The organism is Pseudomonas sp. B15(2017) (assembly GCF_002113215.1).
Classification (GTDB): Bacteria; Pseudomonadota; Gammaproteobacteria; order Pseudomonadales; family Pseudomonadaceae; genus Aquipseudomonas.
Genome location: NZ_NEJZ01000001.1, coordinates 113,118 through 228,460, shown reverse-complemented (window position 1 = coordinate 228,460; position 115,343 = coordinate 113,118). Strand labels below are relative to the sequence as shown.

Sequence of the window (115,343 nt, the reverse complement as noted above, 5' to 3'; positions counted from 1 at the left end):
GAGTGTGATGCATGCCTTGATGGATTGCGTGCGATGGGCTCGGGTCGCGCAACTGCCCGTGCATTGGGTGGTACAACACGCAATGGTCTGGCCACCGGCACAACCCGATGCCGGACAACTCACGCTGTTCGATCAGTGGCGCCATCAGGTTACGGCGGCTCTTGTGACGGAGGACGCACTGAGAATGGCCGGTGTCCTGCCCTTGTCGAACGATCGGCGGTGGTTACGGGCGCTGGCGCCATTGGTCGACGAGCGAGGGCTGATTGGTGATTTCGTCGAGTCAGCGGATCAGACCTTTGAAGCCCATGCCCGGGAGGTGATCGAGCGGGCCGTGCTGTCGGAGACGGGCAGCATCGATACCGGTCTGGTCGGGCTGATTCTGGCTGTCGTGCTGCGTTGCCGTGCCAGTCAAGTCAGCGTGGTGCAGGAGGGGCTGGCGTCGTATAGCGGTCTGAAGCCTGATCGGGTGCTGCAGGTGCTTGGCTGGTCTGGCGGGAGTGTGCATTACGTACTGGCTCAAGTGCTCGGATTGCCGCAAGAGGTTAACGACGACAGCCTTGAACAGCAGCGGGAGAACCCGTCGAGCGACCTCGTTTTACAGGTGTTGGCCGAGTTTTCGAGACGCAGTGCCGTGGTCGCAATGCTGGAACTCAGTGGAGAGTTTCTGACTCATTTCATTGCGTCGGGTGCACCTGAGGACAACGCGTTCGATCTGTCAACACTGTATGAACTTACGGTCTATAAACGTGCCCTGAGCATGATCGATCAGCCCGAAACGAGGCTGGTCGATTATCTGCGCCGGATGCTGGCGCTGCCCGCCGATCTGAGCCACCACGGTCTTGAACTTGTTCAGGAACGGGCCGCGAAGTGGCTTGCAGAGCTGTTCAACTGGAGTGTGGATGAGGTGCGCGCCTGCGCCGCTCACGTGAATCCCTCGAAAGGTTTGGTCGTGACGTTACAGCACCTCGATGTGCTGACACGTCTGCGCTTGCTTGCCAAAAAAACCGGACAGAGTGCCAGGACGCTACTCAAGCTGGGGACGCTGCCACCGGACAGCCCATATCCTGACTATGACTACGTCGCGGACCTCGTCAGAGCCAGCCTGACGATCAGGACCGAACCAACCTATACAAACGACGTCATGGCTGTGGGGCTGGACGTGGTCGTGCGTTGGACGACTGTGCCGGATCCTGTGAGGTTGATCGCCAACAAGCCCGGTGAATCCGCCGAATTCACAGTCACCGTAGAGAACCGCGAAGGTCAGGCCCGAGTGAACGTCAATGTTCACTGCGCCACTGCGCTGGGCCGGTTCGAACCGTCAATGATCACTACCGGTATCGACGGCACGGCGACGGTCAAGTTTTTCCCGGATGGCCGGATGGGCAACGTCACGCCGACATTCCGCCTCGACCTTGGTGAAGATGCAGCCGCGCCCGGCATCGAGATCGGCCCGGATATGGCCACTCTTCATGCGAAGGCCGAAAACCCTTTCCCTCTGCCAGACAGTACGGTGCTGGTCGGAACGCAGGTGACTTACCGTGCCATCGTCCAGGACGACTGGGACAACCCTGTCGCAGGCGCATCGTTGACCTGGAAACTCGATCCGTTGCCTCAGGGCGAGATCAAAACCGTCACTGATCACCAGGGACGTACCGACGTGACATTCACCAGTGACATGCCGCTTACCGTGAAGGTCAGGGCGACAGCTGAAAATTCGACCAGCGCTACTTTCCGCGATGTGAACTTTGTCGCGGCCCTTTCCAGCGCTCCCGCGAGTGTCGGCATCTCGCAAGCAACCCAAACAGTGAGGGGAGACGGCGATGAACAACAATAAACAGACAGGTGAACTCTCGGCCCTGCGTCGTAATGCGTTGATTGATTTCTGCCTGCTCGCCAAGCATGAAAAAGCCGGGCTTCCGTTTCCAATGAGTACCCAATCGGCAGAAGACCTCTGGGAATGGTTGCGCTCCGATCCGCTGGACGGCGATGAGATTGAAACCTCCTGGGTGGCGGAGGCCGTGAGTTGTCTGCAGGCCTACATTCATGCGGTGTTTCAGAAGCTTGAACCAGGATACGACGGACGCGAGTTCGATCCCGACCTGCTGGAAGAGTGGGGCATCGCCGGCAGTTACGGACCGTGGTCAGCAAGCATGCTGCTGCTGTGCACCCCGGAGGACTACATCACGCCTTATGTACGCATCCGCAAAACCGAGTTGTTCAAAGTGCTTGAGAGTCATTTGAACCAGACCTCGATCACCGACGATTCGGTACTCATGGGCGTACAGCGTTACCTGCGCAGCTTTGAAGAAACCTGCAATTTGAATGTCTTGACCGGTTACCTGGACGGTGCCAATCCGCTGAACACACGTTATTACCTGGTGGGCAGGCAACGCGTTGCACCTTATGACTGGTTCTGGCGTGCGGCGAATATCGAACTCACAGTGGATTCGCCATCGGTCAATCCGACAGCATGGCAAGAATGGAAGCGGGCCGACATGCCCACCGATGACACTGTGCTGGACTGTCGGATGGTTTATTGGGAAGGCCGGCCGTGCATGGTCTGGGTCCAATGGCGGCCGGGCGTTTTCGATAACGCGGGTGAACTGCAAAGTCCTCATGAACTGGAGGTCATGGTGGCGTTCATCGCGCTGGACGATAGCTGGTCGCCCCCCATCCGCTTGCATCTGCTGCAGACGGACAAGGACGTTTCGAAGGGTTGCCGTCTGGTCGCGGTGATATTGCGCGACGAGATCGATACCTCGTATCCCAAGGGCCGGCTGGCGGTGCACGTGACCAATGTCCAGCCTCAGGCAGCGACAGCGTCGGTGTTGTCGGTGGCTATCTATGAAACCCGTGACTCGCTGTTTCGCAAAGTGAAGGACGAGACGGCGGTCATGGATTACCTGGCCAATCACTTGTTTGTCGAGCGCCGTACGCTTCAGCAAAAAATGCGGCCACAGTTGTTTCCGGCCGTTGACAGCCAGATCAGTCAGCCCGGCACGCTGGCCGAGTCCCTGGGGATCAAGGCTTATATCGTGCGTAACAGCGCTACCGAGCACTCGCTCTGGGTTCAGGGGCATTGTGCTCAGGTCTCGCGTGGCAGTGGCACAACGATGGATTTCACGCTTGCCGTCAAGTCCTCCACCGGTAGCGACCCGCAGCCATTGACTGACAAGTACCCGTCTTCAGGGGGATGGGCAACGAAATGGCTGGAAATCAAGCGGTCGGCGTTCAATGGCAACACGATCACCGTGACGCTGACAGGTTCGGCCAGCGCGGGTGAGCGAACCCTTGTCCTTACCGTCCCTGCGAGCCTCGCAGAGCACGGGCCGCTGCCTTATATCCATGACACCAATGAAAAGGGCGGGCAGTTTCTGGCCTTCAACCAGTTGGCAAATGTTCTCAAGTTGAAATACGTCCGGCTCAACACGTTGATCGGTCACGAACTGGTGCTGCGTTCCAGTGTTTCGATCAGCGCGCTACTTGACTGGGCGACACAGTTTCCGAAAGAGCCGCCTCTGCCTGAAAACCAGAGCGAGCCGAACGGGCCGTTCGATGGCGCCAATGGTCTGTTTTTCTGGGAGCTGTTTTTTCACTTGCCGCATCTGATTGCCGCCCGGCTGCGAGATGAAAGCCGATTTGAACAGGCACAGCGCTGGCTGCACTTCATATTCGAACCTCAAGCACCTGCGAAGCCGGAGGAAGGTGATATCCCGGCAAGACCGCAATATTGGCATTGCCGACCTCTGAACACGAAAAAGCCCGACGTTGCCTACGAGGTCTTCTCACCGGGGGATCCGGATGCCATTGCCTATTCATCGCCCTGGCATTACCAGGTCGTGATATTCCTCGACTACGTGAACAATCTCATCGCCTGGGGCGACTGGCTTTATCGCCAGATGACACGAGACAGTCTGACGGCCGCCAAGCTGCAGTATGTCCGCGCCAGATCGCTGATGGGCGCGAGACCGCATACGCGCAGCGTCAATCGCTGGGTTGCCAGAGAGCTTGGCGATCTTGTGAAGGAGATGCAGAGCCGAACGACCCTCGCGGAATTCGAAGCGACATTGCAGTTGCGAGAAGAGGATCTACCGGTCAGGGCTTTGCGCACTCAGCATTTGGGTGTCTACGGCACGACTTCTTTCAAGATACCGGTCAGCCCGCGTTTGCTGTCGTTCTTTGACCTGCCGGATCAGCGGATCGACAACATTCGTAATGGTCGGACTATCGATGGCAAGTTGGCGTCCATCCCGCTCTTTACTGCCATGGATCCACAGGACCTGTTGAACCGCCTGGCGGCTGGTAACGCCGGCCCCGTGCGGCCGATGGGCGGACAGTTGCGGGTGGCGGCCTATCGCTGGATCGTACTGTTCGATGCAGCGTTGCAGATGGTGCAGCATTTACAGGAGCTGGGAAACGAAGTGCAGCGCCTGCTTGAACAGCATGATCGGGTTCAGCAGGAAATCTTGCAGCAGCGTCATTTGACCGAGTTGGGCGATTTCTCTCGTCGGGCTCAGGAAGAATCCATCACGCGTGAGGTCGAGCTTCTCACGGCGTTGCAACACAGCTGGACCATGGCCGAAGAGCGCGAACGGCATTTCGCCGACCTGTACGAAAAAAACATTTCTCCGAGTGAGTCCACTGTCATGAAGCAGATGGAAACTGCTTCGATCCTCTCGACTTTTGCCAGCGCTTTTTACGCGGGGGCGGCGATCGTCCATGCGTTCCCCAACATTTTCGGAATGGCCAATGGCGGCCATCAGCCAGGTTTCCTGTTAAGCGCCGTGGGGAATGGTATTCAAATCAATGCAGACGCGTTGCGCGCCAATGCAGACAGAATAGCCGTCTCCGAAATCTATCGTCGCCGCCGAGAGGAATGGCGGCTGCTGCGTAATCAGGCCACTTCTGAAAAGAATGCGATCAGTGCCCAGATTGCAGGTCAGGAACGGGCCATCAACGCAGCAAGGATCAATCTGGAATACACCCTTGCCGCGAATAGCCAGACGCTCAAAATGTTCGAGTTCCTGCAGACACGGGCGACCAATTCGGAGCTTTATCAGTGGCTGATAGGGCAACTGCAAACCTTGCATTTTCAAGCGTACGACGCTGCTGTTGCTCTGTGCCTGAGTGCTCAGACAGCCCTGCGCGCGGAAACCTGCGAGTTCGATGCCTATCAACTGGACACTGATGTCTGGCGAGACCAGCGACGCGGCTTGACCGCTGGCGCTACCTTACAGGCCGGGCTGTTGCGAATGCGGTCGGAATTTTTGCAACGACGGGAGCGACGCCAGGAGATCCTCAAGGTCGTTTCGCTGCAACAACTGTTCAACGATCCGGCGACCCGGCAAAAGGGTTATGAAAACTGGGCTGATGCGCTGCAACACTTGCTCTCAAGGGGGGCTCTGGATTTCGAGCTGAGCCAACTGCTGTTCGATCGTGATTACCACGACCATTACTGCCGCCAGATTATTCGTGTCGAGGTCACCCTGCCAGTGCTCATGGGGCCCTACGAAAATGTGGTGGCGACGTTGTCACAGGTCGGCAGCTATATCGCCATGAAACCGTCGAACGAGTCTTTGGAGTATCTGCACTCCGGTGAGGGCGTTGCGCCTGCCGATGTGCTGATCAATCTGAGCAGCGGGCAGCAGATTTCTCTGTCCACCGGACTGGACGATACCGGTTCGGCTTTCCTCAGAAGTGACGAAGGCTTGACGATGCCATTCGAAAACACTGGCGCCGTCTCGCGCTGGCAGATCGTATTTCCCTGGCACCAGAAGCAACAGCCGATGTTGCTTTCGCTGACCGATATCGTGATCAAGGTGTTCTACACCGCCAAGGTCGGGGATCTGGCGTTTTCCAGAAAAGTACAGGAACTGGTGAACGAGGCTGAGCTCAAGGTCGAAGCCAAGGGAGCGCAATCATGAGCGCAAAAGAAATCGAAACGGATCACAACTTCGTGATGAACGGCGACATGACTGAGGCCTATGACCACTGGGACGATGTGGCCAATCCGGGCGGCGTCGGTATCCGGGACGACCGATGGGGCGAAGACATCGTCTCGATCATGACGCTGACTCACGGTGCGGCGGTTCGGCAAAGGTTGTTCGTGCCGATCGAACAGCAGGCGGAGGCCCTTTATAGCCTGCGTTTTCTCTATGAAAACACTTATCCGTCTTCGGTCGGGCTGGTGGTGATCAACAAAAGGGGCAGTGACGAAAAGTTTGAAATCGAATTGCCGGCGAAGGCGGGATTTTCCGATCCTCTGGCGGTTGATCTGCTTGAGGTGCGGGAGGAATTGCCGGACAGGCTGGGGTTGCAGGCGGGTGATGAGCTGGAGATCAATCTGAGCAGCCCGAGAAGGGCGGCGGGCGAACCCAGCTCCGTGGAAATCCGTCTGACCGGAATAGAGATAAAGCTGAATCTTCCGGCGCTGGCGTTGGAGGCCGTCAGCAATGATGGCAAGCGCTTCGAATCGGGGAGCGTTTTGCCGATCTGTCTGGGCGCAACGGGTGACCAACGCCACAGGGTTTCTTTTGTGGTTGATCCGCAGAGTGTCTGGAAAAACCTCGAGGCCAGCCTGTGGTTTGAAGATAACCCGCTGGAGGCCATTACCGCTGAACCCGAATTGGGACAGCCCCAGCTCATCGAGCTGGGCTGGTTGCTGGATTGTCCGGAGCCGTCAGGTAAAGAACCTTATGAACTGAACGCGAAAATTCATAGCAAATACTCGGCGCCCCCTTATTCGCTGTCGGTTAACTGGGGGCATCATCGCTTGGCGTTGCGCGCACTCAAGCAGGCCGAAACGTGCCCGGTCATCGAGTACAACCAATCGGTGGAGCTGCGGGTTCAGGTCATATCCTTCTACACCCAGGCACCGGTAGCGAGAGAAGTGGTCTGGCGGGTTGAAGGTAAAGAGGGGAAGGTTCTGCACCGGGCACACACCGATGCTCAAGGTTGCGCGACCTTCCAGTACACACCAACCGAAGAGGGGGAGAGCCAGGTCACTGCCTCGGTTGCCAGTCTTCTGTCCGACAATGGCGAGGCGACGCATACATTCAGGGTCTGGGCGTTTGCTATTGATCCGTTCAAAACCTTGCAGGCTCGCTTCGATGGCGGAGCACCGGCCCTCTGGGGGGCGAAAACCCGCTATCCGGAGCGCGGTGAGCGCTTCCTCGTCAATCTGGACTTGCCTGCGGGACATCCTCTGAGCGCCGCCGGGTTTTTCCTGATTTGGGCCAATGGTGATTCTCAAGAGGATGTGGGCGCAACCGCTCAGCCGGGTTTCGGTACCCCAGCGCCTGTTGTTGACGGTACAGTCCTCTGGACGACGCACTTCGAGGACAAGCGAGATGGCCTGTTTGATTGGGCTCTCGGTTGTACAGGCTTGCAGCATGTATCGTCAGGCAATGCTCTTTCGCTGGCGCACAACAGAATCGAGATCGGCGAAATCTGGGGGCCGAACAAATCACCGGTGGTGGACGAGCGCGATGTCGTCACGTGCATGGTGAAAGTACAAAAACGCGACAGGCAACCGGTCGGTAATGTGGCAATCGAGTTTGTTACCCCTGCCGGTACGGTCAAATCTTTCACGGGTGTAGATGGCTGGGGAAGTGTCGATCACACACCGACCGAGGCCGGAGATTACGAAATCGTCGCGCGGGTTCAGCGCCATGAAGATGCTCCTGTGGAGGAGCGTTCATTTGCCGTCAAGGCTCTACCCACCAGCGCATGGGAAGGGCAGGTCAACGTCTCTCTGGACGGGAAACCGGTCGATCGGCTGATTCAGGGGATGGTCTGCCGGCGTGGCAGAGCGCACAAGCTGCGGATTGATCCCGTTGCGGGCAGCAGCTTTGTCGGTCAATCGATTGCTCTGAACTGGAACGGAAATACACCCCCTTTGCCGGGATTCCAGCTGAGTCCGGCGGTCGGCGTTGCCCGGGAGCTGAGCATTTCCGGCCTTGAGTGGGACATTGTTTCAGGCTCGGACAAGAGTGGATTCTCGACCCTGGCGTTCAGCAGTTCTCATTTGCCGGAAAAGCGCGAGTTTGCATTGCGGCTGCTGGCCGCCGATCTTGCCAGTGAGGCCCGTGCGATGCTTGATCATGTTTCGGCAGAGCCGGGTAAAGACACGCTTTACCCCTGCCTTTGGGCTACCCACAAATCCGCACTTATGCCAAACGGGGTCAGTGCGTTGCACGGACTGACGGTGAACTCCGCCATTTCACCGATTCCACCTGGTCTGGTGATCGATCCGCCGCTGTCAACCGATCTTGTCATGACGGCGGGGGGGGCACGCAGGGAACTGAATTTTTCCAATAGCTCGGCCAATGCAGTGATGACATTGACCGAGACCGTCATGGTCGGTGATGAGCCTCTGACGGCGCAGACTCAATTGAAGCTGGGTCACAATAAAATCAAATCGGTGGCCGCTCTCGGGCCGGCGATTGATCCGGTTTTGAGCAAGGGGCAGCGTGCGCGAGTGCAAGCACAGTTCTACTCGGCATTTGCTGATCGGCCGGTTGAGTCTTCGTCGATTGCATGGCATGTGGAAAGTGCAGATCCGGTCAATGCCCTGACAGATTCGGATGGCTGGTCAACGTATGACGCAAAGCCGCAAAGCGCGGGTATCAGTACCGTAAGCGCGACCGCTCTCAATCTGTACGATCAGACAACGGCCGAGCAGCATTTCGAACTCAAGACCTTGCCGGACGATCCCTGGAAAAGTCTGCGGCTGGTCACCGAGTCATTCGATGGTCTTTGGGGGCAACGTGCTTTGTTCCCCAGACGTGCTGAGCCGTTCAGCTTTCATCTGCAGGCCGACGATACCCATCCCTTGCGCAATCAACAGCTGGCTGTCGGCCTGGATCATCCTGTGCCGAGCGAGCTCGGGCTTGAATTCAGCGAGGTGTTGGGTGAGTTCCGGGATTGGACGGGTGAGGAACTGACATGCTCGTTCAATGCCGGCGATATCAAGGACGGCAGCATGGCCGTTCGATTGGCCGCCAGTCGTTTGCTGGAACTGTCTCCTCCTCAACCTATGTCATTGGGTAGTCAAGCCATTGCTGCGCACATCAATGCGAGTGCCGGTGTGTTTCAGACTGTCAATTGGGGGAAACCGGTTGTTTGCGAAGTTAAGTTGACGAGTGCGTTGACCGGAAAGTCGATGGCAAACATGCGGGTCAAGTGGGAGCGGCCAGAACATGAGGCGATGTTTACGACCACTAATCATCGGGGCATGACGCGAATCAGCTTCGTCCCCGACTTTGCCGGCCCGGGTGCAGTTCGTGCGTCGGTGGCGGGCGGCACTGACTCGGCGTATGTCGATTTCCAATACTTCATGAATGAACCTCGCCGGATTGAAGCCTTGTTCTCCGATGTAACGGAGGGAACACCGGGGACGAGGGTCACAGCACACATCATTTTGGTGTCGGCCAGCAGCGGCAGGCGTTTGAAAGGCGTCCAAGTTGAATGGAAGTTCCTTGATCTTTCCATCCCGCCGACGACGACTGACGACAAAGGGGAGGCTGAGACTGTGTTCAGATTACCTGCCTTCAACACAGCTGTTCTTCGTGCAACTGTGACAGGCGGGATTGCCGGTTGGAGTGTCAAACAAATCGAGTTCAAGGGGGTGCCTAATGTCTAATATTTCCGTAAGTTCTCAGACCTGGTTGCAGAATTTCAGACCCTACGTGAATAGCACAAAAGTAAAATGGCCTGACCTGTATTTGTATCTGATGGCGGGAGAGTGCATCGATCTGACGCTGGAGTTTGAATACAGCTATTTGATTGGCGATCCGGAGTCCCCTTTGAAGTTGTGTTGTGAGCCGGACGCGGAGTCGTTGGGGTTGGAGTGTGATCCGCCTTTTGGGCAACTAGTGGAAATGAAGGAAGGGCTTATCGAACTGACTTGGCATATTTCTGCTCACAAGACATCCGGTGCACCGTTTGAACTGCATTTTGAGATGCCTTTGTATCAGGGGATGCCGCCTTCACCGTTGGTACCGGGAAAAATAGAGGACGTGCTTATCGACTCGCTCAGGTGCGATCGACCTGTGACTTATGTTGGATATGAAGTCAATGCTCAGGCCTTGGTGCTGGCTTCCCCCAGCGGTCGACCTGTGCCGGGAGTCACTCTGAATTGGACCTACGCAGGAAGGCCGTTGCCTGACTCCACTTCAGACAAAAATGGCATCGCATCATCTGTTTTCACGGTAACTGACATTGGCGAGCATGATTTGGAAGTCTCTCTGGCGGGAGACTCTTCCAGTCCCAAGATCCAGCGTATCGTAGTCAAGGATCAGCTACTTGCAGTCATTAAGCTGGAAGTTGATAAGTACGAAGTGCCCGTCGGAAAGTCTTTAGAAGTCCGAGCACTCTTGCAGTCTTCGCTTACTCAGGAACCCATGGAAGGGGTAAAAGTTGATTGGGAGTATCGTCACTATGGGGATGATGTGAGCTACTCGAATGCCTTGGGCAGGACGTCAACGTGTGTGCTTGCTACTCAAGAAATGTTTGAACGCCCACCTTTATATATTTGGGCCCACGTTCATGGCCCTAATTTCACCGTGTCCAAGGGCATGACTTTGCTCGTTGTTCCGAATGCCAATATTTGAGGAAATGGAGTGGAGATACATGATCATTGCAGCACGCCTGATTTCTTCCAGGCCAGATACCGAGTGACAAGCTCATGATTCAACTTTTCTGCACGCGTATCCAACACCGGGCATCCGTGAGTGCTGAGTCGTTCCTGGATGTTGGCTCGTGTGTTCAAGTAATCAACCGCACCGCAGTAGGACAATGCCTCTTGCAAAGTTTGTACTGATGAACGGCGCAAAAGGTCAGGAGCCATTTCGCGCAGACTCACTAAAAGAACAGGATGATGTTGACTCAAGAGTTTAACGGCGCTCAGTACCCCCTCATCATCCTCTTCGCGAAGGTTGCTCATCAATACCACCAGCGCCCGGCGCGTCTGTCTGGCCAGTAACCGGTTCACCGCTGCCGGGTAATCGGCCGTGCGTTGCGTGCTATCCAGATCATAAACACTGTTTAGCAGTGCCTTGAGCTGTCCTGCTCCTTTGACTGGTGCAATAAACCGTGGCTGATCACTGGCAAATGTCATCAACCCCACCGCATCCCCATGCCTTAACGCCACATAACTCAACAGCAAACACGCATTCAACGCATGATCGAAATGCGACAGCTCCCCATCCTGACTGCGCATGTTCCGCCCGCAATCAAGCATGAAAACAATCTGCTGATCCCGTTCGTCCTCGTACTCTCGGGCAATCGGGGTGCGGTGGCGGGCGGTGGCTTTCCAGTCGATCTGGCGCAGGCTGTCGCCTTCGCGAAACTCGCGCAGTTGATGAAACTCCATCCCCTGGCCACGGCGTTGGCGCTGGCGCACGCCGAGCTGGCTGAGCCAGTGGTCGACTGCCAGCAGTTCACCGCCGTAGAGGCGGGCGAAGTCGGGGTAGACGCGGGTGTGGTCGGTGATGTTCAGCAGGCGTTTGCCGGACCACAAACCCAAGGGGCTCGGCAGGTTGAGCTCGCAGGTGTCGAAGGTGAAGTGGCCGCGTTTGAGCGGGCGCAGGCGATAGCCGATCAGGCTGCTCTGGCCCGGTTGCAGTTCGATGTCGAGCGGCAGATTTTCGAAGCTCAGGCCATCGGGTACGTGGTCGAAGATCTGAATGGCCAGTGACTGGTCGAAGTCGTGTTCGACTTCCAGCCGTACTTCGCTCCAGCGACCGAGGGCCAGGCTGCCGGGCATTTGCCGATGTACGCGGGGCGAGGGCAGGCGCTTCAAGCGCAGCGCGTCCAGCAGGCTCAGCGCGAACAGCGCCAGCAGCAAACCCCAGTTGATGGACAACAGGCTCGATGGCACTTCGACATCCAGCGCCTGTAACGCGCCCAGGACAATGCCGATGGCCAGCAGAATTGCCAGCCAGATCAACAACCGACGCGAGGGTTTCACAGGCGCGGCGCCGGTACTTGGTCAAGCAGTTGCTGAAGGACTTGATCAACTTGCAGTCCTTCGATGTCCAGTTCCGGTGCGAGGCGCACCCGGTGACGCAGCACCGCCAGCGCGCAGCCCTTGATGTCGTCCGGGATCACGAATTCGCCACCGCGCAACAAGGCCCGGGCGCGGGCGCAGCGCACCAGTGCAATGGAGGCGCGAGGTCCGGCACCGAGTGTCAGCCCCGGCCAGGTACGGGTGCTGCGCGCCAGGCGCACGGCGTAATCGAGCACTTGATCGTCCAGCGGCAAATCACTGGCGATGCGTTGCAGGGCTTGCACGTCCTTGGCCTGCAACACGGTGCGCAGCGGCTGCACGTCGAGCATGTCGGCGCGGGTCGAGCGGCTGACCTGCCGCACCATGTCCAGCTCCTGATCGGCGTCGGGGTAATCCATGCGCACCTTGAGCATGAAACGGTCGAGCTCGGCCTCGGGCAGCGGGTAGGTGCCTTCCTGTTCGATCGGGTTTTGCGTGGCGAGCACCATGAACGGCTGGGCTATCGGCAGGGCGCGACCTTCGAGGGTGACCTGACGTTCCTGCATCGCTTCGAGCAGGGCGGCTTGCGTCTTGGCCGGGGCGCGGTTGATCTCGTCCGCCAGCAGCAGGTGGGTGAACAACGGGCCTTTGCGCAGTTTGAACTGCTCGGTCTGCAGGTCGTAGACCGCGTGGCCGGTGACGTCGCTGGGCATCAGGTCCGGGGTGAACTGGATGCGCGCAAACTCGCCGCCAAAGCACTTTGCCAAGGCGCGTACCAACAAGGTTTTGCCGAGGCCGGGAACGCCTTCGAGCAGCACGTGGCCGCCGGCGATCAGCGCGGTCAGCACGTCGTCGATCACCGGGTTCTGGCCGATCAGCGCTTTCTGCAATTCGCCGCGCACTGCTTGGGCCAACTGACTGGCTCGCTGGCGTTGCTGGGCCGCGTGGCCGGGCGAGCCGGGTTCTATGTGTTCGGTCATAGCGTGTTCCTCAAGGCTTGCAGGTGGGCGACCTGACGGCAGAATTCGGCGTCGGACATGCGCCGCTTCGGTGCCGGGCTCAGGGCCTGGCTGATGGCACGGGTCGGCTGGCGGGTCAGACGCGACAGCACCAGCCATTGTTCGGCGACATTCAGTTGATCGAAACCGGGATGACGGTGACGGGCGCGGCGCAGGACGTCCTGCTGCAACGCTTGCAGCAAGGTCTGTTGTCCGTTGTGACGCAGGATGAAACCGGCACTGGCGCGCAGGTGTTCCATCAACTGCCGACGACTGCGCGGGGCGGGCGCCTGCACCGGGCCGTGACGCACGCCGACATGCCACAGCCACAGACCGATCAGCGCGAGCAGGGCGACGATGGCTTGTGGGAAATAGCGCCAGAGCAGGGTCGGCAGACTGTCGTGTTCAGTGTTGTACAACAAGGTCACGGCGGTGTCGGCGCTGAGGTACCAGAGCAGCCAGGCATTGTCGTGTTGCGCAATCGCCGGGGTTTTCCACAGGTCGGCATCGGTGACCACGGTGATCGTGCCGAGGCCGAAAGCCAGTTGCATCATGTGCGTGGCTTTCGCGCTGTTGGCCCAGGCCTGGGCGAGGTTTTTCGGGTCGTCGAGATGGAACGCGGTGTCGAATCCGGCATAGGCCGGGGCGTCTTCGTCTTCCAGGTAGAGCTTGGTCAGATTGGGGTATGGATCTTCGGCGGCATCCGGTGGCGTTGCCTCGAGATCCTTGGTGAAGGATTGATGCAGTTGCACGCGGTCGAGCAGCAGGTCGTTGCTCTGGCCGGTCTTCTCATCCCAGATCGATTCGGCGACGAACACCAGCCTTCCGCCGGCCCGGGCCCAGTTCAGAGCCTGATCGACCTGACGCGGAGTCATTTTCGAGCGGTCATTGAACATCAGCAGTGTGTGCTGGCGCGGATCGATGTCGGGCAACACGGCGAGGCTTTCGGCGTGAGTGACCTCGATTCCGCGTTCGCGCAGAAACATCTCCGCCGCCAGATAAGGATTGGCTTGCGCGGCGGGGGACGGGCCATGATCGACTTCGGCCTGGTAAGGCGTGGCCATGAGGTACAGATAAATGCCCAGCGCACCGAGCAGGACGACGATAAGCGTGCCACCCGAAAGCCAGAGCGCACGCCGGTTCAACGGGCGACTCCCTGGCCAAACAGGGACCGCCAGCCATCACACAATTGCTGTTGCAGATGCGCCGCCGGTACGCGGTGCCCGTAGGCCATGTTCTGCCAGTGGCCTGTGAGGTGACGGCTGTAGGCGAGCAAGTCGGGACGCTGCAACTGTTCGATCCGGGCCAGCACTTCGTTTTCGGTGTCCGCAGGTTTCAGGGTCAGGTTGAAGTCGTGCAACAGATGACTGAGCAGTGCCCGGTACAGCAGGCCCAGTGCTGCGCGCGGCTCGGTTTGCCAGAGCTGTTCCGCGTGGCTGGCGATGTCATCGGGCAGGCTTTCCTTTTGCAGATCCAGCCCGAAGGCCTGTCGCGGCATAGGCCTTTTGATTTGTTTGGGCAAGCGCGGACGGCGGCCGACGAACGCTTGCAGAAAATCCCGATAGCGCCAGACCAGCCAGCCAATTCCGGCGATCAGCGCGCCCCACAGCACGACTTCGATCGCCTTGGCGAGGCCCTCGAGGTGTCGGCCGTCCAGCCAGTCGAGCAGGGTTTTCAACCATTGCGGTGCTTCGCCTTCCTTGTTTTTTTCGGCAGCAGCGGGATCGTCGCCGAAGCGATAACGGGTGACGGTTTCCTTGTTCTTGAACGGCGGTTGTTCGAGCAAGGCCTTGATGCTGTCACGGGATGTCTGACTGGTCAGTGGCTGATTCAGGAGCCGGGGCGCATCCGGCGCGGTGTCAGGTTCGGCGGCCCATGCCGAGGGCACTCCCGGCAGCAGCAGGCACACCACCAGCAGCAAGCCGATCACGCTGCTGTTCAAACGCTGGCGCAAGCGGCGGAACACCAGTTCGATGTCCCAGGCTTCGAGGACGGTGCGGCGGTTCAGGTAAAGACTGAAACCGCAGGCGACGTAGATCGGTTCCCAGATCACCAGGATCAGCGCATAGAACGCATTGGTCAGATGCTCCAGCCAGCGCCATTCGTAGTCGGGCGCGAAGATCAGGCTTTGCCAGTCCCAATCGGTTTCGACCTGTTGCGGCAGTAGCAGGTAGAACAACACCATCAGGCCGATCCACAGCGCCGTTTCCAGATGCACACCGATGATTGTCAGCCACTGCGCGGCGCCGGCGTTGCGTTGCAACAGCACCTGCAAACGCTGCTGGCGGGCGTTACCGTCGAGGCCTTCGAGTTGCAGCACGGGCAGCAGGAAGCTGCGACTGAGGCTGAAGCGGCGCCAGGTCAGACTGGCGAGCAATTGTGGTTTGAGCAGACGCGGCCATTGGCGCAAGGCCTGTTTAAAGGTGGGTGTTTCGCCGAACAGTGCCTTGGAGAGGATGTACAACGGCAAGCGTTCGTACGCCGGTTTCAGCCACCAGAAGATGAACACGGCCAGCGACGGTGAATCCCACAACAGCAGGCTGAGCACCGCGAACAGCGGCAGGGTGACGATGGCCCAGCTGGTCATCAGCAGACGCCGATGTTGCTGGCTCATGAGCACGCCCAGATCCATGGCTTCCCAGGTAGTGCGCGGACGGATTGCCACAGTTGCGTCACTCAGGCGCATGGCGGGTCCTTCCGGCGAACAGCAGATAGATCGCCACGCCGAGCCAGAGCCCGGCGCCGACCAGGTATTTGGTCTGCGGCGAAAGCCCGATGCGTGACGACCAATACGCCTCGATAAACGCGGCGATCAACAGAAACAGCATGACCCCACAGATCAGCAGTACGCTCTGGCGCGCCGAATGTCTCAAGGCCTCGCCGCGCGTCAGGCGTCCCGGTGCTATCAGCGCCCAACCCAGTTTCAACCCCGCTGCACCGGCCAGGACAATCGCGCTGAGTTCAAATGCGCCGTGGCCGATCACGAACGGCCAGAAAGTCTGGCCAAAGCCGATCTCGGTGAGATGCCCGGCCACCGCGCCGATAGTCAGACCGTTGTAGAACAGGAAGAACGCGCTGCCCAGGCCCAGCAGCAAACCGCTGGCAAAGGTCTGAAAGGCGATGCCGATGTTGTGCATGATGTAGTAGCCGAACATCACCCAGTTTTCACTGGCGGCACGCTCGGCCGAGCGCCCGAGGTGGCCGGCGACCGGATCGTACATGCCTTGCATCTCGCGCACCTGCTCGGCGGGGATACGGTTGTAGATCAATTCGGGATTCAGATACACCAGTACCCCGAAACCGGCCAGGCTGCCGAGGAACAGCAGCCCGGCCACCAACACGAAAGGCCATTGCGCGCGAACCAGCCGGGGGAACCCGGCGAAGATGAAGCTCAGCAGGCTGGAACCCGTTTGCCGGCGATGACGGTAAAGCTGTTGATGGCCGCGCAGCACTTGCTGTTGCAATGAGTCGACGAGAAAACTGCTGTAACCACGTTCCTGCGCCAGCGCCAGATGCTGGCAGATTCGGCGATAGGCCTTGGGAAATTCTGCGACCTGCGACGTGTCCTTGCCTCGTTCGAGACGTTCGAGGGCGAGGGTGAAACGCTCCCATTCGGCCTTGTGGCGGGTTTCGAAAAGGCTTTGCTTCATGTCGGACCCAACAGGCCGCGAGCGATGCCGTTAAGCTCGCCAACGGCTTTCGGCGCGCTGATGTGCAGCGGTTGAGCGAGCAATGCAGCGAGTTCATTGACCCGCGCCGTCGACAGTTCCCCCTGGCGTTCGGCGAAAGCGAGCAGGGCGCGTTGTTCAGTCAGGGTCAGCGGGATCGGCGAGCGGCGGGGTTCGGCATCGGGCAACTGCGGGCGCTGGAGCGGGCGTTCGCTGTAGATCACCAGCGTGCCGGCAGCGATGTCGCCCAGGCGTTTGAAAGTCGGGTGTTGCAGGCAACTGATCGCCCCGAGGAAATAGCCGAAGGGCATCAGGTCGACAAAACGCAGCAGGTTGCGCAACAGGGAGGCTGACCAGCCGATCGGCGTGCCATCGTCGTGCACTACCCGCAGGCCCATCCATTGCTTGCCCGGCGAGCGGCCCTGACGCAGCACTTCAAACAGCACCATGTACCACCAGCTCACCCCGAACAGCAGCAGTGATCCGAGGCCTATGCCGAGTTTGCCGAGCAGCGCCAGTAACATGAAAAGCAGCCCCAGGATCAGCCCGCGCAACCCCAGATCGATGGTGAACGCCACGGCGCGCACCATCAGGCCGGCGGGGCGCAGCGGCAGGTCGATGCCTTCCGGCGTTTCGACCTTGTGCCGCGTGTCCAGTGGCGGGGCCAGCGATGCTTTCCTTCGCGGTGCTGTGGTCTCGAGCATGGGCTACCTGATGTTGCCGGATCGGGATGCAAGTGCGTCCGATGCTAGCAGCCTCTCGGGGGGAAACGACATAACTATGTCATACACATTCTTCAACCAAAGGTGACTGAATGATGCGGTGCTGGCCGCGACGACGCTTGAACGCCTAGACTTTGCCGATCTTCAGTTCAGGAACCGCCCGTGACTTCCATTTTCTGGTACGACTACGAAACCACCGGCATCAATCCCCGATGCGATCGCCCCTTGCAGGTGGCCGGGATCCGCACCGATCACGAACTCAACGAAATCGACGCGCCGGTCAATCTCTACTGTCAGCCCAGCGAAGACATCCTGCCGCATCCGGCGGCATGCGCGATCACCGGCATCACTCCGAGCCGCCTCGCCGAGCAAGGCTTGAGCGAAGCCGACTTCATGACCCGGGTCCACGCCCAGCTTGCAGCTCCTGGCACTTGCGGTGCGGGATACAACACCTTGCGCTTCGACGACGAGATGACCCGCTACAGCCTGTACCGCAACTTTTTCGATCCCTATGCCCGTGAATGGCAGGGCGGCAACAGCCGTTGGGATCTGATCGATGTGGTGCGCGCCGCCTACGCATTGCGCCCGGACGGGCTGGTGTGGCCGACCGACGACGAAGGCAAGGTGACGCTCAAGCTGGAACGCCTCACCGCCGCCAATGGCATCGATCACGGCAATGCCCACGAAGCCTTGTCGGACGTGCGCGCCACGATTGCCCTCGCCCGGTTGATCCGCGAGAAGCAGCCGAAGTTGTATGACTGGCTGTTCCAGTTGCGCAGCAAACAGAAGGTCATGGACCAGATTCGTCTGTTGCAACCGATGGTGCACATCTCCGGTCGTTTCTCCGCTGCGCGCAGTTATGTCGGCGTGGTGCTGCCGCTGGCCTGGCATCCGCGCAACAAGAACGCGTTGATCGTTTGTGATCTGCACCTGGATCCGCAGGGTCTGCTCGACCTGGATGCCGAAACATTACGTCAGCGCCTGTACACCCGGCGTGACGACCTGGCCGCAGGCGAGTTGCCGGTACCGCTCAAACTCATCCACATCAACAAGTGCCCGGTGGTGGCGCCATTGTCGGTGTTGCGTGCGAACGATCAACAGCGTCTGGGTCTGGACAGGGCGTTGTATCAGGCGCGTGCGTTGCGACTAAGTGACGCACAACAAGTTTGGAAAGATAAAGTCTCGGCGATTTATGCCAGCGAAGATTTCACCTCGAGTGACGATCCCGAACAGCAGTTGTACGACGGATTTATCGGTGACCGTGATCGTCGTTTATGTGAGCAAGTGAGAGCGACCGATCCTGCTCAATTGGCGCGAGAGCAATGGCCGTTCGATGACGAACGTTTGCCTGAATTGTTGTTTCGATATCGAGCACGTAACTTTCCCGATACGTTGAATTTCGAAGAGCAAGAACGCTGGAAAATCTTTTGCCGGCAACGCTTGTCCGAGCCGGAGTGGGGTGCCCCTAATACCTTGCAATCTTTTGCCGAGGCGATGCAGCAATGGTTGCTTAGTGCTGCGCCGATGCAGGCCGAGGTGTTGGTTGAATGGCAGAACTATGTCCAGGCACTGCGCAAACGTTTGGATCTTTGAAATCGAACATGTTCGGCGCTTGAATGCCGGGCATAAAAAAACGCCAGCATTCGCTGGCGTTTTTTTGTGTCACAGAAGCGCTCTGCGACGAGGGTTGCGGCTTAGCCCAGCAGGGTAGCCCAGCCTTCAACCACGTCACCGCCCCACTTGGCTTTCCACTCTTTCAGAGTTTTGTGGTTGCCACCTTTGGTTTCGATGACTTCGCCGTTGTGCGGGTTTTTGTATTGTTTAACTTTGCGAGCACGCTTGGTGCCGGTAGTTTTGGCTGCGCCGCCACGTGGTGCCTTGGTTTTGGACTCTGGATCCAGCAGCGCGATGATGTCGCGCAGGGATTTGGAATATTCGCCCATCAGTGTGCGCAGTTTGCCTTCGAATTCCAGCTCGGCTTGCAGTTTGTCGTCTTGCGACAGGTTTTTCAAACGGGCTTGCAGCTCTTTGATAGCTTCTTCGGTGGCACGATATTCGTTGATCAAGGACATGATTACTACCTTATGTGGGAGTGCGCGATGGCAGGGGACAGTGCGGCAATAATAGTCAGGCTGTTTCATCAAGTAAACATTTAACCGGGGTTTTTATTTGAATTAGTTACGTTGAAAAGCCCGGAATTGAATGTTCAGTTAAATATTGTGATGGAGTCTTCGCAGATATTCACACAGGTCTGCACATGCAGGGCTATTGCTACGCCATCATTCTGGCGTTTGCAGGCGTCAAAAAAATTGCGGCGGGCTGTCGGGAGGCTCCGAGGGTCATCAATACTGCAGTTTTCCCGCGCAGTCGCTAGAATGGCCGCCTTTGCGAAGTTCTGGAGTTTCCCCCTCATGCGCACTTTTCGGTTGGTGATTTCTTGCCCGGACCGCGTTGGCATCGTTGCCAAAGTCAGTAACTTTCTGGCGGCCCACAATGGCTGGATCACCGAAGCGAGCCACCACTCGGATAACCAGGTCGGCTGGTTCTTCATGCGTCACGAAATACGTGCCGATTCCCTGCCTTTCGGTATCGAGGTGTTGCGCGAGAAGTTTGCACCGATCGCCGAAGAGTTCTCGATGGACTGGCGCATCACCGACACCGAGCAGAAAAAACGCGTGGTGCTGATGGCCAGCCGCGAATCCCACTGCCTGGCTGACCTGCTGCACCGCTGGCACAGCGACGAGCTGGATTGCGAGATCTCCTGCGTGATCTCCAACCACGACGACCTGCGCAGCATGGTCGAGTGGCACGGCATTCCTTATTACCACGTGCCGGTCAATCCGCAGGACAAGCAACCGGCCTTCGACGAGGTGTCGCGTCTGGTCAAGCAGCACGATGCCGAAGTGGTGGTGCTGGCGCGCTACATGCAGATCCTGCCGCCGGACATGTGCCGCGAATACGCGCACAAGGTCATCAACATTCACCACAGCTTCCTGCCGTCGTTCGTCGGTGCCAAGCCGTACCACCAGGCTTCGATGCGCGGTGTGAAACTGATTGGTGCGACCTGCCACTACGTGACCGAAGAGCTGGACGCCGGCCCGATCATCGAACAGGACGTGGTGCGCGTGAGCCACAGCGACAGCATCGAAGACATGGTGCGTTTCGGTCGTGACGTCGAGAAGATGGTGCTGGCCCGTGGCCTGCGTTATCACCTGGAAGACCGCGTGCTGGTGCACGGCAACAAGACCGTGGTGTTCTGATTCAGGTTCGCTCCCGCGCAGAGCGCGGGAGCGATCCATGGACCGTGAGGAATGACCGATGAGCGATCCACTGGACAAAGCCACTTCCAAGGCCCCCGCCACCTTGGGTGAGGGCTGCCTGAGCCGCTATGACCCGGATGACCTGAGCCCGGAGGACGGCACGGAGTTTCCCGGCGCTGCCGAACTGTGGGAACAGCTCAAGGACGAAGAGGATGACCTCAAGAAGCCTGTCTGACGCTCAGCAGCTTTTTCAGCAACGGCCGGCCCAGCATCAATAGAAACACCGGGCCACCGACCAGCAGATAGAAGTAATACGTCACCACCCGCCAGATCAGGATCGCCGCCGCGGCGGTCGATTTGCCGACCATCGGCGCCAGCAGCGCCGCCGAGGTCAACTCCGCCGCACCGGCACCGCCCGGCAACAGGCTGAATTGCCCCGCACCCAGCGAAAGCATCTGGATCAGAAAGGTCCAGGCCCATTGCACATCCGCCCCCAGACCGCGCAACGCCAGATAAAGCACGCTGTATCGCAACGACCAATGCACGCAGGTCAGGACGAACACCTTGATCAATGTCTGCCAGGGCAATTTCAGCGCATCGGTGAAAGCCGCCAGAAAGTGCAGCAACTGCCGCGCCCAGCGCCGTCGGGTACGCGGTTCGACGTTCATCCCCGCCAGCAGGCGCCCGCTCAGGCGGATCAATCGACGGTGATAGCGCGCGACCAGCACGCAACTGAACAGGCCGCCGGTCAACGACAGGGCACTGACGATCAACAGCCATTCCATGCGGTCGCTGAGATGCTGGAACAGCGCGTAGATCAAAATCCCGCTCAGGGCGCAGAGAAAGAACAGCAGATCGCTCAATTGATCCATCGCAAACACGGCGCTGCCCCGGGCCGGACGAACGCCGCTGCGCGCCAGCAGCGCCATGATTGTCAACGGCCCCCCGCTGCCGCCGGGCGTGGCGCACCAAGCGAATTCGGCAGCCATCACCACCCCGAGACTTTTGACGGGCGTGACCCGGTCACGCTGATCGCCGAGCAGCAGCCGCAGGCGCAAGGTGTTGATGCCCCAGCACAACAGAACCATGGCGAACATGATCAACAGCCAACGCAGTGGAAATGCCTGCAGGCGCTCCCAGGTTTCGCCGCCCCCGAGCAGGACGGGAACCGCCACGGCCACCAGCAGGCCGATCAGCAAAAGAATGCCGCGGCTCAAGCGGCACGCTCGGCTTGAGTGCGCTGGCGCGTCAGCCAGTCGATTTTGGTCATGGGCACGCGTCCCTCCGCCAGCAGTCGTTCAAGGGTGCGCCACCAGTAATCCCGGGAAAACCGGTGGCGCATGTCCACCGGGTGCAAGCCTAGACGAATCACCGGCGCCTGACGCCAGCGCTGCTCACGCTGTTCGCTGATGATCTTCGACACCCCGCGACGCCAGGCACTGCGCGCGCTCCACACCAGTCCGGGGGCCTCGACCGCGGAGAAATCCGGCAAGTGATAAAGATGCTGCGGATCGCTGGTGTAGCGCAGTGGCAATTCGCGCAGTGCCTGACGGGTGCCGGCGCTCATCAACCAGGCCGGGGCCACGAAACCGTGCAGTGGCCAGCCGTGGCGTCGAAACAGATCGATGCCCGGGAGCAGGCGGGCGAGGGCGGCTTCACGGGACAACTGATAGAACTCGCCTTCATGGGTGTAGATCCGGCGCATGAACCAGTCGCGCGCCGTGTGCGGGCCAGGCTCGGTGTCTTCATGAAAGTGGCCGTGCAGGGCCAGTTCATCGCCGCGAGCGATCCGCTCGTCGAGCATCCGACAAAACGCCGGATCGGCTTCAAGTGCATCGTGTCGATGGAAGTCCGGGACCACCAGCCACGTGATCGGAACATTGCCCAGCCGGTCAACGGCTTCGACGAACCCCCGATAATCAGCCCACGTGGAGGGCGCCACGTCATGCAGCACCAGCATCAGCGCCGGGCGCTCGCGAGATTCAGCCATTGGCCACCCACGGAGCCGAATCGCCGAGCACGGCGTGGTAATGGCCCAACAGGCTATCGACCACCGTGTCCCAGGCGTAATGTCGTTCGACGTGTTGGCGCGCCTGTTGACCGAGTACGCCAGTCCCGCGACTGAACAGTTCGCGCACGGCATTGGCCATGGCTTGCGCATTGTTCGGCGCGCAGAGCAGGCCGCAGGATTCGCTGACGATTTCCTCGAATGCCCCGGCCGCCACCGCCACCACCGGAATGCCGCAGGCCATGGCTTCCAGAATCACCAGGCCGAAGGTTTCCTGATCGCCGGCGTGCAGCAAAGCGTCGGCACTGGCCATCAGTCGCGCGACCTGTGCGGCCGGGCAGAACCGGTCGATCACGCTGACGTTGTCCGGGACGGACGCCGGCATCGACGAGCCGACCAGCAACAGGTGATAGCGCGGGCCCAGGCGTTTCATGCAATCGAGCAGCACCGGCAGATTTTTTTCCTTGGAACCGCGACCGGCAAAGATCAACAGGCGCGTGTCCTCGGCTATCCCCAGTTCGCTGCGCAACCCGGTATCGCGGGCATCAGGGTGGAAGGTGTGCAGGTCAACGCCCAGCGGTTGCACGTAGACGTTGCGCACACCCAGCCCGCTGAGCTTGTCGGCCATCACCTGGCTGGGCGCCAGCACCCGGTCGAAATTGCCGTACAACTTGCGCACATAGGCGTCGACATTCGGCGTGACCCAATGGCCCATGCGGTTTCCCACCAACAGCGGCAGGTCGGAATGGTAGAAACCGATCACCGGCACATCGAGTTGTCGACGTGCATCGAGCGCGGCCCAGGCGGTGAGGTACGGATCGCCGACTTCGATCAGATCCGGCTGCAGATCCTGCAGCACCTTGCGCCAGGGGGCCAGGCGCACGGGGAAGCGATAGCCTTTGCCGAAAGGCAGGGCGGGGGCAGGCACCGTGTAGACGCCGTCACGTTCGCCGAAATGCGCGCCGGGAATCAGCAGGCTGTGGCGGATGCCGGGTTTGACCGCCAACCGACGGTGCTTGGCATCCAGATAGGTGCGCACGCCGCCGCTGGCCGGGGCGTAGAACATGGTGATGTCGGCGATATGCACGGTGAACGGCCCTCCGCGTTGATCTCCCTTGGTTGACCCTTATCAAGAATAGATGTTCGGTCGGGGTTTCGCGGTGAGGCGCAAGGCCGGTTGCGGAGGGTTGTTGGTCGTCTTCGTCAGATGGCAACGAACCGATGAAGACGACCGACAGAACGGCTTTAAATACGGAAACTACCCACCAACTGCTTCAGTCGCGAAGCCTGCTGCTCCAGATCCGAGCAAGCACGCAACGTCGCCTGCAGGTTCTCGACACCTTCCTGGTTCAGCGTATTGATCTCGGTGATATCCACGTTGATCGATTCAACCACGGCAGTCTGTTCCTCGGTCGCGGTCGCCACCGACTGGTTCATCCCGTCGATTTCACCGATGCGCTGGGTCACGCTGTTCAAGCGCTCGCCGGCAAGGTTGGCGATGTCCACGCTGTCCTGGCTGTGGCGCTGGCTGTCGCTCATGGTGCTGACGGATTCGCGGGCGCCGACTTGCAACTCCTCGATCATGGTCTGCACCTGTTGCGCCGATTCCTGGGTGCGGTGGGCGAGGTTGCGCACCTCGTCCGCCACCACCGCAAAACCGCGCCCGGCTTCACCGGCCCGCGCTGCCTCGATGGCGGCGTTGAGCGCCAACAGGTTGGTCTGCTGGGAGATGCTGGTGATCACTTCCAGAATCTGGCCGATGTTCACGGTCTTGCTGTTCAGCGATTCGATATTGCTGCTCGATGCGCTGAGCATGCTCGACAGCTGATTCATCGCCTTGATGCTGCGATCCACCACTTGCTGACCGTCTTCGGCCAGGTTGCGGGCGTCGCTGGCCTGGGTCGAGGCCTGGGCTGCGTTGCGGGCGATTTCCTGGGCGGCGGCGCCGAGCTGGTTGATTGCCGCGGCCACGCTGTTGGTGCGCGAGGCCTGCTGGTCGGAGTTGTACATCGACGAGTTCGAGGCCGCGACCACGCGCAGGGCGACTTCGTTGACCTGGCCGGTGGCCGACGACACTTCGCGGATGGAGCCGTGGATACGCTCGACGAAACGGTTGAACGCGGTGCCGAGTACGCCGAATTCATCCTGGTTCTGGATGGTCAGGCGCTTGGTCAGGTCGCCTTCGCCGTCGGCGATGTCCTCCATCGCGCGGGTCATCACGTGCAGCGGCTGGATCAGGATACGGATCAGCATGCCGAGCAGGGCGATGATGATCGCCACTGCAATTACGGTGGCAATCACGGCCGAGGTGCGGAATTCGCTGAGCATCGAGAAGGCTTTGTCTTTGTCCACCGACAGCCCGATGTACCAGTTCACCGATGGCAGGCCCTTGATCGGGGTGAAGTTGACGATGCGGGTCTTGCCGTCGACGGTGATTTCAGTGAAGTCGCTGCTGATGCGCGGGGTGTCCTGCGGATAGGCTTCCTTCAGTGACTTCATCACCAGGGCCTTGTCCGGGTGCACCAGAATCTTGCCGTCGGCGCTGACCAGGAACGCGTAACCCATGCCGGAGAAGTCCCGGGCGCTGAGGGTGTTGATCAGGGTCTGCAGGCTCAGGTCGCCGCCCACCACGCCCACGCTTTGGCCGGCCTTTTTCGCGGCGGTGGCGATGGAAATGATGGTCTGGCCGGTGGCCGCGTCGATGTACGGTTCGGTCAGGGTCGACGTGCTGCTGCTTTCCGCGCCTTTATACCAGGGGCGAACGCGTGGATCGAAACCGTCCGGCATCTTCGCATCCGGGCGGATGGTGAAGTGCCCGGTGGCATCGCCGAGGTAGGAGGCCATGAAGGTCGACGTCAGGGCTTTCTGTTCCAGCAGGCTGGCGACGGCGGACGGCTCGGGGTTGAGGGCAATGTTCTGGGCAGCGTTCTCGATCAGCAGGATGCGGCCGCTCAGCCAGGTCTGGATGTTGTCGGCTGTAACCTCGCCCATCTCGTTGAGGTAATTGTCCAGGTCTTCGCGGATCGCATTGCGCTGCAACCAGTCGTTGTACAGCGTGAACGAAGCGAAGGCGGCAATGACAATGAGGGCCGCGGCAAGCAAAATTTTATGGCTGAAACGCAGATTTTTGTTCATGGCTTGGGGTTCCGCTAAGGTCTTAATGTCCAAGGCGTGCTTTTATAAACGCGCGCAGAATGGGCAGGGGTGAAAGCGCACTGATATTTCCTTCTTTCCTTAGGGAAATCTCAGACCGGACTTTTGATCGGGTCTCTCACTCTCTCTATCGGCCATGCTCGACAAAGATTAATCATTGGGTGACCAAATGCCTGACTCCTTGCAACTCGTAATCGGCGCCGATCTCGCCGGGCAACCGATCGCTCAGGCGATGCGCCTGGCCAACCGTCATGGACTGGTAGCCGGGGCCACCGGTACCGGCAAGACCGTTACTTTGCAGCGTCTGGCCGAGGCGTTCAGCGACGCTGGGGTCGCGGTGTTCGCCGCCGACGTCAAGGGCGACCTGTGTGGTCTCGGTGCCGCCGGCAATCCCCAGGGCAAGATCGCCGAGCGCATCGCCGGCATGCCGTGGCTCAAGCACACGCCTCAGGCGTATCCCGTGACCTTGTGGGACATCCACGGTCAGTCCGGTCATCCGTTGCGCACCACGTTGAGTGAAATGGGCCCTCTATTGATCGGGGCCTTGCTGGAACTGACCGACAGCCAGCAATCGGCGTTGTACGCGGCGTTCAAAGTGGCCGATCGCGAAGGGTTATTGCTGCTCGATCTCAAAGACTTGAAAGCGCTGCTCAACCACCTCAAGGACAATCCGCAGCTGCTGGGCGATGACGCCGCGCTGTTCACCACCGGCTCCAGCCAGGCGCTGTTGCGGCGTCTGGCGACGCTGGAACAGCAGGGCGCCGAAGCGTTGTTTGGCGAGCCGGCGCTGCAACTGGAAGACATTCTGCACCCGGCCGCCGATGGTCGCGGGCGGATTCATTTGCTGGATGCCAGTCGTCTGGTGCATGAGGCGCCGAAGGTCTACGCGACCTTCCTGCTGTGGCTGCTGGCCGAGCTGTTCGAGCAACTGCCGGAACGGGGCGATGCCGACAAGCCGCTCCTGGCGCTGTTTTTCGATGAGGCGCATTTGTTGTTCGGCGATACGCCGAAGGCTTTGCAGGAACGGCTGGAGCAGGTGGTGCGTTTGATCCGCTCCAAGGGCGTCGGCGTGTATTTCGTCACCCAGTCGCCGGGTGACCTGCCGGACGACGTGCTGGCGCAACTGGGGCTGCGGATCCAGCACGGCCTGCGCGCGTTCACCGCCAAGGAACAGAAGTCCCTGCGGGCGGTGGCGGACGGTTTCCGGCCGAATCCGGCGTTCGACACGTTGTCGGTGCTCACCGAACTCGGGATTGGCGAAGCGTTGGTTGGCACATTGCAGGAAAAGGGCACGCCGGAAATGGTTCAGCGTGTGCTGGTAGCACCGCCGCAATCGCGGATCGGGCCGTTGACCGAGACGGAACGCACGGTGCTGATCGCCGGTTCGCCGTTCAAGGGGCGGTACGACAAACCGATCGACCGCGAGTCGGCCTATGAAATTCTGATGGGCCGCAAGGGGCTGGCACCGGAGGCTGAAGTGGCGCCGGGTAAACCGGCGGTTGAGGAGCCAAGTCTGGCAGACAGGGCCGGAGAGTTCCTCGGCACGGCGGCGGGGCAGGCGCTCAAATCGGCGATGCGTCAGGCGGCGAATTCGCTGGGTAAACAGTTGGTGCGCGGTCTGATGGGGTCATTGCTGGGCGGCAGCAAGCGCCGCTGATCAATAAGGCTCAGGTTTTGGGTTTGGCGTGGGCGGCCAGTCGTTCCAGGGCCGCTCGCAGATTTGGATCGCTGATCCCTTCGGCGGTGGCCTGGATGGTCGCCGCCGCATCCGTCGACAGATCGATCGTGGATCCGCTCGTCTCGCGCTGGAGGGTCGGTGGCCGCACGGCGAACTTGATCCGCGTCAGATTGGCGAACTCGTCGAACATCTGCAGTTGTCGTTGCAGACGTTTCTGCTGATAGCGCAGACGCGTGGCCCAATGGCCGTCGGTGACAATCAGCAACAGCTCGCCTTCGCGCCACTTGGCCACGTGGCAGTGCTCACGGGCGGCGGGTTGCAGCTGGCTTTCGAGCAGGCGTTGCAGATGGGCCAGACGTTGGGCATGACCGAGGATGGCTTTCAACGGCCTGGCTTCGCGTAGCAGAACGGCGGGCGCTCTGGCTGTGAGAGGGCGAAATGCCATGATCTAGGACCTGAAGTTGCAGAGGCGCCATGGTAGCAGATGGCACCCATTTCACTCGCCCATTGCTTTTGTCACTGCTTTGCCCATTAAATCAACGACTAACTTCTTCGCTGTACGGCTTGAAGTTGAGCAAAACGCCCCTATTTTAAGTGAGCCCCGTCAAAGCGCAGTGCCAGCATCGTGGAATATCCCCACTTTCCTCACCACCGTTTCCGGGTAGAATGCTCGTTCGCATGCGGCCATGAGGGCTGCACGGGCGACTCACGGGGCCGCCCTCCATCCCTTTAGTGTGGAAGATCCTGCCGATATGTTTGCGCCTTTGTTAAAGAAACTTTTTGGAAGCAAGAACGAGCGTGAAGTCAAGCGCATGCTCAAGACGGTGCAGCTCGTCAATGCCTTCGAAGAGAAGATGGTCGCCCTCTCGGACGATCAACTGCGCGCCAAGACCGCAGAGTTCAAGGACCGCATTGCCAAGGGGGAGACCCTCGACAAGCTGTTGCCGGAAGCCTTTGCGGTCGCCCGCGAAGCCGGCAAGCGTGTCATGGGCATGCGCCACTTCGACGTCCAGCTGATCGGCGGCATGACCCTGCACGAAGGCAAGATTGCCGAAATGCGCACCGGTGAAGGCAAGACCCTGGTGGGTACCCTGGGCGTTTACCTCAACGCGCTGTCCGGCAAGGGCGTGCACGTTGTGACCGTGAACGATTACCTGGCCCGCCGCGACGCCAACTGGATGCGTCCGCTGTATGAATTCCTCGGTCTGAGCGTCGGCATCGTGACGCCGTTCCAGCCGCCGGAAGAGAAGCGCGCCGCCTACGCTGCCGATATCACCTACGGCACCAACAACGAATTCGGGTTCGACTACCTGCGCGACAACATGGCGTTCAGCATGGAAGAGAAATTCCAGCGCGAACTCAACTTTGCCGTGATCGACGAAGTCGACTCCATCCTCATCGACGAAGCGCGTACCCCGCTGATCATTTCCGGTCAGGCCGAGGACAGCTCCAAGCTGTACATCGAGATCAACAAGCTGATCCCGAAACTCAAGCTGCACGTCGAGGAAGTCGAAGGCGAAGTCACCCAGGAAGGCCATTACACCGTCGACGAAAAGACCCGTCAGGTCGAACTCAACGAAGCCGGTCACCAGTTCATCGAAGACCAACTGACCAGCATCGGCCTGCTGGCCGAGGGCGAGAGCCTGTACTCGGCGCATAACCTGAGCCTGCTGACTCACGTTTACGCCGGTCTGCGTGCGCACAAGCTGTTCCACCGCAACGTCGAATACATCGTGCAGGACGGTCAGGTCGTACTGGTCGACGAACACACCGGCCGTACCATGCCCGGCCGTCGTTTGTCCGAAGGCCTGCACCAGGCCATCGAAGCCAAGGAAAACCTGAACATTCAGGCCGAGAGCCAGACCCTGGCATCGACCACGTTCCAGAACTACTTCCGCCTGTACGAAAAACTGGCCGGCATGACCGGTACCGCCGACACCGAAGCGTTCGAATTCCATCAGATCTATGGTCTGCAGGTCGTCGTGATCCCGACCAACAAGCCATTGGCCCGTAAGGACTACAACGACCTGGTGTTCCTGACTGCCGAAGAGAAATACGCGGCAATCGTCAATGACATCAAGGAAAGCATGGCCGCCGGCCGTCCGGTGCTGGTGGGTACTGCGACCATCGAAACCTCCGAGCACATGTCCGCATTGCTCGTGAAGGAAGGCATCGAACACAAGGTCCTGAACGCCAAGTTCCACGAAAAAGAAGCTGAAATCATCGCGCAGGCCGGTCGTCCGGGCGCACTGACCATCGCTACCAACATGGCCGGTCGTGGTACCGACATCCTGTTGGGCGGCAACTGGGAAGTTGAAGTCGCGTCGCTGGAAAACCCGACGCCTGAGCAGATTGCCCAGATCAAGGCCGACTGGCAGAAGCGTCACCAGCAAGTGCTGGAGTCCGGCGGTCTGCAGGTGATCGCGTCCGAGCGTCACGAATCCCGTCGTATCGACAACCAGCTGCGTGGCCGTGCCGGCCGTCAGGGTGACGCCGGTTCCAGCCGCTTCTACCTTTCGCTGGAAGACAGCCTGATGCGCATCTTCGCCTCTGACCGGGTGAAGAACTTCATGAAGGCCCTGGGCATGCAATCCGGTGAAGCGATCGAGCACCGTATGGTGACCAATGCCATCGAGAAGGCGCAGCGCAAGGTTGAAGGCCGCAACTTCGACATCCGCAAGCAACTGCTCGAGTTCGACGACGTCAACAACGAGCAGCGTAAAGTGATCTATCACATGCGCAACACGTTGCTGGCTGCGGACAACATCGGCGAAACCATCGCTGATTTCCGTCAGGATGTCCTGAACGCTACCGTCAGCGCGCACATTCCGCCGCAATCGCTGCCAGAGCAGTGGGACGTGGCGGGTCTGGAAGCGTCGATCGCCAGCGACTTCGGCGTGAAGCTGCCGATCCAGCAATGGCTCGACGAAGACGATCACCTGTACGAAGAAACCCTGCGCGAGAAGCTGATGAACGAGCTGATCGCCGCCTACAACGAAAAAGAAGACCAGGCGGGTGCCGAAGCCCTGCGCTCGTTCGAGAAGCAGATCGTGCTGCGCGTACTGGACGACCTGTGGAAAGACCACCTGTCGACCATGGATCACCTGCGTCACGGCATCCACTTGCGTGGTTATGCGCAGAAGAACCCGAAGCAGGAATACAAGCGCGAGTCCTTCACGCTGTTCTCCGAGCTGCTGGATTCGATCAAGCGCGACTCGATCCGCGTGCTGTCCCACGTTCAGGTTCGCCGCGAAGATCCGGCCGAAGAAGAACAACGCCTGCGTCAGGAAGCCGAAGCACTGGCCGCCCGCATGCAGTTCGAACACGCCGAGGCTCCTGGCCTGGAAGCGCAACCGGAACTGGTCGGTGAAGAGGTCGATGTGGCCCTCGCCGCCGCCCCGGTTCGCAACGAGCAGAAGCTGGGCCGCAACGAACTGTGCTACTGCGGTTCGGGCAAGAAATTCAAGCATTGCCACGGGCAGATCCAGTAAACCCCGTTTCAATCGCTGAAATACCCGCGCCGCGACCGGCACCAGCCGTCGCGGCGTTTTGCCATTTACACCACCGCCACTACGCTTGGCGGTGCTGACATCATTGAGTAAGGAGCGCATTCATGGCTGTTGGTCTTGGTCCTTTGCCAACGTTGCACCCGGTTGCCGGTTTTGAACTCGGTATCGCTTCGGCCGGCATCAAGCGCCCGGGGCGCAAGGATGTCGTCGTGATGCGTTGCGCCGAAGGTTCCACCGTGGCGGGCGTGTTTACGTTGAACGCTTTCTGCGCAGCGCCGGTGATCCTGGCCAAGAAGCGCGTGCAGAACCCGGTGCGCTACCTGTTGACCAACACCGGCAATGCCAACGCCGGCACCGGCGAACCGGGCCTGGCAGCCGCCGAGCGAACCACCGCCAAACTGGCTGAACTGACCGGTGTGGATGCCAGCCAGATCCTGCCGTACTCCACCGGCGTGATCGGCGAGCCGCTGCCGGTCGAGAAGATCGAGGGCGCCTTGCAGGCCGCGCTGGACGATCTGTCGGAAAACAACTGGGAAGCTGCCGCCACTGGCATCATGACCACCGACACGCTGCCCAAAGGCGCCAGCCGCCAGTTCCAGCATGACGGCGTGACCATCACCGTCACCGGCATCAGCAAAGGCGCGGGGATGATCCGTCCGAACATGGCGACCATGCTCGGCTACATCGCCACCGACGCCAAAGTCTCCCGCGACGTGCTGCAAAACCTGATGCTGGACGGCGCCAACAAGTCGTTCAACCGCATCACCATCGACGGCGACACTTCGACCAACGACTGCTGCATGCTGATCGCCACCGGCAAGGCTGCGCTGCCGGAAATCACCCGTGCCGAAGGCGAGCTGTTCGCCAAGCTGAAACAGGCCGTGTTCGAAGTGTGCATGGATGTGGCCCAGGCCATCGTGCGTGACGGCGAAGGCGCGACCAAGTTCGTGACCGTTGAAGTCAACGGCGGCGGCAATCACCAGGAATGCCTGGATGTCGGCTACACCGTGGCCCACTCGCCGCTGATCAAGACGGCACTGTTTGCGTCCGACCCGAACTGGGGCCGCATTCTCGCCGCCGTTGGCCGTGCCGGCGTGCCGGATCTGGACGTGAGCAAGATCGACGTGTTCCTCGGTGACGTGTGCATCGCCAGCCGTGGCGCCCGCGCCGCGACCTACACCGAAGCCCAGGGCTCGGCGGTGATGCAGCAGGAAGAAATCACCATCCGGATCGAGCTGGGTCGCGGCGATTGCAGCGAAACCATCTGGACCACCGACCTGTCCCACGAGTACGTGAAGATCAACGCCGAATACCGCACCTGATCCCTGCCGAAGAGGGAGGTCTGCGGACCTCCTTTTCTTCTGTCCCATGAAAGGACCCGAACATGAGCCTTCACCTGATCATTGGCGACAAACTGCTTTCCTCCTGGTCCCTGCGCGCGGCGCTGGCGCTTGAACTGACCGGCGCGCCCTACACCGAAGAACTGGTCAAACTCGGCAAGCCCGACACTCGTGAGCGGCTGCTGGCGCACTCGCCGACCGCCAAGGTGCCGCTGCTGAAAACTGCCCGTGGCACCATCGCCGATTCTCTGGCGATTGCCGAATACCTGGCCGAACAGTTTCCTTCCGAACAACTCTGGCCGACCGATATCGCCGCCCGTGCCCAGGCCCGCTCCGCCTGCGCGCAGATGCACAGCGGCTTCTTCGCGATGCGCAATCACATGCCGTTCAACCTGAGCCACGATGCGCCACTCAATCCGGTGCCGCCTGAGGTGAAGGTCGACATCGAGCGCATGCTCGCGCTATGGGCCGAATGCCGCGCCGTTGCGACTGAGCCTGGACCTTACCTGTTTGGTCGGGTGTCGCTGGCCGATGCGTTCTTTGCACCGATTGCCGTGCGCCTGCGTACCTATCAGGTAAAGCTGCCCGCCGAAGATGAAGCCTATGTTGAAACCGTCTACCAATGGCCGGCCTTCAAGGCCTGGCAAAAGGCTGGACTGGAGGAATTGCAGTCGTGAAACGTGTACACGTCGCCGCCGCCGTCATTCGTGACGACAGCGGCAAGATTCTGATCGCCCGGCGTGCCGATACCCAGCATCAGGGCGGCCTCTGGGAATTTCCCGGTGGCAAGGTCGAAGCCGACGAGTCGGTGCAAACCGCGCTGGCCCGTGAGCTGCACGAAGAATTGGGCATCGTCGTCGGCGCCGCGCGGCCGCTGATCAAGGTGCGCCACGATTATCCGGACAAGCAGGTGTTGCTGGATGTCTGGGAAGTCTCGAGCTTCACCGGCGAACCCCATGGCGCCGAAGGCCAGCCATTGGCCTGGGTTTCGGCCAAGGAGCTGACGGATTACGAATTTCCGGCGGCGAACCAGCCGATCGTCGCGGCGGCGCGTCTGCCTGCCGAATACCTGATCACCCCGGAAGATCTGGAAACTCCGGCCTTGCTGCGCGGTATCCAGAAGGCGATCGCCGGTGGGATCAAGCTGATCCAGTTGCGTGCGCCCAATGGTTATGACCCGAAGTACCGCGATCTGGCGGTAGATGCGGTCGGCCTCTGTGCCGGCAAGGCGCAGTTGATGATCAAAGGCCCGTTCGAGTGGCTGGGCGATTTCCCGGCCGCCGGCTGGCACATCACCTCGGCGCAACTGCGCAAGTACGCTGCTGCGGGGCGGCCGCTGCCGGCGGAGCGCTGGTTGGCGGCGTCCTGCCACAACGCTGAAGAACTGGCGCTGGCCGAGCAGATGGGCGTGGATTTTGTCACCCTGTCGCCGGTGCAGCCGACCCTGACTCACCCGGATGCCCAGCCGTTGGGCTGGGAGCAGGCTTCGACGCTGATCGAAGGCTTCAGCAAACCGGTATTTCTATTGGGCGGTGTCGGCCCGGCGGAGCGCGAAAAAGCGTGGGATGCCGGGGCTCAAGGTGTAGCGGGGATTCGGGCGTTCTGGCCTGAGGCTTGATTCTTTACTGAGGCTGATGTCCCCTTCGCGGGCAAGCCCGCTCCCACATTTGATTGCATTCCAACTGTAGGAATACATTTCCCTGTGGGAGCGGGCTTGCTCGGGGCGGCGTTCCGACGAAGGCGTCCTGACAGTCGCTACTGCTGTGAAGGATTCGCCGCCGGTTGCCACAGAATCTCGGCAATACCCTGGCGCCGCGCAATCAACCTCGCCGCGACAAACAACAGATCCGACAAGCGATTGATGTACGCCAGGCCAACCCCGGCCAACGGTTCGATCGCATTCAAATGCTGACAACGACGTTCGGCACTGCGCGCCAGGCTACGGCAGACATGCGCTTGGGCAATCAGCATTGAACCACCCGGCAGAATGAAGTTCTCCAGCGGCCCCAATTCCTCGTTCCACACATCGATGGCCGATTCCAGCCGTTCGATTTCCGCTGTGTTCAGCGCCTGATATTCCGGCATCGCCAACTCGCCACCGAGATCGAACAGTCGGTGCTGGCAGGGCGCCAACACGTCGATCAACTCATTCAGCCCAGGACAGGTTTCGCGTTCAGCGAGCAATCCGGCCAGCAGCACGCCGACCTGACTGTTCAGCGTATCGACCTCGCCAATGGCCTCGATGCGCGGATGATCCTTGGGCACGCGGCGGCCGTCGCCAAGTCCGGTTTCGCCCCTGTCGCCAGTGCGGGTGTAGATCTTCGACAAGCGAAAGCCCATGGTTTACCTCGGTAGTTGATTGGTTTCGGCGGCGATGGGCGCCGGTTGTGCCAGTGGCAGACGCAGGGTGAAGCAGGTACCTTGCCCCGGCGCTGACTGCACTTCCATCTGCCCTTTGTGGTTGTTGGTGATGATGAAGTACGACACTGACAAACCGAGTCCCGTGCCCTGGCCGATTTCCTTGGTGGTGAAGAACGGCTCGAAGGTGCGCTTGCGCACGTTCTCGCTCATGCCGATGCCGTTGTCCTCGACCTGGATCTCGGCCCAGGGTGGATTGAGCCGGGTACGCAGAGTGATCCGCCCCGGCTCGCTGTCATCTTCACGCTGGTGAATTGCCTGCGCGGCGTTTTTCAGCAGATTGAGCAGCACCTGCTCAAGTTCGTTGGCGGTGCCGGGCACCGGGCCCAGCGCCGGGTCGAACTGGCGACTGATCGCCTGACCCTTGAAGTCGAAGCCGATGGCCAGATCGAAGTCGTTACCGGCGATTTCCACCGCTTGATCGATCAATGCCGGCAAATCGCACGGCGCCATCTGGCGGTTGCTGCGACGACTGAAGCTGAGCATGTGGGTGACGATTTTTGCCGCCCGGGCGCCGGCCTGCTGGATGCCATCCAGCAATTGCGGGACTTCCCGGCCTTGCAGGTAGCGGTTGACTGCGTCCAGCTCGATGCCCAGTTGCTCGGCCTGTTCGAGGTTTTTCGGCAGGTCTGGCGACAGACGTCGGCGAATGTTCTGCACGTTGTGCAGGATCGCCCCCAGCGGGTTGTTGATCTCGTGGGCCATGCCGGCGGCGAGGCCGCCGACCGACAGCATTTTCTCCGACTGCACCATCATTTCTTCCAGCGACAGGCGCTGGGTGATGTCGTCGATCCGGATCACCACGCCGCGTCCGGCACCGCCCATCAACGGGTAGAAGGTGAGGGCGTAGTGTTTGGGCTCGTCGTCCTTGAACCATGTCACCCGCTCGATTTTCGCCACCGTGTGTTGCTCGACGGTCTGCTTGAGTTGCGGCAGGAACGGCTTGAGCGGCGCGAAGGCGAGGAAGATCGGCTGATTCAGCGCTTCGTCCAGCCGTGTACCGGAGAGGGCGCTGGCTTCCTGGTTCCATTGAGTGACGTAGAGCTGTTCGTCAAGTGCGATCAGCGCCGAGGGCATGGAGTCGATGATGCTGTTGAGGTAGTTCTGGAAACCGGTGAGCTTCTTCTCGATCTTGCTGCGCACCTGGACTTCCAGTTCCAGCTTGCGGTTGGTGTGGCGGGTTTCTTCGGCCAGACCCTGGGCCTGATCGTAGGCTGCCTGGGAATCGTCACGGGCGCGTTTGAGTTGCTGCTCCCGGGCCTCGATGCGCGAGAGCATGGTGTTGAACGCCTCGGCCAGACTGCCGATTTCGTCACGGTTGCCCCGTGAGGCGCGCAGGGCGTAATTCTCTTCGCGGGTCACCTGGCGGGACAGTTCTTCGAGTTGATGGATCGGCCGGGTAATCAGGCGCTTGATCTGCCGCGCGATGACCAGCCACAGCAGCACACTGAAAATCAGGATCCCCAGACTGGCCGTGAGTGTGCCGGTATAGAACGCTACTGGCAGTTCGCTGCTGGCCACTAAAAGCAGGTGGCCTGGTGCAGTGCCGGGACGGGGCAGGGTGATGAGTTGATTGCTGCGAAATTCGGTCAGTTGCCAGGCTTCGATGTGTCGATAGCGCTCTGGCAATTTGAGTTTGTCGCCGTGTTGCAACTGCGCCAGACGTTCGCCTTTGCCGTCGTATAAAGCGGCGGCGCGCAGCGGGGAATAGCTGTCGAGTTCCTTGAGCAGCCGCTCGGCGCTTTGCGGCGACTGCAAGGCTTCGGCCACCAGGCTCGGGTTGGATACCAGCCGGCCGATGGTCTGCAACGCCTGAGGCGCCATGCTTTCCTGGGAGATGTAATAGGCGGCGCTGATAAAGGTCAGGTTGGCGACCAGCAGCACGGTGGTCAACAGCACCAGCAGGGCAGCCAGCAGTTTCTGGCCGACCGGCAGGTTTTCAAGACGCTGGCGCAATGGCATCAGGTTTATCGCAGAAAAGGAACAAGTGGCCAGCGTAGCCGCTGCTCAGTCGACGGGCAATCCGAGACTGTTCAGATGGGCGCTCAGGCGCTGCTGCAATTGCTTCAAATGCGGCAGGTTCAACTGATGACGCTCGGCTACCTTGCAGGCATGCCCGAGCAGATAGCTGATTTCGGTGCGGCGTTTATTGGCCACATCCTGATACATCGACGAGAAGTTCGCCGCCGTGGCCTGGATCACCCGTTCAACTTCCTGTTGCAGGTTGTCCGCCGCTGCCGGTTGCCCGCAGCATTCGAGCAGTTCGGTCAGTTCGCCGCACAGCGTCGCGACTTCGCAGTGATGTTGCTGGAGGTCACCGTTGCGGCAATTGTGCAGCACCGTCAGCGGATTGATCGCACAGTTGAGCGCCAGTTTTCGCCACAGGCGGGTGAGGATATCGGCGCTCCATTCATGGGGGATTTTCGCTGCCTCAAGATCGTCCAGCCAGATGGGGGCCACGGGATGACCGGCGTCGCCGAGCCAGGTGTAACCATGACCGGCAAACACCACGCGCCAGTCGCCATCGCGAAACGCGCCCTCGGTGCTGGAGGCGCTGATGCAGCGGGCTTGCGGGACACGCGCGGCGACCGCTTCCTGGCTGCCGAGGCCGTTCTGCAAAAGAATCAGTTCGGCGTCCGGCGCCAGACGATGGGCAAGTGCGGCCACGGCTGCTTCGGCGTCGTAGGCCTTGCAGGCCACCAGCAGGCGGCGAATCGGCCCGGGACTGTCCGGCGTTTCGCCGGGGATCGTGTAACGGCTGGCCACGCCTTGTTCGACGAGGGTGAGGCCGCCCGCCGTTGCATAGTCATGCAGACGGTCGACGTCGCGCAGGATCAACCGGACCGGCAACCCGGCCCGGGCCAGACGCGTGGCCCAGAGCGTGCCGAGACTTCCGGCGCCGAGGATGTGCCAAGGGGTGGACATCAGTTTTTCACTCGGTAAGGTACAGGCATGCAAGGCTCGCGGTGTCGGTGGGAAAAGACCCGTTATAATGAGCCCGATTTTAACCGCAAGCCAAGCGCGCCACGTCCTGAACGAGCGCGCCTTTTTATTGGAGAGATTACATGCCGTCGTTCGACGTGGTATCCGAACTGGACAAACACGAGCTCACCAACGCGGTCGAGAACGCCGCGAAGGATCTCGATCGTCGTTATGACCTGAAAGGCAAGGGCAGCTACGAGTACAAGGAAAAGGAACTGACCGTCAACCTGACCGCTGAAGCCGAGTTTCAGCTGGAAGCGATGATCGAAATCCTCAAGCTGGCACTGGTCAAGCGCAAGATTGATGTGCAATGCCTTGAGGTCAAGGACGCTTACGCATCGGGCAAAGTGATGAAACAGGATGCCGTACTTCGGGAAGGCATCGACAAGGAGCTGGCGAAGAAGATCGTCGCTCATATCAAGGACGCCAAGCTCAAGGTGCAGGCCGCCATTCAGGGCGAGCAGGTACGTGTAACCGGCAAGAAGCGTGACGACCTGCAGGAAGCCATCGCGGCCCTGCGTGCCAAGGAATTCGGCATGCCACTGCAGTTCAACAACTTCCGCGACTAAGCTTTCCGGTCGGGAACCTCTCGGCGTTTACAGCGTCCGAGGCCCAAGCAACGGCAGAAACGATTGAGCCATTTACGGCCCGGTCTTTCTGCCGCTGGTTTTTTTACAGCCCGGGAAGCCGGTAATCAGGAGATAAAAGATGGATTTGAATGCTGAGGTAGACAACCTGGTCAAGGCATCCCAGGCGTGGATTCCGATGATCATGGAATACGGCAGCCGTGTGCTGCTGGCGGTGATCACCCTGGCCATCGGCTGGTGGCTGATCAACAAGGTCACGCAAAAGCTCGGCGGCCTGTTGGCTCTGCGCAACGCCGACCTGGCCCTGCAAGGTTTCATCAGCAGCCTGGCCAACATCATTCTCAAGGTGCTGCTGATCGTCAGCGTGGCGTCGATGATTGGCGTCGAGACCACTTCGTTCGTCGCGGCGATCGGTGCGGCGGGTCTGGCCATCGGTCTGGCGTTGCAGGGCAGCCTGGCGAACTTCGCCGGCGGCGTGCTGATTCTGCTGTTCCGTCCGTTCCGCATTGGTGACTGGATCGAAGCCCAGGGTGTGGCGGGTACCGTCGACAGCATCCAGATCTTCCACACCGTGCTGCGCACCGGCGACAACAAGACCATCATCGTCCCGAACGGCAATCTGTCGAACGGCATCATTACCAACACCAACCGTCAGCCAACCCGCAAGGTTGTGTTCGACGTAGGTGTGGATTACGAAGCTGATCTGCAAAAGGCCCGTCAGGTGCTGCTGGATCTGGCCAAGGATGAGCGCGTTCTGCAGGATCCGGCGCCGCAGGCCGTTATTTCGACACTGGGTGACAGCTCGATCACTGTTTCCCTGCGCGTGTGGGTTAAAACGGCGGATTATTGGGATGTGATGTTCATGTTTAACGAACAGTCGCGTGATCGTTTAAAGACTGCAGGCATTGATATTCCTTTCCCGCAACGAGTGATTCGTGTGGTTCAGGAATCGGCGGTGTAATGATAGGTTGCTAATTAATTGGCTGACTTATCGGTCAGGCATCTATTACAAGTGACAGGCAATAAAAAAGGCCCATCGGAATATGGGCCTTTTTGTTGTTACCGCAAACTAAATGTTGGCGATTACAAGATCGACAGTGGGTAGTCGACGATCAGACGGAACTCGTTGATATCACCTTCAGCCTGGTCGGTGTTGCCACGGTGCCATGCCTGACGAATACGGAAGGACAGATCTTTGGCCGGGCCGGTCTGAACTACGTATTTGGCTTCCAGGTTGGTTTCATGATGTTTGCCATCTTCACCGTAACCGTACGAGCGGTAAGGGCTGTCAGCATCCATTTTGGTACCGTCGATGTCCCAGCCTTTCACGTAACGGGTCATGAAGCTCAGGCCCGGAATGCCGTACTCGGCCATTTTCAGGTCATAACGAATCTGTGCAGATTTCTCGTTAGGACCGTTGAAGTCGGAGTACTGGATGGAGTTGGCGAGGAAGATCGAGTCGCCACCGCGGTTGTTGTCACCTACGCCGACGTAGTCGAACGGGGTGTCGCCGTCGACTTTCTGGAAGGCCAGAGTCACGGTGTGTGCTTTCAGGAACGACAGTGCGGTTGCCAGGGAGAACGTGGTGTTGCTGATGTCGCCGGCTTTGGCACTACCGGTGTCGTTGGTGCGGTAGATGTTGAAGTCGGTGTTCAGCGAAGTGTCACCACTGATTGGGGTGGTGAGGTTCACGTTGGCGTAGTACTGGTTCCAGATGTCCTTGAACTTCGAACCGTAGAGCGAGACGCTCAGATTGTCGGTGATGCCGTATTTACCACCGGCGAAGTCCATGGTTCTGCCAGTGACAGGATTATCGGTGGTGCTGGCGTACTGCGAGTGCAGTTCACCGTTGCTATTCATCTCGTCCTGGCTGGAGGCCGAGTAGAAGTGGCCTGCTTCCAGATCCAGATTCTGGATTTCGCTGCTCTGCAGTTGGAAACCGGTAGCAGTCTGAGGGATCAGACGGGAGCCGCCGACGGCGAAGACTGGAGCTGTGCTTGGCTGGAACTCACCGAATTTCAGCTCGGTTTTGGAGATGCGGGCCTTGATCGCTGCGCCTGCTTTACCGAGGGAGTCGTGGGCATGGCCTTGGGAGTCGAGGCTGGTGTTGCCCGAACCGGTGGTGCCGTCGCCGCCATCCAGTTTGATACCCAGGTAACCGAATGCATCAACACCAACACCCACGGTGCCTTGGGTGTAGCCGGAGCTGAAGTTGCTCAGGAAACCCTGGGTCCAGTCTTTCTGGTCATTGGAGGTGGTGTTCTTCTTGTCGCGGTTGAAGTAATAGTTGCGCAGCAACACATCAAACTTCGCGTCTTCAACAAAGCCTTTCGCTTCAGCCTGGTCACTTACAAACGGTGCGGCCGTAGCCACTTGAGTACTGGCTGCTGCTGCAACTGCCAGTGCGATCATGCTCCACTTCATCACGCGCATCGTGATTTGCTCCTTTGGTTTTAGAAGAGTACTGCCGTCCCACCTGTTTTATTATCTGGGCGGCTCTTTCTTTTTGTGTCGGCGCAAACTTATATCACGCCGACCATGTTGGCGATACTTGCGAATCCAACCTTTCAGCTTCTTTACGAGCGTGTCGCAATCGGCTTGGTAGATGTCGCAAATTTACAGTCCAAATGCAATGGGACTGACAACTTCAGCGCTGTTTTACAGAGCTTGAGCATCGGTAAAAAAGAGTCCCTTGGCAAAACGCTTGAATCTCCATCGGGCAACCCTGCCACTGTTTTTATGGGGCTCAAGGCATCCACTTCGTGTGGTGCGCTTATAGCCCATATGGGTATGAATGCAACAAGCGTGCACAAACCGCTGAATTGTTCCGGTTTTTTTCAAGGTGCTCGTCTGACGCCGTGAAAACCTCATAAAACCGGGGGCCTCGAGGGCCTTTCATACAGGCTTGACGCCATCCTTCGCATGGTGTTGCTCCTTCAGTTTCGCTGCGCGACAACCAAAAACGTTACCGGTTCACCCCGTGAGTGAGTATTCGGCGGATGCCCGACGCATTGAGCGTAGACGCACTGTGCGGTTTTGGTGCAAAAAAATTCAAAGGCTGTACTGAATTCATACAGTTGGGACGCTGGATGAACGTGAACACTGAGGTGTGTGCGGGTCATTTTGCTCTGCTCATTCGCACTCCCGGTTCCGTCCTGGTGCGCTCAAGTCATAAATGTCACATCTCGGGGCGTGGAGGAATTCTTTCGGCAATGCTGTTCGCCGTGAAGGTCTCTCCAATCGCAGGTATGCTGCCATCCAGTCGCTTGGCTCGCCGCGTTCGTGGCGGGGCGCTAAGCTGAAAAAACAGGTCATTCGCCGGGAGTGCGCGCAGTGTTTGCTTTAGATTCACGACTTCAACAGGACACGCTGACCATCGGCGATTTCCCGCTTTGCCGACTGCTGTTGTCCAACGACGCCAACTACCCATGGTTCATCCTGGTGCCACGCCGCGACGATATCAGCGAGTTGTTTCAGTTGGATGTCGCCGACCAGCAGCGCCTGTGGCAGGAAACCACCGCCCTGGCCGAAGTGCTCAAGGATTCCTTCGACGCCGACAAAATGAATGTTGCGACCCTGGGTAACGTGGTCAGCCAACTGCATATGCATGTGATCGTACGTAAACGCGACGATGCCGCCTGGCCGGCACCGGTCTGGGGCAAACATCCCGCCAAGTCTTACAGTGCCGGGCAAGTGGCTGCGATTCGCGAGCGCCTGCGTCTGGTGCTGGACGAAGACTTCACTTTTCTGGAGGGCTGAGTCATGAGTTTCGAACAACGTGTTACCGAACTGGAAAGCCGCCTGGCGTTTCAGGACGACACCATTCAGGCATTGAACGATGTGCTGGTGGAACAGCAGCGAGTGGTCGAGCGCCTGCAATTGCAGATGGCAGCCGTACTCAAGCGCCAGGAAGAGATGGTGGGGCAGATCGGATCGTTTGAAGAAGATGCGCCACCGCCACACTATTGAAATGTGTGCGGGCATGCTTCCGTGCTCCCATTAAAAAACCGCGAACAGCCAGGCTGTTCGCGGTTTTTTTTAGTGCGGGGACGTGGATCAGCGGCGCGGCAGGGCAGCGATCACGTCTTCGGCCTGCAGGCCCTTGTCACGGTTCATCACCGAGAACTCCACGCGCTGGCCTTCGACCAGGACGCGGTGGCCTTCGCCACGGATGGCGCGAAAGTGCACGAAAATATCATCGCCGGAATCCCGGGAGATAAAGCCGAAGCCCTTGGAGGTGTTGAACCACTTGACGGTGCCGGTATCGCGATTGCTCATGTCGTAGCTGGTGGGAGCGGCGGCCGGGGAGGACTTGTAGAAGCTGATGGCCAGGTGCAGGACCACGGCAACCAGAGCGATCACCAGGCTGAACAGCACGGCTGGCTGGCCGGCGATGACAGGCATCGGCGCGATCAGGGTCAGGGTTTGCAGGACGACGGTCAGAACCAGCAAGGCGCTGACCAGATTTTGCAGATGCTGGCGCGGACCTTTGTTCCAGTAGGGAATAACTGGCGCAAGGATCAGGTTCAGCAGGCCGAAAAAGGCCAGGTAAAGTGCATCGGGTTGTTGCAGGTAAGGTACCGCTTCGGACTTCAGGCTAGGTATGAAGGACAGCAGCAAGGCTGCTGCGCCCATTAGCAGGTGGACGATTTTCAACATTTTTATTGACTCACGTTATGACGGCTCACAAGGAAGAGCTGAGAGCGCACGGTTCGCTTCGGAACAATAAGAGGCGTTGGACACGTGCACGGCATCAGCCTATGCGCAGGCCCGGAAAACGGGGCGTAGCGACACACTGCCTATTTAACAGTAAAGCCTGCGGCTACTCAAATCACGCCGGCCAGCGGCAGGTACCGGACGATTTGTCGCGTCTATCGGGCCCATGCGGGGGCTGCGGGGCGGGGGTGGCCTTGCTACAGTGAACCGACACCTGCTGGATGAATTTCAATCGCCGTTAGGGGGTAAGCATGGCAATCGATATCGGTATCAGTGAAGAAGACCGCAAATCCATCGTCGAAGGGCTCTCGCGCCTGCTGTCGGACACTTACGTGTTGTATCTGAAGACCCACAACTTCCACTGGAACGTCACCGGGCCGATGTTTCGGACCCTGCATCTGATGTTCGAGGAGCAATACAACGAACTGGCCCTGGCAGTCGACTTGATTGCCGAGCGCATCCGGGCGCTGGGCTTTCCGGCGCCGGGCGCGTACGCGACCTACGCTCGCCTGTCTTCCATTAAAGAGGAGGAGGGCGTGCCGAGTGCCGAGGACATGATCAAACAACTGGTCGAGGGGCAGGAGGCGGTCACGCGCACGGCGCGGGGGATTTTCCCTCTGCTGGACAAGGTCAGTGACGAACCGACTGCCGACCTGCTGACCCAACGCATGCAGGTTCACGAGAAAACCGCGTGGATGCTGCGTGCATTGCTCGAGGCCTGATGACGGGAGGCGCACGGATGTTCATGGTTCGTGCGCTCTTCTTTCCCCTCGGAAACTTCACCCGTGACGGTAGGAAACCAGGAAGACGACCCGCCGCTCCATGATCCTCCGTATCGTGTTGGCTTATCCTACGTGGATGGTCAATAAGTCGTCTGGATCCGCCTTTGCACCTGCGCTTTTAATGAGGTCACAGGATTTCGCCTTGAACACAGGCGCAAAATGGCAAAGGAGTGTCAGCTATATGGAAGGTGGAGGCAGGCGACGAGATATTGCAGTCGATTTGCAGCAGGAAAAGTTCGGGGAGCCGTTTCTCGGCGGGTTCGACATGGAGTTGATCCGGCCACTGTCCCGATCGGTACGCTTGAACGGGTTCGCGACCTGCATGCGGCTGGAGCAGGTTTACTGGAATATTCTAGGCCGGATGGCCGAAGACAATTGCTGTTCGGTCGGCGCGCTGTTGTCCCGTGTCGATCGTGAAGTGCACCTGCGCCATGGCGGGGTGAAAAACTTCAGCGGTCTGGTGCGGGTGGTGTGCGTGGTGCATGGCCTGCGGGATTCTCCGGGGACGCCCGCCGCGGGTTGTCACTGACAAGACGGCCTGTGCAGTCTTCCGGCTGCACAGGCCGCATTTAATGGATATAATCCCGCTCTTTCGCCGCACAGCCCTGCGTGTGCTGGCAATCTGATTGCCGAGACAACCCCATGCCGATGTACGATTACCAATGTGCTTCCTGTGGTCATCAGTTGGAAGCCATTCAAAAGATCAGTGACGCCCCATTGGTCGATTGCCCTGCCTGCCAGGCGCCGGAACTCAAGAAGCAACTGTCGATGCCGGGCTTTCGCCTCAGTGGCAGCGGCTGGTACGAAACCGATTTCAAGACCGGCGCGAAGAAGAATCTGGCCGGTGGCGACAAATCTGACTAGGGTTCAAACCCAGGTCGAACGACACGCGCGAGTTTCCACAGATTGCACATTGCTTGAGTGCAACCGGATCTCCACCGAATTTCGAATTACGAGAAGCGAACCACTACCATGATGCGCAGCCATTATTGCGGCCAACTGAACGAAAGCCTGGAAGGCCAGGAAATTACCCTTTGCGGATGGGTTCACCGTCGTCGCGACCACGGCGGGGTGATTTTCCTCGATATCCGTGATCGTGACGGTCTGGCCCAGGTAGTGTTCGATCCGGATCGCGCCGAGAGCTTCGCCGCTGCCGATCGCGTGCGCAGCGAATACGTCGTGAAGATCACCGGCAAGGTTCGCCTGCGTCCGGCCGGTGCCACCAACGCCAACATGGCGTCGGGCATGATCGAAGTGCTGGGCTACGAGCTGGAAGTGCTGAACGAGTCGGAAACCCCGCCGTTCCCGCTGAACGAGTTCTCCGACGTCGGCGAAGAAACCCGCCTGCGTTATCGCTTCCTGGACCTGCGTCGTCCGGAAATGGCCGAGAAGCTGCGTCTGCGTTCGCGCATGACCACCAGCATTCGTCGCTACCTGGACGAAAACGGCTTCCTCGACGTCGAAACGCCGATCCTGACCCGTGCCACTCCGGAAGGCGCGCGTGACTATCTCGTGCCGAGCCGTACCCACGCTGGTTCGTTCTTCGCGCTGCCGCAATCGCCACAGCTGTTCAAGCAACTGCTGATGGTCGCCGGCTTCGACCGCTACTACCAGATCGCCAAGTGCTTCCGCGACGAAGACCTGCGTGCCGACCGTCAGCCTGAGTTCACTCAGATCGACATCGAGACCAGCTTCCTCGACGAAAAGGACATCATGGGCCTGACCGAAGGCATGATCCGCAACCTGTTCAAGGAAGTGCTGGATCTGGAATTCGGCGAATTCCCTCACATGACTTTTGAAGAAGCCATGCGCCGTTACGGTTCCGACAAGCCGGACCTGCGTAACCCGCTGGAACTGGTCGATGTGGCCGATCAGCTGAAAGAAGTTGATTTCAAGGTCTTCAGCGGTCCTGCCAACGATCCGAAATGCCGTATCGCCGCGCTGCGAGTTCCAGGCGGGGCGAGCATGCCGCGCAAGCAGATCGACGACTACACCAAGTTCGTCGGCATCTACGGTGCCAAGGGCCTGGCGTACATCAAGGTCAACGAGCGCGCTGCCGGTGTTGAAGGTTTGCAATCGCCGATCGTGAAAAACATCCCGGAAGCCAACCTGAACGTGATCCTCGATCGCGTCGGCGCAGTCGATGGCGATATCGTGTTCTTCGGTGCCGACAAGGCCAAGATCGTCAGCGAAGCCCTGGGCGCGCTGCGTATCAAGCTCGGTCACGACCTGAAGCTGCTGACTTGCGAATGGGCTCCGATGTGGGTCGTTGACTTCCCGATGTTCGAAGAGAACGACGACGGCAGCTTCTCGGCTCTGCACCACCCGTTCACCGCGCCGAAGTGCTCGCCTGAAGAGCTGGAAGCCAACCCGGCAGGCGCTTTGTCCCGTGCCTATGACATGGTGCTGAACGGCACCGAACTGGGTGGCGGTTCGATCCGTATCCACCGTAAAGAGATGCAACAGGCGGTGTTCCGTCAGCTGGGCATCAACGAAGCGGAACAGGAAGAGAAGTTCGGCTTCCTGCTCGACGCCCTGAAATACGGCGCGCCGCCGCACGGTGGCCTGGCCTTCGGTCTGGACCGTCTGGTAATGCTGATGACCGGCGCCCAGTCGATCCGTGAAGTGATCGCCTTCCCGAAAACCCAGAGTGCTGCCGATGTGATGACGCAGGCGCCGGGTGTTGTGGATGCGAAGGCATTGCGCGAATTGCACATTCGTTTGCGCGAGACGCCAAAGGCCGAGTAAGACGGGCCTGAAGGCGCATCTTCGGATGCGCCTTTTTTCTTTCTGCAGTGATTGAAAACAAGTTTTTTTGCTGGCCGATGCACCTGCATGGCGGGCATTGTTCAAGAGAATTCGGAGCGAGTTATGGCAGGTCATTCCAAGTGGGCGAACATCAAGCACCGCAAAGAACGCCAGGATGCCAAGAGAGGCAAGATCTTCACCAAGTGGATCCGCGAACTGACCGTGGCGGCCCGTCAGGGCGGCGGTGATCCGGGCTCCAACCCGCGTCTGCGTCTGGCCCTGGACAAGGCGCTGGGCGCCAACATGAGCCGGGACATCATCGACCGTGCCGTTGCCCGTGGCGCCGGTGCGACCGAAGCCGACAACGTTGAAGAGCTGACCTACGAAGGTTACGGCCCGGGTGGCGTGGCGGTGATGGTCGAGTGCATGACCGACAACCGCAACCGTACCGCAGCGGCTGTGCGCCATGCGTTCAGCAAGTGTGGCGGCAACCTAGGTACCGACGGTTCGGTAGCCTACCTGTTCGAACGCAAGGGCCAGATCAGCTTTGCGCCAGGCGTCGACGAAGACGCGCTGACGGAAGCGGCGCTGGAAGCCGATGCCGACGACGTGGTCAGCCACGAAGACGGCTCGATCGACGTGTTCACCTCGTTCACCAGTTTCTATGCGGTGCGCACTGCCCTGGAAGCCGCAGGTTTCAAGGGTGATGACGCGGAAATCGTCATGCAGCCGACCACCAGCGCCGAACTGGATCTGGAGGGGGCCGAGAAGGTGCTCAAGCTGATCGATATGCTGGAAGACCTGGACGACGTGCAGAACGTCTACTCCAACGCGGACATTCCGGAAGACGTGGCCGCTCAGCTCGGTTAAGAGCGGCTAGGCTGCAATGTGGGAGCTGGCTCGCCAGCGATGGCGTCGGCACATCAGGTAATGATGGTGCCTGACACACCGCCATCGCTGGCAAGCCAGCTCCCACATTTGTTATGCGTTATCTCGAATTCAGTGCTTTTACCGAACCTGCAGGCGTTATGACTTTAATTCTTGGTATCGACCCCGGTTCGCGCATTACCGGTTACGGCATTGTTCGCGATACCGGACGCGGCGGTTGCATCTATGTCGCCTCGGGTTGCATCCGCACTGGTGCCGGCGAGCTGCACGAGCGCCTGCAGATCGTCTATCGCGGCGTGCGGGAAATCATTCAGACCTACGGCCCGGTGACCATGGGCATCGAAAAGGTGTTCATGGCGAAAAACGCCGATTCGGCGCTCAAGCTCGGGCAGGCCCGTGGGGCCGCTATCGTTGCCGGCGCCGAAGAGAGCCTGGAGATTGCCGAGTACACAGCTACTCAGGTCAAGCAGGCCGTGGTCGGCACCGGCGCCGCCAATAAAGAGCAGGTGCAGATGATGGTCATGCATATGCTCAAGCTCACCAGCAAACCGCAAATCGACGCATCGGACGCCCTGGCCATCGCCATTTGTCACGCTCACACCCGCTCCAGTCTGTTGCCGCACGGCCTGGGAACGGCACGCAGTCGTGGCGGGCGCCTGCGTCTCTGATAGCATCAGCAGTCAATTTCACGGAATTTGGATTTCGCGCCTGGGTCGTCGGCCGTAAATCCATGTTCTGTCGGTCGCCAGCCCACGGCTGGCCAACGCTCAAGGATCTGAAACGTGATTGGACGCTTGCGCGGCACTCTGGCTGAGAAACAGCCGCCGCACCTGATTCTGGATGTAAATGGCCTCGGGTATGAGCTGGAAGTGCCCATGACCACCCTTTATCGTCTGCCGTCGGTCGGTGAACCGCTGACCTTGCACACCCATTTGGTCGTACGCGAAGACGCGCAGTTACTCTATGGTTTTGCCGGCAAGCGTGAGCGAGACTTTTTTCGCGAGTTGATCCGTCTCAATGGTGTGGGGCCGAAACTGGCCCTGGCCTTGATGTCGAGTCTGGAAGTCGATGAGCTGATCCGCTGCGTGCAGTCCCAGGACACCTCGGCGCTGACCAAGGTGCCGGGCGTGGGCAAGAAAACCGCCGAGCGTCTGCTGGTCGAGCTCAAGGATCGCTTCAAGGCCTGGGAAACCTCGCCGGCCATGTTTGCGCTGGTTCCGAACCAGCCGGACGGCCCGGCGCCGGTCAATACCGCCGAGAATGATGCGGTCAGCGCGCTGATTTCTCTGGGTTACAAGCCACAGGAAGCGAGCAAGGCGATTTCCGCAATCAAAGAGAAAGGCCTGAGCAGCGAAGACATGATTCGACGCGCCCTGAAGGGAATGATTTAAGTGATTGAAGCTGATCGTCTGATCGCCGCCACGCACAGTCCGCGTGAGCGCGAAGAAGTCCAGGATCGGGCGATACGTCCCGTCAGTCTGGCCGAATACATCGGCCAGCCGACCGTTCGCGAGCAGATGGAACTGTTTATCCAGGCCGCTCGTGGTCGTAGCGAATCCCTCGACCACACCCTGATCTTCGGTCCGCCGGGGCTGGGTAAAACCACCCTGGCGAACATCATCGCCGAGGAAATGGGCGTATCGATCAAGAGCACTTCCGGTCCGGTGCTTGAGCGTCCGGGGGACCTAGCGGCGCTGTTGACCAATCTTGAACCGCACGATGTGCTGTTCATCGATGAAATCCATCGTCTGTCGCCGATTGTTGAAGAAGTGCTGTACCCGGCCATGGAAGATTTCCAGCTCGATATCATGATCGGTGAAGGGCCGGCGGCGCGTTCGATCAAACTCGATCTGCCGCCGTTCACCCTGGTCGGTGCAACCACGCGGGCAGGTATGCTGACCAACCCGTTGCGCGACCGTTTCGGCATCGTCCAGCGCCTCGAGTTCTACAGCACAGCTGATCTGGCGACGATTGTCAGCCGTTCGGCGAGCATTCTCGGTCTGCCGCTGGATCCGGAAGGGTCTTTCGAGATCGCTCGCCGCGCTCGGGGCACGCCGCGAATCGCCAACCGATTGTTGCGCCGGGTGCGGGATTTCGCCGAAGTCCGGGCCAAGGGGCACATCACCAAGTCCGTCGCGGATCTGGCGCTGAACCTGCTGGATGTCGACGAGCACGGTTTCGATCATCAGGACCGGCGTCTGCTGTTGACCATGATCGAAAAGTTCGATGGCGGCCCGGTGGGCATCGACAGTCTGGCGGCGGCGATCAGTGAAGAACGCCACACCATCGAGGACGTGCTCGAGCCGTACCTCATTCAGCAGGGGTACATCATGCGGACGCCGCGCGGCAGGGTGGTTACTCGCCACGCGTACCTGCATTTTGGTTTAAACATTCCGACACGAATGGGCGAAATGCCCGTGGCAGACGAGTTTCTTGATGCCGTGGACGATTGATACACATTTAATGGCGATTTATTCAGCGTTTGTACTGTCTCAGGACGGTACTTTTGCGGTAAAGCCTTTGAACATTGAAAAACAGTTGCCTGGCCGGATTGGCAACCCGAGGAGTAAGCACTAGAGTATGCGCGCGCAAAACGGGCTTGAGCCGTTCGCACATCGTTGTCGCGTTTATTACGAGGACACCGATGCGGGCGGCATCGTGTATTACGTTAATTACCTCAAGTTTATGGAACGGGCTCGAACCGAGCGGCTCCGGGAGCTGGGCTTTGCCCAGTCGGCGCTGGCAGGGGAGGACCTGTTGTTCGTCGTGCATTCCAGCGAAGCGCGTTATCACGCGCCGGCGCGACTGGACGACGAGCTTCTGGTAAGCGCTGATGTAATCGAATTGAACCGTGCCAGCCTGCGCTTTCGACAGCAGGTCAGGCGGGCAACGGATAATGTGCTGCTCTGCGAAGGGCAGTTTCTGGTGGCCTGTGTGCGCACTAACAGTTTGAAACCCCGGGCCCTTCCCGAAGACCTGCGTGCGGCCTTTGCCGACGCGGTCGGCACGGGTACACACTCAAAGCAGGAGATAAAGCGTGGAAGCTAACGTCGTCGACCATTCCTCCATGTGGAGCCTGGTCAGCAATGCCAGCATCGTGGTGCAGTTGGTAATGTTGACCCTGGTGGCCGCATCGGTGACCTCATGGATCATGATCTTTCAGCGCAGCAATCTGCTGCGCGCCGGTCGACGCGCCCTGGAGAGCTTCGAGGAGCGCTTCTGGTCGGGTATCGACCTGTCCAAGCTCTATCGTCAGGCCGGCAGCAACCCGGATCCGGATTCGGGCGTCGAGCAGATCTTCCGCGCCGGCTTCAAGGAGTTTTCCCGTCTGCGTCAGCAGCCAGGTGTCGATCCTGAAGCGGTGATGGAAGGTGTGGCCCGTGCCATGCGCGTCGCCATCTCCCGCGAAGAAGAAAAGCTCGAGCAGAGCCTGCCGTTCCTCGCTACCGTGGGTTCCGTCAGTCCGTACATCGGTCTGTTCGGTACCGTCTGGGGGATCATGAACTCCTTCCGTGGTCTGGCCAGCGCACAACAGGCCACCCTGGCCACTGTGGCACCCGGCATCGCCGAAGCCCTGATCGCCACTGCGATCGGTCTGTTCGCCGCAATCCCGGCCGTTATCGCTTACAACCGTTTCTCTGCCCGCAGCGAAACCTTGCTGAGCCGCTACTACACCTTCGCCGATGAATTCCAGGCGATCCTGCACCGCAAAGTGCACACCAGCGAAGAATAAGCAGGTATTTCCCGATGGCTTTAATCACTCGAGCCCGACACAAGCGCAAGCCGGTCGCCGAGATGAACGTAGTGCCTTACATCGACGTGATGCTGGTGCTGCTGGTCATCTTCATGGTGACTGCGCCGATGCTCAATCAGGGCGTGAAGGTGGATCTGCCCAAGGTTTCCAGCGAAGCCTTGCCGCAGGACAACAACACCCAGGTGCTGACCATTTCGATCAAGGCTGACAAGACCTACTACTGGAACCTTGGCAGCGAAGTCGACACCGAGAAGCAACAGGACCGGGCCATGACCCTGCCACAGATGACCGACGCGGTGACCAAGATCATTCGCGCCGGCACTGAAGGCGGCAAGCGTACCCAGGTCTTCATCCGTGGCGACAAGTCCGTCGATTATGGCTCCGTCATGGGCGCCATGGGCGGGTTGCAGAAAGCCGGGGTCGGTAACGTTGGCTTGATCACCGAGGCGCCCTGATGCAGCAACAGCGAGAGCCGTCCGCCTCGGAAAGCTACTTCTGGCCCAGCGTCTGGGCGATTGGCTTGCACGTGCTGGTGTTCGGCATGCTGTTTGTCAGTTTCGCCATGACGCCTGAGCTGCCGCCGGCCAAGCCGATTGTCCAGGCGACCCTGTACCAGCTGAAATCGAAAAGTCAGGCGACCACCCAGACCAATCAGAAGATTGCGGGTGAGGCGAAGAAATCCGCCGCGCGCCAGACCGAAGTCGAGCAGATGGAGCAGAAAAGGGTCGAGCAGGAAGCGGTGAAAGCTGCGGAACAAAAGAAAGAAGAAGCGGCTCAAAAGGCCGAGGAAGCCAAGAAGGCCGATGAGGCGAAGAAAGCGAACGAGGCGAAGAAGGCTGATGAAGCCAAGAAAGCCGAAGACGCGAAGAAAGCCGCTGAGGCCAAGAAGGCAGAAGAGAAACAATTGGCTGATATAGCCAAGAAGAAAGCCGAAGAAGAAGCCAAGAAGGCTGCTGAAGAAGAGGCCAAGAAAGCGGCCGCTGAAGAAGCCAAGAAGAAGATCGTCGAAGACGCGAAAAAGAAAGCCGCCGAAGACGCCAAGAAGAAAGCTGAAGCTGAAGAGGCGAAGAAGAAAGTCGCCGAAGACGCGAAGAAGAAAGCTGCTGCCGATGCTGCGAAGAAGAAAGCGCAGGAAGCGGCACGTAAATCCGCCGAAGACAAAAAGGCTCAGGCCCTGGCAGATTTGCTTTCCGACACGCCGCAGCGCCAGCAGGCCTTGGCCGATGAGCAGGGCGATGAAGTCGCGGGCAGTTTCGATGACCTGATTCGTGCGCGGGCAGCGGAAGGCTGGGCACGTCCACCTTCGGCACGCAAAGGCATGACGGTTGTGCTGCAGATCGGCATGTTGCCGGACGGTACGGTGACTTCGGTCAGCGTGGCGAAGTCCAGTGGCGACGGTCCGTTCGATGCGTCTGCAGTGGCAGCGGTCAAGAATATTGGACGTTTGACGGAAATGCAGGGAATGAAGCCGAGCGATTTCGCTCCGTATCGTTCATTCAAGATGACATTCACACCTGAGGATCTAGCCTTGTGAGAAACCTTCTTCGAGGAATGCTGGTCGTGATCTGCTGCATGGCAGGGATCGCGATGGCGGATGAAAAGAACATTCTGGTCACCAGCGGCAGCGATCGGGCGACTCCGATCGCCGTCGTGCCGTTCGGTTTCCAGGGCGGTGCCGTCCTGCCGGATGACATGGCTGAAATCATTGGTAACGATTTGCGCAACTCGGGCTACTACTCGCCGATTCCGAAGCAAAACATGATCAGCCAGCCAAGCCAGCCGAGCGAAATCATCTTCCGCGACTGGAAGGCGGTGGGCGCGCAATACATGATGGTCGGCAGCATCGTGCCGGCCGGCGGCCGTCTGCAGGTGCAGTGGGCTTTGTTCAACGTCGCCACCGAGCAGAAAGTGGCTGACGGCAGTGTGTCCGGCACCACCGAACAGCTGCGCGACATGGCGCACTACATCTCCGATCAGTCCTTCGAAAAACTGACCGGCATTAAAGGTGCATTCTCGACTCGCCTGCTGTACGTCACAGCCGAGCGTTTCTCCGAGAAGAACACCCGTTACACCCTGCAGCGCTCGGACTATGACGGCGCCCGCGCCGTGACCTTGCTGCAATCGCGTGAGCCGATCCTGTCGCCGCGTTTTGCACCGGACGGCAAGCGTATCGCCTACGTGTCGTTCGAGCAGAAGCGTCCGCGCATCTTCATGCAGAACATCGACACCGGTCGCCGCGAGCAGATCACCAACTTCGAAGGCCTGAACGGCGCGCCAGCCTGGTCGCCGGACGGCAATCGCCTGGCGTTCGTATTGTCGAAGGACGGTAACCCGGACATCTACGTGATGAACCTCGGTTCGCGTCAGATCACCCGCGTGACCGCAGGTCCTGGCATCAACACCGAACCGTACTGGGGCAAGGATGGCTCGACCATCTACTTCACCTCCGACCGTGGCGGCAAGCCGCAGATCTACAAGACCAGCGCCGGTGGCGGCGGTGCCGAGCGCGTGACGTTCGTGGGCAACTACAACGCCAACCCCAAGCTTTCGGCAGATGAAAAGACCCTGGTGATGATCCATCGTCAGGACGGTTTCACCAATTTCAAAGTGGCGGCCCAGGATTTGCAGCGCGGAAGTGTAAAAATCCTCACTGATAGCACTCTGGACGAGTCGCCTACTGTTGCGCCCAACGGCACCATGGTAATCTACGCCACCCGCCAGCAGGGCCGGGGAGTCTTGATGCTCGTGTCCATTAATGGACGCGTGAGGCTCCCGCTTCCTACCGCTCAAGGCGAAGTCAGAGAACCGTCCTGGTCCCCTTACCTGAACTGACGCGGCGCTTTACGTTTTACTTAACACACTGGGGTTCATTAGGAGTTTCACGATGGAAATGCTGAAGTTTGGTAAATTTGCTGCGCTGGCTCTGGCCATGGCTGTAGCTGTAGGTTGCTCGTCCAAAGGCGGCGACAACGCCGGTGAAGGCGCTGTTGATCCAAACGCTGGTTACGGCGCAAACACTGGTGCAGTTGACGGTTCCCTGAGCGAAGAAGCTGCTCTGCGCGCAATCACCACCTTCTACTTCGAATACGACAGCTCGGACCTGAAGCCAGAAGCCATGCGCGCTCTGGACGTTCACGCCAAAGACCTGAAAGCAAACGGCGCTCGCGTTGTTCTGGAAGGCAACACCGACGAACGTGGTACTCGTGAGTACAACATGGCACTGGGCGAGCGTCGTGCGAAAGCCGTTCAGCGCTACCTGGTACTGCAAGGTGTTTCCCCAGCTCAGCTGGAACTGGTTTCCTACGGCGAAGAGCGTCCAGTTGCTACCGGCAACGACGAGCAGTCCTGGGCTCAAAACCGTCGCGTCGAACTGCGTAAGTAATTCGATATGCGAACGTGCCGTCGTGCTGTAACTGTTCTGGCTCTCAGCCTCGCGCCGCTTGCGGCGTGGGCTGCGGTTCCTGTGGTCGATGACAACTCCGGTTATAACAATAGCGGGAGCAGTTATCCGCCTGCAGGTTACGGTACGAACGGCGCCTATGCCGGGGGAGCGGCTTCGGCCCCTGCCTCGGCACAAGGCATGCTGTTCAACCAACTGCAACAAATGCAGGATCAACTGTCGCGCCAGCAAGGCGTGATCGAAGAACTGCAGAACCAGGTTTCGCGCATGAAACAGGAATCCCTGGAGCGATACCAGGATCTCGATCGGCGCATAGGGTCCGGCGTTGCACCTGCCGCGAATCCCGAGAATTCTTCTGCCGGTGGCGATGCAAGTGCTGCTGCCGGTGCCGCCGCTGGAGCCGGGGCCGCTGCTGCCGCCCAGGCACCTGCTGCGGGTGGCGAACCGGCTGATCCGGCCAAGGAAAAGCTGTATTACGATGCAGCTTTCGACCTGATCAAGGCCAAGGATTTCGACAAGGCCAGCCAGGCGTTTGCCGCTTTCCTGCGTAAGTACCCGAACAGCCAATACGCGGGCAACGCCCAGTACTGGCTGGGTGAAGTGAACCTGGCCAAGGGGGATCTGCAAGGCGCAGGTCAAGCTTTCGCCAAGGTTTCGCAGCTGTATCCCAAGCACGCCAAAGTGCCGGATTCGCTGTACAAGCTGGCTGACGTAGAACGCCGCCTCGGTCATACCGACAAGGTCAAAGGCATTCTGCAGCAGGTGGTGGCCCAGTATCCGGGCACATCCGCCGCTCAGTTGGCCCAGCGCGACTTGCAACGCATGTAACAGCGTTTGACCCGTTTGGAAGAAACCCGCGCTTGTCGCGGGTTTTTTCGTTAGAATTCACGCCCTTTTATGAAACACGCTTCTGGTGATCTACGCGTTGGCGGGGTTGCCTGAAGTGCCTGACGGAGGCGGACAGCCTGTTTAGCTGTTACGCCCGTGGCGACTATGCAAGACACATTGAGAATCACCGAAGTTTTCTACTCGTTGCAGGGGGAAACGCGGACTGCCGGGCTGCCCACGGTTTTTGTGCGCCTGACCGGTTGCCCATTGCGTTGCCAATACTGCGACAGCGCCTACGCATTCAGCGGTGGCACGATCCGCACCCTCGACGACATCCTCGAGCAAGTGGCCGGCTTTCGCCCGCGCTACGTCTGTGTCACTGGCGGTGAGCCGCTGGCTCAGCCCAACGCCATCCCTTTGCTCAAGCAATTGTCCGATGCCGGCTACGAAGTCTCGCTGGAAACCAGCGGCGCCCTCGACATCTCGGCGGTCGATCCGCGGGTCAGTCGGGTGGTCGACCTGAAGACGCCTGACTCCAAAGAAGCCCATCGCAACCGTTACGAGAACATCGAACTGCTGACGCCCAACGATCAGGTGAAGTTTGTCATCTGCTCGCGGGAGGACTATGACTGGGCGGTATCGAAGCTGATCCAGTACGGTCTCGAGCGACGTGCAGGTGAAGTGCTGTTTTCCCCAAGTCACCACGACCTGAATGCTCGGGATCTGGCGGACTGGGTGGTGGCGGATAACCTGCCAGTGCGCCTGCAACTGCAGCTGCATAAATATCTATGGAATGATGAGCCGGGGCGCTGAGATGACTGAACAACTGAATACTAGCCAAAAACGTGCGGTAATCCTGCTTTCGGGTGGGCTGGACTCGGCCACGGTCGTGGCGATGGCGCGCGCTGAAGGCTACGCCTGCTACACCATGAGTTTCGATTACGGTCAGCGTTCCCACGCTGAACTGCATGCTGCTGCTCGCGTTGCTCGCGATCTGGGTGTGGTCGAGCACAAGGTGATCGGCCTGAACCTGAATGGCATGGGGGGGTCGGCCTTGACCGACACCAGCATCGATATTCCGGAAGAGTTGGGCGAAGGCATTCCGGTGACCTACGTGCCGGCGCGCAACACGGTTTTCCTTTCGCTGGCCTTGGGCTGGGCTGAAGTGCTCGGCGCCAGTGACATCTTTATCGGCGTCAACGCAGTGGATTACTCCGGATACCCGGATTGCCGTCCCGAGTTCATCGAGTCGTTTGAGCGCATGGCCAATCTGGCGACCAAGGCTGGTGTGGAAGGCAATGGTTTCCGCATCCAGGCACCACTGCAGAACCTGAGCAAGGCGCAGATCGTCCAGGCTGGCGTGAAGCTGGGCGTCGATTACGCGCTGACCGTTTCCTGCTATCAGGCCGACGATGACGGCCGCGCTTGTGGCAAATGCGACAGCTGCCGACTGCGTGCAGAAGGCTTCGCGGCGGCCGGAATCAGCGACCCGACACCTTATTTTTGATTTTTTTCAAATTAGGTGTTGAATAGTCCTTAAAAATCAGTATTATACGCGCCACCACACAGCGGGTCGTTAGCTCAGTTGGTAGAGCAGTTGGCTTTTAACCAATTGGTCGTAGGTTCGAATCCCACACGACCCACCATTTTTGCTGTTTTTAAAAGTCTGGAAGGCCCACGAAAGTGAGGATTTCCGGATTTTTTTTTGCCTGCGATTCAGGCATCCGACCCTTCGTTTCTTCCCGCCGTGACGCAGGTCAGAATCATCTTTTGTATCACCGGGATATTCTGTAGCCTTGCGCAGCTCCAACGCTGTCCGTGCCTGATAATACTCACTTTCCCGGCGGTACCCTCAAGCGGTCCGGAGCCGGGTGTATACTCGACTTTCGCGCGAATGCGCCTGCAGGTCTTGCGAACATGACGCAGATTTCCGAACGCCTTCTGGTACAAGCCCACCTCGACGCCAAGCAGCCCAAGCCGCTGACGGCCGAGGAAGAGGCCTATTACCGTTCCGCCATCGCCGCCGAGCTCAAGGCTCAGGACGCGGTGCTGGTTGCCCACTTTTATTGCGATCCGATCATCCAGGCCCTCGCCGAAGAAACCGGCGGTTGCGTTTCTGACTCCCTGGAAATGGCCCGCTTCGGCAACGCCCATCCGGCCAAGACCGTGGTGGTCGCCGGCGTGAAATTCATGGGTGAGACCGCGAAGATTCTCAACCCTGAAAAACGCGTGCTGATGCCGACCCTGGAAGCGACCTGCTCGCTGGATCTGGGTTGCCCGGTGGACGAGTTCTCGGCGTTCTGCGATCAGCATCCGGAACGCACCGTGGTGGTGTATGCCAACACCTCGGCTGCCGTCAAAGCCCGGGCCGATTGGGTAGTGACCTCCAGCTGCGCACTGGAAATCGTCGAAAGCCTGATGGATAACGGCGAAACCATTATCTGGGGCCCGGACAAGCACCTGGGCACCTATATCCAGCGTCAGACCGGCGCCGACATGCTGCTGTGGGACGGTGCCTGCATCGTCCACGAAGAGTTCAAGTCCAAGCAGCTGGAAGACATGAAGGCGCTGTACCCGGACGCTGCCATTCTGGTGCACCCGGAGTCGCCGACCTCGGTGATCGAACTGGCGGACGCCGTCGGCTCCACCAGCCAGCTCATCGCCGCCGCTCAATCGCTGCCGAACAAGACCCTGATCGTCGCCACCGATCGCGGCATCTTCTACAAGATGCAGCAGCTGTGCCCTGACAAGGTCTTCATCGAAGCGCCAACCGCCGGTAACGGCGCGGCGTGCCGCAGTTGCGCACATTGCCCGTGGATGGCCATGAACACCCTTGAGCGTACCCTCAAGTGCCTGAAGGAAGGCTCGAACGAGATCTTCGTCGACCCGGCCCTGATCCCACAGGCGATCCGCCCGCTCAAGCGCATGCTCGATTTCACTCAGGCTGCGCGGATGAAGCTGGCCGGCAACGCCTGACTCTGAGCTGCAAACAAAAACGCCCCGATTGGATCGGGGCGTTTTTGCATCTGGAGGATTATTTGGTCTTTTTCGGGATTCGCACGAGCTGCGTGTCGGAGTAGATGTCATGCCAGGTGCGTTTCTGTTTGTCGAACAGCGACCAGAAGAACCCAAGGCCCAGGCACAGCCACGACGCAATCGATACCATGAACCGCAGCAACGCCTGCCACAGGCTGATCGCAGTGCCATCAGCGTTCTGCACGCGAATGCCCCAGACCTGCATGCCCAGGGTCTGCCCGGCGTGAGTCCAGAACTTGGCGAAGAAGCCGAACAGCACCAGCAGCAGCACTGTGGAATACAGCGGATCGCCATCCAGCTGCCCGGCGTCAGTCAGAACCCGCAGACGCTCCTCGCCGATGATTGCCGCCTGAATCATCTTGTAGACGCCACCCGTCACGATCAGCAGGGCGGTGCACAATAGAAAGTCATAGAACATCGCTGCCAGACGACGACCCAGGCCGACGGTGGGGAAATCGCCCTGGGGAGTGAGCAGGTGTTTCGACATGGCAGCCTCTGGACGGAAAGTGAAGCGCCATTTTACGGATTTGCGCCCACAAAAAAGCCCCTGATATCAATATCAGGGGCTTTTTCGTAACAGAAAATCAGGCTTCTGCGATAACTTCGTCAGCCTGCATGCCTTTCTGGCCTTGCACTGCAACGAAGGTCACTTTCTGGCCTTCTTTCAGGCTCTTGAAGCCGTTGCCCTGAATGGCACGGAAATGCACGAACAGATCCGGACCGCTTTCTGGAGTGATAAAACCAAAACCTTTCTCGTCGTTAAACCACTTGACGGTACCGCTCTGACGTTGGGACATTTCTTATTTCCTTTGACGCAAAAATTGATGACAGTCTCTTCCTCATGAAAGAGTACTGGGGCTGGTTGCAGGAGAGTAAGAAGACGTCGAACGGGATGTAGCTAACTTGTAGGCTACTGCCCAGGTCACGATTCCAAGCTGACCCATGCAAACACAGTGGACAAACTCTACGCCAACTACGGGAGGAAAAACAAGCCCCGTTAAGGCCCCGGGTTTCCTGCGCTTGCCGGCACTTTGGTAGGTCCACTAGACCGGCTTATACGATTAGCTCGTTCAATTGTTTTCGAACGTTATAAACCAAGTTCATATTCGAAACGAAAGTAAACTGAGTGCACTGTTTTATGGCGATTGCGTTACACATTAGTGCACGCATAACGCAATCGCGTTACTTATAGAAACAGTCAATCAACCGCGATAGTAGCGTTGTGGAACAAATGGCATTTTGCTTACAAGCAATGGCACCTTTTTCCCACGAACAATTGCCCAAACTGGCGTATCGAGTGCAACGTAGGCGCTGTCCAGGTAACCCATGGCCAACGGGCCGCCCAAGGTCGGGCCGAAGCCGCCGCTGCACACGCTGCCGACGATCTCGCCCGCTTCGTTGACGATCTCTGCACCTTCACGGACCGGCGTACGCTCTTGCGGCAGCAGGCCGACACGTTTGCGCTGAACACCATTGTGCTGTTGAGCGAAGACTTGCTCCGCGCCGGGGAAACCACCGGCGCGCGCACCGTCGGCACGCCGAGGCTTGGAGATTGCCCACAGCAGGCTGGCTTCTATCGGGGTGGTCTCGGTGTTCATGTCGTGGCCGTACAGGCACAGACCGGCTTCCAGGCGCAGCGAGTCACGGGCGCCGAGGCCGATGGCGGCGACTTCCGGTTCGGCCAGCAGGGCGCGGGCGAGTTTTTCCGCGTCGGCTGCCGGAACCGAGATTTCGAAACCGTCTTCACCGGTGTAGCCCGAACGGCTGACAAAGCAATCCACACCCAGCAGAGTCACGCGGGCGAATTGCATGAAAGTCATTTTCGCCACTTGCGGCGCCAGGCGTGCCAGTACGGTCACGGCGGCCGGGCCTTGCAGGGCGAGCAGGGCGCGTGCTTCGAAGAGCTCGGTAATGGTGCATTGATCGCCGATGTGTTTTTGCAGATGGGCCAGGTCCTGATCCTTGCACGCGGCGTTGACCACCAGGAACAGTTCGTCATTGCCCAGATTGGCAACCATCAGGTCATCGAGGATGCCGCCGGTTTCGTTGGTGAACATCGCGTAGCGCTGCATGCCCACTGGCAGGTCGATGATGTCCACCGGTACCAGGGTTTCCAGAGCTTTGGCGGCATTGGCGCCGGTCAGGCGGATCTGGCCCATGTGCGAGACATCGAACAGCCCGGCCTGCTCACGGGTGTGCTGGTGTTCTTTCATCACGCCCAGCGGGTATTGCACCGGCATGTCGTAGCCGGCAAACGGCACCATGCGGGCGCCGAGTTCGATGTGCAGAGCGTGCAGCGGGGTTTTCGACAGTTGTTCGGTGGACATGCGTGACTCCTTGATTCACACCAACCCTATCCCGGAGGGAGAGGGAGCTCATTACGACCCTCTCCCGTCGGGAGAGGAAATTTATTCATCCCTTTCCCATCGGGAGAGGGCGTCTGTCAGCACTCGATAATGTTGACCGCCAGACCGCCACGGGCGGTCTCCTTGTATTTGCTTTTCATGTCGGCGCCGGTCTGGCGCATGGTGCGGATGACCTTGTCGAGGGAGACGAAGTGCTGCCCGTCGCCGCGCATGGCCATGCGCACGGCATTGATCGCCTTGACCGAGCCCATGGCGTTGCGCTCGATACACGGCACTTGCACCAGTCCGCCAATCGGGTCGCAGGTCAGGCCGAGGTTGTGTTCCATGCCGATTTCGGCAGCGTTTTCCACTTGCTGCACGCTGCCGCCGAGCACTTCGCACAACGCGCCGGCCGCCATCGAACAGGCCACACCGACCTCGCCCTGACAGCCGACTTCGGCGCCGGAAATCGAGGCGTTTTCCTTGTACAGAATGCCGATGGCCGCCGCAGTCAGCAGGAAGCGCACCACGCCGTCATCGTTCGCGCCGGGAATGAAGCGCATGTAGTAATGCAATACGGCGGGAATAATCCCCGCCGCGCCGTTGGTCGGTGCCGTAACCACGCGCCCGCCATTGGCGTTTTCTTCGTTGACGGCGAGGGCGTAGAGGTTGACCCAGTCCAGCACCGACAGCGGGTCGCGCAGCGACGATTCCGGGTTCTTGCACAGTTGCCGGTGCAGCGCCGCCGCCCTCCGCTTGACCTTCAGGCCGCCTGGCAGGATGCCTTCGTTGCGACAGCCGGCAGCCACGCAGTCCTGCATCACTTGCCAGATCTTCAGCAGACCGGCGCGGGTTTCCGCTTCCGGGCGCCAGGCGCTTTCGTTGGTCAGCATCACCTGGCTGATCGACAGGCCATAGGTGGTGCAGTGACCGAGCAAGTCCTTGGCACTTTTGAACGGGAAGGTCAGCGGGGTGGCGTCCTCGACGATGCGGTCGGCACCGGCCGCATCTTCGTCGACCACAAAACCACCGCCGACCGAGTAGTACTCGCGGCTGCGGATCTGCAATCCCGCCGCATCGAAGGCACGGAAAATCATGCCGTTGGGGTGATAGGCCAACGGTTTGCGGATCATTGCCAGGTGTTCTTTCTCGTTGAACGCAATGCTGTGTTCGCCGAGCAGATTCAAACGCCCGCTGCCACGAATCTCCGAGAGACGGGCGGCGACGGTTTCAGTATCCACGGTGTCCGGGTGTTCACCTTCCAGGCCCAGCAGCACGGCCTTGTCGCTGCCGTGACCCTTGCCGGTGGCGCCGAGGGATCCATACAACTCGACCCTGACGCTGGTAGTGGCCGACAACAGGTTTTCCCGGCGCAGGCCTTCGACGAAACGCGCAGCTGCGCGCATCGGGCCGACGGTGTGGGAGCTGGAGGGGCCGATGCCAATCTTGAACAGGTCGAACACGCTTAACGACATGGTTGTTCTCCGGTTTCTTGTTATAGGCACATCAGGCACGCATGAAAGGGGCGGGCGAACCCGCCCCCTCACAGGTCAAGCGTAGCTTTCGATCGACGGGCAGGCGCAGACCAGGTTTCGGTCGCCGAACACGTTGTCGACGCGACCGACCGGCGGCCAGTACTTGCCTTCGATCAACGACGCCACCGGGTACACCGCTTGTTCGCGGCTGTACGGGTGAGTCCACTCGCCAACCAGCTCTGCAGCGGTGTGCGGCGCGTTCTTCAGCGGGTTGTCGTCCTTGTCCAGGGTGCCGTTTTCCACTGCGCGGATTTCTTCGCGGATGCGGATCATGGCGTCGCAGAAGCGGTCCAGTTCTTCCTTGGATTCACTTTCGGTCGGCTCGATCATCAGCGTGCCGGCCACCGGGAACGACATGGTCGGGGCGTGGAAGCCGAAGTCGATCAGGCGCTTGGCGACGTCATCGACGCTGATGCCGCTGCTGTCTTTCAATGGACGCAGATCCAGGATGCACTCGTGCGCCACCAGACCGTTGCTGCCGGTGTACAGCACCGGGTAGTGCTCTTCCAGGCGACGGGAAATGTAGTTGGCATTGAGGATCGCCAGTTGCGAAGCGCGCTTGAGACCTGCGCCACCCATCATGCGAATGTACATCCAGGTGATCGGCAGAATGCTCGCGCTGCCGAACGGTGCTGCGCAGACCGCGCCTTCCTTGCGTTCCATGTGACCGTGGCCCGGCAGGAACGGAGTCAGGTGCGATTTCACGCCGATCGGGCCGACGCCCGGACCGCCACCGCCGTGCGGGATGCAGAAGGTTTTGTGCAGGTTCAGGTGCGAGACATCGCCGCCGAACTTGCCCGGTGCGCAGAGGCCGACCATCGCGTTCATGTTGGCGCCGTCGATGTACACCTGGCCGCCGTTGTCATGAATGATGCCGCAGATTTCGCGGATGCCTTCTTCGAATACGCCGTGAGTCGACGGGTAAGTGATCATCAGCGCGGCGAGGTGTTCGCGGTGCTCGATGGCCTTGGCGCGCAGGTCTTCGATGTCCACGTTGCCACGGGCGTCGCAGGCGGTCACGACCACGCGCATGCCGGCCATGTTGGCGGTCGCCGGGTTGGTGCCGTGAGCGGACGACGGGATCAGGCAGATGTCGCGACGGTCTTCGCCACGGCTCTGGTGGTAGGCGCGGATTGCCAGCAGACCTGCGTACTCACCCTGGGAACCGGCGTTCGGTTGCAGGGAGATCGAGTCGTAACCGGTGGCGGCGCAGAGCATCGCTTCCAGTTCGTCGGTCAGTTGCTGGTAACCGGCGCTTTGCTCGGCCGGGGCGAACGGGTGCAGGGCGCCGAACTCGGCCCAGGTCACCGGAATCATTTCGCTGGCGGCGTTGAGTTTCATGGTGCACGAGCCCAGCGGGATCATGGTGCGATCGAGGGCCAGGTCCTTGTCCGCCAGCTTGCGCAGGTAGCGCATCAGCTCGGTTTCCGAGTGATAACGGTTGAACACAGGGTGGCTGAGGATCGGTGACTGGCGAACCAGCGCGGCAGGAATGGTGCATTGCGCGGCAGCGGCCAGAGCAGCGAAGTCCGGCAGGGTCTTGCCGTCGGCGAACAGGCCCCACAGGGTTTCGATATCAGCCTGGGTGGTGGTTTCGTCGACCGACAGGCCAAGACGCTGGGCATCGATCACGCGCAGGTTGATCTGTTGAGCGCGAGCCTTGTCGTGCAACGCAGCAGTTTGCGCGCCGGTGGCCAGGGTCAGTGTGTCGAAGAAGCTGACTTGCTCGACGGTCACGCCCAGGGCGCTCAGGCCCTTGGCCAGGATCGCGGTCAGGTGATGCACGCGGTTGGCGATCTGGGTCAAGCCTTTCGGGCCGTGGTACACGGCGTACATGCTGGCGATGTTGGCCAGCAGCACTTGTGCGGTGCAGATGTTCGACGTGGCCTTCTCGCGGCGGATATGTTGCTCGCGGGTCTGCATCGCCAGACGCAGGGCCGGCTTGCCGAAGCGGTCAACCGAGACACCGACCAGACGGCCCGGCATGTCGCGCTTGAACGCATCCTTGGTGGAGAAGTAAGCAGCGTGCGGGCCGCCGAAGCCCAGCGGTACGCCGAAGCGTTGGGCGCTGCCGATGGCCACGTCCGCGCCGAATTCGCCCGGTGGAGTCAGCAGGGTCAGGGCCAGCAGGTCGGCAGCCACGGCCACCAGAGCGTTGGCGGCGTGGAAGCGCTCGGTCAGTTCGCGGTAGTCGAACACATCACCGTTGCTGGCCGGGTATTGCAGCAGCGCGCCGAAGAAAGGCGTCACGTCGGTCAGTTCACGCTCATCGCCCACGACCACGTCGATGCCCAGCGGCTCGGCACGGGTGCGCAGCACGTCGAGGGTTTGCGGGTGGCTGTGGATCGAGGCGAAGAACTGGTGGCTGCCCTTGTTCTTGCTCAGGCGTTTGCAGAAGGTCATGGCTTCGGCAGCAGCGGTGGCTTCGTCGAGCAGGGAAGCGTTGGCGATCGGCAGACCGGTCAGGTCGCTGATCAGGGTCTGGAAGTTCAGCAGCGCTTCGAGACGGCCCTGGGAAATTTCTGGCTGATACGGGGTGTAAGCGGTGTACCAGGCCGGGTTTTCCAGCAGGTTGCGCAGGATCGGCGACGGCGTGTGGCAGTTGTAGTAGCCCTGACCGATGTAGGTCTTGAACAACTGGTTCTTGCCGGCGATGCCTTTGATCATTGCCAGGGTGTCGGCTTCGCTCAGACCGTCGTCGAGGCCGAGCACGCTGGTGCCCTTGATGCTTTCCGGGATGACGCTGGCGCTCAGGGCTTCGAGCGAGTCGAAGCCGAGGCTGTTGAGCATGGCTTGCTCGTCACCGGCGCGCGGGCCGATGTGACGGGTGATGAATTCGTTGGCGGTGCCGAGATTAACTTGGGTCATGTCAGGTTCCTCAGGCTTCGGCTTGGGCTTTGATCAGGCGGTCGTAGGCGTCCTGATCCAGCAGCTTGGCGACGGCCGATGCGTCGGCCGGCTTGAAACGGAAGAACCAGCCTTCGCCCAGCGGATCTTCGTTGACCAGTTCAGGGCTGTCTTCCAGGGCCGGATTGGTGGCCAGGACTTCGCCGTCCAGTGGCATGTAAACGCCGCTGGCGGCTTTTACCGATTCCACGGTGGCGGCTTCGGCGCCTTTCTCGTACGCCTGCAATTCAGGCAGTTGCACGAACACCACGTCGCCCAAGGCGTTCTGCGCGAAAGCGGTGATGCCAACGGTGACAGAGCCATCGGCTTCGGCGCGCAGCCATTCGTGATCTTCAGTAAAACGCAACTCGCTCATGGAATCTCCTAGGGGCCAGACTCGTCTGGTGGACGCGGTGGAATACTCGGGCGGCAATGCCCTGATTTTATGAGCGGTTACTTAGCAAGAACGCGGCCAACGTAAAAATATCGTTATAAATCAATGAGTTGATATTTTTCCGATAGGCTTTGAGGGTGGGGCTTGTAGCGAAATCGCTACAGCTCGGGGCGAAGAAAAAAGCTGAAGCGGATCAAAGCCTTGCACGGCGGTGATCGGAGAAGGGTGTAGCGATATCGTTCCGCTGTAGCGCTTTCAGTACAGATGGAGGTCGCTTTTGGGCTGGGACCCTCAACTGGATGGAGAGCCGGCTGGATGGAAAACCCTGTGGGAGCGAGCTTGCTCGCGATGAGGGCGTGTCAGTCGACAGCTTTTTGGATGTCGCACCGCCATCGCGAGCAAGCTCGCTCCCACAGGGGATTTGCGGTGAGATCAGGGTTTGTTGGGGATGCCGTACTTGCGCAGCCGATGGGCAATCGCGGTGTGCGAGGTCTGCAGGCGGCTGGCCAGTTGGCGGGTCGAGGGGTAGCTGACGTAGAGCTTTTCCAGCAAGGATTTCTCGAAAGCTTCCACGGCTTCTTCCAGGCTGTCGACGTCGGTGTCGGTCTGACGCGCCACGGAGGTGCCGGCGATGTCGAGGTCGCCGATGTCCACCAGGCTGCTTTCGCAGATCGCGGCGGCGCGGAAGATCACGTTCTGCAATTGCCGCACGTTGCCCGGCCAGCGGTTGCCGAGCAGCGCGGGGTAGGTGCCGGGCGCGAGGCGGCAGACCGGGCGCTGGATCTGCGCGCAGGCCTGCTGCATGAAATAGCGCGCCAGCAGGAGAATGTCCTGGCCGCGTTCGCGCAGCGGCGGCACTTCGACGTTGAGCACGTTGAGGCGGTAGAACAGGTCTTCGCGGAACAGGCCTTCGCTGACCATTTTTTCCAGGTCGCGATGGGTCGCGCTGAGAATCCGCACGTTGACCTTTACTTCGCGATCACCGCCGACCCGGCGGAAGCTGCCGTCATTGAGGAAGCGCAGCAGCTTGGCCTGCAAGTACGGCGACATCTCGCCGATTTCATCGAGGAACACCGTGCCCTGGTTGGCCAGTTCCATCAGTCCCGGTTTACCGCCGCGTTGTGCACCAGTGAAGGCACCGGGGGCGTAGCCGAACAGTTCGCTCTCGGCGAGGTTCTCCGGCAGGGCCGCGCAGTTCAGCGCCAGAAACGGTGCGTTGTGCCGGGCGCTGATGGCGTGACAGGCGCGGGCCACCAGTTCCTTGCCGGTACCGGTTTCGCCCTGGATCAGCAGCGGTGCATCGAGGGCCGCGACGCGTTGCGCGCGGGCCTTGAGGGTACGGATCGGCGGCGATTCGCCAAGCAGCGCATCGAAACCTTCGGCATGGTCGTGGTGCAGCGCCGAGAGTTGTTCGCCGATGCGGTTCGGCTGATACAGGGTAAGCAGGGCGCCGGCGTCGGTGATCGGTGTGGCGTCCAGCAACAGGGTCTGGCCGTTGACGGTGATCTCCCGCAGCGGCAGGCGGAAGCCCTGTTCCAACAACGTTTCCAAAAGGACCGGATCATTGAACAGTTCCGAAACGCTTTCGCCTGCCGGCTCGCGGCCGTACAAGGCGATCAGCGCCGGGTTGGCCAGCAGCACCTTGCCGGCGCTGTCCAGTGCCAGTACCGGGTCGGTCATTGCCGCGAGCAAGGCGTCGAGCTGCAAGTGCCGTCGCTGGCCGGGGAGAATGTCGACCACGGTCACTGCTTCTACGCCACGCACCCGAAACAGCGCATCTTTCAGTTCTTCGAGCACTTGCGGGCTCAAGGTCGGGGCGTCGATGTAGACGTTGGGCGGGATCATCTCCACCGCATCCAGATTGAGATTGCGTCCGCCGAGGATCGCCAGGACTTCCTGGGTGATGCCGACGCGGTCGATGAAGCTGACGTGGATACGCATGGGGTGGTTCTGGGTTCTGGAGTGCGGAGGGTGGCAAGTATGCCTTGGGGCGGGGAAATGGTGAAACCGGGCGCGTTCTTCCGCTGGCTACATACCCTTGTGGGAGCGAGCTTGCTCGCGAATGCGGTGTATCAGCAATGAAGATATGGACTGACAGAGCGCTTTCGCAAGCAAGCTCGCCCACAGGGGGTATGGGGTGAGTTCGAGTTACTCGAAATGCTCGAGATTGACCGGATCCCCGGATTGCATGTTCAACTGCTTGCGGATGTCTTCAAACATCAGGTCGTAATGCTTGTGCACCGAGCCGAGCTGGCTGTGGCTTTTGGGGATGCCGTATTTTTCGGCGATCTGCGTCACGTTGCGAGCGAAGTTGTAGGCTTCCTCCTTGGGCAGAAAGAACGGTTCGTTGACCTCTTTGCCCTGCATGCTGCCGTGAAGGGTGAACTGTATCCCTTTGCCTTTCTGAGGGTCGGTGAACACTTCATAGTCGAGGTGCACGTTGTAATTGACGTCATCGTCAGTCAACGCATGCCGCTCAATATGCAAATGACCGGGTTCGAACTGGGCCATGGTTTTCTCCTTTCAAGGCATGGGAGAAGGGCAGACCTGAGGTCTGCCCCCGGAGTTTCTTTTTATCGATAGGTGATGCCCGGCGCTGCCGTGCTGACCCGCGTACCGGCGGTGCCCTGGACGATGGCTTCGATGTCCGAGAGCGAACCGATCACCGCGACCTTGCCAGTATGGCGCGCAAATTCGCAAGCTGCCTGCACCTTCGGCCCCATGGAACCGGCGGCGAAACCCAGGCGGTCGAGTTCGTCCGGATGGGCCTGGGCGATGGCTTTCTCGGTCGGTTTCTTGAAGTCGACGTACGCCGCGTTGACGTCGGTGGCGATCACCAGCAAGTCCGCCTCCAATTGTTCGGCCAGCAGCGCCGAGCACAGGTCCTTGTCGATCACCGCTTCGATGCCTTGCAGCTTGCCATGAGCGCCATACATGGTCGGAATGCCGCCACCGCCGGCGCAGATCACGATGCTGCCCCTGTCCAGCAGCCATTTGATCGGGCGGATCTCGAAGATGCGCTTGGGTTTCGGGCTGGCCACCACGCGACGGTATTTGTCACCGTCGGCCTTGACCACCCAACCTTTCTCTTTGGCCAGGCGCTCGGCTTCTTCTTTGGCGTAGACCGGGCCGATGAATTTGGTCGGGTCTTTGAAGGCCGGATCTTTGGGATCGACTTCGACCTGGGTGAGCAGGGTGGCGAACGGCACTTCGAAGTCCAGCAGATTGCCCAGTTCCTGTTCGATGATGTAACCGATCATGCCTTCGGTTTCGGCACCGAGCACGTCCAGAGGGTAGGCTTCATCGGGTTTATAGGAGAGGCCCTGCAGCGACAGCAGGCCGACTTGCGGGCCATTGCCGTGGGCGATGACCAGTTGATTGCCGGAGTGAATCTTGGCGATTTGCTCGGTGGCGATGCGGATGTTGGCGCGCTGGTTGTCAGCGGTCATCGGCTCACCACGGCGGAGCAGGGCGTTACCGCCCAGAGCTACGACGATACGCATGGTGCATGTCCTTTTCGTGTTGATCGCTGATCGTTCCCACGCTCCCGCGTGGGAATGCATCCCGTGACGCTCTGCGTCACAGCGGACGCGGAGCGTCCGGGGGCGGCGTTACCACGCGGAGCGTGGGAACGATCAGTGCCAAAGCCGGGTTACAGATCAGCCAGAGTCGACACCAGAATCGCCTTGATGGTGTGCATGCGGTTTTCCGCTTGCTCGAAGGCGATGCAGGCAGGCGACTCGAACACGTCGTCGGTCACTTCGATGCCGTTGGCCAGGTGCGGATACTGCTCGGCGATCTGTTTGCCGACCTTGGTATCGCTGTTGTGGAACGCCGGCAGGCAGTGCATGAACTTGGTGCGCGGGTTGCCGGTGGCTTTCATCAGCTCGGCGTTGACCTGATACGGCAGCAGTTGCTTGATCCGCTCGGCCCAGGCTTCAACCGGCTCGCCCATCGATACCCAGACGTCGGTGTGGATGAAATCCACGCCCTTGACCGCCGCTTTCGGGTCTTCGGTCAGGGTGATGCGAGCGCCGCTTTCCTCTGCGTATTGCTTGCAGCGATCGACCAGGTCATCGTGCGGCCACAGGGCTTTCGGCGCGCAGATGCGCACGTCCATACCCAGTTTGGAGCCGACCAGCAGCAGCGAGTTGCCCATGTTGTTGCGCGCGTCGCCCAGGTAGGCATAGCTGATTTCGTGGATCGGCTTGTCGGCGTGCTCACGCATGGTCAGCACGTCGGCGATCATCTGGGTCGGGTGATATTCATCGGTCAGGCCGTTGAACACCGGCACGCCAGCGAACTTGGCCAGTTCTTCGACGATTTCCTGCTTGAAGCCACGGTACTCGATGGCGTCGTACATGCGACCCAGCACGCGGGCTGTGTCCTTCATGCTTTCCTTGTGGCCGATCTGCGAAGAGTTCGGATCGATGTAGGTGACGTTGGCGCCCTGGTCATAGGCGGCGACTTCGAACGCGCAGCGGGTGCGGGTCGAGGTTTTTTCGAAGATCAGGGCAATGTTGTTGCCCTTGAGGTGTTGCTGCTCGGTGCCGGTGTACTTGGCGCGCTTGAGGTCGCGGGACAGGTCGAGCAGGTAGCGCAGCTCACGTGGGGTGTGGTGTTCCAGGCTGAGCAGGTTACGGTTGTGAATGTTGAACGCCATGATGATTCTCCTTGGATTCGGTAATCGGCCCGGCCGCGACAGGGGCAGTGCGGCCGGGGAGATGGTCGTTTAGTAGTCGATTGGGTCGCGCACGATCGGGCAGGTCATGCAGTGGCCGCCGCCACGGCCACGGCCCAGTTCGCCGGCGCTGATGGTGATGACCTCGACCCCGGCCTTGCGCAGCAGGGTGTTGGTGTAGGTGTTGCGGTCGTAGCCGATAACGACCCCGGGCTCCAGAGCCACCACGTTGTTGCCGTCATCCCATTGCTCGCGCTCGGCGGCGAAGCTGTTGCCGCCGGTTTCCACGACGCGCAGATTCGGCAGGTTCAGCGAGTTGGCCACGACTTCGAGGAACGTTTTGTTCTCCCGTCGTACGTCCAGACCGTAAGGTTTGCTTTCGTCAGGACGGATGATGAACGGCACGATTTCCTTGACCACTTCCGGGAAGACCGTCACCAGGTCGCGGTCGCAGAAGCTGAACACGGTATCCAGGTGCATTGCCGCGCGGGATTTCGGCAGGCCGGCGACCACGACTTTGTCGGCCGCGCCTTTGGCGAACAGCGATTGGGCCAGTTGACCGATGGCCTGGCGCGAGGAGCGCTCGCCCATGCCGATCAACACCACGCCGTTGCCGATCGGCATCACGTCGCCGCCCTCGAGAGTGGCTTTGCCGTGGTCCTTGTCCGGATCGCCGTACCAGACTTCGAAGTCGGCACCGGTGAAGTCGGGGTGAAACTTGTAGATGGCGGTGGTCAACAGGGTTTCCTGGCGACGGGCCGGCCAGTACATCGGGTTGAGCGTCACGCCGCCGTAGATCCAGCAAGTGGTGTCGCGGGTGAACTGGGTGTTGGGCAGCGGGTCGAGCAGGAAGCTGGAATGGCCCAGGTAGTCGCGATACATCTTGATCACGCTGGCGCCTTCGCTGTCCGGCAGATCCTCGCCGGCCACGCCACCAATCAGGAACTCGGCGAGCTTGCGTGGCTCCAGGCCTTCGAGCCAGCTGCGCACTTCGTTGGTCAGGCCGACGCCGACGGTGTCGGGGGTGATCTTGCGATCCAGAATCCATTTCAGCGCTTCGGGGTTGCCGACGATGTCGGTCAGCAGGTTGTGCATTTCCAGCACTTCGATCCCGCGCTCGCGCATTTTGGTGACGAAGTCGAAGTGGTCGCGCTTGGCCTGATTGACCCAGATGACGTCGTCGAACAGCAGTTCGTCGCAGTTGCTCGGGGTCAGCCGCTGATGGGCCAGACCTGGGGAGCAAACCATGACTTTGCGCAGTTTGCCGGCTTCGGAATGGACGCCGTACTTAACTTTTTCCGTGGTCATTTCAGTGATCCTCCAGAGAGAAAACGTTGGGCAATTACAGAGTCAGGAAGCCGTCGTACAGTCCGTAGGCGGCCACGAGGGCACCCACGACCACTGCGGCGAAAATCAGCTTCTCGACGTTGGTGAAAACCGGTTGATTGAGTTCGAGCTTGGCCTTGGCGAACAGGATCGCGCCCGGGGCATATAGCAGGGCCGACAGCAGCAGGTACTTCACGCCGCCGGCGTAGAGCAGCCAGATCGCGTAGATCAGGGCGATGGCGCCGATGATCAGATCCTTGCGCCGTTCGGCCGCGAAGCCTTCGTAGCTTTCGCCGCGCACCGCCAGTAGCAGGGCGTAGGCCGCCGACCACAGGTACGGCACCAGAATCATCGAAGTGGCGAGGTAGATCAGCGACAGGTAAGTGCTGGCCGAGAACAGGGTGATGATCAGGAACAGCTGCACCATCGCGTTGGTCAGCCACAGGGCGTTGACCGGCACTTGGTTGGCGTTCTCCTTGCGCAGGAACTCCGGCATGGTGTGGTCCTTGGCGGCGGCGAACATGATCTCCGCACACAACAGCACCCACGACAGCAACGCTCCCAGCAGCGAGATGACCAGACCGACGCTGATCAGCACCGCGCCCCAGTGACCGACCACATGTTCCAGCACGGCGGCCATCGACGGGTTCTGCAGTTTGGCCAGTTCCGGCTGAGTCATGATGCCCAGCGACAGCACGTTCACCAGCACCAGGAACAGCAACACGGTGATGAAGCCGAGCACGGTCGCCTTGCCGACATCCGAACGTTTTTCCGCCCGGGCCGAGAAGATGCTCGCGCCTTCGATGCCGATGAACACCCACACGGTGACCAGCATCATGTTGCGCACCTGGTTCATCACGCTGCCCAGGTCCGGGTTCTTCGCACCCCAGATGTCGGCGGTGAAGATGTCCAGTTTGAAGGCGAAAAGCGCGATCAAGACGAACAGCAGCAGCGGCACGACCTTGGCGACAGTGGTCACGAGGTTGATGAACGCCGCTTCCTTGATCCCGCGCAGCACCAGAAAGTGCACGGCCCATAGCAGGACAGAGGCGCCGATCACGGCGGCAACAGTGTTGCCTTCCCCGAAAATCGGAAAAAAATAACCGAGGGTACTGAACAGCAGAACGAAATAACCGACGTTACCCAGCCAGGCACTGATCCAGTAGCCCCAGGCCGAAGAGAAACCCATGTAGTCGCCGAAACCGGCCTTGGCGTAGGCGTAGACACCGCCATCAAGGTCAGGCTTTCGGTTGGCGAGGGTCTGGAAGACAAAAGCGAGGGTGAGCATGCCGACGGCAGTGATGGCCCAGCCAATCAATACCGCGCCGACGTCGGCGCTGGCGGCCATGTTTTGTGGCAAAGAGAATATCCCGCCACCGATCATTGAACCGACTACCAATGCAACCAGTGCACCTAGTCGTAGTTTTCCGGGAGCTTCAGACATTGCATGACTCCATTGCAGGAGAGAAGAGTTCACAGCGTAGTTCTGTTGGCTTTTCAAACAGCTGACTTAGATCAGTGCATAGTCACATTCCATTGTTAATGAATGACTTATGAAACGTCTGGAGGCATAAGGCTATTTTCTGGAAGGCCCGTCCTAGAGGCCTTTGTCCGAAGTGGTTAAGAATGGATCCTATTACTTTCGAATTATCACGCTAGTTCCTTTTCAGGTTTTGGCAAATTTTTCATCGCTGTTTTCAGTACAGAATTGATTTATCAGGATTCGCGCACAAAACTAACTGAACGTGCTATGCGTTAGTGCCGATGGCTATATATAACGGGTGTTGATTGGCGTTATTCAATAAACGTCATTACGCTTTATCCATTTAGTTAAAAGCCGGTTGCATAACGGTTTCGCGGCAGTTGCCGCTCTGGAACTTGGAGACGCTGGAATGTCGCAACCGACGCAAAAGCTGCGCCTTGGCGCACTGATCGCCCTGGTGGTGGGGTCGATGATTGGCGGGGGGATTTTCTCTCTGCCGCAGAACATGGCGGCCCGGGCCGATGCCGGGGCCATCCTGATCGGCTGGGGGATCACGGCGATCGGCATGCTCACCCTGGCCTTCGTGTTCCAGACCCTGGCCAACCGCAAACCGGAACTGGACTCCGGCGTCTATGCCTACGCCAAGGCCGGGTTCGGCGATTACATGGGCTTTTCTTCGGCGTGGGGTTACTGGATCAGCGCCTGGCTGGGCAACGTCGGGTATTTCGTGTTGCTGTTCAGCACCCTCGGCTACTTCTTTCCGGTGTTCGGCCAGGGCAACACGCCAATCGCCATCGGTTGTGCCTCGGTGTTGCTGTGGGCCGTGCACTTTCTGGTGATGCGCGGGATCAAGGAAGCAGCGCTGATCAATCAGTTGACCACCGTGGCCAAGATCATTCCGTTGATCATGTTTGTGATCATCGCCGCCGTGGCGTTCAAGGCCGACGTTTTTACCCGCGATATCTGGGGCCGCAGCAATCCGAATTTCGGCGGCGTGATGGATCAGGTGCGCAACATGATGCTGGTCACCGTGTTTGTATTTATCGGTATCGAAGGCGCGAGCGTTTACTCGGCGCGGGCGGAGAAACGCACGGACGTCGGCCGCGCCACGGTGATCGGTTTCCTCGGTGTGCTGGCGCTGCTGGTGCTGGTCAATGTGTTGTCGCTGGGGATCATGAGTCAGCCGGAACTGGCGATCTTGCAGAACCCGTCGCTGGCCGCCGTGCTGGAACACATCGTCGGACCATGGGGCGCGTTGCTGATCAGCGTGGGCCTGGCCATTTCGTTGCTCGGTGCGTTGTTGTCGTGGGCGCTGTTGTGCGCGGAGATCCTGTTCGCCACCGCCAGGGACAATACGATGCCGGCGTTCCTGAAAAAGGAAAACGCCAACCATGTGCCGGTCAACGCGTTGTGGCTGACCAACGTGATGATCCAGATTTTCCTGCTGATCACGCTGTTTTCCGCCGGCACTTACACCAGCCTGATCTACCTCGCCTCGTCGATGATTCTGGTGCCGTATCTGTGGTCGGCGGCCTACGCCGTGTTGCTCAGCGGACGGGGTGAAACCTATGAACATGCCTCCGCCGAACGCACCAAGGATCTGCTGATCGGCGGCATCGCGCTGTGTTACGCGGTGTGGCTGTTGTATGCCGGCGGGGTGAAATACCTGCTGCTGTCGGCGCTGCTGTATGCGCCGGGGGTGATCCTGTTCGCCAAGGCCAAACATGAGCAGGGCGAGCCACTGTTCACCACGCTCGAGAAAGGGATTTTCACCTGCGTCATCGCCGGGGCCGGGCTTGCGGCCTACGGGTTGTACAGCGGCGTGTTGTCACTGTGAGATTGCGACTGCGGCGGGATGCGGCGCAGGGGTTGTGGACAGCCTTGCGTCGTGCGGATTGATACCCGCACTCCTTCAAAACCATTGCGCTGGATGTGAGCCCAACTCGGTTGCCGGCAAAGCCCACTGCAACGGCGTTCCAGCAATACGAAGCGGCACTTGCAGCCGATGCGCCGGCCCCCACGGCGTCTGTTCCGTTTGCAAACTCTGATCCTTTGCATCCTCCGGACGCAGCACTTCGTCCGTCCCCGGCCCATGCTCGATCAACAGCTTCGCCGTCCGCGCCAGCGACAACCGCCCCGAGCCACCCCGACCACTGCGTAACCGTTCAGCCAGCAACCGAATCACACTCGCCGCCATCAGATACCCCGTCGCATGATCCAGCGCCTGTACCGGCAGCGGTGTCGGTTTGTCTGCCTGCTTCCAGCGCTGCCCGGCCTCGGCGATGCCGCTGCTCATCTGCACCAGACTGTCGAAACCCCGACGGTTCTGCCACGGGCCGCTCCAGCCGTAGGCATTGAGGCAGACATCGATCAGACCCGGTGCCAGTTGCCGGCGACGTTCGACGCCGAAGCCAAGATGTTCAAGAGCGTCGGCGCGATAGCCGTGCAACAGGATGTCAGCGTCCTGGAGTAACCCTTCAAACACCGCACGATCCGCCGGTTGATGGAGATCCAGCCGCGCACAACGTTTGCCGAGGGTCATTTCCGGCACCACGCCGGGTTCGTTCCAGGTCGGCGGGTCGATGCGCAACACATTGGCGCCGAGCCCTGCAAGAAAACGGCTGGCAGTCGGCCCGGCGAGTACGCGAGTCAGATCGAGCACCTTGAGCCCGGCCAATGGTTGCGCCACCGAGCCTTGCCAGGGTTGATGACTTTCGTCTTTCCCGTCACTGAAATGCACCAAGGGTTCGGCATTCACCGCCAACCCCTGCGAATGTTTTTGCCACTGCGCCCAACTGCGCATTTCGGCAGCACAACCCTTGGCATCGACCACCGCTAGCTCCAGATCGGCACTGGCCCATTGCGCGACTTTCGCCGCCATCGCCGCCCGGTCGGCGCAAGCGCCGAGCACGCTTTCAGCGGCGGCGCGGTGATGCGGGGCGTTGGTGTGCAGGCGGATCCAGCCGTCGTTGGTCGCGTAGTCGCCGGCCACCGGATCCCACAGGGGCGGCACTGCCCAGCCGATCGGTCGCAGCGAGGTGGCGAACCAGAACGACGCAAGACGTCGGTCGACTTCTACAGTGGGCAAGTCGCCGGTCTGCTGCTGAAGGAGTTCGGCAACCGCTTGCCCGGCAGCGGCAATGCTGGCGCAGGCAAGGTCGGTGACGGCGAACACCGAGGGCAGGGCGCCCTCGGCGGTAAATGCAATCGGCGTGGGGGACAAGCCGAGTGCGGCTTGAATGGACGTGAGCAGATCGGTCATCGAAGGCCCTCCTGAACGAGAGGGCAGAATAGTGCAAAACACTATCGACCTCGATGAAACACTCTGTCCCCTGTGGGAGTCAGGGCGAGCGATTACACGCGGAACTGATCCATCAATTTCATCTGCTGGCTGGCCAGGGCGTTGAGCTGGCTGCTGATCGCCGCCGATTCGGTGGCCTGTTCGGTCAGGGTTTCGGTGACGGTACGGATCGCCGAGACGTTGCGGTTGACCTCTTCGGCCACGGCGCTCTGCTGTTCGGCGGCGCTGGCGATTTGCAGGTTCATGTCGCTGATCACAGTGACTGCATCGCTGATCTTGCCGAGGGCGTCCACGGCCTGGCGGATCTGCCCGGCGTTGTTGTGGGCCTGGGTCTGGCTCGAGTGCATGGTCGCGACCACTCCACGGGTGCCGGTCTGGATGCGTTCGATCACCACGCGGATTTCTTCCACCGAATCCTGGGTGCGTTTGGCCAGGTTACGGACTTCGTCCGCCACCACCGCGAAACCACGACCGCTTTCACCGGCACGGGCCGCTTCGATCGCGGCGTTCAGCGCCAGCAGGTTGGTCTGTTCGGCGATGCTGCGGATCACTTCCAGCACCGAACCGATCTGCTCGCTGTTGACCGCCAGCTCTTCGACCTCGGTTACCGCTTTGCTGACTTCGTCGGCCAGTTGATTGATGTCACGGGTGCTGCGCTCGATGATCGACATCCCGTCCTTGGCCGACTGGTCGGCGCCTTTCGCCGCGTTGGCGGCATTCGAAGCGCTGTTGGCGACATCGTGGGCGGTGGCGCTCATTTCGTTGGATGCGGTCGCCACCTGATCGATCTCGCGGAACTGCACCTGCATGCCTTCGCTGGTCTGGCGGGCGATCTCCGACGATTGATCGGCGGTGCCACGGGCTTCGGTGATGCTCTGTTTGATTTGGGCGATGGTCGGTTGCAGCTTGTCGAGGAAGCGGTTGAACCAGTTCACCAGTTCGCCCAGTTCATCCTTCTTGGTGTAGTTCAGGCGCTGGGTCAGGTCGCCTTCGCCGCTGGCGATGTTTTTCAGCATTTCGGCGACGCTGTTGATCGGACGGGTCACGCCCGAGGCGGTGAGCCAGATCAGTACCAGGCCGATCAGACCGGCGATCACGGCCACCGTCAGCGCGGTCATCAGGCCGGTTTGCTGAGCGTCGTCGAGCACCGCTTGCAGTTTGACCGAGTCGGCCAGCAGCACTTGTTTCGGCAAGTCGATGACCACGCCCCAGGCGCGGGAATTGCCGATCGGATCGACCGGGTAAACGGCGCGGATCAGATCGCCCTGTTCCAGAATCTTCGGCGTGCCGGCGCTCAGCAGTTGCAGGATGTCCTTGCCTTCGGTGCCGAGGGTTTCGGCGATGCCTTTGCCGACCTTGGTCGCGTCGGTGCTGTAGGCGCCCAACACGCCGCTGCCGGAGACAATCAGCATGTGCCCGGCACCGTTGAACAGTTCGCGCTGGGAACCCACGGCCGCCGCTTGCAGTGCATCAAGGGCGATGTCGACGCCGACCACGCCGATAGCCTTGCCATCCACCAGCAGCGGCACGGCAATGGTGGTCATGAGCATTTCCTTGCCGCCCACGGTGTCGGCGTAAGGGTCGAGCAGGCAGGTGCGCTTGTTGTCGCGAGGGCAGGTGTACCAGCTGTTGTAAGGCGTGCCGCTGACACTGAGGGTGGTCTTGTTCATGTCCTCTTCGACCATGATCGTGTTCAGCGCAGAACCGGCGGCGCGGCTCCAGTAGGTGGCGAAGCGCCCGGCTTCGTTGGACTGGCGCGCGGCGTCATTGACGAACTCGCTGTCCTTGCCGTCGAGGCCATTGGGTTCGAAGGCCAGCCAGATGCCGAGCACCTTGCTGTTGCGCTCGAACGCGGTTTTCAGGCTCAGGTTCAACTCTTCACGCAGGGCGCCGGCGTCCAGCGAACGCTTGGCGGCCATGACGCGCATGTCCTTGATCTGGTCGGCCAGCGCGGTAATCACCAGCAGGCTTTCGCCGAAGGTTTTCTGTACCTGCACCGCCTGTTCGGCCGCCTTGGCCTGCAGCAGGTTCTGCACGCTGGCGGTGAGCATCTTGCTGCTCGACTGGCTGACCAGTTCGTCGTTCTGGTTGGTCTGGTAGATATTGATGCCGACGATCAGCGCAACCACACCGAGCAGGCACAGGCCGGACAGCAGGACGATTTTCAGGCGTATGGACAGAGAGTCGAACATGGGACGTTCTCGCGAATGAATGAACTGTTGGCTGCGGGGCAGGGAGGAGCCCGGATCGCCAAATCCATTCAGCGCCATTCAATGCTCATCGGCGCGAGGCGAGAGTGCATGAGCGACATGCCGACGAACGGTCATGACTAAACGTTTGCGTGGGTAAAAGCCCTGAAAACAAGGGAAAAATCAGGAAATCTTCGGCAGCGTTTCCGGTCGCGACCAGATCCACAGGTTGCCCATCGTCATCCCTGCAATCGCCAGATAAATCGGCCAGCCGTGATCGAGCATCACCAGCATCAGGGTCGCGCACAGCAGCATGCTGACGGTGGCGCTGACCTTGGCCTTGCGGGCGATGATCTTGCCGTTGCGCCAGTTGCTCAGGATCGGCCCGAACAGCCGATGGTTTTCCAGCCAGGCACTCAGGCGCGGCGAGCTGCGGGTCGCGGCCCAGGCGGCGAGCAGGATGAACTCGGTGGTCGGCAGGCCGGGCACGACGATGGCGATCAGGCCGATACCGAGGCTGACATAGGCGAGCAGGCCAAACAGCAGGCGGGCGAGTCGGGAGGAGGCGGGTTGGGGCATGGGCTCGGGGGGAATGCGTGAGGCGAAATGGCAATCTTACAGACTTGTGCAGTTCCCTGTGGGAGCGAGCTTGCTCCGGGCGGCGCTCCGACGAAAGCGGTACGTCAGTCAACGATGATGTTGAATCTGACGGCCTCTTCGCGAGCAAGCTCGCTCCCACAATGGGCGGTCGGTGTCGCTTTAGGCCGGTTCGGCTTCTGTGGCGTAAGCCTGTTCCAGCAACACCGTGAAGCGGTTGAACGCATCGATCGCGCCTTGCTCCATTTCAGCTTCTTCTTCAGCGCTGAGTTGCAGCGAATCGAGGGTGCGCACGAAGCGCTTCCAGCCTTCGGCGCGACCACCTTCAGGCTCGCCCAGGTGACGGGCGCCGAAGGTTTCACTCAGGTCCAGGGCAACGGCGCGCTTGATCAGAAACGCAGCGCCGAGCTTGGAGCCTTCAGACACGAAGATCCAACCCAGGGCGCGGGCCTTGCTCGGGTTTTTCAGCGCACCGGCGACGGGTACGGGCACTTCGGTGTCGAGGTCCGCGAGGTCTGCCCTGGCCGCTTCGGCGCGGCAGCGGGCCGGCAGGTCAGGGACGATGGCGGTCAGTTCGGCATCGTTGTACAGCGACACCAGTTCCGACTGGAACAGGTACTGCGCGACCACGAAGCGGGCGAAGTTGGCGCGGTTCTCGAACGGCGCGTGGGCCTTGACCAGTGCATCGAGCTTGCTGTGCGGCTCGTGGGTGATCTGGTTCAAGCGTTGCGAACGCAGGGCTTTTTCCTGGGTGCTCATGAGATGTCCTTGAAAAGAAGAGGCGCTTGATAACGAGACGTACGGGCAAGCGCCGGACAGTAAAAAAACCTCACGGCGCGGCAATGCACGCGTGCCGTGAGGTCATCCGGATCAGATATCCCAGACCAGATTGATTGCGAAGTTGCGACCCGGCTGGGTCAGGCGATCGAGGTTGGCCGGTTGTGTCACCGAGGCTTCGCCGACACTGTCGTAACCGCGCACGTCGTCCCATAGCCAGTATTTCTTGTCGGTCAGGTTGTAAATGCCGCCGCTGATGGTGACGTCGTCAGTGACTTTGTAGAACCCGGTCAGATCGAGAATGCCGAAGCCCGGCGACTTGAACTGGCTGCTGACACCGTCCGGCGACTTGAAGTTGCTGTCGTCGACGCGATCCTTCTTCTTGACCACGGTCCAGCTCAGCAGGCCGCCGTAGTTGTCCTGGTCGTAACCGAGGCCGAATACGCCGGTCAGCGGATTGACGCTGTTCAACGGTTCGCCGTTGTCGTTGTTGCGTCCGTAGGCGTAGGCAATCGAACCCTGGGTGTACAGGCCTTGCGGCGCGCCGAAGGAATCCAGGTTCAGACGACCTTTGACTTCGGCACCCTTGATGGTGGCGTGCTTGATGTTGCTCGACTGGAACGTCAGCTCGTCGTAGCCCGGAGTGACGGCGTCTTCGTTGATGAAATCGCGGTACTTGTTATAGAACACCGCCACGTCGAACGAGCCTTGCTCGAAGTTGCCGCGCAGGCCGGTTTCATAGCTTTTGCTCTTTTCCGGTTCCAGGTCCGGGTTCGGCGCCACGTTGTAGCCGGTGGTGCTGTTTTCGAAGCGGCCGTACAGCGCTTTTGCGGTCGGGGTGCGGAAGCCTTCGGCGTACTGACCGTACCAGGTGTAGTTTTCGGTCAGGGCGTAGGTCAGGCCGAATTTCGGCGAGACTTTATGCCAGGTCTTGTTTTCGTCGCTGACCGTGCCGTTGCCGTCGGCGGCCACGGTGTTGAGGAACTCCTGGGTGATGTGCGGCTTGAGCCGGGTGTAGTCGTAGCGCAGGCCCGGCAGGAAGGTCCAGTTGTTCCAGCTGATCTGATCCTGGGCGAACAGGCTGTAGGTGTTGATGGTCGGGTCCGGGAAGTCGCTGGACTTCTTCAGTACGTCAGCCGCGCTGGTAGCGCCGATGGCGGTGCAGCCGCGACCGACCGCCAGGCACTTGCCGTCGCCGCTGCGCGAGCCGGTGACTTTCTGCTGCTTGAGGGTGGTGCCGTAAGTCAGCACATGATCGGTGTCACCGATGGCGAATGCCTTGTCCAGTTGCGCGTCGAAGACCCACTGTTTCTCCTCGTAGATCGTGTCGCGGGTACGCAGCACTTTACGGGTGATGGGGTAGTAGAACTCGTCGGTGCTCTGGTCGGTCTTGGCGGTCTGGTGGTTGAGGCTCCACTTCACGTTGTCCGCCAGCAGGCTGTCGAGTTCGAAGCTGTGCTCCAGACCGAAACGCTCGCGGGTGATGGTGTCGTTGCCGGTACGCCACTGGTACATGCCGCCGGGCAGCACGCTGTTCGGGATCGTCGGGGCACCGTTGAAGTACGGTCCGCCGTAGGCGCTTTTCTGATCGGTGTCGCGATCATCCTTGTACTTTTCATAGGTCAGGCCCAGGCGCGAACCTTCGTTGTAGTTCCAGCCGATCTTGGCCAGCACGTTGGTGGCTTTGACGTCCTCCGGGTTGGCGGCGGTGCGCTCAAGACCGGTGGCGTTGTTGCTGCCGTAGGAATCGGTTTCGTGACCGTCGCGCTGGCTGTAGTGCAGCAAGCCGTCGAACTGGTCGGCGCGACCGGCGAAGGTGGCGGATTTCAGCCAGCTTTCATCGGCGGAGCTGTAGCCGGTTTTCAGGCGGGCGCCGACGTCTTTGCCGGGCTTGATGATGTCGTCCGGATCGAGGGTGTAGTAGCTGACGGCGCCGCCGATGGCGTTGCTGCCGTACAGCACCGAGGCCGGGCCACGGAGGATTTCGACGCGTCTGATGATTTCCGGGTCGACGTAATTGCGCTGGGTTTTGGCGTACGGACCATTGAAGAAACCGTCCGGCACTTCGACACCGTCGACCTGAGTCAGGATGCGGTCGCCGTCGATCCCGCGAATGTTGTAACCGCTGATTCCTCCACGCTGGCCGGCGCCGCCCACGGACACGCCCGGCTCATAGCGCACCAGATCCTTGATGGTGTTGACGTTGTTGCGGTCGAGTTCTTCGCGGGTGTGCACGGTGACGGTGCTGGGCACGCTGTTCACCGACTGTGCCTTACGGGTGGCGCTGATGGTCACCTGATCGAGGTTAAGTGCGCCGCTGCTGGCGCGTTTTTCCAGCACGACGTTGTTGTTGCTCAGTTTGCGGAAGCTCAGGTTGGTCCCCACCAACAGACGCTCCAGGGCTTTTTCCGGTGGCAGCGAACCGCGCACGCCCGGCGACGATACGTCCTGACCCAGTTGCGCCGGCAAACCGACCTGCCAGCCCGTGACGGCGGTGAACGCATTGAGCGCCGACACCAACGGCTGCTGGGCAATGGCGAACGAGTAATCGCCCATGTTGCGCGTCGGTTGTTCGGTGGCGGCCATCAGCGGCGCGGTGCCGGCCATCAGGATGGCGGCGGTCAGCAGCGACAGCACGCGGGAAGGGGAAGAAGTCTGGCGGGTAAGGCGTGAGGACATCGATAGCGCTCCGTGTCGCACGAATCTTTATAGGTGCTGATTGATCTCGCGAGATGCGAATCAATTGCATTGGCTATAACGAGACGAACGAGCTTTGGCTATCGAGTAAAAATAATTCTCATTTAGTTCAAAATCACCAGCGCCGGGAATTCCTGAAGCTTGGCCGAGGTGATGTGAGCAAGCGAACGCACTGCGTCCAGCGGCTGGTCGAGGCGGTAATTGCCGGTGACGGCGACGTCGGCCAACCGTTCGCTGGTGTTGATGATGAAGCCCGGATAGTAGCGGCGCAGTTCCGCCAGCACTTGGCTCAGCGGGCAGTTCTCGAAGATCAGCCGACCCTGTACCCAGGCCAGATCGGTGGCGGCGTCGACCTTGGCCGGGCGGTCGAAACCGTTCGGGCCGATGCGGATGCTTTCCCCGGCGGACAGCCGCACACGGGCATCGTCACGGGTAGCACGCAGATCGACATCGCCGCGCTGCACGCGCACCTGCGCCACGCCGTCCAGATAACGCACGGCGAATGCGGTGTCGCGCACGCTGGCTTTCACCGGGCCGGCATCGATTTCCAGCGGCTGGCTGCGGCTGGCCGGGATCTCGAAAAACGCTTCGCCCTGATACAGCCGCGCGACTCGCTGCTGATCGTTGATCGTGCTGGAGAACGCGGAATTGGTGTTGAGCAGGACTTTCGAACCGTCCTCAAGCTGCAGGCGCTGACGCTCGCCGACCACGGTCAGGTGATCGGCCTGCAAACGCATCGGCAGGTTGCTGAAATTGAACAGGCCGAGCAGCAGCACGGCGGCGGTGGCCAGCGGTTTCCAGTGCGGACGCAAACGAGTGAGGACGGGGACTTTCTTCGGTTTGGCTGCGAGGTTCTTCGCGCACTGGGCTATCTGCGGACCGTCCCAGATCGCCTGGGCCTTGGCGAACGCCTCGCCATTCAACGGATCGGCCGCCAGCCAGGCATGGAATTGCCGGGTCTGCTCCTCGTCCGGACTGCCGAGCACGATGAGCCAGTCCAGCGCCTGGTCCATTGCACTTGCGGCGTCCTGCGCCGATGCAGGCGAAGGGGAGCGGTGGATGTCCGTCACGGTGTTTCCTCGGCAGTGTCTGTGCACGGCTGTTTTTTTGGTGAAGCGTAAAAGTCGGGCAAGGGTAACAAAGCCCGATGATCAGTGCAGTCGATCCTGTCCAATACCGACAAGGCTGCCGATCAGTCGCCATTCAAGCGTTCGGCGACACCGATGCAGATGGTCATGATCAGTTTGAGTTCTTTCTGCACCGTGCTGAGGGAAACGCTCAGTTCTTCGGCGATTTCCTGATAGCTGCGCCCGTGCAGGCGGCTGAGGATGAAGATTTGCTGCTGGCGGGGGCTGAGTTCACCGAGGCTCACGTTCAGGCGCTCCAGCAATTGTTCGGCGTGGGCGGCGTCTTCGGCGCTGCTGGCGGGGGCGGCGACGCTGTGCACCACGTCCTGCGGCACGTCGTCGACCATGGTTCGCGATTGAATCTTGCGCGCACGCAAATGGTCCAGCGCCAGATTGCGCGCGGTCTGGAAAACAAAGGGTTCAAGGTGATCGATGTCCCGCTCGCTCAGCGCCCGGGTGACGCGCAGGTAGGTTTCCTGCAGCAGGTCTTCGGCGGTGCTGTGGTTGTTGACCATGCGTTCCAGCGTTCGCAGCAGTGAAGTGCGCTGGGCGAGGAAAACGTGATTGAACTGCGAATGACTCACGGGAGGACCTGATCCGTTTCGAGCGAATGATAATGCTTATCATCCGCCGGAGTGGTCAAGTGTTGATTTCAGATTGAGATCAAAAAACTGTGGGAGGGGATTTGCTCGCGAAGGCGTCGTGTCAGGCAATTAAATGTCGACTGACCTGCCGCTTTCGCGAACAAGCTCGATCCCACTGGTGGATAGCTGTTTATTCCGCGTTGCACAGCGCCAGGCAGTTATCGAGCATGCGGTTGGAGAAGCCCCACTCGTTGTCGTACCAGGCCAGCACTTTCAGCAGCTTGCCGCTGGATTTGGTGTGGTTGGCGTCGAAGATCGACGACAGCGGGTTGTGATTGAAATCGCTCGAGACCAGCGGCAGGGTGTTGTAGCCGAGGATCTTCGAATGCTGGCTCGCGGCTTTCATCAGTGCATTGACTTCATCGGCCGAGGCTTCGCGCTTCAGCTGTACGGTCAGGTCAACCAGCGACACATTGATCACCGGTACGCGCACGGCCATGCCGGTCAGTTTGCCCGCCAGTTCCGGCAGCACCAGGCCCACAGCTTCGGCAGCGCCGGTCTTGCTCGGGATCATGTTCTGGGTGGCGGAGCGCGCGCGGTACGGGTCGGTGTGATAGACGTCGGTCAGGTTCTGGTCGTTGGTGTAGGCGTGAATCGTGGTCATCAGACCGCTTTCGATGCCCAGTTCGCGGTGCAGCACCTGGGCCACCGGCGCCAGGCAGTTGGTGGTGCAAGACGCGTTGGAAATGATCTGGTGCGACTGGCGCAGAATGTCGTGGTTCACACCATAAACGACGGTGGCATCGGCGCCTTTGGCCGGGGCCGAGATAATCACTTTGCGTGCGCCGGCGGTAATATGCGCGGCGGCTTTGGCCCGGTCGGTGAACAGACCGGTGCATTCGAACACCACATCAATCTTTTCCGCGGCCCATGGCAGGTCGGCCGGGTTGCGGATGGCGCTGACCGAAATGCGGTCGCCGTTGACGGTCAGGCTCTCGTTGTCATGAGCAACTTCGGCGTCGAATGTGCCATGAACGGTGTCGTACTTGAGCAGATGCGCATTGATCGCGCTGTCGCCCAGATCGTTGATGGCGACGATCTGCAAATCCTGACGATAGCCCTGGGTATACAGTGCACGCAGGACATTACGGCCGATGCGGCCAAAACCATTGATTGCGATTCGAAGAGTCATTGAGCAGCGCCGCCGTCGTTTTGTTGTTGGAATTACAAGATTATTCGCATAAAAATAGAAAACAAGCCTTTTTAGTGGCAATATTTTGTTTTATCTACAACGAGTGACCTGAATCAACTGGTCCGAATGATCAAGAAAACCGCCCGTCATCCCATGCGTGCGGGCTCCTTGATCAGCATAGACAATCAGGTCGCCACATCCGTTAGCCTGGAGTTCTAAACATGCATCCCCGCGTTCTTGAGGTCACCGAACGGCTTATCGCCCGCAGCCGCGCCACGCGTCAGGCTTACCTTGCGCTGATTCGCGGCGCTGCAACTGACGGGCCGATGCGCGGCAAGCTGCAATGCGCCAACTTCGCCCACGGCGTGGCCGGATGTGGCAGCGAAGACAAGCACAGCCTGCGGATGATGAACTCGGCAAACATCGCAATTGTTTCGTCATATAACGACATGCTCTCGGCGCACCAGCCGTATGAAGTCTTCCCGGAACAGATCAAGAACGCCCTGCGCGAAATCGGCTCGGTCGGCCAGTTCGCCGGCGGCACGCCTGCGATGTGCGACGGCGTGACCCAGGGCGAGCCCGGCATGGAACTGAGCCTGCCGAGCCGCGAAGTGATCGCCATGTCGACGGCGGTGGCGCTGTCCCACAACATGTTCGACGGCGCGCTGATGCTCGGCATCTGCGACAAGATCGTGCCGGGCCTGATGATGGGCTCGCTGCGTTTCGGTCACCTGCCGACGATTTTCGTTCCGGGCGGGCCGATGGTCTCGGGGATTTCCAACAAGGAAAAAGCCGACGTGCGGCAGAAGTACGCCGAAGGCAAGGCGACCCGCGAAGAGCTGCTGGAATCGGAAATGAAGTCCTACCACAGCCCGGGCACCTGCACGTTCTACGGCACCGCCAACACCAACCAGTTGCTGATGGAAGTCATGGGCCTGCACTTGCCGGGCGCCTCCTTCGTCAACCCGAACACGCCGCTGCGTGAAGCCCTGACCCGCGAAGCCGCGCATCAGGTCACCCGTCTGACCAAGCAGAACGGCAACTTCCTGCCGATCGGCGAAATCGTCGACGAGAAGGCGCTGGTCAACTCGATCGTCGCGTTGCACGCCACCGGCGGTTCGACCAACCACACCCTGCACATGCCGGCCATCGCCATGGCGGCGGGCATTCAACTGACCTGGCAGGACATGGCCGACCTCTCCGAAGTCGTGCCGACCCTGAGCCACGTCTATCCGAACGGCAAGGCTGACATCAACCACTTCCAGGCCGCCGGCGGCATGTCGTTCCTGATCCGCGAACTGCTCGAAGCCGGCCTGCTGCACGAAGACGTCAACACCGTGCTCGGCCACGGTTTGAGCCAGTACACCAAAGAGCCGTTCCTCGATAACGGCAAGCTGGTGTGGCGCGAAGGCCCGACCGAAAGTCTCGACGAAAACATCCTGCGTCCGGTGGCTCGTGCGTTCTCGGCAGAGGGTGGCTTGCGGGTGATGGAAGGGAACCTCGGTCGCGGGGTGATGAAGGTGTCCGCCGTCGCGCTGGAAAACCAGATCGTCGAAGCGCCGGCCATGGTGTTCCAGGATCAACAGGATCTGGCCGACGCCTTCAAGGCCGGTCTTCTGGAGAAGGATTTCGTCGCGGTGATGCGCTTCCAGGGCCCGCGCTCCAACGGCATGCCGGAACTGCACAAGATGACGCCGTTTCTCGGCGTGCTGCAGGATCGCGGCTTCAAGGTTGCGCTGGTGACCGACGGACGCATGTCCGGCGCCTCGGGGAAAATCCCGGCGGCGATTCACGTCAGTCCGGAAGCTTATGTGGGTGGCGCTTTGGCGCGCGTGCAAGAGGGCGATATCATCCGCGTCGATGGCGTCAAAGGCACTTTGGAACTCAAGGTGGACGCCGCCGAATTCGCAGCGCGCGAACCCGCCAAAGGCCTGTTGGGCAACAACATCGGCAGCGGTCGCGAACTGTTTGGCTTCATGCGTTTGGCCTTCAGCTCGGCGGAGCAGGGCGCCAGCGCCTTCACTTCTGCCCTGGAGACGCTTAATTGAAACTGGCTTTGGTCGGTGACATCGGAGGCACCAACGCGCGGTTTGCGTTGTGGAAAGATCAGCAGCTCGAATCGGTTCAGGTGCTGGCCACCGCCGGCCATGCCAGCCCGGAAGAGGCGATCAGCCTCTACCTGAGCGGGCTGGGTCTGGCGCCGGGTGCCATCGGTTCGGTGTGCCTGTCGGTGGCGGGGCCGGTGAGCGGTGATGAATTCAAGTTCACCAATAACCACTGGCGCCTGAGTCGCAAGGCGTTCTGCCAGACCTTGCAGGTTGAGCAGTTGTTGCTGGTCAACGACTTCTCGGCGATGGCGCTGGGCATGACCCGTTTGCAGCCCGGCGAATTCCGCGTGGTCTGCGAAGGCGAGCCGGAGCCATTGCGCCCGGCAGTGGTCATCGGCCCGGGCACCGGTCTGGGCGTCGGCACGTTGCTTGATCTCGGTGAAGGGCGGTTCGCCGCGTTGCCGGGAGAGGGCGGTCACGTCGATCTGCCGCTGAGCAGCCCGCGCGAAACCCAGCTCTGGCAGCACATCTACAACGAAATCGGCCACGTCAGCGCGGAAACCGCGTTGAGCGGCGGCGGCTTGCCGCGGGTGTACCGTGCGATCTGCGCGGTGGACGGGCATGAACCGAAACTCGACACGCCGGAAGCCATCACTGCGGCAGGCCTTGCGGGCGACCCGATTGCCCTGGAAGTGCTGGAGCAATTCTGCTGCTGGCTTGGTCGCGTGGCCGGCAACAACGTGCTGACCGTTGGCGGCCGTGGCGGGGTGTACATCGTGGGTGGCGTGATTCCGCGTTTCGCCGATTTCTTCCTCGAAAGCGGTTTCGCCCGCAGCTTCGCCGACAAGGGCTGCATGAGCGATTACTTCAAGGGCATTCCGGTGTGGCTGGTGACGGCGCCGTACTCGGGGCTTGTCGGTGCAGGAGTGGCGCTCGAGCAGGAAGGCTGAAGATCGTTCCCACGTCGGGGCGTCGAACCGTCCGCGTGGGAATGCAGCCCGTGACGCTCTGCGTCACTGGACGCGGAGCGTCCCTTGATACATTCCCACGCAGAGCGTGGGAACGATCGGTCTACACATCAGGCATAATCCGCCCAATTCCAACAACAAGGATGCCTTCGAAGTGAGCTCAGTCAACAAGTCGATTTTGTTGGTCGATGACGACCAGGAGATACGCGAGTTGCTGGAAACCTACCTGACCCGCGCGGGTTTTCAGGTACGGGCCACGGCGGATGGCGCCGGTTTTCGTCAGGCGCTGAACGAAGCGCCGAGCGATCTGGTGATCCTCGATGTGATGCTGCCCGATGAAGACGGCTTCAGCCTGTGCCGCTGGGTGCGCCAGCATCCGCGTCAGGCCCAGGTGCCGATCATCATGCTCACCGCCAGTTCCGACGAAGCCGACCGGGTCATTGGCCTGGAACTCGGCGCCGACGATTACCTCGGCAAACCTTTCAGCCCCCGCGAACTGCAAGCCCGGATCAAGGCCCTGCTGCGTCGCGCCCAGTTCGGTCAGGAGCGCGGCGGCAGTGAAGTGCTGGCGTTCGATGAGTGGCGGCTGGATATGGTCAGCCATCGACTGTTTCACACCGACGGCGAGGAAGTGATTCTGTCCGGCGCCGACTTCGCTCTGCTGAAACTGTTCCTCGACCACCCTCAGGAAATCCTCGACCGCGACACCATCGGCAACGCCACCCGTGGCCGCGATCTGATGCCCCTCGACCGCATCGTCGACATGGCCGTCAGCCGTTTGCGCCAGCGTCTGCGCGACACCGAAAAGCCGCCACGGCTGATCCGCACCGTGCGTGGCAGCGGCTACCAGCTGGCAGCCAATGTGGTTGCCGGCAATGGTCACTGAGTTCCTGCGCAACACTGCACGCAAAGTGCCGATGCCGCGTTCGCTGCTTGGACGGATGTTGCTGCTGACGTTGCTCGCGGTGTTGTTCGCCCAGACCCTGTCCAGCGTGATCTGGGTGTCCCAGTTGCGTGCGACCCAGCTCGAAGGCCTGGTCACCAGCGCCCGCAGCCTCGCCCATTCGATGACCGCCAGCGTCAGTTATTTCCGCTCGTTGCCGGTGGCTTACCGGCCTTTGGTGCTCGATCAGTTGCGCAGCATGGGCGGCACCCGATTTGTGGTGACGCTGAACGACAAACCGCTGGGCATGGAAGTGTTGCCGGTTACACCGCGCAAGGCAGCGGTGCTTCAAGCGGTGGACGAAGTGTTGCGTCAGTCGTTGGGCCAGGACACTGACATTCTGGTGACCTTCGTCAGCCCCGATGACCTGCGTATCTTCAACGCCGGGTTGAAACTCGACGAGCTGCCACGCTCCTGGGCGCACTACGCGCTGACCCTGGAACCGGTGAATCCGCCGGTGCTGGTGACCCAGATTCAGTTGGCGCCCGGTGAATGGCTGTACATTGCCTCGCTGCTGCCCGAGCCCTACACCAGTCTTGAAGAGCAAGGCCTGCCGACCCAGCAGGTGTGGTTCATTGTGTTCACCAGCGGATTTCTGTTGCTGTTCATCGGCTTGCTGGTGCACTGGCAGAGTCGGCCGCTCAAGCGTCTGGCGCGGGCGGCGCGGGACTTGTCGCTGGGTGCCGACGTCGAGCCGGTGGCCGAGGGCGGCGGCAGCGAAGTGGTCGAAGTGGGCCGCGCGTTCAACACCATGCGCGAACGGATCAGCCGTTACCTGACCGAGCGCAGTCAGTTGTTCAGCGCGATTTCCCATGACCTTCGTACCCCGATCACCCGCCTGCGTCTGCGGGTCGAACTGCTCGAAGACGAACAACTGCAAACCAAGTTTGGCCGTGACCTGGATGAGCTGGAGCTGCTGGTCAAGGGTGCGCTGCAATGCGTCAAAGACACCGACATCCACGAAAACATTGAGCCGGTGGATCTCAATCATGTGCTCGACTGCCTGGTGGAGCCGTATCTGGCGCCCAACGGCAATGGCCGTGTAACCCAGCAGGGACGGGCATTAGCAGCGTATCCGGGCAAGCCGTTGGCGCTCAAGCGCTGTATCGGCAACCTGATCGACAATGCACTGAAGTACGGGCAGAAAGCTCATCTGCATATCGATGACGATGAGAGTGCATTCGTGCTGCATGTCGATGACGAAGGGCCTGGCGTGCCGGAGCAGCGGCTGGAGCAGGTATTCGAGCCGCACTTCCGGTTGGCGGGGCAGCAGCAGGGGTATGGGCTCGGGTTAGGGATCGCCCGCAACATTGCTCATAGCCATGGCGGTGAAGTGACGTTGCAGAATCTGCGTGAGGGCGGATTGCGGGTGACCCTGCAATTGCCGCGTTCGGCGGATTGATCTGAATGTAACCGATCGGTGACAAAACCCGCCCCCTTCGTTACAAGTCCACCTCGGCCCGTTGTTTAGACTCCCCGCAGTCATAACAACAAAAAAGGCCACCCATGGATCACTTCAATCCGGACTTCAGCAGTTGGCTGAACGCCCCTGCCCACCAGCAATGGCTTGCCGACGAAGGCCTGCGTCTGCTGGCATTTGCCAAGGCTTCACGATTGCCCGAAGGCTTCGGCAATCTTGATGAGCGCGGCCAGCTCCAGGTTGGCGCGCAAGCCGAAACCATGAACACCGCGCGCATGACCCATAGCTTCGCCATGGCCCATATTCAGGGCCTGCCGGGCTTTGCCGAGCTGGTCGATCACGGCATCGCGGCCCTGCGCGGTCCGTTGCGCGATGCGCTGCACGGCGGCTGGTTCGCCGTCGCTGAACATCGTGACGGCAACACCGGCAAGAACGCTTATCTGCATGCTTTCGTCGCCTTGGCGGCCAGCTCCGCCGTGGTCGCGCAACGCCCCGGCGCCCAAGCGTTGCTGGATGACGCCATCGACATCATCGACACCTATTTCTGGAGCGAAGAAGAGGGCGCCATGCGCGAGTTCTTCAATCGCGACTGGCGCGAAGAGGAAGCCTATCGCGGCGCCAACAGCAACATGCACGCCACTGAAGCCTTCCTGGCGCTGGCCGATGCCACAGAAGATCCGCGCTGGCTGGTGCGTGCGCAGCGCATCGTCGAACGGGTGATTCACGGTCACGCCGCTGCCAACGATTACCTGGTGATCGAGCATTTCGACCGCGACTGGCAGCCACTGCGCGAATACAACCAGGACAATCCCGCCGACGGTTTCCGTCCCTACGGCACCACGCCGGGCCATGGTTTCGAGTGGGCGCGGCTGTTACTGCACCTCGAAGCCGCGCGGGTTCAGGCCGGCATGCTCACGCCAGGCTGGCTCGCCACCGATGCGCAAAAGCTGTTCGAGCAAAACTGCCGCCATGGCTGGGACGTCGACGGTGCGCCGGGCATCGTTTACACCCTCGACTGGAACAACAAAGCGGTGGTGCGCCATCGCCTGCACTGGACTCACGCCGAGGCCAGCGCTGCCGCCAGTGCCTTGCTCAAACGCACCGGCGATGCGCAGTACGAAACCTGGTACCGCCTGTTCTGGGAATTCTGCGAAGCGAATTTCATCGACCGCTGCGACGGCAGCTGGCATCACGAACTCGACCCGCAAAACCGTCCAAGTGCCGATATCTGGGCGGGCAAACCGGATCTGTACCACGCCTGGCAGGCGGTTCTGATTCCGCGTCTGCCGCTGGCGCCGAGCATGGCCAGTGCTCTGGCACAGCTTTCACGAAGCGTTCCTGTGTAACCATGTGGTGACATTCGCGCGTCCCTTCGTTACCTGCGAGGGGAAACGCTCTGTTTAAACTCGTGTGCAGCGCAAGCACCAGACTTGCATGCATAACAACAAGAAAGGTACATCTCAGATGAATGCGATTTCTCGCCTCGCTACTGTCATTTCTGTCGCCTCCCTGTTCCCGCTCGCTGTGCTGCCCCTGAGTGTTTCCGCTGCCGAATCCAAAGGTTCGGTGGAAGTCGTGCATTGGTGGACGTCCGGTGGCGAAAAAGCCGCCGTCGATGTGCTCAAGGCTCAAGTCGAGAAAGACGGCTTCACCTGGAAAGACGGCGCTGTCGCCGGCGGTGGCGGTGCGACTGCCATGACCGTGCTGAAAAGCCGCGCGGTGGCCGGCAACCCGCCGGGCGTTGCCCAGATCAAAGGCCCGGACATCCAGGAATGGGCGTCGACCGGTCTGCTCGACACTGACGTGCTGAAGGACGTTTCCAAGTCCGAGAAGTGGGACAGCCTGCTCGACAAGAAAGTCTCCGACACCGTGAAGTTCGAAGGTGATTACGTGGCCGTGCCGGTGAACATTCACCGGGTGAACTGGCTGTGGATCAACCCGGAAGTCTTCAAGAAAGCCGGTATCGAAAAAGCCCCGACCACCCTCGAAGAGTTCTACGCCGCCGGCGACAAGCTGAAAGCGGCGGGCTTCATCCCGCTGGCTCACGGTGGTCAGCCATGGCAGGACAGCACCGTGTTCGAAGCGGTCGTGCTGTCGGTGATGGGCGTTGATGGTTACAAGAAAGCCCTGGTCGACCTGGACAACGCTGCCCTGACCGGCCCGGAAATGGTCAAGGCCCTGACCGAGCTGAAGAAAGTCGCGACCTACATGGACGTCGACGGCAAAGGTCAGGACTGGAACCTGGAAGCGGCCAAGGTCATCAACGGCAAGGCCGGCATGCAGATCATGGGTGACTGGGCCAAATCCGAATGGACCGCCGCCAAGAAAGTCGCCGGCAAGGACTACGAGTGCGTAGCTTTCCCGGGCACCGACAAGGCGTTCACCTACAACATCGACTCGCTGGCCGTGTTCAAGCAGAAGGACGCGGGCACCGCGGCCGGTCAGCAGGACATCGCCAAAGTCGTGCTGGGTGAAAACTTCCAGAAAGTCTTCAGCATCAACAAGGGCTCGATCCCGGTGCGTAACGACATGCTCGCCGACATGGGCAAGTACGGTTTCGACTCGTGCGCCCAGACCGCTGCCAAGGACTTCCTCGCAGATTCCAAGAATGGCGGCCTGCAGCCGAGCATGGCGCACAACATGGCGACCACGCTGGCGGTGCAGGGTGCGTTCTTTGATGTCGTGACCAACTACATCAACGACCCGAAAGCCGACCCGGCCGACGCTGCCAAAAAACTCGGCACCGCCATCAAGGCTGCCAAGTAACGTCAGCGTAGAGCAGCTGCAGGCTTGAGGTCGCGCATCGGCCTCAAGCCTGCAGCTTGCAGCGGTCCTTCATTTTCTTTACTGGATCTTCCCATGAGTTCTGTTGCTGTGTTCAGCAAGGCCTCGCCGTTCGACGCATTGCAGCGCTGGCTACCGAAACTGGTGCTGGCGCCGAGCATGTTCATCGTTCTGGTGGGCTTCTATGGCTATATCCTCTGGACGTTTGTCCTGTCGTTCACCACGTCGACCTTCCTGCCGAACTACAAGTGGGCAGGCCTGGCGCAATACGCGCGGCTGTTCGACAACGACCGCTGGTGGGTAGCGAGCAAGAACCTGGCCGTGTTCGGCGGCATGTTCATCGGCATCACCCTGGTGATCGGCGTGACACTGGCGATTTTCCTCGACCAGAAAATCCGCCGCGAAGGCTTTATCCGCACCATTTACCTGTACCCGATGGCGCTCTCGATGATCGTCACCGGTACTGCGTGGAAATGGCTGCTCAACCCGGGCATGGGCCTGGACAAATTGCTGCGGGACTGGGGCTGGGAAGGCTTCCGTCTCGACTGGCTGATCGACCCGGATCGCGTGGTGTATTGCCTGGTGATTGCGGCGGTCTGGCAAGCTTCGGGCTTCATCATGGCGATGTTCCTCGCCGGTCTGCGTGGCGTTGATCAGTCGATCATTCGTGCCGCCCAGATCGACGGCGCGAGCATGCCGCGCATCTACTGGAAAGTGGTGCTGCCAAGCCTGCGTCCGGTGTTCTTCAGTGCAGTGATGATCCTGGCGCACATCGCGATCAAGAGCTTCGACCTGGTGGCGGCCATGACGGCCGGCGGCCCGGGTTATTCCTCCGATCTGCCGGCGATGTTCATGTACTCGTTCACCTTCAGCCGTGGACAGATGGGCATGGGCTCGGCCAGTGCAATCCTGATGCTCGGCGCGATCCTCGCGATCATCGTGCCTTACCTGTACTCCGAGCTGAGGACCAAGCGTCATGACTAGTCTCGCCTCCAAACCGGCCATCAGCCTGAGCCGCATCGCGATCTACGCGGTGCTGATCCTCGCGGTCCTGCTGTATCTGGTACCGCTGGTGGTCATGCTGCTGACCAGCTTCAAGACCCCGGAAGACATCTCCACCGGCAACCTGCTGAGCTGGCCGACCGTGGTCAGCGGCATCGGCTGGGTGAAAGCCTGGGCCACCGTTGACGGCTACTTCTGGAACTCGATCAAGATCACCGTTCCGGCCGTGATCATCTCCACCGCCATCGGTGCATTGAACGGTTATGTACTGTCGTTCTGGCGCTTCCGAGGTTCGCAGCTGTTCTTCGGTCTGCTGTTGTTCGGCTGCTTCCTGCCGTTCCAGACCGTGCTGCTGCCGGCGTCGTTCACCCTCGGCAAGATGGGCCTGGCAAGCACTACCACGGGCCTTGTGTTCATCCATGTGGTCTACGGCCTGGCGTTCACCACGCTGTTTTTCCGTAACTACTACGTGAGCATTCCGGATGCGCTGATCAAGGCGGCGCGTCTCGATGGCGCGGGGTTCTTCACGATCTTCCGCCAGATCATCCTGCCGATGTCCACCCCGATCATCATGGTCTGCCTGATCTGGCAGTTCACCCAGATCTGGAACGACTTCCTGTTCGGCGTGGTGTTCTCCAGCGGTGATTCGCAACCGATCACGGTGGCGCTGAACAACCTGGTCAACACCAGCACCGGGGCCAAGGAATACAACGTGGATATGGCGGCGGCGATGATCGCCGGGCTGCCGACCCTGCTGGTCTATGTGGTCGCAGGCAAGTATTTCGTGCGCGGGCTGACGGCCGGCGCAGTCAAGGGGTAATCATGGCTACGCTTGAACTTCGCAATGTAAACAAGACCTACGGTACCGGCCTGCCGGACACCCTGAAGAACATCGAACTGTCGATCAAGGACGGTGAATTCCTGATCCTCGTCGGGCCTTCGGGCTGCGGCAAGTCGACCCTGATGAACTGCATCGCCGGCCTGGAAACCATCACCGGCGGCGCGATCATGATCGGTGACCAGGACGTCAGCGGCATGAGCCCGAAAGATCGCGACATCGCGATGGTGTTCCAGTCCTACGCGCTGTACCCGACCATGAGCGTGCGCGAGAACATCGAATTCGGTCTGAAGATCCGCAAGATGCCTCAATCGGCCATCGACGAAGAAGTCGCCCGCGTGGCCAAGCTGTTGCAGATCGAGCACCTGCTCAATCGCAAGCCGGGCCAGCTCTCGGGCGGTCAGCAACAGCGCGTGGCGATGGGCCGCGCCCTGGCGCGTCGCCCGAAGATTTATCTGTTCGACGAGCCGCTGTCCAACCTCGACGCCAAGCTGCGCGTCGAGATGCGCACCGAAATGAAACTGATGCATCAGCGTCTGAAAACCACCACGGTCTACGTGACCCACGACCAGATCGAAGCAATGACGCTGGGCGACAAAGTGGCGGTGATGAAGGACGGGATCATCCAGCAGTTCGGTACGCCGAAGGAGATCTACAACGACCCGGCCAACCTGTTCGTTGCGAGCTTCATCGGTTCGCCGCCGATGAACTTCATCCCGCTGCGCCTGCAACGCAAGGACGGCCGTCTGGTGGCGCTGCTCGACAGCGGCCAGGCCCGTTGCGAGTTGCCGATGGCGATGCAGGACGCCGGTCTCGAAGATCGCGAAGTGATCCTCGGCCTGCGTCCGGAGCAGATCGCTCTGGCGAACGGCGAGGGCAATGGCCTGCCGAGCATCAAGGCTGAAGTGCAGGTCACCGAGCCGACCGGTCCGGACACTCTGGTGTTCGTCAACCTCAACGACACCAAGGTCTGCTGCCGTCTGGCGCCGGACGTGGCGCCGCAGGTGGGCGAAACCCTGACGTTGCAATTCGATCCGTCGAAAGTGCTGCTGTTTGACGCCAAGTCCGGTGAGCGCCTTGGGGTTGCGGGCCTGCCGAAAGCCGAGTCGCACAGCGCAAACGTGGCCCAGTTCAAGGGGCGCTGATCAACAAATGCGGGAGCGGGCTCGCCCGTTTCCGCAGGGAGCACGCGGTGCGTGGCCTGTCGCGCGCCGCATCAGATGTAAACCGCGTTAGATAAGAAGAACAGTTAATAACAATAAAACGAGGATGTAGGGATGAAGAAGAACAACAACGCTCAGCGTATCGGCCAGTTGTCGGCGATTGCGGCAATGATGCTGGCCGGTAGCGTCCACGCGGCTGACGCGTTCAGCTCCGATTCGGAGTGGATGACCGGGGACTGGGGTGGCGAACGTACCAAGCTGATCGAGCAGGGTATCGACATCAAGATGGACTACGTCGGTGAGGTGGGCGGCAACCTGCACGGCGGCTACAACAACGACAAGACGGCGCGTTACTCCGACCAGTTCGGTCTGGGCGTGGCGTTGGACCTGCAAAAACTGTGGGGCTGGGACAACACCCAGGCCAAGATCCAGCTGACCAACCGTAATGGCGAAAACATTTCCAACGACCGTGTTGGCGATCCGCGTGCCGGCACACTCAGTTCCTCGCAGGAAGTCTACGGTCGTGGCCACATGGTGCGTCTGACCCAGTTGTGGATCAAACACCAGTTCTTCGACAACAAACTCGACGTCAAGGCCGGTTACTTCGGCGAAGGCGAAGACTTCAACACCTTCCCGTGCGACTTCCAGAACCTGGCGTTCTGCGGTTCGCAAGTGGGCAACTGGGCGACCAACATCTGGTACAACTGGCCGGTCAGCCAGGCGGCCATTCGCGTCAAGTACAACATCAACGACGAGCTGTATGCGCAGATCGGTGCGTACAACCAGAACCCGTCGCAACTGGAACACGGCAACGGCTTCAAGCTGAGCGGCAGCGGTACCAAAGGCACCGTGTTGCCAGTGGAACTGGTCTGGTCGCCTAACCCGAGCGGCCTGCCGGGCGAATACCGTGTCGGTTACTACAAGAGCACGGCCGATGCCGACGACGTTCGCGAAGACGTCAACGGTTTCGACGCGGCGACCACCGGTGATGCCTACCGCACCCACAGCAGCAAGCACGGTTACTGGTTCGTTGCGCAACAGCAACTCACCAGCCACAACGGTGACAAGAGCCGTGGCCTGAGCATCGCTGCCAACGCCACGTTCCACGACAAGGACACCAACTTCATCGACAACTACCAGTCCGTGATGTTTGTGTACAAAGGTCCGTTCGACGCGCGTCCGAAAGATGACTTCGGTATCGGTGCGGCACGAATTCATGTCAACGATGACGTGAAGAAGAACGCTGAACTGCTGAACGTCTCCAACGGTGTTTCGGACTACGACAATCCGGTGTTCTCGCCGATTCGTGAAACCGAATACAACTACGAGATCAACTACGGCTTCCACGTCACCAACTGGCTGACCGTACGCCCGAACCTGCAATACATCACTCATCCGGGCGGTGTGGATGAAGTGGATAACGCTTTGGTCGCTGGCCTGAAAATTCAGTCTACGTTCTGACGCGTCTGCGATAAGCTCCTCTCTATGTGCGCATATTTGCGGACGGCCAAGGCTGTCCGCTTTTTTTTGGAAAGGGGTGTCGCAGCCCATGAAAGTTGAATCTGGAACCGTGGCCCATGCATGAGCATCCGCTGCAACGCTTCTTCAAATCCCTGCGCGAACGACCGGTGTTCGCCTGGGAGCGCTATCAGATGCGCGATGTGCTGGTGATCGATCATCCACTGTGTCAGGCGGTGTTCAGTCGTCAGGGCGCGCAATTGCTGCATTTTCAGCCGCGAGGTCAGAAACCGTGGTTGTGGTGCGCGGCGAAGTGGCCGCATGTCGGCGCGATTCGCGGCGGCGTGCCGGTGTGCTGGCCGTGGTATGGCCGTCACCCGAGCGAAAACGCGTGGCCGTCCCATGGCTGGGCGAGACTGCTGGACTGGAAACTGCTCGACAGCAGCAGCGCCGATGACGGCGTGCGCCTGCACTGGCAATTGCAACTGTGCGACTGGCAGGTGGACCTGCACGCGCACCTGGGCGAACGCATGGAATTGCGCCTGAGCACCGAGCATCAGGACGACATGCCGTGCCAGTTGAGCCAGGCTTTGCACGCTTACTGGCGTATTGGCGATGTGAGTGAGATAGCGCTGTCTGGGCTCGAAGGCGCGCAGGGTTATGATCAGTTGAACCGTGAGGTCTGCCAGCAGGAGGGCGAGTTGCGGGTCGATGGTGGCTGTCAGCGAGTGTTCCAGCACGACGGCGAATTGCAGCTCAAGGATCACGCCTGGCAACGCGAATTGTGCATCGATACCGGTGACAGCGCGGACACCGTGGTGTGGCATCCGGGAGCACGGCCGTTGCTGGGCGTGAGCTGGGACGAGATCTCGGAGTTTGTCTGTGTCGAAGCGGCGGCGGGGGGCACCGACAGCCTGCATCTGGCGCCGGGGGAGAAGGCGCATTTGAGTTTGCAGGCTTGGGCTGGCGCCTAGCGATGATCGTTCCGACGCAGAGCGCTGATCGTTCCCACGCTCCGCGTGGGAATGCAGCCCGTGACGCTCCGCGTTACTGGACGCAGAGCGTCCCTTGAGGCATTCCCACGCAGAGCGTGGGAACGATCAGCGCGAACTAGTTGAACTCGTCACCCACCGGATACCGGCTCGCGTTCAGGCTCTCTTTGATCTTGCGCAGATGCGGCTGGAAATCCACCCCGCGACGCAACGTCATTCCCGTCGCCAGCACATCCAGCACCGTCAACTGAATGATCCGCGAAGTCATCGGCATATAGATGTCGGTGTCTTCCGGCAACGGAATGTTCAGGCTCAGCGTACTGGCCTTGGCCAGCGGCGAGTTTTCTGCCGTCAGGCCCAGCACCGACGCGCCGTTCTCCCGGGCGATGCGCGCCACTTCCACCAGCTCGCGGGTGCGCCCGGTGTAGGAGATGATCACGAACAGCTCGCCGGTGTGCGCCACCGAAGCAATCATGCGTTGCATCAGCACATCGGCGTGGGCGGTCACCGCCAGGTTGAAGCGGAAGAACTTGTGCTGCGCATCCAAAGCCACCGGAGCCGAAGCTCCGAGGCCGAAGAAGTGGATCTGCCGTGCCTGGATCAACAGGTCGACGGCGCGGCTGATCAGGTTCGGGTCCAATGCCTGACAGGCGCTGTCCAGCGAGGCGATGGCGCTGCCGAAAATCTTCTGCGTGTAGGCCTCGGGATTGTCGTCGGCTTCTACTGCGCGGCTGACATAGGCCGCGCCGCTGGCCAGGCTCTGGGCCAGTTGCAACTTGAGTTCGGGGTAGCCGCTGACGCCGAACGAACGGCAGAAACGGTTGACCGTCGGTTCACTGACCGACGCTGCCTGGGCGAGGGCGGCGATGCTGAAGCGGGTGGCCTGCTGTGGGTTGAGCAGGATCACTTCGGCGACTTTGCGTTCGGCCTTGTTCAGCTCTTCAAGGCGACTCTGGATCTGTTCCAGTAAATTTCGCACGCGGTCCATAAGAATTCCTAGATTCACCGGCGCCGATAAGCGCGCGGCTATGCAAATTGGGCCTTTGATGTGGCCCGTGACGGTGGCCTATCCTACTGATGGCTCCGACCGACCACCACTCGGAATCTGTATTTTGCGAAAATGTTGTGGTTATTACTACATTTTCCCTTGAGTGATGCCTTGAAAAAAGGTATTTGTAGCTTAACTTGATAAAAGAACAAACATCATGCCTTCGATTACGGTTGAACCGTGCACCTTCGCCTTGTTCGGCGCCTTGGGCGATCTGGCCCTGCGCAAGCTGTTTCCTGCCCTTTATCACCTTGACGGCGCCGGCCTGCTGCACGAGGACACGCGCATTATCGCACTGGCCCGTGAGGCGGGTACCGAGCAGCAGCACCTGGCGTTCATCGCCGCCGAGCTGCGCCGTTATGTGGGCAAAGAGCTGGACGAGGCCGTGGCCGAGCGCTTTCTGGCGCGCCTGACCTACCTGCACGTCGACTTCCTCAAGGCTGAAGATTACGTGGCGCTGGCAGAATTGGCCGGCAACACACAACGCATGATTGCCTACTTCGCCACTCCGGCGGCGGTGTATGGCGCGATCTGCGAGAACCTCGCGAATGTCGGTCTGGCAGAAAACACCCGCGTGGTACTGGAAAAACCGATCGGTTCGGACCTGGAATCCTCGCGCAAGGTCAACGACGCCGTGGCGCAATTCTTCCCGGAGAACCGCACCTACCGCATCGACCACTACCTGGGCAAAGAGACCGTCCAGAACCTGATCGCCCTGCGTTTCGCCAACAGCCTGTTCGAAACTCAGTGGAACCAGAACTACATCTCCCACGTGGAAATCACCGTGGCCGAGAAGGTCGGTATCGAAGGCCGCTGGGGCTACTTCGACAAGGCCGGTCAGCTGCGGGACATGATTCAGAACCACCTGCTGCAACTGCTCTGCCTGATCGCCATGGATCCGCCGGCCGACCTGTCCGCCGACAGCATCCGCGACGAAAAGGTCAAGGTGCTCAAGGCCCTGGCGCCGATCAGTCCGGAAGGACTGACCACCCAAGTGGTGCGCGGCCAGTACATCGCCGGGCACAGCGAGGGCAAGTCCGTGCCGGGCTACCTCGAAGAACCGAATTCCAACGCCCAGAGCGACACTGAAACCTTCGTCGCCCTGCGTGCCGACATCCGCAACTGGCGCTGGGCCGGCGTGCCGTTCTACCTGCGTACCGGCAAGCGCATGCCGCAGAAACTGTCGCAGATCGTCATCCACTTCAAGGAACCGTCGCACTATATCTTTGCCCCCGAGCAGCGCCTGCAGATCAGCAACAAACTGATCATCCGCCTGCAGCCGGACGAAGGCATTTCCTTGCGCGTGATGACCAAGGAGCAAGGCCTGGACAAGGGCATGCAACTGCGCAGCGGCCCGCTGCAACTGAATTTTTCCGACACCTGGCGCAGCGCTCGGATCCCCGATGCCTACGAGCGGTTGTTGCTGGAAGTGATGAACGGCAATCAGAACCTGTTTGTCCGTAAAGATGAAATTGAAGCCGCGTGGAAATGGTGTGACCAGCTGATCGCCGGGTGGAAAAAATCCGGTGACGCGCCCAAGCCGTATGCGGCCGGGTCGTGGGGGCCGATGAGCTCTATTGCATTGATCACGCGGGACGGGAGGTCGTGGTATGGCGATATCTGATGTGAAACTGCCCGAGGGCGTGAATGCCCGTGAATTCAAGAGCCCGGTGTTGCTCGCCGAAGGTTTGGCGCTGAACGTCGCCAAACAGTTGAGCGAAGCACTGGCAGCGCGCGGCAACGCTGTGCTGGTGGTGTCCGGCGGTCGTAGCCCGGTGGCGTTTTTCCAGCACCTGGCCAAGCAGGAACTGGACTGGTCGAAGGTCGTCGTGACCCTCGCTGACGAACGCTGGGTACCGGTCGAACATGCCGACAGCAACGCCGGTCTGCTCAAGCAGTATCTGCTCAAGGGCCCGGCGGCAAAGGCGCAGTTCCTCAGCCTTTACAGCGCGGCGGCCAACGTCGAGCAGGCTGCGGAGCAGGCCGATCGTTTGCTCGCCGAGTTGCCGCCCATCGACGTGCTGGTGCTGGGCATGGGCGATGACGGTCACACCGCGTCGCTGTTCCCGGACAGCCCGAACCTGGCTGAAGCCCTGCAAGCTGACGGCACTCGCCGCTGCTGGCCGATGCTCGCGCCAAGCGTGCCGCGTCAGCGCCTGACCATGAGCCGGGCGCTGCTGGCTTCGGCGAAGCACAAGATTCTGTCGATTTCCGGTCAGTCGAAACTGACCACCCTGAATGCCGCAGTGGCATCCAACGACGTCGCCGCCATGCCGGTTCGCGCGTTTCTGCAACCTACGTTAGAGATTTACTGGTGCCCATGAGCCAAGGAACAGCCGCTATGACAACCCCATCCCCGACCGTTTCCATGGCGGACAAAGTTGCCCTGATCGACAGCCTCTGCGCCAAGGCGCGGATTCTGCCGGTGATCACTATCGCCCGTGAACAGGACGTGCTGCCGCTGGCCGACGCCCTGGCTGCCGGTGGTCTGACCGCGCTGGAAGTGACCCTGCGTTCGCAGTTCGGCCTCAAGGCGATCCAGATCCTGCGCGAGCAGCGCCCGGAACTGGTGACCGGTGCCGGCACCGTGCTCGACCGTAACATGCTGGCTGCGGCCGAAGCCGCCGGTTCGCAATTCATCGTCACCCCGGGGATCACTCGTGATCTGCTGGAAGCCAGCGTCGAAAGCCCGATCCCGCTGCTGCCGGGCATCAGCAATGCCTCCGGCATCATGGAAGGCTATGGCCTGGGTTATCGCCGCTTCAAGCTGTTCCCGGCTGAAGTCAGCGGCGGCGTGGCGGCAATCAAGGCCCTTGGCGGCCCGTTCGGCGAAGTGAAATTCTGCCCGACCGGCGGCGTCGGCCCTGCCAACATCAAAAGCTACATGGCGCTGAAAAACGTCATGTGCGTGGGCGGTAGCTGGATGCTTGATCCTGAGTGGATCAAGAACGGCGACTGGGCCCGCATTCAGGAATGCACTGCCGAGGCGTTGGCGCTGCTGGACTGATTGGTTCAACCCTACACTTCGTTGTGTGTTCTACGGCTTTACGGTGCGCTTGGTCGGTGCACCGTTTTTTTTTGCCCGCGAAAAACTTCGTTATCTGGAGATACGTTATCTGGGGATACGTTATCTGGAGATACATAGTTACCGCACCTGGCTTCGCGTGTGGCGTTAACCTGCGTTCATCTTATGGAAGAGAGAGCGCGTCATGGATAACCAGCTTTCAGCACCCCCGGTATATCAACTGGCCCCCGAGCAAGTCGCCGGGCCGTATTTTCGCAATCCCAAACTGTTGCGCCGCAACATCAGCGAAGGTGCCGAAGGCCTGCCGCTGCTGCTGCGCCTGACCATCGTCGACGCCATGACTGCCGAGCCGGTCAGCGGTGCGCTGGTGGATATCTGGCATTGCAACGCACGCGGCGCCTATTCCGGCTGGAGTCGGGTGAACCCGGATCTGGAAGTCGACGTCGAGGACATCGGCTCGATTCCGCGAACCGACGACGACACCTATCTGCGCGGCGGCCAGTTCAGCGACCACAAGGGCAGGGTGCGCTTCACCACGATCTATCCGGGGTTCTACGCCGGCCGTGCCCTGCATATTCATGTGGCGGTGCGCATCGTCGCCGGCACCGAATACCTGGAGGAGCGCAATGTGGCCTGGGTCGGGCAGTTGTATTTTCCGGAGGTGGTTTCCCGTGGCGTGCTCAATGCCAAGGCCTATCGCGGGCGCAGCTCGCTGCCGGTGTGCAACGCAGACGATCCCTACTTCGCCAACATGGGCGGTGAAGAGTCGACCCTGACGGTGTGGCCGATCGGTCGCGAGTCACACGAGGACGGTTACTTCGGCCACCTCACGATCGGCATCGACACCTTTGCGGTGTCGTCGCAGATCAAGCCCGAGGATTTCGACAAGTACACGGTTTAACGCAGCTCATTCAGCGCCAGAATCAGCGACTGAATCTCCGCCGCCGTCGTGGTCAGCGACGGCGTGATACGGATGCACGGTCCGCAGGCTGCGCCGTTGCGCACGACAGTGAACAGGTTGTAGTCGTTGAGCAGGCGTTCGACCATCGCCTGCTGGTCGGTATGGCGAGTAAAACGCATCGAGGTGATGCCGCAATACAGGCGCGGATCGTCCGGGGTCGTGACTTCGATGCCTGGCAGGTTGCGCACGGCGCTGACCCACAGGTTGCGCAGGTAATTCATCCGTGCACCTTTGGCCGCCGCGCCACCCAGTGAGCGGTGCTCCTCGAACACCAGAGGCAGGGTCATCAGTGCCGGAATGTTCGGCGTGCTGTGGGGCGTGCGTGAGCGGATATCGCCAGCCGGAAAATGCATCTCGCCCATGTCCGGGTCGATGTCGGCCAGGCGCTGCGGTGCGATGTAAATAAAACCGAGGGTCAGCGGCGAGCCGATCCACTTGTGCAGGTTGTACCCGGCAAAGGCGATGCCCAGCGCTTCAAGATTGAACTCGATCTGGCCAAGGGCATGGGCGCCATCGAGGATGATATCGACGCCGTACTCCCTGGCCAGCGAGGCAATGGCCTGCACCGGCATCACCAGCCCGGTACGGTGGGTGACGTGGGTCAGGGCCATCAGCTTGAGCTTTGGATGGCGGATAAAGGCTTCGCGGTACGTGGCCAGCAGGCTGTCGAAGGTGGCGGGGTGGGCGTGCTCGATTTCGATCACCTCGACTCCGCGATACTGCGCCAGCCAGCGCATGGCGCCCTTGACCGTGTCGTACTCCAGATCGCAGATCAACACCTGGTCGCCTGGCTGCAGGCGATTGTAGTTGCGGATCAGCGATTGCAGGCCGGCAGTGGCGTTGTGGGTGAACGCCACGCTTTGCGCGCGCACGCCGATCAACTCGGCCAGTTGCGCGCGGATGTCGAAACTGTCGTGCTGTTCGAAACGCTGGCGCACGTAGATCGAGTTGCTGTTGTTGATCAGCTCGATGTTGCGCTGGTACTCCTCGACCACGGTGCGCGACATGCGCCCGAAATAGCCGTTCTCCAGATTCACGGGGCCAGGGTGGCGGTCGTAACGGTCGGCGAAGGTTTGCCAGAAAGCTTCGTCTCGGGCGCGGCGGGTGTTATCGGGCATGGTCGACTCGACTCGGATCAGGGTGACGCCTCAGTGGCGCGGGGCGGGTTTGCCGTGTTTGGCGCGCAGCGGTTCGAGCAGTTCCGACAGGCCGTTGTGGTCGATTTCCTGCATCAACGCCAACAGCCCGCCCAGTTCGCCATGGGGAAATCCTTCCCGGGCAAACCAGTTCAGGTAAGGGCCCGGCAGGTCGGCAATGATCCGGCCCTTGTACTTGCCGAAGGGCATTTCGCGGGTGATCAGCAGTTCGAGCTTTTCAGGGTTCATCGTTGGAGTCGTCTGGCTTTGAAAACACTTTGGAAAATACAGGCATTCTGCATGCAGGCCAAATGACAGATCATGCAAATAACAGGCATACAGATTTTTGCTGTATCTATAACTTATTGAAAAATAACGATTAAATTCTTTAATAGAATCTGGCACGGCTGCTGCAACACTCCTTGCATCTTTAACCCACGCAAGGAATTGAAAAATGACTGACATGAATAAAGAAGCCATCTCCGTCCTCAACGACCTGATCGAAACCAGCAAGGACGGTCAGGAAGGGTTCAAGACCTGCGCTGAAGACATCAAGCATCCAGAGCTGAAAACCCTGTTCGTGAAACGCTCCGCCGATTGCGCAACGGCTGCGGCCGAGCTGCAAGCCGCCGTGCGTTCGATGGGTGGCGATCCGGAAACCTCGACCAGCGTGAGCGGTGACTTGCACCGTCGTTGGGTCGACGTCAAAGCGATGTTCACCGGCAAGGATGAAGAAGCGGTGCTCAACGAAGCCGAGCGCGGTGAAGACCACGCCCTGAAGGCTTATCGTGAAGCGATCGATAAGCTTACCAAGATTAAAGATCACGGCCTGGCAAAAATTTTTGACCTGGTCGAAAAGCAGTACCACGGTGTGCAACGCAATCACGATCAGGTGAAAGTGTTGCGTGACCAGGCCCGCGCACGCTCGTAAGCGTTCGAGGCCAACAAAAAACGCCAGCGGGTCTGGCGTTTTTTTTGTGTCCGGATCAAACCGAGGATGATCAGCCGATGCTGATAGCCGGCAACGTCGGCAGGGTAACGGTCTGTTGTTTGCGCGGCGCCAGAATTTCGGCCTCGCCGTCCACCACCAGCTCATCGCGCTGGTTGAACACGCGAGTGGCAATGCGCACGCGGAATTTCGGCAGTTTCTCGAGGATTTCCAGACGCACGGTCAGGGTGTCGCCGATCTTCACCGGCTTCTGGAAGCTCATCTGCTGGCCGATATAAATGGTCCCCGGCCCAGGCAGCTCGCAAGCGACTGCGGCACTGATCAGTGCGCCGCTGAACATGCCATGGGCGATGCGCTCCTTGAACATGCTGGCGGCGGCGAACTCGGCGTCCAGGTGCACCGGGTTGTGGTCACCGGACATCGCGGCGAACAGCTGAATGTCGCGTTCCTCGACGGTCTTGCTGTAGGTCGCGGTCTGGCCCACTTCGAGGGCTTCGTAAGGGATATTGGTAACCTGGGTCATGGGGCTGAATTCCTGTGACGGATGAAATGAATCCACAAAAAATTATTCGCTGCGGTGCGGCCGGCGATGGCTCAGTGCCTGGTCGATCCAGGTCAGCACATCGGCGGTCACTTCCTCGCGGTTGCTCTCGTTGAACAATTCGTGCCGCGCCTGCGGGTAGATCTTGAGTTGCAGGTTCTGGCTGCCGGCCGCGCGCAAGGCGTTGGCCAGATCAGTCAGACGCTTGCCTTCGCTCACCGGATCACATTTGCCGCCGATTACCAGCAGCGGCAGGCCCGGATCGATTTGGGCGAGATTGGACGCTTTGCTGATTTGCTGCAACCCGCCGAGCAGGTCGATCCACAACTGATTGGTGCAACGAAAGCCGCACAGCGGATCGGTGGCGTACTTGTCGACCTCGGCCGGATCGCGGCTGAGCCAGTCGAAAGGCGTGCGTGCCGGTTTGAATGCCTTGTTGAACGAGCCGAACGAAAGCCATTCGATCAACGCGCTGCGGCCCTTGGGGCCCTGGCGCAGTTTTTCGAACCGGGCGATCTGTCGGGCCGCGCGGTACAGCGCGACCGGCTGGAAATTCGATCCGCTGAGAATTGCGCCGTGCAGGCTGGCGCTGTGATGCAGCAGATACGCTTGGGCAATGTAGCTGCCCATGCTGTGCCCGAGCAGCACGATCGGCACCCCCGGATGACGCTGGCCGAGGAACTGGTTGAGGCTGGCGATATCGCCAACCACCTTGCACCAGCCATCATCATCGGCGAAATGCCCCAGCGTCCCATGATCGGCGGTTTTGCCATGGCCACGCTGATCGGGTGCATACACACCGTAGCCCTCGGCACAGAAGGCCTCTGCCAGGCGTGCGTAGCGGCCACTGTGTTCCGCCATGCCGTGGGCCAGCAGAATCAGCGCTTTCAGCGGCGTGTTCGGCAGCCACAGGTTGACGTAGAGGCGGCTGCGGTCACTCGCGTCCAGCCAGAAGGTGTCGTGGATCATGGCGATTCCTTTTGCGGCCTGATATTGCTGAATATTGCTGATGCGTCTTGCAGAGATTGCATTGTATAGCGCGTCCGATCAGCTCTCGCCACGGCAGGAAGATTCACACGATCAATGACGACCTTGCCCATATTTGCCTGAATGACCATAGCTGCTAGTGTCCGTGAAGCCCCGCTTTTTGCTCTCGGCTTTTTCAGGGACAGACAAAAATGACAGCGAAGCGGCCCCGGATCGGCTCAGGTAAAGAGGACAAGAACAATGCAACCTGATTTCTGGAATGACAAACGCCCGGCGGGCGTACCCCTGGACATCGACGCGGGTGAATTCAAGTCGGTGATCGAGGTGTTTGAGCGTTCCTGCAAGAAATTCGCTGATCGCCCGGCGTTCAGCAACATGGGCGTGACCCTGACCTACGCCGAGCTGGAGCGCCAGAGCGCCGCGTTCGCCGGTTATCTGCAAACCCACACCGATCTGGCACCGGGGGATCGCATCGCGGTGCAGATGCCCAACGTCCTGCATTATCCGATTGCCGTGTTCGGCGCGTTGCGCGCCGGGCTGATCGTGGTCAACACCAACCCGCTGTACACCGCGCGCGAGATGCGTCATCAGTTCAAGGACTCCGGCGCCCGGGCGCTGGTGTACCTGAACATGTTCGGCCAGAAAGTCCAGGAAGTGCTGCCGGACACCGACATTCAATATCTGATCGAAGCGAAGATGGGCGACCTGATGCCCACCGCCAAGGGCTGGCTGGTCAACACCGTGGTCAGCAAAGTGAAGAAAATGGTCCCGGCGTATTCGCTGCCCCAGGCGATTTCCTTCAAGAGCGCGTTGCGCATGGGCCGGGGCCTGGGCATCAAGCCGCTGAAGGTCGGTCTGGATGACATCGCCGTGCTGCAATACACCGGCGGCACCACCGGCCTGGCCAAGGGCGCGATGCTGACCCACGGCAATCTGGTGGCGAACATGCAGCAGGTGCGCGCCTGTCTCGGTCAGTTCGGCAGCGATGGCCAGCCGCTGTTGCGCGAAGGGCAGGAGGTGATGATCGCGCCGCTGCCGCTGTACCACATCTATGCGTTCACCGCGAATTGCATGTGCATGATGGTGTCGGGCAACCACAACGTACTGATCACCAACCCGCGTGACATCGGCGGCTTCATCAAGGAGCTGAAGAACTGGAAGTTCTCGGCGCTGCTGGGGCTCAACACACTGTTCGTTGCGTTGATGGATCATCCGGACTTCAAGACCCTGGATTTCTCCACGCTCAAGCTCACCAACTCCGGCGGCACCGCGCTGGTCAAGGCCACCGCCGAACGTTGGGAGAAGATCACCGGTTGCCGCATCACCGAAGGCTACGGCCTGACCGAAACCTCGCCGGTAGCCTGTACCAACCCGTACGGCGAGCTGTCTCGGATCGGCACGGTCGGCCTGCCAGTGCCGGGCACCCGGTTGAAAGTCATCAATGACGACGGCGTCGAACAGCCATTGGGCGAGCGCGGCGAACTCTGCATCAAGGGCCCGCAGATCATGAAGGGCTACTGGCAGAAACCCGAGGCTACCGCCGAGGTGCTGGACGCGGAGGGCTGGTTCAAGTCCGGCGACATCGCGGTGATCGATCCGGACGGGTTCGTGCGCATCGTCGACCGCAAGAAAGACATGATCATCGTCTCCGGTTTCAACGTGTACCCAAACGAGATCGAAGACGTGGTGATGGCTCACCCGAAAGTCGCCAACTGCGCAGTGATCGGCGTACCGGACGAACGCTCCGGGGAGGCGGTGAAGCTGTTCGTGGTGGCGCGGGAAACCGGCGTGAGCCTGGAAGAGCTGAAGGCCTACTGCAAAGAGAATTTCACGGCGTACAAGGTGCCGAAACACATCGTGCTGCGTGAGTCGTTGCCGATGACGCCTGTCGGGAAAATTCTGCGGCGGGAGTTGCGCGATATCGCCTGATCGATGACGCGCACCGTTGAAACTGAAAGATCGCAGCCTCTGGCGGCTTCCTCAAGCTGCTGCAGGCTGCGATCTTTTGCTTTTTATCCCCGACGTTGTCCCCTAAAACAGGGACTTTCAAGGGGTTATAGGATTTTTGCTCTAAAATGACTGCCAGTAGTTCTTGAGTCATGAAAATGACTGTAGGGGCCGCTTTTGGCTCTAGTCGACCCTTGGCAAAGCTGCTACTCTCGGCGCGCTTTGTGACTTCTCGGCCTTGTAAAAAGCCAGACTCACCAATAAACAAACACCAATAATAATCGCATCAAATGCGGTGCTGAATTCGCGTTGCTGAGGAGTGGGCTTCCATGATCGAAGACTTTTGGAAGGATAAGTACCCCGCTGGAATTGCTGCCGACATCAATCCAGACGAGTACCCGAATATTCAGGCAGTGTTGAAGCAATCCTGCCAACGCTTCGCCGACAAACCGGCGTTCAGCAACCTGGGCAAGACCATCACCTACGGTGAACTGTACGAATTGTCCGGTGCGTTTGCCGCTTATCTGCAACAGCATACCGATTTGCAGCCAGGTGATCGAATCGCCGTGCAACTGCCCAACGTGTTGCAGTACCCGGTCGCCGTCTTCGGTGCCATCCGTGCCGGGCTGATCGTGGTCAACACCAACCCGCTGTACACCGCGCGGGAAATGGAACACCAATTCAACGACTCCGGTGCCAAGGCGCTGGTGTGCCTGGCGAACATGGCGCATCTGGCCGAAGCCGTGGTGCCGAAAACCGGCGTCAAGCACGTCATCGTCACTGAAGTCGCGGATCTGCTGCCGCCGATCAAGCGCCTGCTGATCAACAGCGTCATCAAGTACGTGAAGAAAATGGTGCCGGCCTATCACCTGCCCAAAGCCGTCAAGTTCAATGACGTACTGAGCAAGGGCCAGGGCCAGCCGGTCGCCGAAGCCAACCCTGACAGCGGCGACGTCGCGGTGCTGCAATACACCGGCGGCACCACCGGCGTGGCCAAGGGCGCGATGCTCACCCACCGCAACCTCGTCGCCAACATGCTGCAGTGCAAGGCGCTGATGGGCTCCAACCTCAATGAAGGTTGCGAGATCCTGATCACCCCGTTGCCGCTGTACCACATCTATGCGTTCACCTTTCATTGCATGGCGATGATGCTGATCGGCAACCACAACATCCTGATCAGCAACCCGCGCGACCTGCCGGCGATGGTCAAGGAACTGTCGAAGTGGAAGTTCAGCGGCTTCGTCGGCCTCAACACGCTGTTCGTGGCCCTGTGCAACAACGAAGGCTTCCGCAAGCTGGATTTCTCGGCGCTGAAAGTCACCCTGTCCGGCGGCATGGCCCTGCAACTGGCCGCGGCAGAGCGCTGGAAAGCGGTCACCGGTTGCCCGATCTGCGAAGGTTACGGCATGACCGAAACCAGCCCGGTGGCCACGGTCAACCCGATCCAGAACATCCAGATCGGCACCATCGGCATTCCAGTGCCGTCGACCCTGTGCAAAGTCGTCGACGATGCCGGCGTCGAGCAGCCGCTGGGCGAAATCGGCGAGCTGTGCGTCAAGGGCCCGCAAGTGATGAAGGGCTACTGGCAGCGTCAGGAAGCCACCGATGAAATGCTCGACAGCGAAGGCTGGTTGAAGACCGGTGACATCGCGCTGATCCAGCCGGACGGCTACATGCGCATTGTCGATCGCAAGAAAGACATGATTCTGGTCTCGGGTTTCAACGTGTACCCGAACGAGCTGGAAGACGTGCTGGCGGCCCTGCCGGGCATTTTGCAGTGCGCGGCCATCGGCATTCCGGACGAGAAATCCGGCGAGGCGATCAAGATCTTCATCGTCGCCAAACCGGGCGTCACCCTGACCAAGGAACAGGTGATGGAGCACATGCGCGCCAACGTCACCGGCTACAAGGTGCCGCGTTCGGTGGAATTCCGCGATGCGCTGCCGACCACCAACGTCGGCAAGATCCTGCGTCGCGAACTGCGCGACGAAGAGCTGAAGAAGATCAAGGCGAAGAGCGCCGCATAAAACGAAAAGCCCCGCAGATGCGGGGCTTTTTGTTGTAGATGATCGTTCCCACGTAGAGCAGGGGAACGATCACGTCGGTCAGCATAAAAGGTTTATTGGCGGAACGGCGCGAAGTTCACATTGGTGCCTGCCGGGCGCATGTCCTGCAGGTACGAGTCCTTGTCGGCGCTCAGTTCCAGGCTCAGGGCTGCCTTGCGTTTGCCTTCGTTGCGGATGACCAGGCCTTCGAGCTTTTCGCGCAGGAACACGGTCGGTACTTTCAGGTGCAGCAGTTCGTCAGTGGCCGGGGTGTGCATCAACAGGTGAATCCACTCGTATTGACCGATGGCCAGGCGCGACACCGGCAAGTCGAACCACCAGATGTTGCGGTTGCGGTTCAGTTCGGCGAAGTGGCAGTTGTTGGTGCCGAGCACGGCACCGCCCAGTTCCTGGTTGCGACGGGCGATGGCCTGCTTTTTATCGAGTTTCATAACATTCCTGCGGGATCGGTTCTGTGGCGCCTGGCGCCCTTATGCAGGGCATTCTCGGGGCTACGCTCGCAAACATAAAGCCCAACCTGCGCATGGCGACGAAATGAAACCGTGAAAATAAATGAAACTTGGCGCAAACCGGGCCTGTCAATCATTACGTACTGACTTTCCCCGTTAATGTTCCAAGGAGAATCACCATGGGCAGCACGAGCGATAAAGTGAAAGGCATGGCCAACGAAGCGGTCGGCAACGTCAAGCAAGGTGTCGGCAAAGCCACCGACAACACCAAGCTGCAAGCCGAAGGCAAACTGCAAGAGAAGAAAGGCGAGGCCCAGCAAGCGGTGGGCAAAGCCAAGGACGCGGTCAAGAAAGGCGTCGACAAGGCTTGATCGAGCCTTGAACGAAACAACGAAGCGGCCATCCAAGGATGGCCGTTTTTGTATCCCGTTCACATGCGGTCATGGATCACAGTGTTTCAAAGTCGCCAAGTGAGCTACTTTGATGAGAGAAAAACGGCCCCTGAGTCGCCACGACTTCAACCTGTTTTGCGGCGAAAGGAGACGCGAATGATTTTCCCCGACATGAAAGGCCTGCCCCTGCACCGGGTCATCGTGCGCACCGTCACCGAGTTCATGGACGACGAGATGTCGACCTATGCCTCGGCACTGGCCTACCAGATGCTGTTCTCGCTGTTCCCGTTCATTCTGTTCCTGATTGCCCTGATCGGTTTCCTGCACCTGCCGGACTTCTTCTCCTGGCTGCGTCTGCAATCGGAACTGGTCCTGCCGCCCCAGGCGCTGGAGCAGGTCAACCCGGTGATCGATCAACTGCAGCAATCCAAGGGCGGCCTGCTGTCGGTCGGTATCGTCATCGCCCTGTACACTGCGTCCGCCGGCGTGCGCCTGATGATGAGCGCGATGAACGCGGCCTACGACGTGGTCGAGGGTCGGCCGATCTGGAAGCGCTTTCCATTGTCGATTGTCTACACCGTCGGCATCGCCGGCATGCTGCTGGTGGCCGCCGCGCTGATGGTGCTCGGCCCGCAGGTGATGGGCTGGATCGCCGCGCAGGTCGGGCTGGAAGATTTCATCGTCACGGTGTGGACCATCGCCCGCTGGCCGGTGATCGTGATCCTGATGATGGTGGCCGTGGCGCTGATCTACTACGTGATGCCCGACGTCAAACAGGAGTTTCGCTTCATCACGCCGGGCTCGGTTCTGGCGGTGGTGGTGTGGATCATCGCGTCGTTGGGATTCGCGTTCTACGTCAAGACGTTCGCCAACTACAACGCCATGTATGGCAGCATCGGTGCGATCATCGTGCTGTTGCTGTATTTCTACATTTCGTCCGCCGTGTTGCTGCTCGGTGCGGAGATGAATGCGGTGATCGAACACATGTCCAACGAGGGCAAGGATCCGGGCGAGAAAGTCCCCGGCGAACTCGATGAACATCCCAAACAACACGTTTCCGGCCTCGGGCGCGATCACTCGCTCAAGCCGAACACCGACGAAGCCTGATCATGATTCGTGAAATTCTGAAGATGGGCGACGAACGCCTGCTGCGTATCGCCCCGCCAGTGCCCGCCGAGATGCTAGACAGCCCGGAGCTGTGGCAACTGATCGACGACATGTTCCAGACCATGGAAAGCGTCGGCGGTGTCGGCCTGGCTGCGCCGCAGATCGGCGTCGATCTGCAACTGGTGATCTTCGGCTTCGAGCACAGCGAACGGTACCCGGATGCCGAAGCCGTGCCGCAGACGATCCTGATCAACCCGCTGATCACGCCACTCAGTCCGCTCATGGAAGAGGGGTTTGAAGGCTGCCTGTCGGTACCTGGTCTGCGTGGCGCGGTGGATCGTTACCAGCAGATCCGTTACGAAGGCGTCGATCCCAAGGGCGAGCCGATTGTGCGTGTGGCTTCGGGTTTCCACGCGCGGGTGGTGCAGCACGAATGCGATCACCTGATCGGGCGGTTGTACCCGTCGCGCATCACCGATTTCAGCAAGTTCGGTTTTACCGAAGTGATGTTCCCGGATCTCGATCCCAACGCTGACGACTGATCATCCGCTGCGCGGGGCCAGCTCCATGGCAATCATCGGCTTGCTCCGCGCATAACGGCTCAGGCGCTCGGCCATGGCCTGGGGCAGGGCGGGGTCGAAGGTGAAACCGCGCCGCTCATAGAAACCAAGCAGGTCCGGGTGGCAGAACAGCCACACCGCGGCCTCCACATCTTTCACCGCCGCCGCGATCAGCTGCGCAGCTATGCCCTGTTCGCGGCAGGCCGGATCAACGAACAACCCGGTCAGCCAATGCCCGCCGAACACCGGCCGCAGGCACAGCGCAGCCACGATTTCCTCACGCCGCGCCACCCACAATTGCGCCTCGCGCACCGCTTTCATAGACGATTGATGCTGGCGGTAGAACTTGTTCATCAAGGGCCAGGACAATTCATCGAGCTGGCTATATCGGGTATCGGTCATCACTCGGACTGCCGGTGCAAAAAGAGACGGGATTATAAGGATCCCGGCTCGCAAAAATAATCTGCAAGATTTCCCGTTGGTGTTGCACAGAACAAACAGACCTTCGTTCCGAGCCACGCCATGCCCCACTATTTCGACGATGCCCATCGCCAACAGATCGAAACCCTGCGTCAACGCTTCACAGCCCGTACCGACTGGCCGACCTGGTTGCTGCTGATTGGCGTGTATGCCGGCTGGTTCGCCCTGATGCTGGGCAGCAATTGGCTTGGCGTCTGGTGGAGCACGCTGCTGCTGATTCCATTGCTGGTGCTGTGGCTGTCCGTGCAGCACGAGTTGCTTCACGGTCATCCGACGCGCTGGACCTTCGTCAACAAAGTCCTCGGCTATGCGCCGTTTGCGGTGTGGTATCCCTATACGCTCTATCGCGACAGCCATTTGCAGCACCATTGCGATGAAGACCTGACGATTCCTGGCCTCGACCCCGAAAGCCGCTACCTGAGCGCCGAGCGCTGGCAGGGCAGTTCGCTGTTCGAACGCAGCCTGCACTGGCTGAACAAAACCGTATTGGGCCGATTCATT

At 60.1% G+C, this 115,343-nt stretch carries 102 protein-coding genes, 1 tRNA gene and 2 pseudogenes (2 of these 105 cut by a window edge); 59 read left to right on the top strand and 46 right to left on the bottom strand.

Annotated features, from left to right (window positions below):
* The 4 genes in view from CAF73_RS01060 to CAF73_RS01045 are tightly spaced (each overlapping or abutting the next) and all read left to right on the top strand, a layout consistent with a single transcriptional unit that may run on beyond the window.
* Nucleotides 1-1,834: the 3' portion of a Tc toxin subunit A gene (locus CAF73_RS01060; RefSeq protein ID WP_176247692.1), read on the top strand. It extends 1,775 nt beyond the left edge of the window; only the last 1,834 of its 3,609 coding nucleotides appear in the window; its start codon lies off the left edge, out of view; its stop codon occupies nt 1,832-1,834.
* Nucleotides 1,821-5,924, top strand: a complete 4,104-nt coding sequence (locus tag CAF73_RS01055; RefSeq protein WP_085701670.1) for a neuraminidase-like domain-containing protein — start codon at nt 1,821-1,823, stop codon at nt 5,922-5,924. The genes CAF73_RS01060 and CAF73_RS01055 overlap by 14 nt, the downstream gene beginning before the upstream one ends.
* A complete protein-coding gene (locus CAF73_RS01050; RefSeq protein ID WP_085701669.1) occupies nt 5,921-9,643 on the top strand; it encodes a hypothetical protein in 3,723 nt (1,240 codons plus the stop codon). Before CAF73_RS01055 ends, CAF73_RS01050 begins: the two co-directional genes overlap by 4 nt.
* On the top strand, nt 9,636-10,613 hold the full coding sequence (locus tag CAF73_RS01045) for an Ig-like domain-containing protein (protein WP_085701668.1): 978 nt from the start codon (nt 9,636-9,638) through the stop codon (nt 10,611-10,613). The genes CAF73_RS01050 and CAF73_RS01045 overlap by 8 nt, the downstream gene beginning before the upstream one ends.
* Nucleotides 10,614-10,636: 23 nt before the next feature.
* Here CAF73_RS01045 and CAF73_RS01040 read toward each other — a convergent pair whose 3' ends face one another.
* Genes CAF73_RS01040 through CAF73_RS01015 form a run of 6 tightly spaced genes read right to left on the bottom strand, consistent with a single transcriptional unit; the run spans nt 10,637 to nt 17,359 of the window.
* A complete protein-coding gene (locus CAF73_RS01040) occupies nt 10,637-11,971 on the bottom strand; it encodes a DUF58 domain-containing protein (protein WP_085701667.1) in 1,335 nt (444 codons plus the stop codon).
* Complete coding sequence (locus CAF73_RS01035) at nt 11,968-12,969, bottom strand: MoxR family ATPase (protein ID WP_085701666.1); 1,002 nt, start codon at nt 12,967-12,969, stop codon at nt 11,968-11,970. Before CAF73_RS01035 ends, CAF73_RS01040 begins: the two co-directional genes overlap by 4 nt.
* Nucleotides 12,966-14,132, bottom strand: coding sequence for a DUF4350 domain-containing protein (locus tag CAF73_RS01030; RefSeq protein WP_085701665.1), 1,167 nt, complete (start codon nt 14,130-14,132; stop codon nt 12,966-12,968). The genes CAF73_RS01035 and CAF73_RS01030 overlap by 4 nt, the downstream gene beginning before the upstream one ends.
* A complete protein-coding gene (locus CAF73_RS01025) occupies nt 14,129-15,673 on the bottom strand; it encodes a DUF4129 domain-containing protein (RefSeq protein ID WP_085701664.1) in 1,545 nt (514 codons plus the stop codon). The genes CAF73_RS01030 and CAF73_RS01025 overlap by 4 nt, the downstream gene beginning before the upstream one ends.
* Nucleotides 15,660-16,637: a stage II sporulation protein M gene (locus tag CAF73_RS01020; RefSeq protein ID WP_085701836.1), complete on the bottom strand. Its 978-nt coding sequence runs from the start codon at nt 16,635-16,637 to the stop codon at nt 15,660-15,662. Before CAF73_RS01020 ends, CAF73_RS01025 begins: the two co-directional genes overlap by 14 nt.
* On the bottom strand, nt 16,634-17,359 hold the full coding sequence (locus CAF73_RS01015) for an RDD family protein (RefSeq protein ID WP_085697192.1): 726 nt from the start codon (nt 17,357-17,359) through the stop codon (nt 16,634-16,636). Before CAF73_RS01015 ends, CAF73_RS01020 begins: the two co-directional genes overlap by 4 nt.
* Nucleotides 17,360-17,539: 180 nt before the next feature.
* On the opposite strand from CAF73_RS01015, the gene sbcB reads away from it, so the two are divergent.
* A complete protein-coding gene (sbcB, locus tag CAF73_RS01010) occupies nt 17,540-18,970 on the top strand; it encodes an exodeoxyribonuclease I (protein ID WP_085701663.1) in 1,431 nt (476 codons plus the stop codon).
* Nucleotides 18,971-19,071: 101 nt separating this feature from the next.
* Here sbcB and mvaT read toward each other — a convergent pair whose 3' ends face one another.
* A complete protein-coding gene (gene mvaT, locus CAF73_RS01005; RefSeq protein ID WP_007951234.1) occupies nt 19,072-19,449 on the bottom strand; it encodes a histone-like nucleoid-structuring protein MvaT in 378 nt (125 codons plus the stop codon).
* Nucleotides 19,450-19,788: 339 nt separating this feature from the next.
* Between mvaT and purU the strand changes: the two genes are divergently transcribed.
* Nucleotides 19,789-20,637, top strand: a complete 849-nt coding sequence (gene purU / locus CAF73_RS00995; RefSeq protein WP_011335666.1) for a formyltetrahydrofolate deformylase — start codon at nt 19,789-19,791, stop codon at nt 20,635-20,637.
* Between the two features lie 58 nt (nt 20,638-20,695).
* Nucleotides 20,696-20,872 carry a hypothetical protein gene (locus tag CAF73_RS30095; protein ID WP_007951232.1) on the top strand — a complete coding sequence of 59 codons (177 nt, stop codon included), beginning with the start codon at nt 20,696-20,698 and terminating at the stop codon, nt 20,870-20,872.
* Here CAF73_RS30095 and CAF73_RS00990 read toward each other — a convergent pair.
* The 5 genes and pseudogenes from CAF73_RS00990 to CAF73_RS30710 all read right to left on the bottom strand — a co-directional run.
* The gene (locus CAF73_RS00990) at nt 20,856-21,854 is read right to left on the bottom strand and encodes a lysylphosphatidylglycerol synthase transmembrane domain-containing protein (protein WP_085701661.1); all 999 of its coding nucleotides are present in this window, start codon (nt 21,852-21,854) and stop codon (nt 20,856-20,858) included. The genes CAF73_RS30095 and CAF73_RS00990 overlap by 17 nt on opposite strands.
* Nucleotides 21,851-22,627: a DUF2334 domain-containing protein gene (locus CAF73_RS00985; protein WP_085701660.1), complete on the bottom strand. Its 777-nt coding sequence runs from the start codon at nt 22,625-22,627 to the stop codon at nt 21,851-21,853. Before CAF73_RS00985 ends, CAF73_RS00990 begins: the two co-directional genes overlap by 4 nt.
* On the bottom strand, nt 22,620-23,732 hold the full coding sequence (locus tag CAF73_RS00980; protein WP_085697187.1) for a glycosyltransferase family 1 protein: 1,113 nt from the start codon (nt 23,730-23,732) through the stop codon (nt 22,620-22,622). Before CAF73_RS00980 ends, CAF73_RS00985 begins: the two co-directional genes overlap by 8 nt.
* Nucleotides 23,733-23,890: 158 nt before the next feature.
* Entirely contained in the window at nt 23,891-24,655 is a 765-nt protein-coding gene (locus CAF73_RS30715) for a methyl-accepting chemotaxis protein (RefSeq protein ID WP_371917915.1), read from the bottom strand.
* Between the two features lie 93 nt (nt 24,656-24,748).
* A pseudogene (locus CAF73_RS30710) lies at nt 24,749-25,780 on the bottom strand (cache domain-containing protein); the annotation flags it as partial.
* A 187-nt stretch (nt 25,781-25,967) separates the two neighbouring features.
* On the opposite strand from CAF73_RS30710, the gene CAF73_RS00970 reads away from it, so the two are divergent.
* On the top strand, nt 25,968-27,455 hold the full coding sequence (locus tag CAF73_RS00970; protein ID WP_085701835.1) for a helicase HerA-like domain-containing protein: 1,488 nt from the start codon (nt 25,968-25,970) through the stop codon (nt 27,453-27,455).
* 10 nt (nt 27,456-27,465) lie between these two features.
* Here the strand turns inward: CAF73_RS00970 and CAF73_RS00965 are convergent, their stop codons facing one another.
* Nucleotides 27,466-27,921, bottom strand: coding sequence for a DUF721 domain-containing protein (locus CAF73_RS00965; protein WP_085697185.1), 456 nt, complete (start codon nt 27,919-27,921; stop codon nt 27,466-27,468).
* Nucleotides 27,922-28,228: 307 nt separating this feature from the next.
* Here CAF73_RS00965 and secA point away from each other — a divergent pair, with 307 nt between their 5' ends.
* The 4 genes from secA (at nt 28,229) to CAF73_RS00945 (ending at nt 33,943) form a co-directional block, all read left to right on the top strand.
* Complete coding sequence (gene secA, locus CAF73_RS00960; protein WP_085697184.1) at nt 28,229-30,967, top strand: preprotein translocase subunit SecA; 2,739 nt, start codon at nt 28,229-28,231, stop codon at nt 30,965-30,967.
* Nucleotides 30,968-31,089: 122 nt separating this feature from the next.
* Entirely contained in the window at nt 31,090-32,307 is a 1,218-nt protein-coding gene (gene argJ / locus CAF73_RS00955; RefSeq protein WP_064383762.1) for a bifunctional glutamate N-acetyltransferase/amino-acid acetyltransferase ArgJ, read from the top strand.
* Between the two features lie 62 nt (nt 32,308-32,369).
* Nucleotides 32,370-33,002, top strand: a complete 633-nt coding sequence (locus CAF73_RS00950) for a glutathione S-transferase family protein (RefSeq protein WP_085697183.1) — start codon at nt 32,370-32,372, stop codon at nt 33,000-33,002.
* The gene (locus CAF73_RS00945; RefSeq protein WP_085701658.1) at nt 32,999-33,943 is read left to right on the top strand and encodes a Nudix family hydrolase; all 945 of its coding nucleotides are present in this window, start codon (nt 32,999-33,001) and stop codon (nt 33,941-33,943) included. Before CAF73_RS00950 ends, CAF73_RS00945 begins: the two co-directional genes overlap by 4 nt.
* A gap of 137 nt (nt 33,944-34,080) precedes the next feature.
* Here the strand turns inward: CAF73_RS00945 and CAF73_RS00940 are convergent, their stop codons facing one another.
* Genes CAF73_RS00940 through CAF73_RS00930 form a run of 3 tightly spaced genes read right to left on the bottom strand, consistent with a single transcriptional unit; the run spans nt 34,081 to nt 37,668 of the window.
* Nucleotides 34,081-34,665: a cob(I)yrinic acid a,c-diamide adenosyltransferase gene (locus CAF73_RS00940; RefSeq protein WP_085701657.1), complete on the bottom strand. Its 585-nt coding sequence runs from the start codon at nt 34,663-34,665 to the stop codon at nt 34,081-34,083.
* A 3-nt stretch (nt 34,666-34,668) separates the two neighbouring features.
* Nucleotides 34,669-36,705, bottom strand: coding sequence for a HAMP domain-containing sensor histidine kinase (locus CAF73_RS00935; protein ID WP_085701656.1), 2,037 nt, complete (start codon nt 36,703-36,705; stop codon nt 34,669-34,671).
* Nucleotides 36,706-36,750: 45 nt separating this feature from the next.
* Nucleotides 36,751-37,668 carry a putative 2-dehydropantoate 2-reductase gene (locus tag CAF73_RS00930; protein ID WP_085697179.1) on the bottom strand — a complete coding sequence of 306 codons (918 nt, stop codon included), beginning with the start codon at nt 37,666-37,668 and terminating at the stop codon, nt 36,751-36,753.
* Between the two features lie 140 nt (nt 37,669-37,808).
* Here CAF73_RS00930 and CAF73_RS00925 point away from each other — a divergent pair, with 140 nt between their 5' ends.
* A complete protein-coding gene (locus CAF73_RS00925) occupies nt 37,809-38,294 on the top strand; it encodes a YajQ family cyclic di-GMP-binding protein (RefSeq protein ID WP_065258535.1) in 486 nt (161 codons plus the stop codon).
* Between the two features lie 139 nt (nt 38,295-38,433).
* Nucleotides 38,434-39,273 carry a mechanosensitive ion channel family protein gene (locus CAF73_RS00920; protein WP_064599011.1) on the top strand — a complete coding sequence of 280 codons (840 nt, stop codon included), beginning with the start codon at nt 38,434-38,436 and terminating at the stop codon, nt 39,271-39,273.
* A gap of 122 nt (nt 39,274-39,395) precedes the next feature.
* On the opposite strand, the gene CAF73_RS00915 is transcribed toward CAF73_RS00920, so the two are convergent.
* Nucleotides 39,396-40,745, bottom strand: a complete 1,350-nt coding sequence (locus CAF73_RS00915) for an OprD family porin (RefSeq protein WP_085701655.1) — start codon at nt 40,743-40,745, stop codon at nt 39,396-39,398.
* A 75-nt stretch (nt 40,746-40,820) separates the two neighbouring features.
* Between CAF73_RS00915 and CAF73_RS29535 the strand changes: the two genes are divergently transcribed.
* The 3 genes from CAF73_RS29535 to CAF73_RS00905 all read left to right on the top strand — a co-directional run bounded on the left by CAF73_RS29535 (nt 40,821) and on the right by CAF73_RS00905 (nt 42,281).
* On the top strand, nt 40,821-41,174 hold the full coding sequence (locus CAF73_RS29535) for a hypothetical protein (protein ID WP_139834792.1): 354 nt from the start codon (nt 40,821-40,823) through the stop codon (nt 41,172-41,174).
* A 471-nt stretch (nt 41,175-41,645) separates the two neighbouring features.
* A complete protein-coding gene (locus CAF73_RS00910) occupies nt 41,646-42,071 on the top strand; it encodes an HIT domain-containing protein (protein ID WP_085701654.1) in 426 nt (141 codons plus the stop codon).
* Between the two features lie 3 nt (nt 42,072-42,074).
* Nucleotides 42,075-42,281: a SlyX family protein gene (locus tag CAF73_RS00905; protein WP_085689409.1), complete on the top strand. Its 207-nt coding sequence runs from the start codon at nt 42,075-42,077 to the stop codon at nt 42,279-42,281.
* A gap of 87 nt (nt 42,282-42,368) precedes the next feature.
* On the opposite strand, the gene CAF73_RS30650 is transcribed toward CAF73_RS00905, so the two are convergent.
* Nucleotides 42,369-42,971: a cold-shock protein gene (locus tag CAF73_RS30650; protein WP_085697175.1), complete on the bottom strand. Its 603-nt coding sequence runs from the start codon at nt 42,969-42,971 to the stop codon at nt 42,369-42,371.
* A gap of 308 nt (nt 42,972-43,279) precedes the next feature.
* Here CAF73_RS30650 and CAF73_RS00895 point away from each other — a divergent pair, with 308 nt between their 5' ends.
* From CAF73_RS00895 to nadA, 19 genes are all read left to right on the top strand, one after another.
* Nucleotides 43,280-43,750 carry a Dps family protein gene (locus CAF73_RS00895; RefSeq protein WP_085697174.1) on the top strand — a complete coding sequence of 157 codons (471 nt, stop codon included), beginning with the start codon at nt 43,280-43,282 and terminating at the stop codon, nt 43,748-43,750.
* A gap of 241 nt (nt 43,751-43,991) precedes the next feature.
* Entirely contained in the window at nt 43,992-44,339 is a 348-nt protein-coding gene (locus CAF73_RS00890; protein WP_085697236.1) for a ribbon-helix-helix domain-containing protein, read from the top strand.
* Between the two features lie 113 nt (nt 44,340-44,452).
* Nucleotides 44,453-44,674, top strand: a complete 222-nt coding sequence (locus CAF73_RS00885; protein WP_007951210.1) for an FmdB family zinc ribbon protein — start codon at nt 44,453-44,455, stop codon at nt 44,672-44,674.
* 108 nt (nt 44,675-44,782) lie between these two features.
* Nucleotides 44,783-46,558 (top strand): aspartate--tRNA ligase, encoded by a 1,776-nt coding sequence (gene aspS / locus CAF73_RS00880; protein ID WP_085697173.1) that lies wholly within the window; start codon nt 44,783-44,785, stop codon nt 46,556-46,558.
* Between the two features lie 123 nt (nt 46,559-46,681).
* On the top strand, nt 46,682-47,428 hold the full coding sequence (locus CAF73_RS00875) for a YebC/PmpR family DNA-binding transcriptional regulator (protein ID WP_085697172.1): 747 nt from the start codon (nt 46,682-46,684) through the stop codon (nt 47,426-47,428).
* Between the two features lie 158 nt (nt 47,429-47,586).
* On the top strand, nt 47,587-48,114 hold the full coding sequence (gene ruvC / locus CAF73_RS00870; RefSeq protein ID WP_007951206.1) for a crossover junction endodeoxyribonuclease RuvC: 528 nt from the start codon (nt 47,587-47,589) through the stop codon (nt 48,112-48,114).
* Nucleotides 48,115-48,228: 114 nt separating this feature from the next.
* A complete protein-coding gene (gene ruvA / locus CAF73_RS00865; RefSeq protein ID WP_007951205.1) occupies nt 48,229-48,837 on the top strand; it encodes a Holliday junction branch migration protein RuvA in 609 nt (202 codons plus the stop codon).
* Nucleotides 48,838-49,899 (top strand): Holliday junction branch migration DNA helicase RuvB, encoded by a 1,062-nt coding sequence (ruvB, locus tag CAF73_RS00860; RefSeq protein WP_085689401.1) that lies wholly within the window; start codon nt 48,838-48,840, stop codon nt 49,897-49,899.
* Nucleotides 49,900-50,026: 127 nt separating this feature from the next.
* Entirely contained in the window at nt 50,027-50,494 is a 468-nt protein-coding gene (ybgC, locus tag CAF73_RS00855; RefSeq protein ID WP_007951203.1) for a tol-pal system-associated acyl-CoA thioesterase, read from the top strand.
* Nucleotides 50,484-51,179: a protein TolQ gene (tolQ, locus tag CAF73_RS00850; protein ID WP_007912733.1), complete on the top strand. Its 696-nt coding sequence runs from the start codon at nt 50,484-50,486 to the stop codon at nt 51,177-51,179. The genes ybgC and tolQ overlap by 11 nt, the downstream gene beginning before the upstream one ends.
* Before the next feature lie 23 nt (nt 51,180-51,202).
* On the top strand, nt 51,203-51,655 hold the full coding sequence (tolR, locus tag CAF73_RS00845) for a protein TolR (RefSeq protein WP_162803534.1): 453 nt from the start codon (nt 51,203-51,205) through the stop codon (nt 51,653-51,655).
* Nucleotides 51,655-52,734, top strand: a complete 1,080-nt coding sequence (tolA, locus tag CAF73_RS00840) for a cell envelope integrity protein TolA (RefSeq protein ID WP_085701653.1) — start codon at nt 51,655-51,657, stop codon at nt 52,732-52,734. The genes tolR and tolA overlap by 1 nt, the downstream gene beginning before the upstream one ends.
* 17 nt (nt 52,735-52,751) lie before the next feature.
* Nucleotides 52,752-54,032, top strand: a complete 1,281-nt coding sequence (gene tolB, locus CAF73_RS00835; RefSeq protein WP_166742344.1) for a Tol-Pal system beta propeller repeat protein TolB — start codon at nt 52,752-52,754, stop codon at nt 54,030-54,032.
* Between the two features lie 52 nt (nt 54,033-54,084).
* Nucleotides 54,085-54,582 carry a peptidoglycan-associated lipoprotein Pal gene (pal, locus tag CAF73_RS00830; protein WP_003178634.1) on the top strand — a complete coding sequence of 166 codons (498 nt, stop codon included), beginning with the start codon at nt 54,085-54,087 and terminating at the stop codon, nt 54,580-54,582.
* Between the two features lie 6 nt (nt 54,583-54,588).
* Nucleotides 54,589-55,428, top strand: coding sequence for a tol-pal system protein YbgF (ybgF, locus tag CAF73_RS00825; protein WP_085701652.1), 840 nt, complete (start codon nt 54,589-54,591; stop codon nt 55,426-55,428).
* Between the two features lie 165 nt (nt 55,429-55,593).
* A complete protein-coding gene (queE, locus tag CAF73_RS00820) occupies nt 55,594-56,241 on the top strand; it encodes a 7-carboxy-7-deazaguanine synthase QueE (RefSeq protein WP_085701651.1) in 648 nt (215 codons plus the stop codon).
* A 1-nt stretch (nt 56,242) separates the two neighbouring features.
* Complete coding sequence (queC, locus tag CAF73_RS00815) at nt 56,243-56,935, top strand: 7-cyano-7-deazaguanine synthase QueC (protein WP_085701650.1); 693 nt, start codon at nt 56,243-56,245, stop codon at nt 56,933-56,935.
* 63 nt (nt 56,936-56,998) lie between these two features.
* Nucleotides 56,999-57,074 (top strand) — tRNA-Lys (locus CAF73_RS00810).
* Between the two features lie 271 nt (nt 57,075-57,345).
* Nucleotides 57,346-58,404 (top strand): quinolinate synthase NadA, encoded by a 1,059-nt coding sequence (gene nadA, locus CAF73_RS00805; protein WP_039766022.1) that lies wholly within the window; start codon nt 57,346-57,348, stop codon nt 58,402-58,404.
* 58 nt (nt 58,405-58,462) lie between these two features.
* On the opposite strand, the gene CAF73_RS00800 is transcribed toward nadA, so the two are convergent.
* The 12 genes from CAF73_RS00800 to arcD (CAF73_RS00745) all read right to left on the bottom strand — a co-directional run bounded on the left by CAF73_RS00800 (nt 58,463) and on the right by arcD (CAF73_RS00745) (nt 73,075).
* Nucleotides 58,463-58,951, bottom strand: coding sequence for an RDD family protein (locus CAF73_RS00800; RefSeq protein WP_085701649.1), 489 nt, complete (start codon nt 58,949-58,951; stop codon nt 58,463-58,465).
* Between the two features lie 97 nt (nt 58,952-59,048).
* Nucleotides 59,049-59,261: a cold-shock protein gene (locus CAF73_RS00795; RefSeq protein ID WP_011335634.1), complete on the bottom strand. Its 213-nt coding sequence runs from the start codon at nt 59,259-59,261 to the stop codon at nt 59,049-59,051.
* Between the two features lie 405 nt (nt 59,262-59,666).
* Nucleotides 59,667-60,791, bottom strand: a complete 1,125-nt coding sequence (gene gcvT / locus CAF73_RS00790) for a glycine cleavage system aminomethyltransferase GcvT (RefSeq protein ID WP_085697166.1) — start codon at nt 60,789-60,791, stop codon at nt 59,667-59,669.
* A 116-nt stretch (nt 60,792-60,907) separates the two neighbouring features.
* Entirely contained in the window at nt 60,908-62,284 is a 1,377-nt protein-coding gene (locus tag CAF73_RS00785) for an L-serine ammonia-lyase (RefSeq protein WP_085701648.1), read from the bottom strand.
* Nucleotides 62,285-62,359: 75 nt separating this feature from the next.
* Nucleotides 62,360-65,212, bottom strand: a complete 2,853-nt coding sequence (gcvP, locus tag CAF73_RS00780; protein ID WP_085701647.1) for an aminomethyl-transferring glycine dehydrogenase — start codon at nt 65,210-65,212, stop codon at nt 62,360-62,362.
* A 10-nt stretch (nt 65,213-65,222) separates the two neighbouring features.
* The gene (gcvH, locus tag CAF73_RS00775; protein WP_007951190.1) at nt 65,223-65,606 is read right to left on the bottom strand and encodes a glycine cleavage system protein GcvH; all 384 of its coding nucleotides are present in this window, start codon (nt 65,604-65,606) and stop codon (nt 65,223-65,225) included.
* 450 nt (nt 65,607-66,056) lie between these two features.
* On the bottom strand, nt 66,057-67,565 hold the full coding sequence (locus CAF73_RS00770) for a sigma-54-dependent transcriptional regulator (RefSeq protein WP_085701646.1): 1,509 nt from the start codon (nt 67,563-67,565) through the stop codon (nt 66,057-66,059).
* 207 nt (nt 67,566-67,772) lie between these two features.
* Nucleotides 67,773-68,135 (bottom strand): DUF5064 family protein, encoded by a 363-nt coding sequence (locus tag CAF73_RS00765; RefSeq protein ID WP_085697162.1) that lies wholly within the window; start codon nt 68,133-68,135, stop codon nt 67,773-67,775.
* 62 nt (nt 68,136-68,197) lie between these two features.
* A complete protein-coding gene (gene arcC / locus CAF73_RS00760) occupies nt 68,198-69,127 on the bottom strand; it encodes a carbamate kinase (RefSeq protein ID WP_085701645.1) in 930 nt (309 codons plus the stop codon).
* A 149-nt stretch (nt 69,128-69,276) separates the two neighbouring features.
* Complete coding sequence (locus CAF73_RS00755; protein ID WP_085697160.1) at nt 69,277-70,287, bottom strand: ornithine carbamoyltransferase; 1,011 nt, start codon at nt 70,285-70,287, stop codon at nt 69,277-69,279.
* A 69-nt stretch (nt 70,288-70,356) separates the two neighbouring features.
* The gene (gene arcA, locus CAF73_RS00750) at nt 70,357-71,613 is read right to left on the bottom strand and encodes an arginine deiminase (protein WP_085697159.1); all 1,257 of its coding nucleotides are present in this window, start codon (nt 71,611-71,613) and stop codon (nt 70,357-70,359) included.
* A gap of 34 nt (nt 71,614-71,647) precedes the next feature.
* A complete protein-coding gene (gene arcD / locus CAF73_RS00745) occupies nt 71,648-73,075 on the bottom strand; it encodes an arginine-ornithine antiporter (RefSeq protein ID WP_085697158.1) in 1,428 nt (475 codons plus the stop codon).
* Nucleotides 73,076-73,523: 448 nt separating this feature from the next.
* Between arcD (CAF73_RS00745) and arcD (CAF73_RS00740) the strand changes: the two genes are divergently transcribed.
* Nucleotides 73,524-74,951: an arginine-ornithine antiporter gene (arcD, locus tag CAF73_RS00740; protein WP_085701644.1), complete on the top strand. Its 1,428-nt coding sequence runs from the start codon at nt 73,524-73,526 to the stop codon at nt 74,949-74,951.
* Nucleotides 74,952-75,026: 75 nt separating this feature from the next.
* Here the strand turns inward: arcD (CAF73_RS00740) and CAF73_RS00735 are convergent, their stop codons facing one another.
* From CAF73_RS00735 to gap, 9 genes and pseudogenes are all read right to left on the bottom strand, one after another.
* Nucleotides 75,027-76,376, bottom strand: coding sequence for a CoA transferase (locus CAF73_RS00735; RefSeq protein WP_085701643.1), 1,350 nt, complete (start codon nt 76,374-76,376; stop codon nt 75,027-75,029).
* Nucleotides 76,377-76,468: 92 nt separating this feature from the next.
* Nucleotides 76,469-77,224, bottom strand: a complete 756-nt coding sequence (locus CAF73_RS30705; protein ID WP_371320921.1) for a methyl-accepting chemotaxis protein — start codon at nt 77,222-77,224, stop codon at nt 76,469-76,471.
* 102 nt (nt 77,225-77,326) lie between these two features.
* Nucleotides 77,327-78,334, bottom strand: a pseudogene (locus CAF73_RS30700) (HAMP domain-containing protein); the annotation flags it as partial.
* Nucleotides 78,335-78,787: 453 nt separating this feature from the next.
* Nucleotides 78,788-79,183: a YbaN family protein gene (locus tag CAF73_RS00725; protein ID WP_085697155.1), complete on the bottom strand. Its 396-nt coding sequence runs from the start codon at nt 79,181-79,183 to the stop codon at nt 78,788-78,790.
* Between the two features lie 180 nt (nt 79,184-79,363).
* A complete protein-coding gene (locus CAF73_RS00720) occupies nt 79,364-79,960 on the bottom strand; it encodes a biliverdin-producing heme oxygenase (protein ID WP_085701642.1) in 597 nt (198 codons plus the stop codon).
* Between the two features lie 111 nt (nt 79,961-80,071).
* Nucleotides 80,072-82,657, bottom strand: a complete 2,586-nt coding sequence (locus CAF73_RS00715) for a TonB-dependent receptor (RefSeq protein ID WP_085701641.1) — start codon at nt 82,655-82,657, stop codon at nt 80,072-80,074.
* Between the two features lie 122 nt (nt 82,658-82,779).
* Nucleotides 82,780-83,745 (bottom strand): FecR domain-containing protein, encoded by a 966-nt coding sequence (locus CAF73_RS00710; RefSeq protein WP_085701640.1) that lies wholly within the window; start codon nt 83,743-83,745, stop codon nt 82,780-82,782.
* Between the two features lie 122 nt (nt 83,746-83,867).
* Entirely contained in the window at nt 83,868-84,386 is a 519-nt protein-coding gene (locus tag CAF73_RS00705; RefSeq protein WP_085697151.1) for an RNA polymerase sigma factor, read from the bottom strand.
* Nucleotides 84,387-84,576: 190 nt separating this feature from the next.
* A complete protein-coding gene (gene gap / locus CAF73_RS00700; RefSeq protein ID WP_007951174.1) occupies nt 84,577-85,578 on the bottom strand; it encodes a type I glyceraldehyde-3-phosphate dehydrogenase in 1,002 nt (333 codons plus the stop codon).
* A gap of 221 nt (nt 85,579-85,799) precedes the next feature.
* Here gap and edd point away from each other — a divergent pair, with 221 nt between their 5' ends.
* The 11 genes from edd to CAF73_RS00645 all read left to right on the top strand — a co-directional run bounded on the left by edd (nt 85,800) and on the right by CAF73_RS00645 (nt 99,176).
* Nucleotides 85,800-87,626: a phosphogluconate dehydratase gene (gene edd / locus CAF73_RS00695; RefSeq protein WP_011335614.1), complete on the top strand. Its 1,827-nt coding sequence runs from the start codon at nt 85,800-85,802 to the stop codon at nt 87,624-87,626.
* Nucleotides 87,623-88,576: a glucokinase gene (locus CAF73_RS00690; protein WP_085701639.1), complete on the top strand. Its 954-nt coding sequence runs from the start codon at nt 87,623-87,625 to the stop codon at nt 88,574-88,576. Before edd ends, CAF73_RS00690 begins: the two co-directional genes overlap by 4 nt.
* 172 nt (nt 88,577-88,748) lie before the next feature.
* Nucleotides 88,749-89,480: a response regulator gene (locus CAF73_RS00685; RefSeq protein ID WP_085697149.1), complete on the top strand. Its 732-nt coding sequence runs from the start codon at nt 88,749-88,751 to the stop codon at nt 89,478-89,480.
* Nucleotides 89,481-89,511: 31 nt separating this feature from the next.
* A complete protein-coding gene (locus CAF73_RS00680; RefSeq protein WP_170929627.1) occupies nt 89,512-90,939 on the top strand; it encodes an ATP-binding protein in 1,428 nt (475 codons plus the stop codon).
* 104 nt (nt 90,940-91,043) lie between these two features.
* Nucleotides 91,044-92,303 (top strand): AGE family epimerase/isomerase, encoded by a 1,260-nt coding sequence (locus CAF73_RS00675; RefSeq protein ID WP_085701637.1) that lies wholly within the window; start codon nt 91,044-91,046, stop codon nt 92,301-92,303.
* A 118-nt stretch (nt 92,304-92,421) separates the two neighbouring features.
* Nucleotides 92,422-93,723: an ABC transporter substrate-binding protein gene (locus tag CAF73_RS00670; protein ID WP_085701636.1), complete on the top strand. Its 1,302-nt coding sequence runs from the start codon at nt 92,422-92,424 to the stop codon at nt 93,721-93,723.
* A gap of 93 nt (nt 93,724-93,816) precedes the next feature.
* Complete coding sequence (locus tag CAF73_RS00665; RefSeq protein WP_085697145.1) at nt 93,817-94,725, top strand: carbohydrate ABC transporter permease; 909 nt, start codon at nt 93,817-93,819, stop codon at nt 94,723-94,725.
* The gene (locus tag CAF73_RS00660; protein ID WP_007951164.1) at nt 94,718-95,563 is read left to right on the top strand and encodes a carbohydrate ABC transporter permease; all 846 of its coding nucleotides are present in this window, start codon (nt 94,718-94,720) and stop codon (nt 95,561-95,563) included. Before CAF73_RS00665 ends, CAF73_RS00660 begins: the two co-directional genes overlap by 8 nt.
* 2 nt (nt 95,564-95,565) lie before the next feature.
* Nucleotides 95,566-96,726 carry an ABC transporter ATP-binding protein gene (locus CAF73_RS00655; protein ID WP_085701635.1) on the top strand — a complete coding sequence of 387 codons (1,161 nt, stop codon included), beginning with the start codon at nt 95,566-95,568 and terminating at the stop codon, nt 96,724-96,726.
* 132 nt (nt 96,727-96,858) lie between these two features.
* Nucleotides 96,859-98,205 carry a carbohydrate porin gene (locus tag CAF73_RS00650; RefSeq protein WP_085697143.1) on the top strand — a complete coding sequence of 449 codons (1,347 nt, stop codon included), beginning with the start codon at nt 96,859-96,861 and terminating at the stop codon, nt 98,203-98,205.
* A 116-nt stretch (nt 98,206-98,321) separates the two neighbouring features.
* Nucleotides 98,322-99,176 (top strand): D-hexose-6-phosphate mutarotase, encoded by an 855-nt coding sequence (locus CAF73_RS00645; protein WP_085697142.1) that lies wholly within the window; start codon nt 98,322-98,324, stop codon nt 99,174-99,176.
* 136 nt (nt 99,177-99,312) lie between these two features.
* Here CAF73_RS00645 and CAF73_RS00640 read toward each other — a convergent pair whose 3' ends face one another.
* Entirely contained in the window at nt 99,313-100,173 is an 861-nt protein-coding gene (locus CAF73_RS00640; protein ID WP_169842436.1) for a MurR/RpiR family transcriptional regulator, read from the bottom strand.
* A 226-nt stretch (nt 100,174-100,399) separates the two neighbouring features.
* On the opposite strand from CAF73_RS00640, the gene zwf reads away from it, so the two are divergent.
* From zwf to CAF73_RS00620, 4 genes are all read left to right on the top strand, one after another.
* Complete coding sequence (gene zwf / locus CAF73_RS00635; protein WP_085697141.1) at nt 100,400-101,866, top strand: glucose-6-phosphate dehydrogenase; 1,467 nt, start codon at nt 100,400-100,402, stop codon at nt 101,864-101,866.
* The gene (gene pgl, locus CAF73_RS00630) at nt 101,853-102,566 is read left to right on the top strand and encodes a 6-phosphogluconolactonase (RefSeq protein WP_085701634.1); all 714 of its coding nucleotides are present in this window, start codon (nt 101,853-101,855) and stop codon (nt 102,564-102,566) included. Before zwf ends, pgl begins: the two co-directional genes overlap by 14 nt.
* Before the next feature lie 17 nt (nt 102,567-102,583).
* On the top strand, nt 102,584-103,249 hold the full coding sequence (locus CAF73_RS00625; protein WP_011335602.1) for a bifunctional 4-hydroxy-2-oxoglutarate aldolase/2-dehydro-3-deoxy-phosphogluconate aldolase: 666 nt from the start codon (nt 102,584-102,586) through the stop codon (nt 103,247-103,249).
* 202 nt (nt 103,250-103,451) lie between these two features.
* The gene (locus tag CAF73_RS00620) at nt 103,452-104,168 is read left to right on the top strand and encodes an intradiol ring-cleavage dioxygenase (protein ID WP_085697139.1); all 717 of its coding nucleotides are present in this window, start codon (nt 103,452-103,454) and stop codon (nt 104,166-104,168) included.
* Here CAF73_RS00620 and CAF73_RS00615 read toward each other — a convergent pair.
* Entirely contained in the window at nt 104,165-105,346 is a 1,182-nt protein-coding gene (locus CAF73_RS00615) for an aminotransferase class V-fold PLP-dependent enzyme (RefSeq protein WP_085701633.1), read from the bottom strand. The two genes, CAF73_RS00620 and CAF73_RS00615, sit on opposite strands and share 4 nt — an antisense overlap.
* A gap of 30 nt (nt 105,347-105,376) precedes the next feature.
* Nucleotides 105,377-105,613: a DUF3820 family protein gene (locus CAF73_RS00610; protein WP_003213031.1), complete on the bottom strand. Its 237-nt coding sequence runs from the start codon at nt 105,611-105,613 to the stop codon at nt 105,377-105,379.
* Between the two features lie 205 nt (nt 105,614-105,818).
* Between CAF73_RS00610 and CAF73_RS00605 the strand changes: the two genes are divergently transcribed.
* Nucleotides 105,819-106,295 carry a PA2169 family four-helix-bundle protein gene (locus CAF73_RS00605; RefSeq protein ID WP_085701632.1) on the top strand — a complete coding sequence of 159 codons (477 nt, stop codon included), beginning with the start codon at nt 105,819-105,821 and terminating at the stop codon, nt 106,293-106,295.
* 70 nt (nt 106,296-106,365) lie between these two features.
* Here the strand turns inward: CAF73_RS00605 and CAF73_RS00600 are convergent, their stop codons facing one another.
* Together CAF73_RS00600 and CAF73_RS00595 are read right to left on the bottom strand one after the other, a co-directional pair.
* The gene (locus CAF73_RS00600) at nt 106,366-106,836 is read right to left on the bottom strand and encodes a MaoC family dehydratase (RefSeq protein WP_085697136.1); all 471 of its coding nucleotides are present in this window, start codon (nt 106,834-106,836) and stop codon (nt 106,366-106,368) included.
* A 42-nt stretch (nt 106,837-106,878) separates the two neighbouring features.
* On the bottom strand, nt 106,879-107,823 hold the full coding sequence (locus CAF73_RS00595) for an alpha/beta hydrolase (RefSeq protein ID WP_085701631.1): 945 nt from the start codon (nt 107,821-107,823) through the stop codon (nt 106,879-106,881).
* A 258-nt stretch (nt 107,824-108,081) separates the two neighbouring features.
* Between CAF73_RS00595 and fadD2 the strand changes: the two genes are divergently transcribed.
* Nucleotides 108,082-109,770 carry a long-chain-fatty-acid--CoA ligase FadD2 gene (gene fadD2 / locus CAF73_RS00590; RefSeq protein WP_085697134.1) on the top strand — a complete coding sequence of 563 codons (1,689 nt, stop codon included), beginning with the start codon at nt 108,082-108,084 and terminating at the stop codon, nt 109,768-109,770.
* 347 nt (nt 109,771-110,117) lie between these two features.
* The gene (fadD1, locus tag CAF73_RS00585; protein ID WP_085701630.1) at nt 110,118-111,815 is read left to right on the top strand and encodes a long-chain-fatty-acid--CoA ligase FadD1; all 1,698 of its coding nucleotides are present in this window, start codon (nt 110,118-110,120) and stop codon (nt 111,813-111,815) included.
* Nucleotides 111,816-111,907: 92 nt separating this feature from the next.
* Here the strand turns inward: fadD1 and CAF73_RS00580 are convergent, their stop codons facing one another.
* Complete coding sequence (locus CAF73_RS00580; protein WP_007951149.1) at nt 111,908-112,285, bottom strand: hypothetical protein; 378 nt, start codon at nt 112,283-112,285, stop codon at nt 111,908-111,910.
* A 197-nt stretch (nt 112,286-112,482) separates the two neighbouring features.
* Between CAF73_RS00580 and CAF73_RS00575 the strand changes: the two genes are divergently transcribed.
* From CAF73_RS00575 to def, 3 genes are all read left to right on the top strand, one after another.
* Nucleotides 112,483-112,674 carry a CsbD family protein gene (locus CAF73_RS00575; RefSeq protein ID WP_039766114.1) on the top strand — a complete coding sequence of 64 codons (192 nt, stop codon included), beginning with the start codon at nt 112,483-112,485 and terminating at the stop codon, nt 112,672-112,674.
* Nucleotides 112,675-112,851: 177 nt separating this feature from the next.
* Nucleotides 112,852-113,802, top strand: a complete 951-nt coding sequence (locus CAF73_RS00570; protein WP_085697131.1) for a YihY/virulence factor BrkB family protein — start codon at nt 112,852-112,854, stop codon at nt 113,800-113,802.
* A gap of 2 nt (nt 113,803-113,804) precedes the next feature.
* On the top strand, nt 113,805-114,344 hold the full coding sequence (def, locus tag CAF73_RS00565; protein ID WP_007951144.1) for a peptide deformylase: 540 nt from the start codon (nt 113,805-113,807) through the stop codon (nt 114,342-114,344).
* Here the strand turns inward: def and CAF73_RS00560 are convergent, their stop codons facing one another.
* Entirely contained in the window at nt 114,345-114,764 is a 420-nt protein-coding gene (locus CAF73_RS00560; protein ID WP_085701629.1) for a GNAT family N-acetyltransferase, read from the bottom strand. It abuts the gene before it with no gap.
* Nucleotides 114,765-114,884: 120 nt separating this feature from the next.
* On the opposite strand from CAF73_RS00560, the gene CAF73_RS00555 reads away from it, so the two are divergent.
* On the top strand, nt 114,885-115,343 hold the start of the coding sequence (locus tag CAF73_RS00555) for a fatty acid desaturase (protein ID WP_085701628.1). The gene runs 483 nt beyond the window's last position; 459 of the gene's 942 nt are visible here — the first part of the coding sequence; it begins with the start codon at nt 114,885-114,887; its stop codon lies beyond the right edge, outside the window.

Coding starts and splice junctions, on each gene's coding strand:
- CAF73_RS01015 (WP_085697192.1), bottom strand. CDS start 17,359: ATGCTCGAGACCACAGCACCGCGAAGGAAAGCATCGCTGGCCCCGCCA.
- CAF73_RS00610 (WP_003213031.1), bottom strand. CDS start 105,613: ATGAACCCTGAAAAGCTCGAACTGCTGATCACCCGCGAAATGCCCTTC.
- CAF73_RS30715 (WP_371917915.1), bottom strand. CDS start 24,655: ATGTACAACTCCGACCAGCAGGCCTCGCGCACCAACAGCGTGGCCGCG.
- CAF73_RS00940 (WP_085701657.1), bottom strand. CDS start 34,665: ATGGGCTTTCGCTTGTCGAAGATCTACACCCGCACTGGCGACAGGGGC.
- CAF73_RS00580 (WP_007951149.1), bottom strand. CDS start 112,285: ATGAAACTCGATAAAAAGCAGGCCATCGCCCGTCGCAACCAGGAACTG.
- queC (WP_085701650.1), top strand. CDS start 56,243: ATGACTGAACAACTGAATACTAGCCAAAAACGTGCGGTAATCCTGCTT.
- CAF73_RS00680 (WP_170929627.1), top strand. CDS start 89,512: ATGCCGCGTTCGCTGCTTGGACGGATGTTGCTGCTGACGTTGCTCGCG.
- CAF73_RS00755 (WP_085697160.1), bottom strand. CDS start 70,287: ATGGCGTTCAACATTCACAACCGTAACCTGCTCAGCCTGGAACACCAC.
- CAF73_RS00575 (WP_039766114.1), top strand. CDS start 112,483: ATGGGCAGCACGAGCGATAAAGTGAAAGGCATGGCCAACGAAGCGGTC.
- CAF73_RS00770 (WP_085701646.1), bottom strand. CDS start 67,565: ATGCGTATCCACGTCAGCTTCATCGACCGCGTCGGCATCACCCAGGAA.
- CAF73_RS00735 (WP_085701643.1), bottom strand. CDS start 76,376: ATGACCGATCTGCTCACGTCCATTCAAGCCGCACTCGGCTTGTCCCCC.
- CAF73_RS00650 (WP_085697143.1), top strand. CDS start 96,859: ATGAAGAAGAACAACAACGCTCAGCGTATCGGCCAGTTGTCGGCGATT.
- argJ (WP_064383762.1), top strand. CDS start 31,090: ATGGCTGTTGGTCTTGGTCCTTTGCCAACGTTGCACCCGGTTGCCGGT.
- fadD1 (WP_085701630.1), top strand. CDS start 110,118: ATGATCGAAGACTTTTGGAAGGATAAGTACCCCGCTGGAATTGCTGCC.
- arcD (WP_085701644.1), top strand. CDS start 73,524: ATGTCGCAACCGACGCAAAAGCTGCGCCTTGGCGCACTGATCGCCCTG.
- CAF73_RS00875 (WP_085697172.1), top strand. CDS start 46,682: ATGGCAGGTCATTCCAAGTGGGCGAACATCAAGCACCGCAAAGAACGC.
- tolB (WP_166742344.1), top strand. CDS start 52,752: ATGCTGGTCGTGATCTGCTGCATGGCAGGGATCGCGATGGCGGATGAA.
- CAF73_RS00915 (WP_085701655.1), bottom strand. CDS start 40,745: ATGCGCGTGATGAAGTGGAGCATGATCGCACTGGCAGTTGCAGCAGCA.
- ybgF (WP_085701652.1), top strand. CDS start 54,589: ATGCGAACGTGCCGTCGTGCTGTAACTGTTCTGGCTCTCAGCCTCGCG.
- gcvP (WP_085701647.1), bottom strand. CDS start 65,212: ATGACCCAAGTTAATCTCGGCACCGCCAACGAATTCATCACCCGTCAC.
- gcvT (WP_085697166.1), bottom strand. CDS start 60,791: ATGTCCACCGAACAACTGTCGAAAACCCCGCTGCACGCTCTGCACATC.
- fadD2 (WP_085697134.1), top strand. CDS start 108,082: ATGCAACCTGATTTCTGGAATGACAAACGCCCGGCGGGCGTACCCCTG.
- CAF73_RS00970 (WP_085701835.1), top strand. CDS start 25,968: ATGCCTGACTCCTTGCAACTCGTAATCGGCGCCGATCTCGCCGGGCAA.
- nadA (WP_039766022.1), top strand. CDS start 57,346: ATGACGCAGATTTCCGAACGCCTTCTGGTACAAGCCCACCTCGACGCC.
- CAF73_RS00655 (WP_085701635.1), top strand. CDS start 95,566: ATGGCTACGCTTGAACTTCGCAATGTAAACAAGACCTACGGTACCGGC.
- aspS (WP_085697173.1), top strand. CDS start 44,783: ATGATGCGCAGCCATTATTGCGGCCAACTGAACGAAAGCCTGGAAGGC.
- CAF73_RS00660 (WP_007951164.1), top strand. CDS start 94,718: ATGACTAGTCTCGCCTCCAAACCGGCCATCAGCCTGAGCCGCATCGCG.
- pal (WP_003178634.1), top strand. CDS start 54,085: ATGGAAATGCTGAAGTTTGGTAAATTTGCTGCGCTGGCTCTGGCCATG.
- CAF73_RS00605 (WP_085701632.1), top strand. CDS start 105,819: ATGACTGACATGAATAAAGAAGCCATCTCCGTCCTCAACGACCTGATC.
- gcvH (WP_007951190.1), bottom strand. CDS start 65,606: ATGAGCGAGTTGCGTTTTACTGAAGATCACGAATGGCTGCGCGCCGAA.
- purU (WP_011335666.1), top strand. CDS start 19,789: ATGCGCACTTTTCGGTTGGTGATTTCTTGCCCGGACCGCGTTGGCATC.
- arcD (WP_085697158.1), bottom strand. CDS start 73,075: ATGTCTGAAGCTCCCGGAAAACTACGACTAGGTGCACTGGTTGCATTG.
- secA (WP_085697184.1), top strand. CDS start 28,229: ATGTTTGCGCCTTTGTTAAAGAAACTTTTTGGAAGCAAGAACGAGCGT.
- CAF73_RS00645 (WP_085697142.1), top strand. CDS start 98,322: ATGCATGAGCATCCGCTGCAACGCTTCTTCAAATCCCTGCGCGAACGA.
- CAF73_RS00785 (WP_085701648.1), bottom strand. CDS start 62,284: ATGTCGTTAAGCGTGTTCGACCTGTTCAAGATTGGCATCGGCCCCTCC.
- arcA (WP_085697159.1), bottom strand. CDS start 71,613: ATGACCACGGAAAAAGTTAAGTACGGCGTCCATTCCGAAGCCGGCAAA.
- zwf (WP_085697141.1), top strand. CDS start 100,400: ATGCCTTCGATTACGGTTGAACCGTGCACCTTCGCCTTGTTCGGCGCC.
- CAF73_RS00885 (WP_007951210.1), top strand. CDS start 44,453: ATGCCGATGTACGATTACCAATGTGCTTCCTGTGGTCATCAGTTGGAA.
- CAF73_RS00595 (WP_085701631.1), bottom strand. CDS start 107,823: ATGATCCACGACACCTTCTGGCTGGACGCGAGTGACCGCAGCCGCCTC.
- CAF73_RS30095 (WP_007951232.1), top strand. CDS start 20,696: ATGAGCGATCCACTGGACAAAGCCACTTCCAAGGCCCCCGCCACCTTG.
- CAF73_RS01045 (WP_085701668.1), top strand. CDS start 9,636: ATGTCTAATATTTCCGTAAGTTCTCAGACCTGGTTGCAGAATTTCAGA.
- CAF73_RS00890 (WP_085697236.1), top strand. CDS start 43,992: ATGGAAGGTGGAGGCAGGCGACGAGATATTGCAGTCGATTTGCAGCAG.
- CAF73_RS30705 (WP_371320921.1), bottom strand. CDS start 77,224: ATGCAGGTGCAGTTCCGCGAGATCGATCAGGTGGCGACCGCATCCAAC.
- CAF73_RS00765 (WP_085697162.1), bottom strand. CDS start 68,135: ATGGCCCAGTTCGAACCCGGTCATTTGCATATTGAGCGGCATGCGTTG.
- CAF73_RS00965 (WP_085697185.1), bottom strand. CDS start 27,921: ATGGCATTTCGCCCTCTCACAGCCAGAGCGCCCGCCGTTCTGCTACGC.
- CAF73_RS00675 (WP_085701637.1), top strand. CDS start 91,044: ATGGATCACTTCAATCCGGACTTCAGCAGTTGGCTGAACGCCCCTGCC.
- edd (WP_011335614.1), top strand. CDS start 85,800: ATGCATCCCCGCGTTCTTGAGGTCACCGAACGGCTTATCGCCCGCAGC.
- CAF73_RS00570 (WP_085697131.1), top strand. CDS start 112,852: ATGATTTTCCCCGACATGAAAGGCCTGCCCCTGCACCGGGTCATCGTG.
- CAF73_RS00665 (WP_085697145.1), top strand. CDS start 93,817: ATGAGTTCTGTTGCTGTGTTCAGCAAGGCCTCGCCGTTCGACGCATTG.
- ruvC (WP_007951206.1), top strand. CDS start 47,587: ATGACTTTAATTCTTGGTATCGACCCCGGTTCGCGCATTACCGGTTAC.
- queE (WP_085701651.1), top strand. CDS start 55,594: ATGCAAGACACATTGAGAATCACCGAAGTTTTCTACTCGTTGCAGGGG.
- CAF73_RS00800 (WP_085701649.1), bottom strand. CDS start 58,951: ATGTCGAAACACCTGCTCACTCCCCAGGGCGATTTCCCCACCGTCGGC.
- CAF73_RS00905 (WP_085689409.1), top strand. CDS start 42,075: ATGAGTTTCGAACAACGTGTTACCGAACTGGAAAGCCGCCTGGCGTTT.
- CAF73_RS01025 (WP_085701664.1), bottom strand. CDS start 15,673: ATGCGCCTGAGTGACGCAACTGTGGCAATCCGTCCGCGCACTACCTGG.
- mvaT (WP_007951234.1), bottom strand. CDS start 19,449: ATGTCCTTGATCAACGAATATCGTGCCACCGAAGAAGCTATCAAAGAG.
- CAF73_RS00950 (WP_085697183.1), top strand. CDS start 32,370: ATGAGCCTTCACCTGATCATTGGCGACAAACTGCTTTCCTCCTGGTCC.
- CAF73_RS00560 (WP_085701629.1), bottom strand. CDS start 114,764: ATGACCGATACCCGATATAGCCAGCTCGATGAATTGTCCTGGCCCTTG.
- gap (WP_007951174.1), bottom strand. CDS start 85,578: ATGACTCTTCGAATCGCAATCAATGGTTTTGGCCGCATCGGCCGTAAT.
- CAF73_RS00895 (WP_085697174.1), top strand. CDS start 43,280: ATGGCAATCGATATCGGTATCAGTGAAGAAGACCGCAAATCCATCGTC.
- CAF73_RS00925 (WP_065258535.1), top strand. CDS start 37,809: ATGCCGTCGTTCGACGTGGTATCCGAACTGGACAAACACGAGCTCACC.
- CAF73_RS00920 (WP_064599011.1), top strand. CDS start 38,434: ATGGATTTGAATGCTGAGGTAGACAACCTGGTCAAGGCATCCCAGGCG.
- CAF73_RS00625 (WP_011335602.1), top strand. CDS start 102,584: ATGACAACCCCATCCCCGACCGTTTCCATGGCGGACAAAGTTGCCCTG.
- CAF73_RS00725 (WP_085697155.1), bottom strand. CDS start 79,183: ATGCCCCAACCCGCCTCCTCCCGACTCGCCCGCCTGCTGTTTGGCCTG.
- CAF73_RS00620 (WP_085697139.1), top strand. CDS start 103,452: ATGGATAACCAGCTTTCAGCACCCCCGGTATATCAACTGGCCCCCGAG.
- CAF73_RS01035 (WP_085701666.1), bottom strand. CDS start 12,969: ATGACCGAACACATAGAACCCGGCTCGCCCGGCCACGCGGCCCAGCAA.
- CAF73_RS00720 (WP_085701642.1), bottom strand. CDS start 79,960: ATGAGCACCCAGGAAAAAGCCCTGCGTTCGCAACGCTTGAACCAGATC.
- CAF73_RS01055 (WP_085701670.1), top strand. CDS start 1,821: ATGAACAACAATAAACAGACAGGTGAACTCTCGGCCCTGCGTCGTAAT.
- CAF73_RS00985 (WP_085701660.1), bottom strand. CDS start 22,627: ATGGCTGAATCTCGCGAGCGCCCGGCGCTGATGCTGGTGCTGCATGAC.
- CAF73_RS30650 (WP_085697175.1), bottom strand. CDS start 42,971: ATGTTGAAAATCGTCCACCTGCTAATGGGCGCAGCAGCCTTGCTGCTG.
- CAF73_RS00795 (WP_011335634.1), bottom strand. CDS start 59,261: ATGTCCCAACGTCAGAGCGGTACCGTCAAGTGGTTTAACGACGAGAAA.
- def (WP_007951144.1), top strand. CDS start 113,805: ATGATTCGTGAAATTCTGAAGATGGGCGACGAACGCCTGCTGCGTATC.
- CAF73_RS00935 (WP_085701656.1), bottom strand. CDS start 36,705: ATGCCATTGCGCCAGCGTCTTGAAAACCTGCCGGTCGGCCAGAAACTG.
- CAF73_RS01020 (WP_085701836.1), bottom strand. CDS start 16,637: ATGAAGCAAAGCCTTTTCGAAACCCGCCACAAGGCCGAATGGGAGCGT.
- CAF73_RS00930 (WP_085697179.1), bottom strand. CDS start 37,668: ATGTCCACCCCTTGGCACATCCTCGGCGCCGGAAGTCTCGGCACGCTC.
- CAF73_RS00715 (WP_085701641.1), bottom strand. CDS start 82,657: ATGTCCTCACGCCTTACCCGCCAGACTTCTTCCCCTTCCCGCGTGCTG.
- tolA (WP_085701653.1), top strand. CDS start 51,655: ATGCAGCAACAGCGAGAGCCGTCCGCCTCGGAAAGCTACTTCTGGCCC.
- CAF73_RS00615 (WP_085701633.1), bottom strand. CDS start 105,346: ATGCCCGATAACACCCGCCGCGCCCGAGACGAAGCTTTCTGGCAAACC.
- ybgC (WP_007951203.1), top strand. CDS start 50,027: ATGCGCGCGCAAAACGGGCTTGAGCCGTTCGCACATCGTTGTCGCGTT.
- CAF73_RS00600 (WP_085697136.1), bottom strand. CDS start 106,836: ATGACCCAGGTTACCAATATCCCTTACGAAGCCCTCGAAGTGGGCCAG.
- arcC (WP_085701645.1), bottom strand. CDS start 69,127: ATGCGTATCGTCGTAGCTCTGGGCGGTAACGCCCTGCTCCGCCGTGGT.
- CAF73_RS00670 (WP_085701636.1), top strand. CDS start 92,422: ATGAATGCGATTTCTCGCCTCGCTACTGTCATTTCTGTCGCCTCCCTG.
- CAF73_RS01050 (WP_085701669.1), top strand. CDS start 5,921: ATGAGCGCAAAAGAAATCGAAACGGATCACAACTTCGTGATGAACGGC.
- pgl (WP_085701634.1), top strand. CDS start 101,853: ATGGCGATATCTGATGTGAAACTGCCCGAGGGCGTGAATGCCCGTGAA.